Below are 112,482 nucleotides of genomic sequence, written 5' to 3' on the forward strand. Positions count from 1 at the left end.
CGGATCTTTCTGTCGCAAGATCGTTCCTACCAGGGGCCTTACGTCTGCCCGGAGTTGGGAGTACACCACGAGACTCCCGGAGGCGATCACCCTCAACGACCGTCGGTTACCGGGAAAGGCTCACTGACGAAGCTGGAGCACGGCCAGGCAGTCCTCGGCAAGGGTTCCGGCTGCTCGACCGCGGCGGCCCAGAAGAGTGTGTACGAATCCTGGGAGCGCCGCGTGAAGGACATCAGCGACCTGTGCGACGGACTCGCCGGCGTGCTGGAAAAAGTGGGGCATGACCAGTTCAAGACCGACGAGGCCATCAAGGCCGAGATCGCTGGGCTGAAGGGCCACTCCGAGGACACGTCCGCCGTCGGCGGCACTGGCAAGGGGCGGTGATTCGGACGCATGGACCTCAAGAAACTCCAGGCCATCAACCCCTCCGAGTACGCTGACGCAGCGGACGGATACCGTGCGATCAGTGACATGGCCGACGCGGCCAAGGACCGCATTGACCAGCAGATCGCCAAGGTCATGCAGAAGGCCAACGAGGGTGAGGCGGCGGACGCGGCGCAGAAGCAATTGGCCAAGCTCTCGCAGAACTTCCACTACGCCCAGGTCGAATGCGGCCTGATCAGCGGAGCACTCACGGGTTTCTCGTCCGAGATCGCTGCCCCACGCCGCCGCCTGCTCGAGGCACTCGATGATGCGAAGGCGCTGTCGTACACCGTCGACGCAAATGGCAGCGTCGTGTACCCCGCCGGTGGCGAGAATGAACTGACCGGCGAAGAGATCGCTGGCGGAACGGTCACCGGGTTCAACGGCATTTACAGTCCCGGGCCCGGACCGGACATGTCCGGTCTGCGCAGCCCCAACCCGAACCGCGCGAAAGCCCAGGACATCGCCGACCGCATCGCCCACGCTGTGCACGAAGCCACGGAGATCGACGACCGCTACAGCAAGGCATTGGAGAAGCTCAAGGCGTCTCCGGGGCTGACGGTCGACACCAAGACGTGGACAGACGTTGCCGCCGATGCCGACGCGGTGGGTTCGGCCGCGAGCGAGTACATCAAGGATCACATTCCGCTGGACAAGTCGCCTGCCGACTGCAAGAAGTGGTGGGACAGCCTCAGCGACGAACAGCGCGACGAGTACAAACAGGCATTTCCGGAGATCATCGGCAACCTGGACGGCATTCCGTCCGATGTCCGGGACGAGGTCAACCGCGAGAACCTAGACATTCTGATCGGCAAGCTCTCCGGTGAGAGCGGTGAAAGGGCCAAGACTCAGCTGGACGCTCTCAAGAGCATCCAGCAGCAGCTACAGGACAACGCCGCGAAGCAGCTGGTGGACCCCAAAGAGCCGCCCATGTACCTGTTGGGGATCGGGGACGAGAGACTTGGTCGTGCCATCGTCGCGTTCGGGAACCCCGACAAATCGAAGAACGTGTCGGCGTATGTTCCCGGACTCGGTACCGCCCTGGACACCGGCTTCGCGGAGGGCGATGTGAAGCGCGCCTATGACACTGCGGTCGACGTCCGGAACATCGATCCGTCCAGCGCATCCATCGTGTGGCTGGGCTACGACCCACCGCAGCTCGACGCTCCGCTGGACCCCGCCACCTTGGTGTCCGACACGGATGTCATGTCGGCACATGACGCGGTGAAGGGTGCACCGGCGTACAACTCGTTCATGGGTGCACTCGCCGCGACGAACGATCACAAGGACCCGCACCTGGTCGCGATCGGGCACTCCTACGGTTCTCGCCTCGTGGGCGCGGCAACGCAGGAGCCAGGGGGAATCCCCGGAGCCGATGACGTCATCCTTGTCGGGAGCCCGGGCACCGGCGTCAACCACGCGGCAAATCTTGGGGTCGGAAAGGGCCATGTGTTCGTGGGCGCGGCCGAGAACGACCCCGTCAGCCACCTGCCGTCGAAGAAGGAGGCCGTGGCCGGCACCGTCGGCTACTTCGGCGGCGGTCCGGTGGGTGCGTACGTCCTCGGGGACCTCGCGGACCAGGGCGATGACGACCTCTGGTTCGGCAAGGACCCGGCCAGCGAGGCGTTTGGTGCCAGACGCTTCAAGGTGTTGGACGGCCCGGTGCCGGTGGTCGACGGGCAGGGGCTGACTCCGGCGCATTCCAACTACTTCAACCCGGCCAGGGACAAGGACCCTGTGTCCGCTGCCAACATCGCGGCCATCGTCGCGGACCGTCCTGACCTCGTGACCTGGGACAAATACCGGTGAAAACTCGAGCTGTGGCCCTCGTGGCGTCAGCCCTCATCGTTTCCGGTTGTGGCTTCATCGGCGGCAACGGAAGTGCGGGAACTAAAGCGGACGCGCCGAAGGAGACGAACATGAACATGCAAGAGGCGGCCGATCACGCAGAGGGGATCATCGACGCGACCCTCAAGGCGATCAACCCTTCGGTCGAGGTCATGCAGGGGCCGGCGAGCGACTCCAGCTGCACCGACTTCAAGAACGACGGCACCGGTACCGGGTCGGTGAGCCGTCGACGTTATGTGATGACGATCATCTCGGACGAGCGACGTGGCAGCCTTCTCGGTGTCGTCGAGCGCTACTGAAAGAAGGAGGGTTACAAGATCACGTCGGTGTGAAGGAGTGTCGACATGCCGGCGGTCTTCGCGAGCGCGCCAAACGGCTTCCAGGTCAGCCTGGAATTCGGGTACAAGGGACAGGCCGGTTTCCACGTGACCTCCCCATGTGTCGACGAGTCGAAAGTCACCGAGGCGCCCAGGAAGCCGCTTGATCCGGACTCACCGGAATCCAAGGGACTCCCCTACGTTCACTCCGATTTCTGGTCGGCGCGTACTCCGATCTCTGCAGCCTTGCCGACAGCATCGGCCGACGGAGGGTGAGCAGGTCCCAGTCAGCCCACGCGGATGAGCCAGAGCCGACGGGCGCTTTCGGAGAGCGGTCTATCCTCTGCCTCGCCGCTACAGCAGGGTGACGGTCGTCGGGTGCCTGCGGCCCGGGGCGGTCTGCCGCGTCGTGTGAGAGTTCGCAACTGTCCGTTGACAGCGAATCCAGTCCGGTCGAAGTCACCAACTGGGCGGACTGGGCTGATTGGCAAGACCAGTCGTGCCGGAGCACGGTGGATCGAGCCTTACTGATCCGGTGTCGGGCTCGTCATGCTCCTCGCCCCTATGAGACGTACTGGTCGCCCAGAAGAGCATCCAGCTGGCTCATCAAACCTGCAGGCCACTTGTGCTTCGCCTGTGTTCTGTCCCTCGGCTGACACGCCCAACGACACAAGATGCGCCCCCCGACACGCTGACCCGCAGTCGACAGCTCCCTGTCGGCTGCATCTGTCCGAACCAAGGGGTTGGGGAACTCTCCATTACTCCATGGAGTCCCGGGAAACGAGTCAGGGGCCCGACCGCTCTCACGGATCAGGCCCCTGCCCTGGTACTTCTCTGTCGGGGTGGCGGGATTTGAACCCACGACCTCTTCGTCCCGAAGCAACTCGCTGGTGCGCTCTGCCATGGAGCGGTGTGCCTTTCACCTGCTGCAATAGTCCGCAGATGTCCATGCTCGTCCGCCGCTGTCTGTCGGCGTTGTCACGCAGTTAGACACTCACCCTGAAGCTGGCGTAGCTCCTGCGGAGCCTGTCCTCAGTCATCCTCGCTGAAGCCGTATCGGATGTTCTCCTGCTTGCAGGACGGGCAGACGATGTAGGCGTGTGGGTTGCTGCCATCTACGGAGTGTAGAAAGTTCTCACATGGCCGGAGCTTCGTCGCTGTCTGACTCCGCTTGATGCGTAGCACCTGGCTCTACTTGACGGGTGACTCGGTCGCTCGGCTTCTTCTTGGTGACGTCCCTGTCGCAGGGAGGGTCGGGCGCTGAACCGACCGACACATCGGCGTGGGCCGCGAAGGCCTATTGGGTGCGTGGCAGGAGCACGCTGACGGTCATGCGTGCGTCGTGCGTGCAGGCGAGCTGGTCGTGACTGGTGCCGAAGCTAGCGCGGTCCCCGTTGTAACAGAGTCGGAGTTCGCCGCCTGCGGCCGTGACGAGTTGGGCGATGAGCGCCAATCCGAGGCCGGCCCCAGGACGGGTGCGGGCGTGTTCACCGCGAGCGAAGCGATCGGTGGCTCGGGCAAGCAGGTCGGGAGTCATTCCGGGTCCGTCGTCGATGACTTGGAGGATGACGAGGTCAGGGGTTGCGTCGAGGTGGATCTCGATCGGTTGTGCGCCGTGGACGACTGCGTTGGTGACGAGGTTGGTCACGATCCGGTCGAGCACCGCAGCTGAGACGTCCGCCAGGACTGGCTCGGTCGGGCTTGTGATGCGTAGCGCGGCGTTGCCGGCAGCCAGGTGGGCATCCGCGGTCGCCGCCACCTGGGCAAGCACGTCGCTGCTGCCCTCGCGGTCATCGACGGGGCCACTGAGGGACAACAGGCTCTCGGTCAGTCGGACAAGTCGTTGGGCATCGATCGAAAGCTCATCGAGGAGGTGCTCGTAGTAGGCGGCCGTGCGCGCTTTGCGGCGTGCCTGGTCGATCCTGCCGGCGATGACGGTCACAGGCGTGCGCAGTTCGTGGCTGGCATCGCTGACGAAATGGCGCTCATGTTCCATCGCCGCATCCAGGCTGGTGAGCATCTCGTTGAGCGTGTGCCCCAACCGGGTGACTGCATCATCACGGTGGTCGGGGACTTCGAGCCGCAGCTTGGTTGCGCCGGCTGCGATGTCAGAAGCCCGAGCGCGGTAGCGCTCCACTGGGCGCAGCGCACCGCGGGCGAGAAGGTCGCCCACGATCGAGGCAACGAGCAGTGTCCCTCCGCCGGCGATGACCAGCTGTGCGAGCAGCTCTCGCAAGGCTTCATCGCGACGGGCGCGGTCGACCGCTACGACGAGGTACTTGCCACGTATTGGCGTCACGCGAAGGCGCACCCGGTCCGGCGAGATCGACAGCATGCTGCCAACCTCGACGGTGCGGGGTGCACCGGTCAGGTCGCGGGCTGGCACGGGGTCGTGACCCGCGAGACGTCCACCGGAGGCGACGAGAGAACCGTCGGCTGTTAGCAGTTGCCAGCCGACGCCCGTGGCGTCAGCTTGATCAGGTGAGGTGACGCTGCCCTCAGCGTTGACGAGCGGAACGATGGTGGCCGTTGCTTTGGCCAGCTCCGTGTCCAGAGCGCTGTCGAGGGCGTACTCGACCCGCCAGTAGACGAAGGCGCCCGCGACCGTGAGCAGCACGAAGATCGCGCAGACGAACCCCCCCACCAGCCGGGCACGGAGGGGCAACCGTTGCAGCCATTTCGGAGCCGTGCTGCGTCGCAGTGCGTTCACGTCTCGGGGAGCTCGACGCGGTAGCCAGCGCCGCGCAGGGTCGTGATTGTGTGGGTGCCGAAGGGGCGATCGAGCTTGGCCCGCAGGCCCGCTAGTGCGGCGTCGATCACGTTGCTTCGCAGATCGGTCTCACCCCAGACCTCGTCGTAGAGCTCGTAGCGTGACACAGCCTTTCCGGCGCGGGAGGCCAAGAAGGTGAGGATGTCGAACTCTCGCGTGGTCAAGGCGATCTCGATGCCGCTGCGGGTGACGCGTCGAGCGTCGCGGTCGATGACCAGGTCCCCGATCGTGATGGTGGGTGCCGCTTCGATCCCTGCCCGTCGATAGAGAGCGCGCAGCCGCGCAAGCAGCTCATCGACCACGAACGGTTTGGGCAAATAGTCATCGGCCCCCGCGTCCAGGCCGAGGACGCGGTCCTCGACCTGGCCGCGTGCTGTGAGCATGAGCACGGGCGTTCTGACCCCAACCTCGCGCAGCCTGCGGCACACCTCGACTCCGTCGAGGCCGGGCAGCATCCAGTCCACGAGCGCTACGTCGTAAGCCTCGTTGAGGCACCCCGTGTAGGCAGTGCGCCCGTCGCCGACCAACGTGACGTCCCAGGCTGCGTCCGTGAGCACGTCCTCGAGGAGCCCTGCGAGCCGGGGGTCGTCCTCAGCAACCAGGATGCGCATGCGGCTTCTCCCGTCCCCTCGTGGAACTCGGGTTTTGATGAACAACTCTCGCACGCGGCCATGGCCACCAACGTCCGGGCGGGCAGGTGTCCGAACCTGGCGCGAGGACCATGCCCCAGTCATCGCTCAGGGTGTGGCACGTGTGCGGGCTGGATCAGCCGATCTCGCCCGCCGTGACGGTCTCGGCCACGGGCGCCCCGGCCGTCCCTTGACCTGCCATCTGACGGTTGAGCCACCACTTGAGCACCGGCGGCACGATCAGCACCATCATGAGCAAGCGGAGCGCTTGCACGGTGAAGACCAGCGCAACGTTGGAGTGCACCGACGATGCGACAGCGAGCACGGCGTTGATGCCGCCCGGTGTCGTAGCCAGGTACGCGTCTTGAGGGGTGATGTCGGTCACCAGCGTGACCAGCCAGGCGAGCCCGGCGCAGATGGCGGTGATGCCCACCACGAACAGGAGCACCTTGGGCAGCATCCGGCCCATGGCACGCAGCGCGGCCGGGGTCAGCCGCAGCCCGACCTCGAGGCCGATGATGTTGAACGCGATCTCACGGAACTGCTCCGGCGGCTGGCCGCCGAACCCTCCGACAGTCGCAACGGCCGCCACGATCACGGGCCCCAGCAGCGCCGGTGCCGGCATATGCAGCGCCCGGCCCAGCAGGTAGCCGGCTGGACCAGCCCACAACACGAACAGCATGCCGGGGATCGAGAACGGCACCTCGATCTCGGCGGGACCCAGACCGTGGAAGGCCACGCTCGGGTCGAAGACGAACTGAATGATCAGCGGCATCGCCAGGATCACCAGCGTCAGGCGCAGGTACTGCATGAACGCCACCTGCCGTGAGTCGGCGCCCAGCTCGTCGGCGGCGCTGACGATCGCAGCCGATCCGCCGGCCACCATCCCCAGGGAGGCGGTCTTCTGGTCGATCCCCGCCCATCGTGCAAGCACCAGACCGGCCACGATCGAGAAGACGAGTGTGGCTACGGTGATGGCCAGGAGCGGCAGCATTGAGCCGCCGGCGCTGCCCAGGGCCTTGAGATCGAGGAACGTCCCGATGACGACACCGGTGACGGCCTGCGCGCCGGTGTGCAACGCCCGCGGTGTCGCCCGCTTCAGTAGCCCCGTGCTTGCCACAATCAGGCCGAGGATCACCGAAACGATCACGTGGGGGGCCGGCAGGTTGAACTGCTCGCCGTACTTCCCCCCGACCCAGGCCGCGGCGACCAGCAGCACCCAGGTCACGGCAACCTTCGCCCCGCTGCGCAAGGCGTCACGTGAAAGCGGGCTCATCGGCGTCGGCGCAGCCGTCTGACCAGCGATGTCCTGGCCAGTGTGCGAGATGTCTGGCATGCGATGCTCACTCATGCTGGAGACGGTAGGTGGGCTCACATGACCAAACGATGAGCGGCCGCGCACTTCCGCGGTGGCATCCGTCACGGTGTCCATTGGAGCGTGACCCGCGTTAACCAGAACTGAGCGCCGTCACATTCCGATCATGTCGCGGTCACTAGGTTCAGTGGCTGTGGGACTGACGTATCTGCAAGCTGTCGTCATCGGTGCCCTCATCATCACCCCGGTTGTGTGATCGGCAGTGAGGGTCGGCACTACAAGAGCGGACGTGAGCAGCAGGCAGTCGAATGAGTTGCTGGGACGTTCAGGGACGTTGTGAGACGTTTCGGAGGATGTCGGGACGTCCTGATAGGTCCCGACTACGTGGTTCTTACGTCCTCAACGTCGTTGTTGAGTGGCTGGCATGGTTCAACCCACTCCGTCGAACGTACTTGGTCTCATGGCCGACGCTTCGCGGAGCCGCGCCGAGCAACGCGTCGGTAGGTGCGTGCGGCCGGTGCGCCTGGTCGGCTCACGCGCCCTCGTCGACACTCGCACCGGCGAGCTCACGGGGCTGTACTCCTCTCGCGGAGAGCTCGACGGGATGACCTATGTCCGCTGTGGGAACCGGCGAGCGGCGGTGTGCCCGACGTGCAGCCACGAGTACAAGGGGGACGCCTGGCACCTACTGCTGTGCGGGTTGGCCGGGGGCAAGGGAATCCCCGCCGATGTCGCGGAGCGGCCGGCGACGTTCGTGACGCTCACGGCACGTGACTCGCCCGAGGCGGGCCGGTGCTCGTAGTCCCGTACCAACCTGCGGTGCAGCATCATGATCCCGTTCCCCTGCTCCACCACCCACCTCTTGGGCTGCGGGACGAACCCGCTGGTTGCCGGGTTGCGCTCGACGACTTCGACGTCGATGCCCACCTTCTGCCCGTGGTCGACGATGGCGGTCTTGAATCCCTGGTCCACCAGGGCCTTGTGAACCGTGTCGGTGTCGGCGGGTACCCCGGCGGCCGCGTGCAGGCTCTGGGTGTCGAGCACCACCAGGCTCGGGTCGGCCTTGCGCCCCCGCCTCTCGCGGACCTGCCAACGCAGCAGGTCGTGGATGGTCTGGTCGGTGCCATCGTCGCGCCACTTGTAGAAGAACTGGTTTCAGTCGATGCCCAAGTCGACCGATACTGTGGGACGTTGGTCTGACCTGCGCTGACGTGCGTGGTATCTGTCGTCGCCTGTCGACGTTGGTCCTGTCGGACGGCCCAGAGACGGCCCAGCGTGAGTGTCGTCTGGTCAGCTGGCGGACGGCGGAGGCTTCGGCGGCATGGCTTCAGTCGCCTGCGAACCACAAGTAGCTGCCAGGGGTGGCTGCGCACAGTTTGAGCATCGTTGCGAGGTCGTCCAACGCGGCGAGCTGACGGTCATCGCCGCATCTCTCCTTCAGATCGCGGATCTCTGGCAGGGCGGCCGCAGACTCCTGCTCGTTCATCAACGTGTCCCCGTAGGGATCGACGGCAGTGAGCCGCCCGGGCGCTCCGAGCAGTTGGAGCGAGCCGAGCGCATCGGCCAGTGCGTCGCCGTGCCCGTAGGAGCTCCGCAGGAGGGTCGCGCGGGACTTGCGCCCATGCCGCGCCGGCCGTGATGAGTGCAGCTCCAGATCGATTCCCATGCTTCATGATGCGCACGTTGCGCTGCTGCACAGCCACCTCAGAATCGGATCGATGGATCAAGGCTGAGTCAAGGCGGCGGGGGGCTGGCCAGCGGTGAGGACGGCACCCGCGCCAGGTGAAGGCTTTGAGGTCTGGCCTCATCTTTATCAGGTCGATCACCGGGGACCGTCGACGTTGACCAACCGTTTCTACGCCCCGGTCGATCGTCCGGAGAGGTCCGGCGTCGACCGCTGCTGTTCGCGCTTGTTGGTGTCAGCCGCTGGTGTCAGCCGCCGCACGTGGTCTTGACAAGGGCTGCCCCACCGCCGCGCGAAGGGCATACGCTCTGACTTGGCAACAGTCATACAGGCACAATGCCACCATGCCGGATACCCGAGATCCGTGGGACGACCCCACTCGTCCAGTGACCGTCACGCACCGAGACCTGCGTGCCCTGTTCGCGATCAGCGGCCGCATCCATGGTGAGCTCTTGCTGGGAGACCTGCCACAGAGCACCACGAAATACCTCCTCGCGCGCCTTGCACAGGACGGGTTCCTGGAACCCGGGGCAACCGCCGATGATCTTGTCCAGGCGCTGGAAGACCTCACGCAACGCCTACACACGGCATGGGGAGCGTACGACAACACAGATTGAGCTTGACTCTGTCGGGGATCTTGGAGTTTCCCGGTGCGGCTGCAAGATCCCCGACAGAGTCAAGCTCAGGCCACGTCGGCGCAGACAGGGTTTGAAGTGGAGAGGTTGTCTGCCAAATGCAGGAGAGTGATGCGGATCATTTGGCTCAGACGGGCCAGGGCCAGGGCCGATGCGTCGTCGTGGATGAGGACTCTCACGGCGTTGACGAGGAGTTGAGGGTCGTCGTCGAGGTCTGGCGGGCCGGCGAGTAGCTCGTGGGATGGCCGCTTGGTCGCAGCATGCTCGATATCGGCGAGACGTACCCGGTCGATCATGTCGGGCGTGTAGGGACGGCTATCTGAGATGGCGTCCAGCACGAGCGAATGGATGCTCAGCGCAAGCAGCATCTTCAGCAGTGCGTTGGCTGAATCCGGGTTCATGGACCAGCTCCTGTAACGCTCGTGGCGGTCGCTGCGCTCGCCAGGCAGGCGGTCGGCCGCGGTCAGGATCCGGCTGCTCCAAAGGGTGCACATCTGCCAGGCGCCCACAGTTTTCTGCCTCGCATTCAGTCTCGGTGCGGGGCATGCAGGCGGTCTATCTGCACGCCCCCGGTTGGAGAGGCTACAGACAGCGTGCCTGCAAGATGTCTGAGCGACCGACGTTAAGACAGGAGTCTGGGAGACAGTAGGTAGCTTCCAGCCGTGTTCCAGCTGGCTTTTATCGGATTTGAGCTTGACTCTGTCGGGGATCTTGGAGTTTCCCGGTGCGGCTGCAAGATCCCCGACAGAGTCAAGTTGAGTAGCTGTTGCTCATACGGGGTGCGGAGGCTCACGCGGTCGGCGGAACGACTTTGGCCGGGAGCTGCTTTGGCGCGAGTGATCATGGCCCCGTAAGCTTCCGGCGCGTCGGGCAGTCTGTGGACCTGCCCGGTAAAGCACGACGTTGGGGCCATGATCTTCGAGGCTCGCGCCAAAGTGGCTGGCTAAAGTCGTGGAGCCGACCGCCCCAGCCACAGCGGGGTTTCCCTTCTCTGCCCCCATGCACGCAGCGCGCCGCCGGGCGCGGCCGGCCGGGGCGAAGACAGGAGGCAGGCCGCGCCGCAGAGGCGGCGCGCCCGCGCCGTGCGCGGGCCTTGATCGGCTCCGGCGTCACCGACCACGCCCGGCAGCTGATCCTCACCTGCTGGCACCTCGGCGGGCTCCCCCAACTCGAAGACCTGCGCCTGCGCAAGTGGGCTCACATGCTCGGCTTCCGCGGCCACTTCTCCACCAAGTCTCGCGCCTACTCGGTGACCCTCGGCGCCCTCCGCCAGGAACGTGCCGACCACAACGAGGCCCTGGCCCGCGAACGCGCCGCCGAAGCGGGCCACCCCCTACCGGACCCGGACACCGTCCTCGTCCTCTCCCATTGGCGCTTCGCCGGCACTGGCCTCACAGGTGCCGAAGCCCTCTTCGCGTCCTCGCGCTCCGCTTCCCTCACTGAACAAGGAGAACCTGACCATGCGTGACGACGAACTGCTTACCGTTGCCGACGTTATGGCCCGTCTCAGGGTCGGTCGGTCCACGGTGTACGACCTGATCCGTACTCGGCGGCTGCCCTCGGTCACCATCGGCCGGTGCCGGCGCATCCCCGCCTCCGCCCTGGGCGACTTCATCGCCGGACAGATGGAGCGGGCGGCCTGATGACCAAGCGTCGGAGCCGCGGTGACGGCGGCCTGCATTGGGACGAGAAACGGCAGCGGTGGATCGCCACGGCGAACCTCGGCTTTGATCCGAGCGGCAAGCGGATCGTGAAGCGGGGGAGTGGCAGAACCAAGACGGAAGCGAAGAACAAGCTCAAGGAGGTGTTGCGGGACCACGAAAACGGCCTTGCGATCGCCCCCACCAACTACACGGTGAAAGACGCCGTGACGGACTGGCTGGCGTAGGGCTTGTCGGGCCTCGACCCCAGCACTGTTGAGACCGTGACGCTCCTGAGTCAGAAACACGTGATTCCGTCGCTCGGCGCACGAAAGCTTCGCGATCTGAGTGCGGAGGACGTAGATCGCTGGCTGGCCGCCAAGCGAAAACGCTCAGCACGCGCACGCTCCAGGGAATCCACTCCTGCCTCAACCGCGCGGTCAAGCGGGCCATGGCGCGGGACAAGGTGAAGCGCAACGTCGTCGAGCTGTGCTCAGTGCCCCAGGGGCAGGCCGGGCGCCCGTCCAAGGCGCTCACCCTCGCGCAGGCTGAGGCCGTGCTCAGGGGCGCTGAGGGGACTTCCATGTACGCCTACATCGTCGTCGCGCTTTTGACCGGTGCCCGCACTGAAGAACTGCGGGCCCTCACCTGGGACCACGTCTTCCTGAAAGGCCGCCCGGACCTCGACCCGCCGCAGCCTCCGCATATCGCCGTCTGGCGCTCTGTACGGCGGAGCGGGGACACCAAGACCAAGAAGTCCCGGCGTACGCTCGCTCTGCCAGCGCGCTGTGTCGAGGCCCTCTGGCAGCAGTTCGAAGATCAGGGATGGGATCGGCTCGCTGCCGGGGATGCCTGGGAGGAACACGGCCTCGTCTTCTCCTCGGCCGTGGGTAAGCCGCTCGACGCTGCCAACGTCCGCCGTGCCTTCCGCCAGGCGCTCAAGGGCATCGACGGGATCAACGTCGACGAGTGGACGCCGAGGGAGCTCCGGCACAGCTTCGTGTCTCTGCTCTCCGACCGGGGTGTCCCGCTGGAGGAGATCTCCCGGCTCGTCGGGCACTCAGGGACGGCCGTGACCGAGGAGGTCTACCGGAAGCAGATCCGGCCTGTGATTCAGACTGGAGCTGTGGTCATGGACGGGATCTTCGGCGCGCAGGAGCGGCGGTCGTAGACGCGCGAAAAGCGGTAGTCACGCAGATAGACACGCAGACAAAAACAAGTGGGGCACCTACCAACTTTGGTAGGTGCCCCACCTGCTGTTTCGGCTGTCGGGGTGGCGGGATTTGAACCCACGACCTCTTCGTCCCGAACGAAGCGCGCTGCCAAGCTGCGCTACACCCCGATGTCGCTGCTCTCGCGGCGACGACGTTTACTTTAGCCCACTGGTGGCTGTAGACGAAATCCGGTTTAGACGCGGCGGCGGACCGGGGTCGGGCGGGTGTGGTCCAGGGCCACGAGGAGGACGGCCAGGGCGTACATGGCGAGGCCCAGGAGGAGGGCGTTGGCCAGGGCGCTGCGGTAGCCGTGGGTGGCCGCGTCCAGGAAGGGATACAGGTAGCGGGCGGGGTTCGTGGGGGCGAAGCAGGCCGCTCGGATCAGGTAGAAGGCCAGGTAGGCCAGGGGGTAGAGGAGCCAGGCGGCCGCCTGGCGCAGGTGCAGACGGGCCGCGGGTGTCAGCAGCAGCCAGTCCAGCACGGCCGCCGCCGGCGTCAGCGTGTGCAGGGTCTGGAGCGTCGCCCACGAGCCGTGCCAGCGCTCCGGAACCGTCGTCGCGCCGGTCATGGAGAACGGGGGCGTCGTGTGGGCCAGCAGCAGGTGGTAGGCGAGCGCCGAGATCAGGATGTAGAGCAGTGTGGCGCCTGTCACGGAGGAGGGGAGGGGGCGGCGGGCGCGCCAGGCCCTCGACGCCGACATGAGCATGGTGATGCTCAGCAGGATGCCCGCCTGGATGCCGAAGTAGCTCAGGACGCGGTCCGGGGTGCCCAGCAGGATCTCCAGGGCCACGCCACCCGCCGCCGCCAGGGCGGTCAGGAGGCGGAACAGCGCGACCATGGGGCGGCGGACCGGCGCCACCACGGCCGTGGCGGGGACGGGGGACGGCAGCAGGACGGGCGGGCCCGGGACCGCGGGCAGGTCCGGAATGTCCCTGGGTATCGGGGGTATCGGGGGGTTCGAGGCGGTCATGGCCTCACGCTAGGAGCGGGGGACGGGAGCGGCTATTCGACCTAGTCCGGGTGGGTTACGGCACCGGTCCCCGGCCCCAGTGTCCCGGCCTCAGCCCGGCCCAGTCGGTTCCTGTCCCAGCCCCGGCCCAGTCGGTTCCGGTCCCAGTCCCCATAGCGGGCATCCCGGCCGGCCTCCCCCAGAACCCCCTACTCCCGCCCCACCAACGTCAGCAACGTCGCCTCCGGCGGACACGCGAACCGCACCGGTGTGTAGCGGTTCGTGCCGCAGCCCGCCGAGACGTGGAGGTAGGAGGTGTGGCCGTCCGCCGTGTGGGTGGACAGGCCCTTCACCCGGTCCGTGTCCAGGTCGCAGTTGGTGACCAGCGCGCCGTAGAACGGGATGCACAGCTGGCCGCCGTGCGTGTGGCCGGCCAGGATCAGGGGGTAGCCGTCCGCCGCGTACGCGTCCAGCACCCGCAGGTACGGCGCGTGCACCACGCCCATCGAGAAGTCGTACGTCTGTGTGGGGCCGCCGGCCACCCGGGCGTAGCGGTCGCGCTTGATGTGGGGGTCGTCGAGGCCCGTCAGCTCGATCGAAGCGCCCTCGACCTTCAGGACACCGCGGGTGTTCGTCAGGTTCAGCCAGCCGGCCTCGTCGAAACCGTCGCGCAGGTTCTCCCACGGGTTGTGGATGACGCCGACGGCCGGCGGGTTGCCGTTCAGGCCGTGCCTGCCGCTCGCCTTCTCCAGCAAGTAGCGGGCGGGGTTGCGGAGTCTGGGGCCGTAGTAGTCGTTGGAGCCGAAGACGTACGCGCCCGGGAACTCCATCAGCGGGCCCAGGGCGTCCAGGACCTCGGGGACGCCCTCGGGGTCCGACAGGTTGTCGCCCGTGTTGATCACGAAGTCCGGGCGCAGGCCCGCCAGCGACTGCAGCCACCGCTGCTTCTTGCGCTGGCCGCTGACCATGTGGATGTCGGAGACCTGGAGCACGCGCAGCGGACGCATGCCCGGCGGGAGGACCGGGACCGTCACCCGTCGGAGGCGGAAGGAGCGGGCCTCGAAGCCCGCCGCGTACGCCAGACCGGCGGCGCCGGCCGCCATGATTCCCAGGGGTACTCCGTATCGCGCGCGCATGCGTCCATCGTGTCAGACGCGGGGACACCGACGAGACCGGCGGTCTGTCGATCGACGGGCGTTCGCCTTGACTCAACGGGCGTTCCCCTTAAATCAACGGGCGTTCACGGCAGCACACCTGCGACAATCGACGCCATGACCACCACGCTCAAGTCGAAGCTGCATGACGACCTCAACGCCGCGATCAAGGAGCGCGACGAGCTGCGCTCCTCGACGCTCCGGCTGACGCTCGCCGCGATCACCAAGGAGGAGGTCGCGGGCAAGGAGAAGCGGGAGCTCTCCGACGACGAGGTCCTCAAGGTGATCACCCGTGAGGCGAAGAAGCGCCGGGAGGCGGCCGATGCCTTCGCGCAGGGCGGCCGTGCCGAGTCGGCCGAGCGGGAGAAGGCGGAGGGCGAGGTGCTCGCCGAGTACCTGCCCAAGCAGCTGTCCGACGACGAGCTGAACGCGATCGTCGCCCAGGCCGTGGAAGAGGCGAAGGCGGCCGGCGCCGAGGGGCCGCGGGCCATGGGCGCCGTCATGAAGATCGTGAACCCGAAGGTGGCCGGCCAGGCCGAGGGCGGCCGGGTGGCCGCCGCGGTGAAGAAGCTGCTCCAGGGCTGACCCCGGGCACTACGGGCGCCACGGGTACCTCTGGCACCAGAGTCGGAGATGTACGGCGGCGGGGCCGCACGCTCGGCCGAACCGAGCGGTGCGGCCCCGCCGCCGTACTCACGTCAGGGGGTCACCCCCGCCAGCCCCCGTTTCCGTTCCCGTTGCTTCCGCCGTTCGTCTGCCCCTGGATGAAGTTGCCCGGGAGTGAGAAGGACGGTGTCGGGAAGGCGCCGCCGGTCGCGTCACCCGTGGTGCCGCCGTTGACCGTGCCGCCGTCAACCGTTCCGCCGTCCGTCAGTCCGCCGATCCCGCCCGTGCTGTCCCCGTTCGTCCCCCCGTCGGTCCCCCCTTGTCCTTTTCCCTGACCATCCCCCTTCTTGTCGTCGGGGATGTCGATCAGGTTGAAGTCCTCCACGGGTTTGCCGCTGAGCGCGCCGGTCATCATGTCGCGCCAGATCGGGCCGGGGACCTGGCCGCCGTAGACCTTGTCGTTGTAGACGCCGCCGATGGTGATGTTCTTCATCTGACGCTTGTGGGCCGGGTCGCCGACCCAGACCGCGCCCGCCATGTTCGGGGTGTAGCCGACGAACCAGGCCGCGTAGCGCTCGTCCGTCGTACCCGTCTTGCCCGCGCTCGGGCGGTCGCCGAGGCCGGCCTGCTGGCCCGTGCCGTCCTCGACCACGCCCTTGAGGATCGTGCTGATGGTGTCGGCGGTCTTCTCCGACATCGCCCGCGAGCAGGTCGACTTCGGCACCTGGAGGGACTTCTCCTCGCTGCCGACCTTCCGGGTGATCGACTCTATGGCGACCGGGGTGCAGTACATACCGCGCGAGGCGAAGGTGGCGTACGCGTTCGCCATCGTCAGCGGCGACATCTCCTGGGTGCCGAGCGCGATGGAGGGGGCCTGGTCGATCGCCCGGCCGTCCGCGCGCTGCACGCCCATCTTCTTCGCCATCTCGGTGACGGGGCAGATGCCGATGTCGCTGATCAGCTGCACGTAGTAGGTGTTGACCGACTTGGCGGTCGCCTCCTTCATGCCGTACGGGCCGTGCTCCGACTCGTTCTCGTTCGTCAGCTTGGCCGGGTTGTTCGGGTCGTTGCGCCAGACCTTGCCGTCGCACGCCTGCACGGGGCTCGGGTACGTCATCTCGTACGGCGACGGGTAGTGCTGCGTCGGGGACTTGCCGCCCTCGATCGCGGCCGCCGCGACGATCGGCTTGAACGTCGAACCGGGCTGGTAGCCGGCGCCTCCGCCCATGTCGGAGTTGACCGAGAGGTTGATCTGCGTCTCGTTCTTGCCGAAGCCGTACGGACGGGACTGGCCCATGGCGAGGATCTTGCCGGTGCCCGGCTCGACGATGGTCGCGGCCGTCGCCACCGCGTCGGACTGGTAGACGTGGTTCTTTATGGACGCCTGCACCGAGTCCTGCGCCTGCGGGTCGAGCGTCGTACGGATCGTCAGACCGCCCTGGTTCCACAGCTTGGCCCGGGACTCCTTGGTCTTGCCGAAGACCGGGTCGTTCAGGACGACGTCGCGGACGTAGTCGCAGAAGAAGCCGGCGCCCTTGACCGCGGTGATGCAGCCGTTCTTGGGCTGGCTCGGGTCCAGTCCGAGCGGCTTCTCCTTGGCCTGGTCGGCCTCCTTCTGGGAGATGTCGCCGACGTCCGCCATCCGCTGGAGCACGGTGTTGCGCCGCTTGGTGGCCTCCGCCTCGTCATTGACCGGGTCGTAGCGGCTCGGGGACTGCACGATGCCGGCCAGCAGCGCCGCTTCCGGGAGGCTCAGGTCCTTGGCGTGCTTGGAGAAGTAGCGCTGGGAGGCGGCCTCGACGCCGTAGGCCTGCTCGCCGAAGAAGGTGATGTTCAGGTAGTTCTCGAGGATCTTCCTCTTGCCGAGCTTCTCCTCGATCTGGATCGCGTACTTCAGCTCCTTGATCTTGCGACCGAGGGTCTGCTGGGTGGCCTGGGCGACCTTGGTCGGGTCGTCGCCGGCCTCCTCGATGAAGTAGTTCTTCACCAGCTGCTGGGTGAGCGTGGAGGCACCCTGGGCGACGCCGCCTTCCTGCGCGTTCTTGTTCAGGGCGCGCAGGACGCCCTTGAGGTCGATCGCGCCGTGCTCGTAGAAGCGCGCGTCCTCGATCGCGACGATCGCCTTCTGCATGTACGGCGAGATGTCCTTGAGGTCCACCACCGTGCGGTCGCGGGAGTAGACGGCCGCGATCTGCTTGCCCTGGCTGTCCAGGATGGTCGTGCGCTGACTGAGCTGGGGACTCTTGAGGTTGGCCGGGATCTCGTCGAAGCTCTGGACCGAGCCCTTGGCCGCGAGGCCCAGCGCGCCGGCCGCGGGCAGCGCGATGCCCGCCATCACGGCTCCGGCGAGCACACTGACACCGAGGAACTTGGCGGCCTGCTGCGTTGGCGACAGACCACCACCCGAGCGCTTCTTTGGCATGGGGGCAGCCTAATCCGTACGGATGAGCGTTCTGAAAGGGCGACCGCATCACGGCACGGCAAACGGGGACGCCGACGTTCCCATTCGCCGGACACGCGCGCAGGCCTTGGCCTAAGCTGCTCTCAACTGTCACAGCAGTGCGGTCACGTATCAATACGTCCGGCGACCCCGAATCGTTCCGGTCGTACCGCGTTTTTTCGCGCGGGGGCGGGACCGGTTCCTGAGGGGGACGTGTCCGAATCCGCCTCGTGTGTCACCCGGCGTCCGTTGTGACGCATCACAGCTGTCCTGGTTTGCCGGGATGGTCGTGTATGTCGCCAGCTCACTCCCGCGGGTGATCTGCCGTTAACCCATAGTCCGTTCGGGCCATTCAAGATTGGGCCCGAAGGGGGTGTTGCGCTGTGTCCACCTTCCGTAACGTCCTCAACTGGCGGCGGTGAATATGCCGCTGCCGCCGTGGGGGAGCCTCGATTCGGGAGAGGACGGCGCCGGTATGGGCTGGGTTACCGACTGGAGTGCGCAGGCTGCCTGCCGCACTACCGATCCGGATGAACTGTTCGTTCAGGGAGCAGCGCAGAACAGAGCCAAGGCGGTGTGCACCGGATGCCCGGTACGCACGGAATGCCTGGCCGACGCGCTGGACAACCGCGTGGAGTTCGGCGTGTGGGGAGGCATGACGGAGCGGGAGCGCCGCGCGCTGCTGCGCCGCCGGCCCACCGTGACCTCCTGGCGCAGGCTGCTGGAGACCGCCCGCTCGGAGTACGAGCGCGGGGCGGGCATCGTGCCCCTCGACAACGACGAGGTGTACGAGAACTACGCGGCGGTGAGCTGAGGGAGCGGAGGGCATTTCCTCCGGCACATCCACGCGGCACAAGCTCCGGCCCGGCACACGCCGAGGGAAGCGTCAGGCGTGCGCCACGGGAGGCAGGGTCGCCACAGGCCCTGGGGCGCCGAGTGGGTACGAGCGGGCATGCCGGGGTGCGGGAAGCGATGAGGTGGGGAAGCGCCGGTCGGGCCTACGCCTGGGGAAGCCACGATCGGCCTTGCGGCCCCGCCTGCGGAGACGGTGGTCGGCCTCGCGCTCACGCGTGAGCCGCCGTCGCCGTCCGTCCGTACGCGCAGCCGACGCCGTTCGTATGCGCGTGTGTCCCCCACGCCGTCCGCCTATGTGACGCAGGCTGTCCGCGCATGCCTTGTTCAGGTCGGCCGCGCGTGTGCCACCCACGCGCGCACGACGGTTGTCTGTGCGCGTACGACCGCTCGCCACGCGCGGAGCCGCGCAGGCCACAGCCCCGCTGCCGACAGCCCGCAGCCGTCGGCCCCTGGCCGCGTTACGGCAGCACCGTCTGCCCTGTCGCGCCCGCTGCCAGCAGGGTGCCGATGTCGCGCAGGCCGGTGAGGTCGTGGACATCGCCGGGCAGCGCGGGTACTTCGACGACCGCCACCTCGGGGTGGCGGGCGGTGAAACGGTCACGCGTGCGCTGCTCGCGCGAGAGCAGCTGCATGCGATCGGCGTGCAGTCGCAGCAGTCCCGCGGTGAGCCGGTCGACGGAGTGCTCCTTGTCGGCGGGGGAGCCTTCCTCGGAAGCCGGGGCGTCGGTTGCGGCCTCGGATGCGGGAGATCGCGAACTGTCGTATGTGTCGGGAGAGTTACGAAGTCCAGCTTTCCCACCCCCCTGATCCACAATGCGGGGGTCCTCAAGATTTTCGGCGGCGGCGAGCGCCCGCTCGGCCGACAGCCGGCCGGCACCGCTGCCATGGACCCGGTTCAGCACCAGGCCCACCAGCGGCATCTTCTCCGCGGCCAGTCGCTCCACGAAGTACGCCGCCTCGCGCAACGCGTCCCGCTCCGGGGCCGCGACCACCAGAAAGGCCGTACCCGGCGCCTGGAGCAGCTTGTACGTGGCGTCCGCGCGCGTACGGAACCCGCCGAACGTGGTGTCCATCGCCGCCACGAACGTCTGGACGTCCTTCAGCAGCTGACCGCCCAGCAGCTTGCCGAGCGTGCCGGTCATCATCGACATGCCGACGTTGAGGAAGGCCATGCCCGCGCGTCCGCCGAGCTTGGCGGGGGCGGTCAGCAGGCGGATGAGCCGGCCGTCGAGGAAGGAGCCGAGCCGCTTCGGCGCGTCCAGGAAGTCCAGCGCCGAGCGGGACGGCGGGGTGTCGACGACGATCAGGTCCCACTCGTCCTTCGCCCGCAACTGGCCCAGCTTCTCCATCGCCATGTACTCCTGCGTGCCCGCGAAGCCCGCCGAGAGCGACTGGTAGAAGGGGTTCGCCAGGATCGTGGCCGCCCGCTCGGGGTCCGCGTGCGCCTCCACGACCTCGTCGAAGGTGCGCTTCATGTCGAGCATCATGGCGTGCAGTTCGCCCTCGCCCTCGGTGCCCTTCACCCAGCGCGGGACGTTGTCGAGGGAGTCGATGCCCATCGACTGGGCCAGCCGCCGGGCCGGGTCGATGGTCAGCACGACCACCTTGCGGCCCCGCTCGGCCGCCCTGAGCCCGAGGGCCGCCGCGGTCGTCGTCTTGCCGACCCCGCCCGAGCCGCAGCACACCACGATCCGGGTCTTCGGGTCGTCCAGCAGCGGGTCGATGTCCAGCACGCGTGCGGGGGAGAGACCGTGGGCCTTCTCCAGCCCGTCGGCCTTCTTCCGCCCCGCGGCCTTCTCCGCCCCGGCGGTCGTCTGTGCTGTTTCGGGTGCCTCGGGTGCCTCGGGTGCCTCGGGTGCCTCGGCCGGGTCCGGACTCATGTCAACCCCTGCTTCCGCAGCTCGGTGGCGAGTTCGTACAGGCCCGCCAGGTCCATGCCCTCGGCGAGCAGCGGCAGTTCGCTGAGCGGCAGTCCCAGCTCGCCGAGGACCGCGCGCTGCTCCTGCTCCAGCGCGTACCGCTCGGCGTACTCCGCAGCCTGCCGCAGCAGCGGGTCCACCAGCTTCTCCGCGTTCCCGCCGCGCCGGGCCCCGCCCAGACCCGCGGCCGAGAGCGCCTGTGCGACGGAGGAACGCTCCACGGTGCCTACGAGTTCCAGGTCGGCCGCGTCCAACACCTCCGGCCGGACCATGTTCACGATGACCCGGCCCACCGGCAGCCGTGCCGCGCGGAGTTCGGCGATGCCGTCGGCGGTCTCCTGGACCGGCATCTCCTCCAGCAGCGTCACCAGGTGCACGGCCGTCTCCGGCGACTTCAGCACCCGCATCACCGCCTGCGCCTGATTGTGTATCGGGCCGATCTTCGCCAGGCCCGCCACCTCGTCGTTCACGTTCAGGAAGCGGGTGATGCGGCCGGTCGGCGGGGCGTCCATGACGACGTAGTCGTACACGAACCGCCCGGAGCGGTCCTTGCGGCGCACGGCCTCGCACGCCTTGCCGGTGAGCAGGACGTCCCGGATGCCCGGTGCGATGGTGGTGGCGAAGTCGATCGCGCCGAGCTTCTTCAGGGCCCGGCCCGCGCCGCCGAGTTTGTAGAACATCTGGAGGTAGTCCAGAAGAGCCAGTTCGGCGTCTATGGCGAGGGCGTACACCTCGCCGCCGCCGGGGGCGACCGCGATCTTCCGCTCCTCGTACGGCAACGCCTCCGTCTCGAAGAGCTGGGCGATGCCCTGCCGGCCCTCGACCTCCACGAGAAGCGTCCGCTTCCCCTCGGTCGCGAGGGCCAGCGCCAGTGCGGCGGCGACCGTCGTCTTTCCGGTCCCGCCCTTGCCGCTGACGACCTGGAGCCTGCTCACGTCTTCGAGACTAACCAGTCCGCTCGACACTCACGCGCGAGGCTGTGGATAACGCAGGTCACAGTCCCGAGGCCACAGGTCACGGTCCCCGGGGTCACAGGTCACTGACCCGGGGGCCGCGGGTGGCCGTACCCGAGACCACAGCGGCTACAGTCGGCCCCATGACCAAGAAGTGGGAATACGCCACCGTGCCGCTGCTCGTCCATGCCACGAAGCAGATTCTGGACACCTGGGGCGAGGACGGCTGGGAGCTCGTCCAGGTCGTGCCCGGGCCCAACAACCCCGAGCAGCTCGTGGCCTACCTGAAGCGGGAGAAGCAGGCATGAGCGCGGTCGAGGCCAAGCTGGCCGAACTGGGCCTGACCCTGCCGGAGGTCGTACCGCCGCTGGCCGCGTACCAGCCGGCCGTGCAGTCCGGTGTGTACGTCTACACCGCCGGCCAGCTGCCGATGGTCGAGGGCAAGCTGCCGGTCACCGGCAAGGTCGGCGCCGAGGTCACCGCGGAGGAGGCCAAGGACCTGGCCCGTACCTGCGCGCTGAACGCGCTGGCCGCCGTGAAGTCCGTGGTCGGGGATCTGGACCGCATCGCGCGCGTGGTGAAGGTCGTCGGCTTCGTCGCCTCCGCCTCCGACTTCACCGGGCAGCCCGGTGTCGTCAACGGCGCCAGCGAACTGCTCGGCGAGGTCCTCGGCGACAAGGGTGTGCACGCCCGCAGCGCGGTCGGCGTCGCGGTGCTGCCGCTGGACGCGCCGGTGGAGGTCGAGATCCAGGTGGAGCTCGCCCAGTAGCCCACCGGAACCCACCGGAACGCGTCTGACCTCGGCACCTCTCGAACATTCGCCCTACACGGGATAGCCTCCGCCCATGGTGAACGGTCAGTGGTACCCCCCGGAGTGGCCGGACCGCATCCGCGCGCTCGCGGACGGCACCCTCACCCCGGTGTCCCCCAGGCGCGCGGCCACGGTCCTGCTCCTGAAGGACACGCCGGACGGCCCCGCGGTCCACATGCTGCGCAGACGCGCCTCCATGGCCTTCGCCGGAGGCGCGTACGCGTATCCCGGAGGCGGTGTCGACCCCCGCGACGACGACCGTCTGGTGCGCTGGGCGGGCCCCACGCGCGCGTGGTGGGCGGACCGGCTCGGCGTCGACGAGTCGGGCGCCCAGGCCATCGTCTGCGCGGCCGTACGGGAGACGTACGAGGAGGCCGGCGTCCTGCTCGCCGGGCCCGACGCGGAGGCGGTCGTCGGCGACACCACGGGGGAGGACTGGGAGGCGGACCGGGCCGCGCTGGTCGCGCGCGAGCTGTCCTTCGCCGAGTTCCTGGACCGGCGCGGGCTGGTGCTGCGCTCGGACCTGCTGGGCGCCTGGACCCGCTGGATCACCCCGGAGTTCGAAGCCCGCCGCTACGACACCTGGTTCTTCGTGGCCGCCCTGCCCGAGGGCCAGCGCACCCGGAACGCCTCCACGGAGGCCGACCGCACGGTGTGGATCCGCCCCGCCGAGGCCGCCGCCCGCTACGACAAGGGCGAGCTGCTGATGATGCCGCCCACCATCGCCACCCTGCGCCAGCTGACGCCGTACGCCACCGCCGCCGAGACGCTCGCGGCGGCCCCCGGGCGCGACATGACGCCGGTGCTCGCCCGCGCCCGCCTCCAGGACGGCGAGATTGTCCTGTCCTGGCCGGGGCACGAGGAGTTCACGAAGCACATTCCGACGGCTCCGACGACCCCCGGTGGAGGCCCCGCATGACCGACGCAGCCACTCTGCCGGGCCAGCCCCGCGGCCAGGTCCTCTCCGGCCCGGCCACCGAACGGGCCGTCAACGTCCTCGCGCCCAACGCCTCAGCGATGACCCTGGACGGCACCAACACCTGGATCGTCGCCGAACCCGACTCCGATCTCGCCGTGGTGATCGACCCGGGCCCGCTGGACGAGAGCCATCTGCGAAACGTCGTCGACACCGCCGAGAGCGCCGGCAAGCGCGTCGCCCTGACCCTGCTCACCCACGGCCACCCCGACCATGCCGAGGGCGCCGCCCGTTTCGCGGAACTGACCGGCACGCGCGTGCGTGCCCTCGATCCGGCGCTGCGCCTGGGCGACGAGGGCCTGGCCGCCGGCGACGTGATCACCGTCGGCGGCCTGGAGCTGAAGGTCGTCCCCACCCCCGGCCACACCGCGGACTCGCTCTGCTTCCATCTCCCGGCCGACCGGGCGGTGCTGACCGGCGACACCATCCTCGGGCGCGGCACGACGGTCGTGGCGCACCCCGACGGCCGCCTGGGGGACTATCTGGACTCCCTGCGCCGCCTGCGCTCCCTCACCGTCGACGACGGCGTGCACACCGTCCTGCCGGGCCACGGGCCGGTCCTGGAGGACGCCCAGGGCGCCGTCGAGTTCTACCTCGCCCATCGCGCCCACCGGCTCGCCCAGGTGGAGACAGCGGTCGAGGACGGCTACCGCACCCCGGCCCAGGTCGTCGCCCACGTGTACGCCGACGTGGACCGCTCCCTGTGGCCGGCGGCGGAACTGTCGGTACGGGCCCAGCTGGACTACCTGAGCGAGCACGGGCTGATCTGAGCCGCTAGTCCGGTCTGGGCGCCTTGACGCCGTGCACGCGCGCGTACTCGTCGGCGAGCCAGGGCCCGAGGTCGTCCACGTACGACCACAGCACCCCGGGTGCACCGACGGGCTCGTGGCCGTGGAGCGCGGCCGTACGCAGCTGTGCGCCTCGTTCCGGGTAGTACGCGCCGAACACCTCGGCCATCTCCCCCAGATCGCTGGTCCAGCCGTTCCAGTGGGGCATGACCAGCGTGAAGCCGGTGCGGACGAGGTGCCGGGACATGAAGCGCACCAGCGGCCGCCGGGCCTCCTCGGTGTCCTCGGCGTCCGCGATCCGCTTGCGCCAGCGGGGGAGCCACAGCGCCAGGTCGCCGTTGGTCTCGCGGGCGAGCAGGGAGTCGGGGCGATAGCGCGGCAGGTACTCGGCGAGGTCCTCGCCGAGCAGCGGGGTGCACAGACAGGCGACGAACCAGCCCAGGTCGTACCGCTCCAGGTCGCTCAGCAGCCGGTCCCTGCCGTACAGCAGCGTGCCGACGCCGTCGATCTGCGGGAACTCCTTGTCGACCGCCTCACCGAGCGCCCGTACGGCGTCCCGGTCGGTGTCGGCCGGCTCGTCCCTGAGGGCGACGAACAGGTCCAGGTCGCTGCGGCCCACGCGCGCGGTGCCGCGCGGGATCGATCCGTAGAGGTAGGCGCTGTGCAGCCGGGCCCCGAAGACCTCTAGCAGCCGGTCGCGCGCTGCGGCGACGACGGGACGGAAAACGCCGGGCACGCGCGCGAGGGAGCCTTCGCGTGCGAGGAAGCCCTGGTCGTCGAGCCCGGGCCGACGGATCGTTTCAGCCATGGGGCAACTGTGCCGCCATCCGTGGCGGCCGCGCGGCACGTTTTCGGCGCGGCCGGCATCGGCGGCCCGGGCGGCGGTCCCCGGGCGGCAACGACAGCGGGGCCCGGCTCGCGAGGAGCGGACCCCCAGGTCGTACGGCCGGGACCGGCGTCAGCGGGACCGCTTGGCCAGCCTCTCCACGTCCAGCAGGATCACGGCCCGTGCCTCCAGGCGGAGCCACCCGCGCTGGGCGAAGTCCGCCAGCGCCTTGTTCACGGTCTCGCGCGAGGCGCCGACCAGCTGGGCCAGCTCTTCCTGCGTGAGGTCGTGGACGACGTGGATGCCCTCCTCGGACTGCACGCCGAAGCGGCGCGACAGGTCCAGCAGGGCGCGCGCCACGCGGCCGGGGACGTCGGAGAAGACCAGGTCGGACATGGCGTCGTTGGTCTTGCGCAGGCGGCGGGCGACGGCGCGCAGCAGGGCGCCGGCCACCTCGGGGCGGGCGTTCAGCCAGGGCTGGAGGTCGCCGTGACCGAGACCGAGCAGCTTGACCTCGGTCAGCGCGGTCGCGGTCGCCGTACGGGGGCCCGGGTCGAAGAGCGCCAGCTCGCCGATCAGCTCGCCGGGGCCGACGACGGCGAGCATGTTCTCGCGGCCGTCGGGCGAGGTGCGGTGCAGCTTGACCTTGCCCTCGATGACGACGTACAGCCGGTCCCCGGGGTCGCCCTCGTGGAACAGGGAGTCGCCGCGTGCGAGGGTCACCTCACTCATGGAGGCGCGAAGCTCCGCGGCCTGCTCGTCGTCGAGAGCCGCGAAGAGCGGGTTGCGCCGCAGAACGTCGTCCACTGAGTTCTCTCCTTGTCGACCTGCTCAGGGGATCTTGCTCCCCCGAGTGCCAGGGGACCGTGTTCCCCATTTTGCCGGACGGTCCAAACAGTGTGATCTGTCACAAGGATGCCGCACCGATGTCCCGAGGTAAGCGTCAGGGGTCCAATCGGGGTCCGATCAACCGGGTCCGGGGCGGATGTCGGTGCCGGGCTCTAGGCTGGCCGGGTGTCCAAATCGCCGGTGAGAGCACAGGCCAAGGGGGCTTAGCGGGTGGTTGTACGTCGCGATTCCGCCGTGGGCGAACAGGGCTCCGGCGGTAGTAAGAAAACCGCAAAAACGACAAAAAAGGCCGCGCCGACCAAGAAGGCGGCCTCAGCCAAGAAGGCGGCTCCGGCCAAGAAGGCGGCTTCGACCAAGAAGGCGGCCTCCGCCAAGAAGGTCGCCTCTGCCAAGAAGGTCGCCCCGGCCAAGAAGGTCGTGGCCACAGGGAAGGCCGTGGCCGTGAAGAAGGCGGCGCCCGCCAAGAAGGTCGCCGTCAAGCCGCCGAGCGACGAGTCCCGCACGGCCCTGGTCCGCCGCGCCCGCCGCATCAACCGCGAACTCGCCGAGGTGTTCCCGTACGCCCACCCCGAGCTGGACTTCGAGAACCCCTTCCAGCTGCTGGTCGCCACCGTGCTGTCGGCCCAGACCACCGACCTGCGCGTCAACCAGACGACCCCGGCGCTCTTCGCGAAGTACCCCACCCCCGAGGAGCTGGCCGCCGCCAATCCGGAGGAGGTCGAGGAGATCCTGCGGCCCTGCGGGTTCTTCCGGATGAAGACCAAGTCGGTCATGGGACTCTCCAAGGCCCTCGCGGAGGACTTCGGCGGCGAGGTGCCCGGCCGGCTGGAGGACCTGGTCAAGCTGCCCGGCGTCGGCCGCAAGACCGCCTTCGTCGTGCTCGGCAACGCCTTCGGGCGGCCGGGGATCACCGTGGACACGCACTTCCAGCGGCTGGTGCGGCGCTGGCAGTGGACCGAGGAGACCGACCCGGACAGGATCGAGGCGGCCGTCGGCGCGCTGTTCCCGAAGAGCGAGTGGACCGACCTCTCCCACCACGTGATCTGGCACGGCCGCCGTATCTGCCACGCCCGCAAGCCCGCCTGCGGTGCCTGCCCGATCGCCCCGCTCTGCCCGGCGTACGGCGAGGGCGAGACCGACCCGGAGAAGGCGAAGAAGCTCCTGAAGTACGAGAAGGGCGGCTTCCCCGGCCAGCGCCTGAAGCCCCCGCAGGCCTACCTCGACGCGGGCGGCAGGCCGGCCCCGCCACTGGGGGCCGCGTGACGGAACGATCTCGGGGTCCTCGGGCGTTGGACAGGCAGAGCGAGGGGGGTGGCGATGGCGAGGGCCAGTGAGACGCGGGGCGGATCGGTGACGCTGAGCAAGGAGGGGCTCCCGGAGTGGCTGGCGCCGGTGGTGCGGGCCGCCGAGACGATCGAACCGCTCCAGCTGAGCCGCTTCCTGCCGCCGGAGAACGGCTCGGGCCGCAAGTCGGCCGTGCTGATCCTGTTCGGCGAGGGCGAGCGCGGCCCGGAGATGCTGCTGATGGAGCGGGCCGGCTCCTTGCGCTCGCACGCCGGGCAGCCGTCCTTCCCCGGCGGCGCGCTCGACCCCGAGGACGGCGATCCGCACACCGACGGGCCGCTCAGGGCCGCGCTGCGCGAGGCCGAGGAGGAGACCGGCCTGGACCCCGCGGGCGTCCAGCTCTTCGGTGTGCTGCCCGCGCTGTACATCCCGGTCAGCGGCTTCGTCGTCACGCCCGTGCTCGGCTGGTGGCGCGAGCCCAGCCCGGTGGGCGTCGTCGACCCGAACGAGACGGCGCGGGTCTTCACGGTCCCCGTGGCGGATCTCACGGACCCCGCCAACCGCGCCACCACCGTCCACCCCAGCGGCCACCGAGGTCCGGCATTCCTGGTCGAATCGGCCCTGGTGTGGGGCTTCACGGCCGGGGTGATCGACCGCCTGCTGCATTTCGCGGGCTGGGAGCGCCCCTGGGACAGAGGGAAGCAGGTCCCACTCGACTGGCGGTCATGACAGGGTGATCCCGTGCGGTGTTTTCCGGGGGACGCTGGGTCCCTGTGCCACCGCGTGGCGGGCCGGACCCCCGGCCGGGCCGCGGGGACCGGAGTGAGTAGGCGAGGCCTGAAGCGGTGAACGTGCTGGACATCCTGTTGCTGGTCGCGGCCGTGTGGTTCGCGGTCGTGGGTTACCGCCAGGGCTTCGTCGTCGGCATCCTGTCGGTGATCGGGTTCCTGGGCGGCGGCCTCGTCGCCGTGTACACGCTGCCCGTGATCTGGGACGCCGCGACTGGCAACGCCGACGTCGGCACCACCGCCGCCGTGGTCGCCGTGGTCGTCGTCATCGTCTGCGCCTCCGTCGGACAGGCCCTGACCACCCACCTCGGCAACAAGCTGCGCCGGTACATCACCTGGTCGCCGGCCCGCGCCCTGGACGCCACCGGCGGCGCCCTGGTCAACGTCGTGGCCATGCTGCTGGTCGCCTGGCTGATCGGTTCCGCCCTGGCCGGCACCACCCTGCCCACGCTCGGCAGGGAGGTCCGCGGCTCCAAGGTGCTGCTCGGCGTCTCCCGGGCGCTGCCCGCGCAGGCCGACACCTGGTTCGCCGACTTCTCCTCCGTCCTCGCGCAGAACGGCTTCCCGCAGGTCTTCAGCCCGTTCGCCAACGAGCCGATCAAGGACGTCCAGCCGCCCGACCCGGCCCTCGCGAACAGCCCGGTCGCCGTGCGCGCCCAGCGCTCCATCGTCAAGGTGACCGGCACCGCCGAGAGCTGCGGCAAGGTCCTGGAGGGCACCGGTTTCGTCTTCGCGAACCGCCGGGTCATGACCAACGCGCACGTCGTCGGCGGCGTCGACTCGCCCACCGTGCAGATAGGTGGCGAGGGCCGCAAGTACGACGCCAAGGTGGTCCTGTACGACTGGAAGCGCGACATCGCCGTGCTCGACGTACCCGACCTGAAGGCGAACGTCCTGCGGTTCTCCGCGAGGGACGCGGCCGGCGGTGACGGCGCGATCGTCGCGGGCTTCCCGGAGAACGGCTCCTACGACGTGCGGGCCGCGCGTGTGCGCGGGCGCATCACCGCCAACGGCCCGGACATCTATCACCACGGCACCGTCCGCCGCGACGTCTACTCGCTGTACGCGACCGTCCGCCAGGGCAACTCGGGCGGCCCGCTGCTCACCCCCGACGGCCGGGTGTACGGCGTGGTGTTCGCCAAGTCCCTCGACGACGCCGAGACCGGTTACGCCCTCACGGCGGACGAGATCCAGCCCGACATCCGGCAGGGACGTACGGCGAACGAGCAGGTGGGTACGGACAGCTGCGCCCTGTGAGCCTCTGGAGAGCTCCTGGCCCCTCGGAAGGCCTGCGGCAGGCTCAGCCGCGCGGGTGACGCAGACGCACCGAGACCCAGCGGGCCCGGCGGCGCAGGATGCGCGGAATCCCCACGCGGAGGTCCGTTTCCGCGAGTTGCGGATTGCCTCGCTGAGAGGTGCTCACACCGGCGCCGAAGCGGCGGTTGCGGGGTGCGTCACTGTAGTCGTGCGTCCAGCCCATACCCCGACGTGTGCCCCTGCCCGAAGGTCGATAACCGCCTGAGCGCCGCCCAATTGGCCTATGCGGCGGGCATGTGGCCGTTCGGCGGACAACTGTTCAGGCACCGGATACTCCACGCATCGAACCGTCACCGCACGGTCACCGGTGTCCATCACCGATCCGGGTGAATTCACCGCAGTACGTGACCGGTGGGACGTGTGTCACCGGTCCGGCTCGGGATCCTTCAGCCAGTTGACGAGCTCCGCGGAGAGGGCGGCCGGATCCTCCTCGTGCGGGAAGTGGCCGAGGCCGTCGAACAGGCGCCAGCGGTAGGGGGCTTCGACGTACTCGCCCGAACCGGCGGCGCTGCGCGTGCGCGTCACCGGGTCCAGCGAGCCGTGCAGATGCAGCGTGGGCACCCGCACCGGCCGCTTCATCCTGCGGTTGAACTGGATGCCGTCCGGGCGGGCCAGTGAGCGCACCAGCCAGCGGTAGGGCTCGATCGAGCAATGCGCCGTCGACGGGATGCACATGGCCCGCTGGTAGGTCTCCACCGCCTCGTCCTCCGGCGGCCGCGGACCGGACCAGTCCCGGATCAGCCGGCCCACCATCGCACCGCCGTCCGCGGTGAGTTGACGCTCCGGGATCCACGGCCGCTGGAAACCCCAGATGTAGGAGTTGGCGGCCGTCTGCCGGGCGTCCCGCAGCATCGCCGCGCGCCAGCGCCGCGGGTGCGGCATCGAGACGACCGCGAGCCGCCGGACGAGCTTGGGCCGCATCGCCGCCGCCGTCCACGCCAGATAGCCGCCCAGGTCGTGGCCGACCAGCGCCGCGTCCGGTTCGCCGAGCGAGCGGATCACGCCGGTGACGTCGAGGGCGAGGTTGGCGGGGTCGTACCCGCGGGGCGTGCGGTCGCTGCCGCCGACGCCCCGCAGGTCCATCGCCACCGCCCGGTAGCCCGCGTCCGCGAGCGCGACCAGCTGGTGCCGCCAGGTCCACCAGAACTGCGGGAAGCCGTGCAGCAACAGCACCAGGGGGCCGTCGCCGAGTTCGGCGATGTGGAAGCGCGCGCCGTTCGCGGCGACGTCCCTGTGCGTCCAGGGACCATCGATGCGTACGGCCGAGGGGGCGGGGTCCGTCATGACTGTGAGCGTGCCACAGCCTCGATGGCCGCGGGGGCCCGATCCTCGGACAGCTCCGCGCGCGGGTGCGGCTTGGCGTTCTGCAGCACCCCCGCCGTCTGCTTCATCGAGGCGGCCACCTTCTGCGGGCCCCGGCTCTTCTTGGCCTTCTTCGCGAACACCACGCCGATCAGCGCGAGGAGGCCGGCGATGAGCACGTTCGCCGCGAAGGACAGCACGAAGCAGATCGCGAGGTTCCAGCCGCTCCAGGTCCGGATGCCGTAGGCGAGGGCGAAGTTGAGCATCGGGAGCGAGAAGACGAGCAGCACCAGGGCCGCCGTGAACGCGCCGCCGCTGGTCGCGCCGCGCCTGACGTCCTGCTTCAGCTGGGCCTTGGCCAGGGCGATCTCGTCGTGCACCAGCGCCGACAATTCGGTCGTCGCCGAGGCGAACAGCTGGCCGATGCTGCGTTCGGCGCCGACCGGGCTGCCGTCGGGTGCGCTCATCGCGTTCTCCCTCAGAAGTCTCTTGTGCCGCGGGCGTGCCGTGCCGTCGTACGTCATACGCATGCCGTCGTACGTCATGCGCGTGCTGTACGCGGCGGGCGGGGCCCGCTCGTGTGGCCGTCTTGTTTTGTACCGTCTCGTCAGATCATGCCGGACGGTCGTCCTCATCGCCTGCCCCGCCCGGTACTTCCTGAAGCCCGTGGCGTGCGGCGGTCGCCTTCTCGGCGGCGATCCGGCGGTGTTCGGCGGCCTTGCGCTCGTGGATCCGGGCCATGCGCAGGTGGTAGGCCGGGTCGTCCTGTTCGTACACGTCCGGGATGCCGTCGAGGTCATCGTCGCGCTCCTCTTCCTCGCACAGCCTGCGGTACTTGGCGTTGCGGACCTTCAGCAGCACCGTCGCGCACAGCGCCGCGAGGAGCGATCCGGTGAGGACGGCCGTCTTGACCTCGTCGGTGAGGACGGCGTCGCCGGCGAAGGCGAGTTCGCCGATGAGCAGGGAGACGGTGAAGCCGATGCCGGCGAGGGAGGCCACCGCGAAGACGTCGGCCCAGGCGAGGTCCTCGCTGAGGGAGGCGCGGGTGAAGCGGACGGTCAGCCAGGTGCCGCCGAAGATGCCGATCGTCTTGCCGACGACCAGACCGAGGACGACGCCGAGCGTCTCCGGTTTGGTGAACACGTCCCCGAGCGCCCCGCCGGAGACCGCCACCCCTGCGCTGAACAGCGCGAACACCGGCACGGCCAGCCCGGCGGACAGGGGCCGCACCAGGTGCTCGATGTGCTCGCCCGGCGAGTGCTGCTCACCCTCCCGGGTGGTGCAGCGCAGCATCAGGCCCATCGCCACGCCCGCGATGGTGGCGTGCACGCCGCTGTTGTACATCAGCGCCCAGATCACCACGGCGAGCGGCACGTACACGTACCAGCCGCGTACGCCCTTGCGCAGCAGCAGCCAGAACACCGCCAGTCCGGCGGCGGCCCCACCGAGCGCGGCGAAGTTCAGCCGGTCGGTGAAGAAGACCGCGATGATCAGGATCGCGAAGAGGTCGTCGACCACCGCGAGGGTGAGCAGGAAGGCGCGCAGGGAGCTGGGCAGGGAGGTGCCGATGACCGCGAGGACGGCGAGCGCGAAGGCGATGTCGGTCGCGGTGGGCACCGCCCAGCCCTGTGCCGAGCCGTGCCCGGTGAGGGCGGTGAGGGCGTAGACGAGCGCCGGTACGGCCATGCCGCTCAGCGCGGCCACCACGGGCAGTACGGCCGCCCTGGGCTCGCGCAGGTCCCCGGCGACCAGTTCCCGCTTGAGCTCGATACCGGCGACGAAGAAGAACACCGCGAGCAGGCCGTCGGCGGCCCAGTGCGCAACGGACAGGTGCAGGCCGAGCGCGGCGGGGCCGAGGTGGAAGTGGCTGACGGACTCGTAGCTGTGGTGCAGGGCGGGGATGTTCGCCCAGATCAGCGCCGCCACGGCGGCGAGGAGCAGCAGGACACCGCCGACGGTCTCGGTCCGCAGCGCGTCCGCGACGAAGGCCCGCTCGGGCAGGGACAGACGTCCGAGGACCTTGCGAGGGGCTTTCGGGGTGCGGGGCGCGGCCACGGCGGGAACCTCCGGGGTCGGTACGGCGATGATCACGCCGTCGCCCGGGATCGCCGACGGCGTCGCCGACCAGACTTCCCGGCACACCCTGAGATCGCCATTTTACCCGATTTTGACGCCGGAGGTTAGTGAGCCGAACGAAAAGGGGCGCCCGGTGGTGACACCGGGCGCCCCTTGCCGTCGTTTCGCCTAGTCCTCGCTGGGCGCCGCGGGCAGCTTGGTCTGGATGAGGTCCATGACCGTGCTGTCGGTCAGCGTGGTCACGTCACCGAGCTGGCGGTTCTCGGCCACGTCCCGCAGCAGCCGGCGCATGATCTTGCCGGAGCGGGTCTTGGGCAGCTCGGCCACCGGCAGAATCCGCTTGGGCTTGGCGATCGGGCCGAGCGTGGCGCCCACGTGGTTGCGCAGCTCGCCGACGAGCGTCTCGGTCTCCGCGGCCGTACCACGCAGGATGACGAACGCGACGATCGCCTGGCCGGTGGTCTCGTCGGCGGCACCGACGACGGCCGCCTCGGCGACCGACGGGTGGGAGACGAGCGCCGACTCCACCTCGGTGGTGGAGATGTTGTGCCCGGACACGAGCATCACGTCGTCGACCCGGCCCAGCAGCCAGATGTCGCCGTCGTCGTCCTTCTTCGCGCCGTCACCGGCGAAGTACCTGCCCTCGAAGCGGGACCAGTAGGTGTCGATGAACCGCTGGTCGTCGCCCCAGATGGTGCGCAGCATCGACGGCCACGGCTCGGTCAGCACCAGGTAGCCGCCGCCGCCGTCGGGCACCTCGTTCGCCTCGTCGTCGACGACCGTCGCGCAGATGCCGGGCAGCGGGGTCTGCGCGGAGCCGGGCTTGGCCTCGGTGACGCCGGGCAGCGGCGAGATCATCATCGCGCCGGTCTCGGTCTGCCACCAGGTGTCCACCACGGGCGTCTTGTCCGCGCCGATGTTCTTGCGGTACCAGATCCACGCCTCGGGGTTGATGGGCTCGCCCACCGAGCCGAGGACGCGCAGGGAGGACAGGTCGAACTTGGCGGGGATGTCGTCGCCCCACTTCATGAACGTCCGGATCGCCGTCGGCGCGGTGTAGAGGATCGTGACCTTGTACTTCTGCACGATCTCCCAGAACCGGCCCTGGTGCGGGGTGTCCGGCGTGCCCTCGTACATGACCTGCGTCGCGCCGTTGGCCAGCGGGCCGTAGACGATGTACGAGTGCCCGGTGACCCAGCCGACGTCGGCCGTGCACCAGTACACGTCCGTCTCCGGCTTGAGGTCGAAGACCGCCCAGTGGGTGTACGCCGTCTGGGTGAGGTAGCCGCCGGAGGTGTGCAGGATGCCCTTCGGCTTCCCCGTCGTGCCGGAGGTGTAGAGGATGAACAGCGGGTGCTCGGCCTCGAACGCCTCCGGGGTGTGCTCGGCGGACTGCCGCTCGACGCTCTCGTGCCACCACACGTCCCGGCCCTCGGTCCAGGCGACCTCCTGGCCGGTACGGCGGACCACGAGCACGTGCTCGACGTTGTCGACCTTGTCGATCGCCTCGTCCACGGCCGGCTTGAGCGCGGACGGCTTGCCGCGCCGGTAGCCGCCGTCGGCGGTGATGACGACCTTGGCGTCCGCGTCCTGGATGCGCGTCGCGAGCGCGTCCGCCGAGAAGCCGCCGAAGACCACCGAGTGCGCCGCGCCGATGCGGGCCGAGGCCAGCATCGCGATGGCGGTCTCCGGGATCATCGGCATGTAGATGGCGACCCGGTCGCCCTTGCGGACACCCAGCTCCAACAGGGCGTTGGCCGCCTTGCAGACCTCGTCCTTCAGTTCGGCGTAGGTGATCGAGCGGCTGTCGCCGGGCTCGCCCTCGAAGTGGATGGCGACCCGGTCCCCGTGCCCGGCCTCCACATGCCGGTCCACGCAGTTGTAGGCGACGTTCAGCTCGCCGTCCTTGAACCACTTGGCGAACGGCGGGTTCGACCAGTCCAGCGTCTCGGTCGGTTCCTTGGCCCAGGTCAGCCGGCGGGCCTGCTCGGCCCAGAAGCCGAGCCTGTCAGCCTTGGCCTGTGCATACGCCTCCGCGGTGACGTTGGCATGCGCGGCCAGGTCGGCGGGGGGCGCGAACCTGCGTTCTTCCTTCAGCAGGTTGGCCAGGCTCTCGTTGCTCACGACATCTCCCTCTCGAAGGGTGTCCGTTGTGTCCCAGGCCACAGCTCATCAGACCCGGGGGTCCGATGACAAGAGTCCACGGCCAAATTGGTTTAGACCTCTCTGGGGCGATCGTTCACGCCGGACTGCGCAGCTCCTCCGCCGCGCTCCCGTCCTCTCTCACGTCCGCGAACACCGTCCCGGTTCGACCGAGCAGATACGCCTGCGCCTCGCCCACGTGGAAGTACATCCCGTGCAGCTCCAGCTCCCCGGCCGCCAGCGCCCGCGCTACAGGGGCGTGCGCCCGCAGGTGCTCCAGTTGCTGGACCACGTTGGTCAGGCACAACTGCTCCACCGCGTCGGCCGGGGCCCGCCCGGCCAGCCGGGGCCGGGCGTGCCGTTCGTCGGCCAGCCGCTCCAGGCTCGGCAGGCCGTGCCTGAGCCACCGCCCCAGCGGCGTGGCCGCACCCCCGGGTTCGGCGGTCAGCAGGGCCTGCATCGCCCCGCACCCGGAGTGCCCGCACACCGTGATGGACCGCACCTTCAGTACGTCCACGGCGTACTCGACGGCGGCCGCCACCGAGTCGTCGCCGCACTCCTCGCCCGGCGCCGGCACCAGGTTGCCGACGTTGCGGACGACGAACAGGTCACCCGGACCACTGGCGGTGATCATCGACGTGACGAGCCGGGAGTCGGCACAGGTGAGGAAGAGCTGCGCGGGGCGCTGCCCCTCCCGTGCGAGCCGCGCCAGCTCCGCCCGCACCAGCGGCGCGGTGTTGCGCTGGAACGAGCCGATCCCACGGGCGAGTTCCCGTCCCGCGTCCCGTCCGGCCTCCCGTCCCGCGTCTCCTCCGGCCTCCTGGCTCGCCGGGGTGGCGGCTTCCGGGAAGCAGGACCGGTGATTGCGCCAGGGAGTCCAGGGACGGCAGCGGCACCGGGCGGGCGGGGGCGCCCCGGTGGGCGGGGTGTGTCCGGCAGGCGGAGTCGGCCCGGTGGTCATGGTCGGTTCGGCGGTCAGGGTCGCTTCGGCGGTCCGGATTCCGCCGCGCCGGCCCCTCAGCTCGGCCGTACCGCCGTGCGCGGTGTGGGAGGTGCGCCAATCCTGCAGCGACTCGTACGCCGCGTGGTCCATGAACGAGCCGTCCAACTCCACGACGACGTGGGCGCCTTGGGGCACGAGATGCAGGGACCGGCTGAGCCGGGGCACCGCGAGGAACGTCAGCTGGCCTCGGATCCGTACGTGATGGACTCCTTCCTTGTCTTCATGGGTGATGCGGGTGCGGGTCAGGCGGCGCAGTGCGAGAGCGACCGCCACGGCGATCCCGAGGAGCACGCCCTCAAGGACGCCGAGGAGCACCACACCGAGTGTGGTCGCGGCGTAGACCAGCACTTCGCGGTGGCGCGTCACCGTGCGGATGTGGTGCAGGGACACCATCTGGATACCGACGGCCATCACCAGGGCGGCGAGGGAGGCGAGCGGGATCTCCTCCAGGGCCGGGACCATCAGCAGCGCGGCGACTACTACGAGAACGCCGTACAGCATCGTGGAGTTCCGGCTCACCGCACCCGATTTCACATTGGCGGTGCTGCGCACGGCCACGCCGGCCACCGGCAGTCCGCCGAGCGCCCCGGAGACCATGTTGGCGGCGCCCTGGCCCAGCAGCTCCCGGTCCAGGTCGCAGCGGCCGACGCGGGGGACCGGGCCGGGGCGGGCCGCGACGAGTTTGTCCACGGCCACCGCGCCGAGCAGCGATTGCACGCTGCACACCAGGGTGGTGGTGAGCACGGCGGCGGCCAGGCCCGGCGCCGGGCCCTCGGGCAGCCCGGCCAGGGCGTGGCTGCGCCAGGACGGCAGGTCGACCCGGGGCAGCGCCAGGCCGGTCAGGGCGGCCGTGCCGGTGGCCCCGGCGACGGCGACGAGGGCGGCCGGCACGCGTCGGAGCGCCTGGCCGGTGCGGCCGGGCAGGCGCGGCCAGGCAAGCAGCAGGGCGAGCGTCAGCACGCTCATCGAGACGGCAGCCGGCTGCAGGTGGGCCAACTGGGCGGGCAGAGCGCGCAGGTTGGCGAGGACGGAGCTGTCGGGGTTGCCGCCGAGGACGATGTGCAGCTGGGCGACGGCGATGGTGATGCCGATCCCGGCGAGCATGCCGTGTACGACGGCCGGGCTGACCGCGAGCGCGCCGCGTGCCACGCGCAGGCAGCCGAGGCCGAGTTGGGCGAGTCCGGCGAGGACGGTGATGCCGCAGGTCGCCCGCCAGCCGTAGCGGTGGATCAGGTCGGCGGTGACCACGCTGAGTCCGGCGGCGGGGCCGCTGACCTGGAGCGGGCAGCCGCCGAGCCGGCCGGCGACGAGTCCGCCCACGGCCGCGGCGACGAGGCCGGCCTGGAGCGGGGCACCGGTGGCCAGGGCGATGCCGAGGGACAGGGGCAGGGCGATCAGGAAGACCGCGACGGACGCCGACAGGTCGGCGCTTGCGACGGGGAAGCGGCGGCGTCCGCCGGATGGCGGGCCGTGCGGTGGGTGCGGGTGCTGGGTGTGCGGGGGTGCGCAGGCTGACATGGTCCCGTCTCCTCCGGGGCGGCGGGATGGAGCAATGCTTGGCAAAGGAAACGTAATGCCGCGTAAAGGCCGTGCATAACTTTTCGTGGCAAACGGCTCATCCGATCCCTCGCATGAGCGAACTCAGCTCTTGATCGGCTTGTCGTACTAGTTCCTTCTCGACCCCGTGCGACCTTGGCGGCGCTGTCGGTTCGAGCCCGGCGCATGACCAGAAAACGGCCCTCGTCGGCGTTTGCCTGAGAGAAGGAAGAAGGTGGGCGGAACATGGCCGCCACCCAGAGGATCGCCGTCGGTGCCATGGTCGCCGCGGCCTGTGCCTCGTCGCTCGCCGGTTGCGCGACCGGCGCCGACGGCTCCCACCGTTCTCACGGCGCCAAGCAAGCTGCGCCCGGCCCGCAGAGGGGGGCCCCGGCTCCGGGCAGCGTGTTCCGGCTGATCGGCGACGGATCCACCGCGTACACCGGCGGGCAGCCGCATCTGCCCAGACCCGAGCGGCTGAAGCCCGGTGAGAAGTCCCCGCAGTTCGTGGTGTTCTCCTGGGACGGCGCGGGTGAGGACAGCCAGAAGCTGTTCTCGCACTTCCGCCAGGTCGCCAAGGACAACCACGCGACCATGACGTACTTCCTCAGCGGCGTGTACATGCTGCCGGAGGAGAAGCGCGACCAGTACAAGCCGCCCCAGCACTCGCCGGGCAGCTCCGACATCGGTTTCAACGACGAGAAGGGCATCGCCGACACCGTCAAGCAGGCACGGCTGGCCTGGCTGGAGGGCAATGAGATCGGCACGCACTTCAACGGCCACTTCTGCGGGACCGACGGAGGGGTCGGCACCTGGTCGGTGGAGGAGTGGGAGAGCGAGATCGCCCAGGCCAAGCAGTTCGTGAAGACCTGGAAGACCAACACCGGCATGAGGAAGTCGGCCCCGCTGCCCTTCGACTACGACAAGGAGCTGATCGGCGCCCGCACCCCGTGCCTGGAGGGCCAGAAGAACTTCATGAAGGCGGCCCGTCGGTTGGGCTTCCGCTACGACTCCAGCGGGGTCGGCAACCAGGTCTGGCCCAAGAGGAAGGACGGGTTGTGGGACCTGTCGATGCAACTGGTGCCGTTCCCGGGGCACACCTATGAGCAGTTGACCATGGACTACAACTTCATGGTCAACCAGTCCGGCACGAAGACCCAGGGCGACCCGGACAAGTTCGGCTACTGGGGCGACCAGATGCGCGACGGCCTGGTCAAGGGCTTCTACCGCGCCTACGACGGCAACCGCGCCCCGCTGATCATCGGCAACCACTTCGAGTCCTGGAACGGCGGCACCTATATGCGCGCCGTCGAGGAGACGGTGAAGGAGGTCTGCAACAAGCCCGAGGTGCGCTGTGTGTCCTTCCACCAGCTGGTCGACTGGCTGGACGCCCAGGACCCGAAGACCCTTGAGAGGCTGCGCACCCTGGAGGTGGGCGAGGTCCCCAGGCAGGGCTGGGCCTCCTTCCTCTCCGGCCGCCCGGCCCCGGCGCCCAAGGGAGTGCCCGGGGCGCCGGCGTTCAGACCGTAGGCGTCACGCGCAGGTCAGAGGTGCCGCGCGCAAGTCGTGGGCGTCACACGGCGGTTGCGGCCTGCGCGCCGAGGCTTTCGCCGAGCATGAAGGCCGGGTCGACCTGCGCCGCCAGGTCGGCCCCGGTGCGCTCATTGCCCCACGCCTCGGCGTTCTTCAGGTGGAAGTGCACCATCTGGCGGGTGTAGCGCTCCCAGTCCCGCGCCGCGTACGTGGCGTCCACGGTGGTCCGCAGGGTGCGCAGGGCGCGGGCGGTGGCCTCCTCCAGCAGATCGAACCGGGGCGGCCGGCCTTTCTCCATGGCACGCACCCAGTCCGAGTGCCCGACGGTCACGAGCAGGTCGTCCCTGACCTCCGTCTGCAGGAAGTCGACGTCGTCCGGTTCCTGGATCTTGTTGCCGACGACCTTCAGGGCGACGCCGAAGTCGCGGGCGTACTCCTTGTACTGGCGATAGACGGAGACCCCCTTCCGGGTCGGCTCGGCGACGAGGAACGTCATGTCGAAGCGGGTGAACATGCCGGAGGCGAAGGAGTCCGAACCGGCCGTCATGTCGACCACGACGTACTCGTCGGGGCCGTCGACGAGGTGGTTCAGGAACAGCTCCACCGCTCCCGTCTTGGAGTGGTAGCAGGCGACCCCCAGGTCGGCGTCCGTGAAGGGGCCGGTGACCATCAAACGGACGGCGCCGCCGTCGAGTTCCACCGGACGCGCACAGGCGTCGTAGACCGGATTGGGCTCCCGCACCCGGACCAACCGCGAGCCCTCACCGGGCGGGGTCGTCTTGATCATCGTGGCGGCGGAGGCGATGCGCGGGTTGCTGCCGCGCAGGTAGTCCTTGATCAGTGGCAGCCGTTCGCCCATGGCGGGCAGCGCGGCCGCCTCCGCCTCATCGAGTCCGAGCGCGGGCCCGAGGTGCTGGTTGATGTCCGCGTCGATGGCGACCACCGGGGCGCCGGTGGCCACGAGGTGGCGGATGAAGAGGGAGGAGAGCGTGGTCTTGCCGCTGCCGCCCTTCCCGACGAAAGCAATTTTCATGTTCGCCAACGGTAGTCGGACGATAGCTGTAAGTGGCACTCGGGCGTGAAGAAGACCACTCCTTCGAGGGGTCGGCCGATGGGATGCGTAGTGTCGTACTCATGAGTACGACAGGCGCGAACGCCGACCCGCTCGCGGCCCTGGGCTCCCTGCCCGGTGTGGCCGACTCCGTGGAATCCGTGCGCAAGGCCGTGGACCGGGTCTACGGGCACCGGATCATGCGGCGCCGCAGCGCCGAGATCACCTCCGAGGCGGCCCTGCGCGGTGCCCGCGCCTCCGCGGCGCTGTCCGGCGCCGACTGGGCGCTGGAGGAGGTGCGGCGGCGTACCGACTTCGGCGGCGACGCCGAGGCGCGCGTCATGGGTGCGGCCCTCCGGCTGTCGGCGGAGGCGGGACAGCTGCTGTCCATCTGGCGGCAGTCGCCCCTCAGGGTGCTGGCCCGGCTGCACCTGGTGGCCGCGGCGACCAAGGGCGACGAGGTCGGCAGGCCGCGCCAGGCCGGCGAGCCGGTCGACGAACCGCTGATCGAGGTGCCGCTGCCGGACGCCCGGGAGGTCTCCGGGCGGCTGGAGGGGCTCGCGGACCTGATCATCGCGGGGACGTCCGCGCCCGCGCTGGTCACGGCCGCCGTGGTGCACGGCGAGCTGCTCGCGCTGCGGCCCTTCGTGTCGCACAACGGCCTGGTCGCACGCGCGGCCGAGCGGATCGTGCTGATCGGCAGCGGCCTGGACCCGAAGGCGATCTGCCCGCCCGAGGTCGGCCACGCCGAACTGGGCCGCGCCTCCTATCTGGCGGCGCTGGACGGATACGTCTCCGGCACCCCCGAGGGCATGGCGGCGTGGATCGCGCACTGCGGCCGGGCGATCGAACTGGGTGCGCGCGAGTCGACGGCCGTGTGCGAGGCGCTGCAGCGCGGCGCGGCCTGAGAGAACGTCCGGGAGTCGCGGACACAAATGCGGCGGTACGAGTCCTCGTACCGCCGCTGGCATGTTCACCGGGTTACCAAGCGTCCTCGATATCTGCCCATCAGGTCGGGGACTTTGCCCGTCACCTGGTGCGGCTGGCCCGTAATCGACGGGTCGACGTCGCGTGGGTGCTCGGTGTCCATGCGTGGTCCGTGGGGCCAAGTGCGTAGTGGTAGGTGATCCTCTCGGATGTCCTTTGGTCTCGCGGGCCTAACGTCTTTGTACCGCGTGCCGGGGGGAAGCGAAACCCCTGCCTCCGGTTCTTTACTTTTAGGTCTAAACGAGGCTGAAACGGGCCTCGGCCGGACCGTGCTCCAGCCTGAGGCGGTGCTCGGCGTCAGACGGTTCCTCGGCGCCGGCTGGCGTACCAGACGAGGCCGGCGGTCGCGGCCGCCGCTCCTATGGCCGCCGCCGCGACCAGTGTGGGGCGGGCGGGGACGGAGAGCGTGGGCAGCCGCTTCTTCAGCGGGACCGGCCGGCGGAACTCCAGAACCGGCCAGCCGCGCGCGAGTGCCTCGCGGCGCAGGACACGGTCCGGGTTCACCGCGTGCGCGTGCCCCACGGCCTGGAGCATCGGCAGATCGGTCGCCGAGTCGCTGTAGGCGTAGCACCGGTCGAGGTCGTAGCCCTCGGACGCGGCCAGCTCCCGGATCGCCTCGGCCTTGGTCGGGCCGTAGGCGTAGTACTCCACCTCCCCGGTGAAGCAGCCGTCCTCGCCGACGACCATGCGCGTGGCCACCACCCGGTCCGCGCCCAGCAGTTCGCCGATGGGCTCGACCACCTCGGCGCCCGAGGTCGACACGATCACCACGTCCCGGCCGGCCGTGTGGTGCTCCTCGATGAGGGAGGCGGCCTCGTCGTAGATGATCGGGTCGATCAGATCGTGCAGGGTCTCGGCGACGATCTCCCGCACCTGCTGCACGTTCCAGCCGCGGCACAAGGTGGACAGATACTCGCGCATGCGCTCCATCTGGTCGTGATCCAGGCCCCCGACCAAGAAGACGAACTGGGCATATGCGGTACGCAGCGCGGCCCTGCGGTTGATCAGCCCGCCTTGGTAGAAGGACTTGCTGAAGGTGAGCGCGCTCGACTTCGCAATGACCGTCTTGTCCAGATCAAAGAAGGCTGCTGCGCGGGGCAAGGAGTGGTTTTCCACGCCCCAGAGCATAGGCGCCCACCATTCGGCGTAAGGTGGGGCGCGTGGGTTTGCCTGAGAGGGCTCTCGGGTACACCATGGAAGTCACGGATCGTTCGCGACCGTGCTAACCCGGTCCGACTCCTCCCCCCCCGAGTCGGCCGTGGGGACGACCCCCGCTCTCCCCCCCGGCGGGGGTCGTCGCATGTCCGGACGGGTTTTCTCCTCCTTCCCCTTTCTTCACGCGACTGCGGGGCCGGTACGACGCCGCCGCGGCCGCCGCTTCCGTGCGCCCGCGATCCGTTACTCCGGGTAATCGTCGCGCTGCTCTGTGGAAGTCGGACAGGGATCGGCAGAGGGCTCACCGGTATGGGTGACGGCGATATTCACAGGCCCCGAGTTGTCCACAGTTTTCGTCCAAGATCCACATGATTTCGCGGATCGCTGCACCGTGATTCCAGCGCGCTCGGCCGCGGCGAGTTCATGGCCGGTTCCGATTGCCGGGGCGCCTATGGCCGGTTTCTGTCGGCCGTTCATATGGGGGGCCGCTTGCCGGTTCTTCACACCTTTGGGAATCGCGTGGCCGCAGGGGCTGTGCGGCCCACGCAGCGAAGGGGGAACACCCGTGACCGCAGCCGTCACCCACGACCCGCCGCCCGGCGCCCCGGACCGGCCGGGCAGGCCGCTCATCGTCACCGAGGACGCCGAACTCCTGGACGACCTGCTGCGCCTGTGCGCGGCGGCCGGCGCCACGCCCGAGGTCCACCACGGCGTCCCCGCACACGGCGACGGCTGGGAGGCGGCCCCGCTGGTGCTGGTGGGCGACGATGCCGTCCGCCGGGTCGGCGGGGCCACCCGCCGCCGTGGAGTGGTGCTGGTCGGCCGTGACCAGGACGACCCGGGGGTGTGGCAACGCGCCGTCGAGATCGGCGCCGACCACGTCCTGATGCTGCCCGACGGCGAGCAGTGGCTGGTCGACCGCATCGCCGACGTCGCCGAGGGAGTCGGCCGCCCGGCCCTCACCGTCGGGGTGATCGGCGGCCGGGGCGGGGCTGGCGCCTCCACGCTCGCGTGCGCGCTCGCCGTCACCTCCGCCCGCGAGGGACTGCGCACCCTCCTCGTGGACGCCGATTCGCTCGGCGGCGGACTCGACGTACTCCTCGGCGGCGAGAGCGCCGACGGACTGTGCTGGCCCGCCTTCGCCGCCTCCCGCGGCCGGGTCGGCGGCAGCGCCCTGGAGGAGTCGCTGCCCGAACTGCACTCCCTGCGCGTGCTGAGCTGGGACCGCGGCGACTGCGTCGCCGTCCCGCCCCAGGCCGTGCGCGCGGTGCTCGCCGCCGCCCGGCGGCGCGGTGGCACGGTCGTGGTGGACCTGCCCCGCCGTCTCGACGACGGCGTCGCCGAAGTCCTCGCCCAGCTCGATCTGGCGCTGCTCGTCGTCCCCGCCGAACTGCGCGCGATCGCGGCCGCCGGGCGGGTCGCCTCCGCCGTCGGCATGGTCGTGCGCGACCTGCGCGTGGCGGTACGCGGGCCGTACGCACCGGGCCTGGACGACCGGGAGGTGTCCCGGTTGCTCGGCCTGCCGCTGGCCGGCGAGGTACCGGTCGAACCGCCGCTGCTGCGCCCATGGGGCGGTGCGAAACCGCCCGCCGCGACCGGACGCGGCCCGCTCGCCCGCTTCTGCACGAACTTCTGGGAGCGCGCGCTGGTCGAGGCCGGAGGCACCCGATGACCCTCCCCGGACTCGACCGCGCGGACGGCGCCGCCCTGCTCGACGGAGTCCGGCGCCGGCTGGCCGAGAGCGGCGCCGAGCCCACCCCCGCGCGCGTGGCCCAGGCCCTGCGCGAACAGGGCCGGGTGCTCGGCGACGCCGAAGTCCTCGGCGCGGCCCGGCAGCTGAGGTCCGAACTCGTCGGCACCGGCCCCCTGGAGCCGCTGCTCGCCGACCCGGACGTCACCGACGTCCTGGTGTCCGCCCCCGACCGGGTGTGGGTGGACCGCGGCGGAGGCCTGGAACTGACCCCGGTGACCTTCCCCGACGCGGCGGCCGTACGGCGCCTCGCGCAGCGGCTGGCCGCCGTGGCCGGACGCCGGCTGGACGACGCCCGGCCGTGGGCGGACGCCCGGCTGCCCGACGGCACCCGCCTGCACGCGGTGCTGCCCCCGGTCGCCGTCGGCTGCACCTGCCTGGCCCTGCGGGTCGTACGGCCCCGGGCGTTCACGCTGGAGGAACTGGTCGAGGCCGGCACCGTGCCGCCCGGCGGCGACCGGATCCTCAGGGCGCTGCTCGCGGCCCGGCTGTCCTTCCTCGTCAGCGGCGGCACCGGAAGCGGCAAGACGACCCTGCTCAGCGCCCTGTTGGGGCTGGTCGGCGCGGGCGAGCGGATCGTGCTGGCCGAGGACTCGGCCGAGCTGCGCCCGGACCATCCGCACGTCGTCTGGCTGGAGACCCGGCCCGCCAACCAGGAGGGCGCCGGCCTGGTCACCCTGGAGGACCTGGTCCGGCAGGCGCTGCGGATGCGGCCCGACCGGCTGGTCGTCGGAGAGGTCCGCGGACCCGAGGTGGTCCATCTGCTCGCGGCCCTCAACACGGGTCATGAGGGCGGCTGTTGCACGGTCCACGCCAATGCCGCCGGAGACGTCCCGGCCCGCCTGGAGGCGCTGGCCACGGCCGCTGGACTCGACCGGGCCGCGCTGCACAGCCAGCTCGCGGCCGCCCTCTGCGTGGTCCTGCACCTCGTCCGGGACCGGTCCGGGCGGCGCCGGATCGCCGAGGTGCACGTGCTGGAGCGGGACGCCACGGGGCTGGTCCGGACGCTGCCGGCCCTGCGCTGGGGCGAGAAGGCCTTCGTACGGGAGCGGGGCTGGGAGCGGCTGGAGCGGCTCCTGGAGGTCGGAGCGGACTCGGAGAGGGGTGCGGGCGAGTGATCGGTGAGACGTCCATGGGCGCGGCGCTGATCTGCCTCGGCGCCCTGGTCTGGCTGCTGGGCGGCCGGCACTGCGGAATGCGGCGGGCGCGGCTGCTGCTCGCGGGTGGCGGAGTGGTCGCGACCGGCCCACCCTCCTGGGACCGGGCCCTCGTGGAACTACGGCGGCTGCGCGGCCGGCTGGGAGCCGAGTGGTGGGCCCTCGCCGCCGGTCTGCTGCTCGGGCTGGTGGGGGCCTCGGTGATTCCGGTCGTCGCGGGGGCGGCCGGGGTGCCGGTGCTGCGCCGGGTGCGGCTGGCCCGGCAGGCCCGGCGGGAGCGGCGGGCGGACGCGGTGATCGCCCTGTGCGGGGCTCTCGCCGGGGAGGTGCGCGCCGGACGACAGCCGGGCGAGGCGTTGCTGCGGGCGGCGCGGGACTCCGGCGGGCTCGGCGAGGCGCGGGCGGCCGTGGTCGCGGCGGCGCGGTTCGGCGGGGACGTGCCCGGCGCGCTCACCGCGGCGGCCCGGCAGCCGGGCGCCGAGGGCCTGCTCGGGCTGGCCGCGTGCTGGCGGGTGGCCGTGGACCAGGGGGCCGGGCTCGCGGCGGGCCTGGACCGCCTGGACGCGGCCCTGCGTGCCGAGCGGGACCAACATGCCGACCTGCGCGCCCAGTTGGCGGGCGCCCGGGCGACCACGGTATTGCTCGCCGTACTCCCCGCCCTCGGCCTCCTCCTTGGCTCGGCGATGGGCGCCGATCCGCTCCACGTCCTCCTCCACACGGGTGCCGGCCTCGGCTGCCTGGCGATCGGATCCGCCTTCGAGGCGGCGGGGATGTGGTGGGCCGTGCGGATCGTGCGGGGGGCGGGGGTGGTGTGAGCGCGGGCCGGCAGGGAGTCGGGAGGGGACTGCGGGGGAGCGGTGTGCGCGGGACGGGGCGCGTGATGGTTTGCGCCGGCTGGGACATGTGGGGAGAGCGGGTGGCATGAGCGGGGAAGTTGTCCACAGGTTGGGGATGGTCGGGGGTGTTGTGCTGGTCCTCGGCTGGGCGGTTCGGTGGTTGGAGCTGGTCCGCAGACGGCGTCGGGCGCGGCAGCGGGTGGCCGAGCTGCTCGGTCTGGACGTGCCGGCGCCAAGGAGGCGGTTCCCGTCGGCGGGCACGCTGCGGCGGTGGCTGCCGTTGGCGGGGGTGGTGTGCGGCGCCTGGGTCCTGGTCGGTGGGGTGACCGGGGCCGTGCTGGGGCTGGTGCCGGGGTCGTGCTGCGGTGGTGGCGGAGCCGGCAGGTGGCGGTCGGCCGGGCGGAGCCGGTCGGCACGGCCGCCGCCACACGGCAACTCCCGCTCGCCGCCGATCTGCTGGCCGCCTGCATCGCGGCCGGCGCCGGACCGGTGATCGCCGCACAGGCGGTGGGGGAGGCGCTCGACGGGCCGGTGGGTCAGGCGCTGGCGCGGGGCGCGGCCGAGGTGCGGCTCGGCGGTGAACCGGCGGCCGCCTGGCGGAGGTTGGCCGAATTGCCCGGCGCCGGGGCGCTGGCGCGGTTGCTGGAGCGGGCCGACGAGTCCGGGCTTCCGGCGGCCGGGCCGGCCGGCCGGCCGGCCGGCCCGGCCGCCCGCCTCGCCTCCGACGCACGTGCGCAGTGGGCCCGCACCGCGACGGCCCGGGCCCGGCGCGCGGCCGTACTGATCTCCGCGCCGGTGGGCCTGTGCTTCCTGCCCGCCTTCATCGCGGTCGGCGTGCTGCCCGTCGTGATCGGCCTCGCGGGCGGCGTGATGGGAGGCAGGTGAGGCGTACGAGAGCGAACGAGCCCAGGCGGACAACGAACCGAGCAATCGCAGAGAACCACAAAGACCTGAATCTCACGGGGGTTGGAATGCACAGGAAGATCAAGGAAGCGACGGCGGTCCGGCTGTGGGGGAAGCGCCGCGGGGATGCCGGAATGGTGACGTCCGAGTACGCGATGGGGATCATCGCGGCCGTCGGGTTCGCGCTGCTGCTCTACGAGGTCGTCACCAGCGGCCAGGTCAAGACGGAGCTGCAGGACATCGTGAAGAAGGCCCTCAGTGCGCGGATGTGAGCGAGGGACGGACCGGGGGTTCGTGACCGCGGAGGCGGCCGTGGTGCTGTGCGTGCTGGTGGCGTTCACGATGGCGCTGGTCTGGGGGCTGCTCGTGGTGGCCGCACAGATCCAGTGCGTGGACGCCGCCCGCATCGGCGCCCGGGCCGCCGCCCGTCAGGACCCGGCCGACGCCGTGGTGACGGTGACCCGGGAGGCCGCGCCGCGCGGCGCCCGGGTGACCGTCGGGCGCGAGGGCGACCAGGTACGGGTGACGGTGGTGGCCAGACCGCCGGTGCTCGGCGGGTTGCCGTTCGAGGTGCGGGAGCAGGCCGTCGCGCCGGCCGAGGAGACCACGCCGGCCGGGCAGGCCGCGGTGATCGGGGAGGCGGAGCCGTGAGGCGAGCTGTGGCGAGGGATCGGCGGCACGTCGGGCGGGGGTCCACCGTGCGGGGGTCCACCGTGCGGGGGTCCACCGTGCGGAGCTGGCGGGAGTCCGACCGGGGGTCCGCCACCGTGTGGAGTCTGGGGGCGATGGCCGTGCTGTGCGCGGTGTTCGGCGTCGTCCTCGCGCTGGGTCAGGCCGTCGTCGTCCGGCATCGGGCGGCCGGCGGCGCGGATCTGGCGGCGCTCACGGCGGCGGCCCACTGGGAGGAGGGCGGCGCGGCGGCCTGCGCGCGGGCCGGGCGGGTGGCGGCCGCCCAGGGGGTACGGCTGGTGCGGTGCGCGATCGTCGGCGAGACCTCGGACGTGACGGCGGCCTCGGGGAGAGGGCCGTTCGCGGCGGAGGCCAGGGCCAGAGCGGGGCCTGCGGGACCGGGGCCGGCGGGATCCGCGCCCGAGGCCCCCGGGCCCCAAGGACCGGTGCCGGAAGCCGCTCCCGTACCGCAAGCCCCCATGCAGAGCACGATCAAGCCCGCGGCGCCCGCCCCGTAGCCGGCTCCTCCGCCCGCCGTTCCCCCGCGGTCGGCTCCTCCGCCCCCCGATCCCCCTGCTTCTCCTCCGGCGCCCCCCGCAACAGCACCGTGAGGAGCCGTACCGCCCCCCTCTTGTGCAGCGGGTCGTTGCCGTTGCCGCACTTGGGGGACTGGATGCAGGACGGGCAGCCGGCCTCGCACTCGCAGGAGGCGATGGCCTCGCGGGTGGCGGCGAGCCAGGTGCGGGCGGTGTGGAAGGCACGCTCGGCGAAGCCCGCGCCGCCGGGGTGGCCGTCGTACACGAAGACCGTCGGCAGCAGGGTGTCCGGGTGCAGCGGGATCGAGACGCCGCCGATGTCCCAGCGGTCGCAGGTCGCGAAGAGGGGGAGCAGGCCGATGGAGGCGTGCTCGGCCGCGTGCAGGGAGCCGCCGAGGATCTCCGGGGTGATCCGGGCCTCGTCGAGCTGGTCGTCGGTGACCGTCCACCACACCGCGCGGGTGCGCAGCGTACGAGGAGGGAGGTCGAGCTTGGTCTCGCCGAGCACTTCGCCGGTGATGAGGCGTCTGCGGAGATAGGAGACCACCTGGTTGGTGACCTCGACCGAGCCGTAGCACAGGCGGCCGGCGCCCCAGGGGATCTCGGTGTCGGTTTCCAGGATGGAGATGGAGGTGGTGTCGCGGGCGACCGTGGAGTACGGCGGGTCGGCCTGCTCGACCAGGGCGACCGAGTCCTCCAGGTCCAGCTGGCGTACCAGGTAGGTGCGGCCCTGATGGAGGTGGACCGCCCCCTCGTGGACCGTGGAGTGCGCGGCACCCGCGTCGACCGTGCCGAGCAGGCGGCCCGTGCCGGACTCGACGATCTGCACCGGGCGCCCGCCCGCGCCGCGGATGTCGGTCAGGTCGGCGGCCCGCTCCCGGCGTGTCCAGTGCCAGGCCTTCGTCCGCCGGCGGAGCAGCTTCGCGGCCTCCAGCTGCGGCAGCACGTCCGCGCAGGCGGGGCCGAAGAGGTCCAGGTCCTCCTCGGTCAGCGGGAGTTCCGCGGCGGCGGCGCACAGGTGCGGGGCGAGGACGTAGGGGTTGTCGGGGTCGAGGACGGTGGACTCCACCGGCTGGTCGAACAGGGCCTCGGGGTGGTGGACCAGGAAGGTGTCCAGCGGGTCGTCGCGGGCCACCAGCACGGCGAGCGCGCCCTGTCCGGAGCGGCCCGCGCGGCCCGCCTGCTGCCACAGGGAGGCGCGTGTGCCCGGGTAGCCGGCGATGACCACCGCGTCCAGGCCGGAGACGTCCACGCCCAGCTCCAGGGCCGTCGTGGCGGCGAGGCCCAGGAGTTCGCCCGAGTGCAGGGCGCGTTCCAGGGCGCGGCGCTCCTCGGGGAGGTAGCCGCCGCGGTAGGCCGCGACACGCCGGACCAGGGAGCGGTCGACCTCGGCCAGCTTCTCCTGGGCGATCACCGAGATCAGCTCGGCGCCGCGCCGGGACCGTACGAAGGCCACCGAGCGCACGCCCTGCACGGTGAGGTCGGTCAGCAGATCGGCGGTCTCGGCGGTGGCGGTACGCCGTACGGGCGCACCCTTCTCGCCGTGCAGCTCGGTGAGCGGGGGCTCCCACAGGGCGAAGACGAGTTCCCCGCGTGGGGAGGCGTCGTCGGCGACCTCGGTCACCGGCAGGCCGGTCAGCCGTTGGGCGGCGACGGCGGGCTCGGCGGCGGTCGCCGAGGCCAGCAGGAAGACGGGCGAGGCGCCGTAGCGGGCGCACAGGCGGCGCAGCCGGCGCAGTACCTGGGCGACGTGCGAGCCGAAGACGCCCCGGTAGGTGTGGCACTCGTCGATGACGACGTACTTGAGCGACTTCAGGAAGGAGGACCAGCGCGGGTGGGAGGGGAGTATCCCGCGGTGCAGCATGTCGGGGTTGGTGAGGACGTAGTTGGCGTACTGGCGGATCCACTCCCGTTCCTCGAACGGGGTGTCGCCGTCGTACACGGCCGGGCGCACCGAGGTGCCGAGCGGCTGTGAAAGTTCCTTCACCGACCGGCACTGGTCCGCCGCAAGCGCCTTGGTGGGGGCCAGGTACAGCGCGGTGGCCCCTCGGCCGTTCGGAGCCTCGGCGCCGTCCATAAGGGTGGACAGGACGGGCACGAGGTACGCGAGGGACTTGCCGGAGGCGGTGCCGGTGGCGACGACCACCGAGTCGCCGTCCAGGGCGTGCTCGGCGGCCAGCACCTGGTGCGCCCAGGGGTGCTCGATGCCGCACGCCTGGACGGCCGCGATCACCTCGGACCGGATTCGGTCAGGCCAGACGGCATGGCGGCCCGCCCGCGGGGGCAAGTGCTCCGTATGAGTGATGCGCGCAGACCGGCTCGGCCCGGAGGCGAGCCGGTCGAGGACCGCGCCCGGAGACGGGCGGGACGCCGGGTCCGCCGGGGATCGATCGGATCGGTGATTCTTGGCCATCGGCACCGAGTGTGTCACTGGCGTGACGGACAATGGAGCCAAGGCGTCGTGCACGCCTGCCGGTAAGTGATTGAATGCCATCGCGGCTGGCGATGCGTCCCGGGGGCCGCCGAGGTGTCCCGAGGGGCGTCCGCTCGATAGCAAGGTGCTGGAGGATCCGTGGACCTGTCCCTGTCGACCCGTACCGTCGGCGATCGTACGGTCGTCGAGGTCGGTGGCGAAATCGATGTATACACCGCGCCCAAGCTGCGCGAGCAGCTGGTCGAGCTGGTGAACGACGGCAATTTCCACCTCGTCGTCGACATGGAGGGCGTGGACTTCCTCGACTCCACCGGGCTCGGCGTGCTGGTCGGTGGCCTGAAGCGAGTGCGTGCCCATGAGGGCTCGCTGCGCCTGGTCTGCAACCAGGAGCGCATTCTCAAGATCTTCCGTATCACCGGCCTCACCAAGGTGTTCCCGATCCACACCTCGGTCGAGGAAGCGGTGGCGGCCACCGACTGACCCTGGAGCGGTCACCGGCGCCGGGCTCCCGTCGGAGTCCGGACGCCGGCCGGTTCCGTCCGGCCCGCCGCGTGCGCGGCCGGTGCGTCGACCGGTTCCGTCCCGGGTCCTTGAGCGGCCCGGGGCACAGAAGCACATCAGGGGGTGCGGGCTCTCGGCGGCCCCGCCCCCGACCGCACGCCCGTAGTCGCGAGGGGGATGCATGGCCACCGTCGAACTCCGCTTCAGCGCGCTGCCCGAGCACGTCCGGACCGCCCGGCTGGTGGCGGCAGCGGTGGCACGCAGGGCCGGAGTGGACGAGGCCGTCCTGGACGAACTCCGGCTCGCCGTCGGCGAGGCCTGCTCCCGGGCCGTCGGACTGCACCAGAGCAGCGGCATCAGCGCGCCTGTGAAGGTGGCGCTGATCGAAGAGGAGAAACAGTTCTCCATCGAAGTCGGCGACGAGGCGCCGCACGCCGTCCCGGGCGACACGCCCGGCGCCGGACAGGACGGCGAGGCGGAGATCGAGGAGGACGAGATGGGCCTCGCGGTCATCAGCGGCCTTGTCGACGACGTCCAGGTCTCCACCGGACACGACGGCGGCCTGATCCGCATGACCTGGCCGACCACACCCCCGGCTACGGCGCTGCTCTGAGCGCCGTCGTACCACTTCACGAGGGCCCTGCCGAGCAGGGCCCTCGGTGTTTTTCCGACGTCAGACGGCGCCCCGCGAATTCGTGAAGGAATTCACGATCATTAACAATGCCCTGGGGGCATTACTCCATTCGGGTTGTCGGGCGGGATCTCGATCATTTACTGATGAGTCGGCGGAGGCGGATTCCGCTTACCGCGCTCTGTTTAGATCACACTGAGGTACTTAGAATCCCCACATCTTGAGCTCAGCCCAAGCGTCAAGGAGGACGAATGGCGGGGCTTTCTACCCCTCAATCTGGTCACCCCACATCCCTCGCGGCCGCGGTCCTGACCAACGACAACCGGATCATCGTGGCCGTCATCGCGGCGGTCGCTCTGGCCGCGCTGGTGGTCGCGGGGATCCTGGTGCGCCAGGTGCTGGCCGCCGGCGAGGGCACCGACAGCATGAAGCGGATCGCCGAGGCGGTCCAGGAAGGCGCGAAGGCGTATCTCGCCCGGCAGCTGCGCACGCTCGGCGTATTCGCCGTCGTCGTCTTCTTCCTGCTCCTGCTGCTGCCCGCGGACGACTGGAATCAGCGTGCCGGACGATCGGTGTTCTTCCTGATCGGAGCGGCGTTCTCGGCGGCCACCGGCTATATCGGCATGTGGCTCGCCGTGCGCAGCAATGTCAGGGTCGCCGCGGCGGCCCGGGAAGCCACCCCGGCACCGGGCGAACCGCAAAAGGATCTCACCACCGTCTCGCACACCGCGATGAAGATCGCATTTCGCACGGGCGGCGTCGTCGGCATGTTCACGGTGGGGCTCGGCCTGCTGGGCGCCTCCTGCGTGGTGCTGGTGTACGCGGCCGACGCTCCGAAGGTGCTGGAGGGCTTCGGCCTCGGCGCCGCCCTGATCGCCATGTTCATGCGTGTGGGTGGCGGCATCTTCACCAAGGCCGCCGACGTCGGCGCCGACCTGGTCGGCAAGGTCGAACAGGGCATTCCGGAGGACGACCCGCGCAATGCCGCGACCATCGCCGACAACGTGGGCGACAACGTCGGCGACTGCGCGGGCATGGCGGCCGACCTCTTCGAGTCGTACGCCGTGACCCTGGTGGCCGCACTGATCCTCGGCAAGGCCGCCTTCGGCAACTCCGGACTGGCCTTCCCGCTGCTGGTGCCCGCGATCGGCGTCCTCACGGCGATGATCGGCATCTTCGCGGTCGCCCCGCGGCGTGCCGACCGCAGCGGCATGAGCGCGATCAACCGCGGGTTCTTCATCTCCGCGGTGATCTCGCTCGCGCTGGTCGCGGTCGCGGTCTTCGTCTACCTGCCCTCGAAGTACTCCGCGCTCCACGGCGTGACGGACGCGGCGATCAGGGGCAAGGACGGCGACCCGCGGATCCTGGCCCTGGTCGCGGTGGCGATCGGCATCCTGCTCGCCGCCGTCATCCAGCAGCTGACCGGCTACTTCACCGAGACCAACCGCCGCCCGGTCCGGGACATCGGCAAGACCTCCCTCACCGGACCGGCCACCGTCGTCCTGTCCGGCATCTCGCTCGGTCTGGAGTCCGCCGTCTACACCGCGCTGCTCATCGGGCTCGGTGTGTACGGCGCGTTCCTGCTCGGCGGTACGTCGATCATGCTCGCGCTGTTCGCGGTCGCGCTGGCCGGCACCGGCCTGCTCACCACGGTCGGTGTGATCGTCGCGATGGACACCTTCGGTCCGGTCTCCGACAACGCGCAGGGCATCGCCGAGATGTCCGGCGACGTCGAGGGCGCGGGCGCACAGGTGCTGACCAACCTGGACGCGGTCGGCAACACCACCAAGGCCATCACCAAGGGCATCGCCATCGCCACCGCCGTCCTCGCCGCGTCGGCGCTGTTCGGGTCGTACCGCGACGCGATCACCACCAACGTGCAGGACGTCGGGGTGAAACTCACCGGGCCGGGCGCGCCGCTGAGTCTGTCCCTGGACATCTCCCAGCCCAACAACCTCGTCGGCCTCATCGCGGGCGCCGCGGTCGTCTTCCTCTTCTCCGGACTGGCCATCAACGCCGTGTCGCGGTCGGCCGGTTCGGTGGTCTTCGAGGTGCGGCGGCAGTTCCGTGAGAAGCCCGGGATCATGGACTTCACCGAGAAACCCGAGTACGGCAAGGTCGTCGACATCTGCACCAAGGACGCCCTGCGGGAGCTGGCCACGCCGGGTCTGCTCGCCGTCATGGCGCCGATCTTCATCGGGTTCACGCTCGGCGTCGGCTCGCTCGGCTCCTACCTCGCCGGCGCGATCGGCGCGGGAACGCTGATGGCGGTGTTCCTCGCCAACTCCGGCGGCGCCTGGGACAACGCCAAGAAGCTGGTGGAGGACGGCCATCACGGCGGCAAGGGCAGCGAGGCCCATGCGGCCACGGTGATCGGTGACACCGTCGGCGACCCCTTCAAGGACACCGCGGGACCGGCGATCAACCCGCTGCTGAAGGTCATGAACCTGGTCTCGCTGCTCATCGCGCCCGCGGTGATCAAGTTCTCCTACGGCAGCGACAAGAGCCTCGGGGTACGGATCGCGATCGCGGTCCTCGCGCTCTTGGTGATCGTCGTCGCCGTGTACGTCTCCAAGCGGCGCGGTATCGCCGTCGGTGACGACGAGAGCGCCGAGCGGGTCTCCAACTCACCGAACACGGCGGTGGTTTCCTAGATCTTCCGGGGAAGGCCCTGCTCAACGGGCGGGCGGACGGCGCGTGCTGACGTGCCGCCCGCCCGTTTCCGTGTGGGGGCGCGGCTGTGGGCTCGCCCACGTGGTGAGCCTTCTCTCTCGTGGTGCAAAGCACCACAAAGGGCACCTTAGGGGGCGTTCGGGGAGCGGAGGGTGTGCGTCCGCCGTGTAGGGTCCGTGGGCCGAGAGCCATGGAAGGGACCAATCCGGTGAACAAGAAGCTCGCGGCCGCACTGTCCGGCGGTGCGGTACTGGTGGTGGCGCTGTCGGGTTGCACCAGCAGCGGCGGTGACAAAGGACCCGACCCCAAGCTGGTCGCCTGGGCCAAGTCGGTGTGCGACGCGGTGCCCGCGCAGGACGCGAAGATCAAGGCGGCGAACGCGGCGATCAGCACGACGGCGGCCGACACCGCCAAGCCCGAGACCCTCCAGAAGACGGACTCGCAGGCCTTCCAGGACATGGCCGACGGCTACAAGGCGATAGCCACCGCCGTCAGCGACGCGGGCGCGCCTCCCGGTGTCCAGGACGGCGCCAAGCGGCTTCAGGACGTCGTGAAGAGCTTCAACGGTCTCTCCGCCTCCTACGCCGGCCTGAAGAAGCAGGTCGACGCGCTGGACACCAAGGACCAGGCCAAGTTCGCCTCGGGGCTGCACGATGTCGCGGTGCAGATGACGGACCTGGAGAAGCAGCACAAGAGCGGCACCGACGCGCTGGAGAAGCTCCAGCAGGGCGACGTCAAGAACGCCATCGCCCAGCAGGCCAGCTGCAAGAAGGTCGCGGCCACGGCTTCCTCGTCCTCGTCCTCGCCGACGGCGGGCTGACCAGCCCCTTGCGCCGGCGGGCTGCTCGCGGGTCGGTGGGCAGGCTCGGCGGCCCCGCTCGGACCGCCTGGGGGCGTGTCGCCGCTCCGCGCGCGCCGCGTGCGTCGGCGGCGGCGCCCTTCCCGGCAGTCCGCCCTCCCCGGCTGTCGGCCCTCCCCGCTGTCGGTCGGTACCGCCCGGTGGGCCGTGGCCGGGCGGGGTTCTGAGGCGTGCCCGAACCGTGTCGGTGAGGCGTGCTGAGGCCGCGTGCGGGAGGGGCCGCGGGCCACAATGGGGGGTGTGACTGACTCCGGACTCGCTTCCCTGCCCGCTTCCGACCGGCCCGACATCGCCGCACGCCTGCGTGACGCGCTGCTGGCCGCCTCCTTCACCGCCGACGGGCTGCTGGACCTGCTCGGCGCCCCCGCGTACGCGGCGCTGGCCCGCAGCGAGACCGTGCCCGCCCTGAGGGCGACCCGTGGCGACACGCCTCTGGAGACGCTCGTACGGCTGTTCCTGCTCCAGCAACCGGTGCCGTACGCGCGCGTGGCGGCCGTTCTGCCGGTCGAGGAGGCACTGGAGGCCGGGTGGCTCACACGCGTGGGCGGCGACGAGGTGGCCGCCACCGTGGACGTGCGCCCTTACGGCGGCCCCGATGGCGAGGACTGGTTCATCGTCTCCGACCTGGGCTGCGCGGTCGGCGGGGCCGGCGGCATCGGACAGCGCGACGAGGGCGTCGTCCTGGGCGTCGGCGGCGCGTCCACGACACTCGCCGGCATCACCGTGCGTACCCCCGTGGCCTCCGCCCTGGACCTCGGTACCGGTTCCGGCATCCAGGCGCTGCACGCCACGCGGCACGCCACGCGCGTGACGGCGACCGACCTCAACCCGCGCGCCCTGCACATCACCGCGCTCACGCTCGCGCTCTCCGGCGCGCCCGCCGCCGACCTGCGCGAGGGTTCGCTGTTCGAGCCGGTCCGGGACGACGAGACCTTCGACCTGATCGTCTCCAACCCGCCTTTCGTCATCTCGCCCGGTGCCCGGCTGACGTACCGGGACGGTGGCATGGGCGGGGACGATCTGTGCCGCTCGCTCGTTCAGCAGGCGGGGGAACGGCTGAACGAGGGCGGGTTCGCGCAGTTCCTCGCCAACTGGCAGCACGTAGCGGGGGAGGACTGGCAGGACAGACTCAGGTCGTGGGTGCCGCGCGGGTGCGATGCCTGGATCGTGCAGCGCGAGGTACAGGACGTCACGCAGTACGCCGAGCTGTGGCTGAGGGACGCCGGTGACCACCGCGGGGACCCGGCGGACTACCAGGCGCGGTACGACGCCTGGCTCGACGAGTTCGAGGCGCGCAAGGTCAAGGCGGTCGGCTTCGGCTGGATCACCCTGCGCCGGACGGGTTCCGCCGAGCCCGTCATCACGGTGGAGGAGTGGCCGCACCCGGTCGAGCAGCCCCTCGGGGCCACCATCCGCGCCCACTTCGAGCGTCTCGACTATCTCCGGCAGAACGACGACGCGGCGCTCCTCGACAGCCACTTCAAGCTCGCTGCCGAGGTGGTCCAGGAGCAGGTCGGGCTGCCCGGCGCCGAGGACCCGGAGCATGTGGTGCTGCGCCAGCACCGCGGGATGCGCCGGGCCACCAAGGTGGACACGGTCGGCGCCGGGTTCGCGGGCGTCTGCGACGGCACCCTCAGCGCGGGTCGCATCCTCGACGCCATCGCCCAGCTCATGGACGAGGACCCGGTGGTGCTCCGCGACCGCACGCCGGCCCAGATCCGCCTGCTGGTGGAGCAGGGCTTCCTCGAGCCGGCGCACTGACCGAGCCGGGCGCGGCGACAGAATGCTGCGGCCGGTCCGGCCTGCGGTGGGCTCGGCGGCGTGGGCCGCCTGAGGTACGCCGGGTACCGGTGCGGCCGTAGCGGTACCCCGATGGCCTCGTGGCCGCGCCCGGATCATCGTCGTATGCCGGTGGCACGGGCCGGGTGGCGGGCCGTCGGCGGTGTCGTGACGCGCCCATGCCGCAGCCGTGGACATGCCCGTCCCGCTGCCCTGGCGCGCCGGTGTCGCGAAAACGGCCGGAAAAATATGGATGTGACATCCGTCCGGGTCGCTGGTCGGTCACGTGTGCGATTCACGCCGACCTGTCGTTCACCTCGACGTCGTCCGTCCGTCCCCTGCTCGTCTCCCGTGCCTGCCAGTCTCCCGGCGCGGGCAGAGCCGGACGGCACGGAAGAGGTGGGCGGGGGATGGAGAGCGGGCCGGCGATCTTCGCGGGAATGGTGTTCGCCCTGTTCGGAGGCGCCCTGCTGACCTGGACCGGTACCCGTCTCAGGCGCCGCGAGCCGGTGGCCCACGGTGTGAACCAGGTCGCATCGGTGGCCCTCGCGAGCGTGGCCGGGACGGTCGCGCTGGCCCTCGGCGGGTACTGCCTGAGCCGCCTCTGACGTCGGCGGGCGCGCGGCGTCGAGAGGGCCGCGAAAGTAAGGGGAGCGTCACGCTCCGGACATGCCTCGGGTGGGTACCCGGTAGTCCGGGCGGCAGGAATGGCGGTAGTCGGGTTACCGTTCGAGTGGCCGTTGTGGGCTTTTCCCGTTTGACACGGGGGCGGGATGTACCGTCACACTCCGCAGCGTCACACGTCCCAGCACGCCGCGACCCCGGGAGAAGCCCTGGGGAGGCCCCAGCGTCGACCGGAGAGAAGAGCGAAGTTGTCCCCGACCAGCGAGACCGCACAGGGCGGCCGCCGACTCGTCATCGTCGAGTCGCCTGCCAAGGCGAAGACGATCAAGGGCTACCTCGGCCCCGGCTACGTCGTCGAAGCGAGCGTCGGGCACATCCGCGACCTCCCCAACGGCGCCGCGGAGGTGCCGGAGAAGTACACCGGCGAGGTACGCCGCCTCGGTGTGGACGTCGACCATGACTTCCAGCCGATCTATGTGGTCAACGCCGACAAGAAGGCACAGGTCAAGAAGCTCAAGGACCTGCTGAAGGACTCCGACGAGCTGTTCCTCGCCACCGATGAGGACCGGGAGGGCGAGGCGATCGCCTGGCACCTCCAGGAGGTCCTCAAGCCGAAGATCCCCGTCAAGCGGATGGTCTTCCACGAGATCACCAAGGACGCGATCCGCGAGGCCGTCGCCAACCCGCGCCAGCTCAACCAGAAGCTGGTCGATGCCCAGGAGACCCGCCGCATCCTCGACCGCCTCTACGGCTACGAGGTCTCGCCGGTCCTGTGGAAGAAGGTCATGCCGCGCCTGTCGGCCGGCCGTGTGCAGTCCGTCGCCACGCGTCTCGTCGTCGAGCGGGAACGCGAGCGGATCGCCTTTCGCTCCGCCGAGTACTGGGACCTGACGGGCACCTTCTCGACCGGCCGCGCGGGGGATCCGTCGGACCCGTCGTCGCTGGTCGCCCGCCTGCAGACCGTCGACGGCAGGCGGATCGCGCAGGGCCGCGACTTCGACTCCGTGGGACGGCTCAAGGGCGAGAACACCCTCCACCTCGACGAGGCGACCGCCCGCGCCCTCGCCGCCGCCCTGGAGAACACCCGCTTCTCCGTGCGGTCCGTCGAGTCCAAGCCGTACCGCCGCTCGCCGTACGCCCCGTTCCGTACGACGACGCTGCAGCAGGAGGCCAGCCGCAAGCTCGGCTTCGGCGCGAAGGCGACCATGCAGATCGCGCAGAAGCTGTACGAGAACGGCTACATCACGTACATGCGTACGGACTCCACGACGCTGAGCGACACCGCGATCGCCGCGGCCCGCGCCCAGGTCACGCAGCTGTACGGCGCCGACTACCTGCCCCCGCAGCCGCGCACCTACGCCGCCAAGGTCAAGAACGCGCAGGAGGCCCACGAGGCGATCCGCCCCTCGGGTGACCGTTTCCGCACTCCCGCCGAGACCGGCCTGACCGGCGACCAGTTCAAGCTCTACGAGCTGATCTGGAAGCGGACCGTCGCCTCCCAGATGAAGGACGCGACCGGCAACTCCGTGACCGTGAAGATCGGCGGCACCGCCGCTGACGGCCGGGACGTCGAGTTCAGCGCCTCCGGCAAGACGATCACCTTCCACGGCTTCCTGAAGGCCTACGTCGAGGGTGCCGACGACCCGAACGCCGAGCTGGACGACCGCGAGCGCCGGCTGCCGCAGGTCGCCGAGGGCGACGCGCTGTCCGCCGAGGAGATCACGGTCGACGGCCACGCCACCAAGCCCCCGGCCCGCTACACCGAGGCCTCGCTGGTCAAGGAGCTGGAAGAGCGCGAGATCGGCCGCCCGTCGACGTACGCGTCGATCATCGGCACGATCCTCGACCGCGGCTACGTCTTCAAGAAGGGCACGGCACTCGTGCCGTCCTTCCTGTCCTTCGCCGTCGTCAACCTCCTGGAGAAGCACTTCGGGCGGCTCGTCGACTACGACTTCACCGCCAAGATGGAGGACGACCTCGACCGCATCGCGGCCGGTGAGGCGCAGGCCGTGCCGTGGCTGAAGCGGTTCTACTTCGGTGAGGGCACGGCCACGGGCGGCGCGGCCGACGCCGGCAACGGCGACGGGGACCACCTCGGCGGCCTCAAGGAGCTGGTGACCGACCTGGGCGCGATCGACGCGCGCGAGGTGTCGTCGTTCCCGGTGGGCAACGACATCGTGCTCCGCGTCGGCCGCTACGGCCCCTACATCGAGCGCGGCGAGAAGGACACCGAGCAGCACCAGCGCGCCGACATCCCGGACGACCTGGCGCCGGACGAGCTGAACGTCGAGCTGGCCGAGGAGCTGCTGGCCAAGCCCAGCGGCGACTTCGAGCTGGGCACCGACCCGGCCACCGGCCACGCGATCGTCGCCAAGGCCGGCCGCTACGGCCCGTACGTCACGGAGGTCCTCCCCGAGGGCACCCCGAAGACCGGCAAGAACGCGGTCAAGCCGCGCACGGCCTCGCTGTTCAAGTCGATGTCGCTCGACACGGTGACGCTCGACGACGCCCTGAAGCTGATGTCGCTGCCGCGGATCGTCGGCACGGACGCCGACGGCCAGGAGATCACCGCGCAGAACGGCCGCTACGGCCCGTATCTGAAGAAGGGCACGGACTCGCGCTCGCTGCAGTCCGAGGACCAGATCTTCACCATCACGCTGGAGGAGGCCCAGGCGATCTACGCCCAGCCGAAGCAGCGTGGTCGGGCCGCCGCCAAGCCGCCGCTGAAGGAGCTGGGCGAGGACCCGGTCTCCGGCAAGCCGGTCGTGGTCAAGGACGGCCGCTTCGGCCCGTACGTCACCGACGGCGAGACCAACGCGACCCTGCGCTCCGGCGACAGCGTCGAGGCGATCACCCCGGAGCGCGGCTTCGAGCTGCTCGCCGAGAAGCGCGCGAAGGGGCCCGCCAAGAAGACCGCGAAGAAGGCCCCGGCCAAGAAGGCGGCCCCGGCGAAGAAGACCGCCGCCAAGAAGACGGCGGCGAAGAAGACGACCGCGGCCGCGAAGAAGACCACGGCGAAGAAGACGACGGCCAAGAAGGCGACCGCTTCCAAGGCCCCGGCGTCCGGCACGGAGGACTGACACCTCTTCCGGGACAGGGCTCGGCGGTTCTCCGCTCCGGCACCCACGGCTCCCGGGGCGGAGGATCGGCGGCTTCGCGCTCCGGGCGCCCACGGCTTCGCACTCCGGGTGCCCATGGCTTCCCGCCCGGAGCGCCGCCCGCCGTCGCCCGGACGGACGGTCGGCCCGCCCCAGGGCGGGGGAGAAGACTCGCCTCCGGCGCCTTCCGGCTTCGCGGAGCGAACGGCCCGGCATCACTTTGGTGTCGGGGCGTGCCCATGCCAGCGGCGGCGAGGTGTGGTGTCGGTGCCTCCGGATAGGCTGAACGCATGACGCGAGCCGAGCAGCCAACGGCCCCCACCACAGCCCCGGACGACGCCCTGGTCGCGGACTCCCGCGAGCGCGCCGTCCGTTCCCTGCTGCGCCGACCGGAGCTGCGGCGCCTGTGGAGCGCGCAGCTGGTCAGCGGTGTCGGCGACACCCTCGCCCTCCTGGTCCTGGTGGTCCTCGCCCTCCAGGCGGCGATCGCCCAGGGCGCGTTCGGCGGTGGATACCGGGGTGTGGCGTTCGCAGTGGCGACGGTCTTCGCCGCGCGCGTCCTCGCCGCGCTGCTGTTCGGCGCGGTCCTCCTCGGCCCGCTGAACTCGCTCACCGCCCAGGAGGGCCCCCTCGACCGCCGCTGGGCCATGGTCGGCGCCGACGGCGTGCGCGCCGCGCTGCTGATCGTCGCGCCCCTGTGGATCGACTGGACGCCGGACAACGCGCTGGCCCTCCTGCTGGTCGCGGCCTTCGTCACCGGCGTGGCCGAGCGCCTGTGGACGGTGTGCCGGGAGAGCGCGGCCCCGGCCCTGCTGCCCGGCCCGCCCCCGGAGGGCGCCACCGTACGGCCGCTGCCGGACCACATGGACGCCCTGCGCCGTCTCTCGCTGCGCACCAGCTTCCTGGCCGTCCCGCTGGCCGCCGCCGCGCTGGTCGTCGCGGCCCTGCTCAACAACCTGCTGGGCACCGGCGTGCCCTGGTTCGACCAGCACCAAGCGGCCCTCGGCGCGTATGTGGCGGCCGGCCTGTTCGCCGCCTCCCTGTCCGTGCTGACCTTCCTGGAGCTGCCCGACGCACGCACTCCGCGCGCGCGGTCCCCGCTGGAGGGCCTGCGCCGCCCGCGTACCGGCACCGGCGTCGACAAGGGCCGTACGGGTGCGATCCCGCTGCTCGTCCCGGCCTGCGCCGCGGTCGCCGGAGCCATCGCGGCGGCCGTCTCGGTGTGCGTGCTGCACGCCACCGACCTGGGCGGCGGCCCGGTCCTGTACGGCCTGCTGGTGCTGGGCCTGACCGGCGGTGTCGCTGTCGGCATCCGTACGGCCCCCGCGCTGCTGCCCTCGCTCTCGCGCCGTCGGCTGCTCGCCCTCGCGATCGCCTTCACCGGCATCGCCCTGCTGGCCGCCGGGCTGGTCCCGGACGTCACCACGGTCCTGCTGATCGTCACGCTGGCCGGCGTCACCGCGGGCGTGGCCGCGAACACCGGGCACGCCCTGCTCGACCAGGAGACCGAGGACTACCGCAGGACGCGCGTCACCGAGCACCTCCACGCGGTCGTCCGGGTCTTCATAGCGCTCGGCGCCCTGATCGCGCCCGTGGTCGCCGGGCTGATCGGCCGGCACCGGCTGGAGAACGGCAAGTTCGTCTTCGCGCACGGCGGCGCCTCCTTCACGCTGATGCTGGTCGGCGCGCTTCTGCTGCCGCTGGCCGTCCTGGTGCTGGCCAAGGCCGACGACCGCTCCGGCATCCCGCTGCGCCAGGACCTCAAGGACGCCCTGCTCGGCGGCGACGACCCCGTCGAGGCACCCGCGGCCGGCGGGTTCTTCGTCGTCCTCGAAGGCGGCGACGGCGCCGGCAAGTCCACCCAGGCCGAGGCCCTCGCCGAGTGGATCCGGGCCAAGGGCCACGAGGTCGTGCTCACCCGCGAGCCGGGGGCCACACCCGTCGGCAAGCGGCTGCGCTCGATCCTGCTGGACGTGTCCTCGGCGGGCCTGTCCCACCGCGCGGAGGCGCTGCTGTACGCCGCCGACCGGGCCGAGCACGTCGACACCGTCGTACGCCCCGCCCTGGAGCGCGGCGCCGTGGTCATCTCCGACCGCTACATCGACTCGTCCGTCGCCTACCAGGGCGCCGGCCGCGATCTGTCCCCGACCGAGATCGCCCGCATCAACCGCTGGGCGACCAACGGGCTCGTCCCGCACCTGACGGTCCTGCTGGACGTCTCCCCGGAGGCCGCCCGCGAGCGGTTCACCGAGGCGCCGGACCGGCTGGAGTCGGAGCCGGCGGAGTTCCACGCGCGCGTGCGTTCCGGTTTCCTCACGCTGGCCGCAGCCGACCCCGGCCGCTATCTGGTCGTGGACGCCGGTCAGGAACCCGAGGCCGTCACCACGGTGATCCGGCACCGGCTCGACACCGTGCTGCCCCTGTCCGAGGCCGAGATCAAGGCCCAGGAGGAGGCGCGGAAGAAGGCCGAGGAGGAGGCCCGCCGCAAGGCCGAGGAAGAGGCCGCGCGCAAGGCCGAGGAGGAGCGCCTGGAGCGCGAGCGCCAGGAGGAGCTGGCCCGGCTGCGCGCCGAGGAGGAGGAACGCAAGCGCCGCGAGCTGGAGGAGGCGCAGCGCCGCGAGGCCGAACGGCAGGCGGAGGAGGCCCGGCAGCGGGCGGCCGAAGCGGCCCGGCGCGCCGAGGAGGAGCGGCAGCGGCTGCTCGCCGAGGAGAAGGCCCGCGCCGAGGAGGAGGCCCGCCGCAGGGCCGAGGAGGAGCGGCACCGCAGGCAGGCCGAGGAGGAGGCCCGGCTGCGCGCCGAGGAAGAGGCCCGGCAGGCCCGGCTGCGCGCGGAAGAGGAAGCGCGCCGCCTGGAGAAGCAGCGCAAGGCCGAGGAGGCGCTGCTGCGCGCCGAGGAGGCCCGCCGGCAGGCGGCCGAGGCAGCGGCGGCGGCCGACACGGCGGCCCGCCGGTCCAGCACACCCCTGCAGGCCGCGCCGGGCCCGGCCCCGGACGCGGCGACGGTTCCCACCCCGGTGGTCAAGCCGGACGCACACGGCACCGACGCCGATGTGACGACCGAGCTGCCGCAGCCGCCGGTCGCGGGTGCGGCGGACGAGACGGCGGTGCTGCCGCCGGTTCCTGGTGCGGCGGACGAGACCGCGGTGCTGCCGCCGGTGGTTCCGGGTGCGGCCGACGAGACGGCCGTACTGCCGCCCGTACCGGGTGACGACCCGGCGGGCCGGGTGCCGCCCGGCTTCTTCCGGGACGAGCGGCCCGCCGCCGGCCCCGACGGTTCCGAGGACCGTACGCGCGAGATGCCGCAGCTCGACGCCGACGGCAACCCCCGCCGCCGGCCGCGTTCCGACTGGGCCGAGGAGACCCCGCTGGACGACCTGCCGTCGCTGGCGGACGAGCTGCTGGGCTCGTACGACGAGCGGGAGTACGGCGACCACGACGAGGAGCAGGGCCGCAGGGGCCGCGGCCGGCGCGGCTGAGGGACCGGTCTCTCGCGGCCACCGGAAGTACGGGCTCAGGGCGGCGCAGGTCGAAGCAGCGACCGGCGCCGCCCCCGCCTTTGCGCACCCGTGCCGAAAGGTCCGGCCGGGATCACCGGACCGTCGGCCGGACCGCGTTGTCAGTGGCCGCCCGCACAATGGAGGGCAGGAACGCGGAGTGTGACGGAAGGGCGGCGTGACCCATGACCGTATGGGACGACCTCGTCGGGCAGGAGAAGGTGAGCGCGGTGCTCGACGCGGCCGCGCGGGACGCCGACGCCCTCGTCACGGCCGCCGCGGCCGACCAGCCGCTGCCCGAGGCGTCGAAGATGACGCACGCCTGGCTGTTCACCGGCCCGCCGGGAGCCGGCCGTAACCAGGCGGCCAGGGCCTTCGCCGCCGCCCTGCAGTGCGTGAGCCCCGACCGCGCCCTCGGCGGAGCCCCCGGCTGCGGCTTCTGCGACGGCTGCCACACCGCGCTGCTCGGCACCCACGCGGACGTCACCTCGGTGGCCGCCGTGGGCTCCGAGATCCTGGTCAAGGACATGCGGGACACGGTCCGCAAGTCGTTCACCTCCCCGGCGAACGGCCGCTGGCAGATCATCCTGGTCGAGGACGCCGAGCGGCTGAACGAGAAGTCGGCCAACGCCGTCCTCAAGGCCGTGGAGGAGCCCGCCCCCCGCACGGTCTGGCTGCTGTGCGCCCCCTCCGTCGAGGACGTCCTGCCGACGATCCGCTCCCGCTGCCGCCACCTGAACCTGCGCACGCCGTCCGTGGACGCGATCGCCGACATGCTCGTACGGCGCGACGGCATCGAACCCGAGGTCGCGGCGACCGCCGCCCGCGCCACCCAGGGCCACGTCGACCGGGCCCGGCGCCTGGCCACCGATCCGTCGGCCCGTGAGCGCCGCGCGGCCGTCCTCAAGCTGCCCCTGCGCCTCGACGAGGTCGGGGCCTGCCTCAGGGCCGCCCAGGAACTGGTCGACGCGGCCGCCGAGGACGCCAAGCAGCTCGCCGAGGAGATGGACGGCAAGGAGGCCGAGGAGCTGAAGGCGGCGCTGGGCGCGACTCAGGGCGGCCGGCTGCCGCGCGGCACGGCCGGCGTGATGAAGGACCTGGAGGACATGCAGAAGCGCCGCAGAACCCGCACGCAGCGCGACAGCCTCGACATCGCCCTAGGCGACCTCACCGCCTTCTACCGCGACGTCCTCGCCCTCCAGCTCGGCTCCCGCGTGGCGATCGCCAACGAGGACGCCGAGGACGCCCTGGAGCGGCTGGCACGCGGCAGCAGCCCGGAATCCACGCTCCGCCGCATCGAGGCGATCGCCGCTTGCCGCGAGGCCCTGGACCGCAACGTGGCCCCGCTGCTGGCGGTGGAGGCGATGACGATGGCGCTGCGGGCGGGCTGAGACCCCGGTGGGGGATCCGAAGCTCTCGCGGCGGGCTGAAGCTCTCACGGGTGGGCTGAACACGAAGGCCGGGAGGCCGACCGATGATGTCCCTGCCAAGACACCGCCGCCGTTGTCCCCCGTACGAGGCCACAATCGCTACACAACGCGTCCGGGGCATCGCACAGCGTTACGCTCGCTTGATGCACACCAGGCCATCCCTCCGCCGGACCCGGGGCGCCCGTTCCCGGACGACGACTCGCCTCACGGCCGCCCTGTTCGCGGCCGCCGCCCTGCTCGTGTCCGCCTGCTCCTCCGGGAGCTCGACCTCGGGCGGCGGTGCGGCGGACGCGGTGCTGGCTGCGCTGCCGCCTGCGACGCCGTCGGCGCTGTCGTCGTACTACTCCCAGCGGCTGCAGTGGCACAGCTGCGGTACCTCTGGATTCGAGTGCGCGACGATGAAGGCCCCGCTGGACTACGCCCACCCCGGTGCGGGCGACGTCCGGCTGGCCGTCGCCCGCAAGCCGGCCACCGGCAAGGGCAGGCCGCTCGGTTCGCTGCTGGTCAACCCGGGCGGCCCCGGCGGCTCGGCGGTGGGCTACCTCCAGAGTTACGCGGGCATCGGCTACCCGGCCGACGTCCGTGCCCGCTACGACATGGTCGCGGTGGACCCGCGGGGCGTGGCCCGCAGCGAGCCCGTGGAGTGCCTCGACGGCCGCCAGATGGACGCGTACACGCAGACGGATCTGACCCCCGACGACCAGCGGGAGCAGAACGCGCTGGCCGCGGCGGACAAGAAGTTCGCGGAGAGCTGCGGGGCGCACTCGGCGCGGGTGCTGCGGCACGTCTCCACCGTCGAGGCGGCGCGCGACATGGACATCCTGCGGGCGGTGCTGGGTGATCCGAAACTGAACTACGTGGGGGCGTCGTACGGCACCTTCCTCGGGGCGACGTACGCGGGCCTGTTCCCGGACCGCGTCGGCCGGATGGTCCTGGACGGCGCACTGGACCCGTCCGTGGACGCCCGGCAGATGAACCTGGACCAGACGGCCGGCTTCGAGACGGCGTTCCAGGCGTTCGCGAAGGACTGCGTACGGCACTCCGACTGCCCGCTCGGCGGCAGGGGCACCACGCCGGCGCAGGTCGGCGACCACCTCAGGGCGTTCTTCCGGAAACTGGACGCGCGCCCTATCCCGGCGGGCGATGCGGACGGCCGCAAACTGGGCGAGTCGCTGGCCATGACCGGGGTGATCGCGGCGATGTACGACCAGGGCACCTGGGAGCAGTTGCGCGAGGCGCTGACCTCGGCGATGAAGAAGAACGACGGCGCGGGCCTGCTCGCGCTGTCCGACAGCTACTACGAACGTGACGCCGACGGCCACTACAGCAACCTGATGATGGCCAACGCGGCCGTGAACTGCCTGGACCTGCCGCCGGCCTTCACCGGTCCCGAGCAGGTCGACAAGTCCCTGCCCGCCTTCGAGAAGGCGTCCCCGGTCTTCGGCGACGGCCTGGCCTGGGCCTCGCTGAACTGCGCGTACTGGCCGGTGAAGGCCACGGGTGAGCCACACCGCATCGAGGCGAAGGGCGCGGCGCCGATCGTGGTGGTCGGCACCACCCGCGACCCCGCGACCCCCTACCACTGGGCCCAGTCCCTGGCCCACCAGCTCTCCTCGGGCCGCCTCCTGACGTACGTCGGCGACGGCCACACCGCCTACGGCCGCGGCAGCACCTGCATCGACACGGCGATCAACACCTACCTGCTCCACGGCACCCCGCCCGCCGAGGGAAAGCGCTGCTCATAGCCCCTGCCGCGGCCCTGCCGCCCGACCCGGAGCCCGCGCTTCCGGGGTGTGGTCGGAGCACCCCCAGAAACTGTGTAGACTTACCGATGTTGCCGATCGCACCATGGTGCGGACGGCGCGCCGCCTTAGCTCAGATGGCCAGAGCAACGCACTCGTAATGCGTAGGTCTCGGGTTCGAATCCCGAAGGCGGCTCCATTCAAAGCCCAGCTCAGACAGCATCTGAGCTGGGCTTTTGCGTTCAGCGGATGCGACGGCGGTGAGGAGCAGGGGCCCTGCGGGCACCCGTGTGTCCATTGCGCTTTGCTTTTGGGGTGGAGTGTCCAGATTTGGGTGTTGACGTTATGTCTGCGGCATATGACGATAAGCGGAATCACGAGCGCCGAACCGTCGCCCTGTGAACCGCGCGGCGCTCCCGTCTCGGCCCGAAGGAGGGCGGCAATGAAGACGTTCCGGAGGCGCATGCCGGGCAAGAAATCGGCGGTGGCGGCAATGATCCTTGGGGCGATCGTCCTCGTCGCTCCGACCGCGACCGCCGCCACCGAGAGCCCGAAGCCCCAGAGTCCCCACCTCGACCGCTGCATCCACAGCGCCGGTCCGGCCGGGCGCTTCTATTACCCGGGCTTCGCCGACGTCCCCTGCATTTGAGTGGCACATCGAACCGTGGGGGTCTGCTCCGGGGAGTTCCGCGTCGCCGATCGGCGGTGCGGCGCCGGTGTCATGGGCGGTATTCGAAGCCGAGGAAATGCCGGGACAAAAGCACCGTAAAGGGGCCGCAAAGTGAATCAGGGTCCGGTGAACCCGCGGATCTGAGGCAACATCTTGGTGAACGGTGGGCGCCGCGTGGTCAGGGTGCGGCGCCGCCGTCGGCCGGATGGGGTGAGGGACGTGGTGGAGCCGAGGATCGCCGTAGCCGTGGTGACCATGGGCAACCGGCCCGCCGAGGTCGACGCCCTGCTGGAGTCCGTGGCCAAGCAGGACCTCGCCCCCGCCCGCATCGTGATCGTCGGCAACGGCTGCCGGCTGCCCGAGTTCGCCCGCCGGCTCTCCCTGCCCGGCGAGGTCACCACCATCGACGTGGAGGAGAACCTCGGCTGCCCGGGCGGCCGGAACGTCGCCCTCGCCCGCTTGCGGGAGTACGGCGACATCGACGTCGTCGTGGAACTGGACGACGACGGGCTGCTCGTCGACGCCGATGTGCTGCGGCGCGTCCGGGACCTGTACGCCGCCGACCCGCGCCTCGGCATCGTCGGCTTCCGCATCGCCGACGAGCACGGCGAGTCCCAGCAGCGGCACGTGCCCCGCGTCGGCAAGTCCGATCCCCTGCGCGGTGGTTACGTCACCGGGTTCCTCGGCGGCGGGCACGCCCTGCGCATGGCGATGCTGGCCGAGACCGGGGACTGGCCCGCCGAGTTCTTCTTCGCGCACGAGGAGACCGACCTCGCCTGGCGCGCCGCCGACGCCGGCTGGAAGATCCTCTACGCCCCCGAGCTGTTGCTCCAGCACCCCAAGACCTCGCCGGCCCGGCACGCCATCTACTACCGCGTCAACGCCCGCAACCGCGTCTGGCTCGTCCGGCGCCGGCTGCCGTTGCCGCTGATCCCCGTGCACCTCGGGGTGTGGACGCTGCTCACCCTCGCCCGTACGCGCTCCACGGCGGGGCTGAAGGCGTGGTTCGGCGGGTTCGTCGAGGGGCTGCGGAAGCCGGCCGGCGGGCGTCGGCCCATGCGCTGGCGGACGGTGTGGCGACTCGCCCGGCTGGGACGTCCGCCGGTGATCTGAGGCGCGGGGCATCTGGCGGTGGGGTGAGGTGCCGGGCCCTTTCGATGGGACCTGCTCGGCGCCCTCGCCGGTGATGCCGACGTGGGCGCGGGGCGCGGGTGCCTCCGTCGATCGCCTGACCGGTGCGAACGGGGCGCGGAGGCGGGAACGGGACGGGGCCCCGGGCGTTCACCTCCGCCGACCGGGGCCCCTTGCGTCCCCGGATCCGGCCTACGGCGACACTCCCCCGAGTTACGCGACATGCGCGCGCGCCGTCGGGCCAGATCCGATGCAAATGATCACATCAGGATTCACCAACGGATCGCTAACATGTGGCCAACGGTTCGTCGGTAGCTGGCGAAGCCGTTGGCCGGAACTCGCCGACGGTATCCGAAACAGGCCCTCGGACGGGCCGATCCCGGGCTGGTCCGGACGGCAGAAGGTGGCGGGAAACCGTTGTGGACAGGGCGGAATTCCGCCAGGGGACCGCGGGCACAGGCTCGCAGGGAGCGGCGGGCACGGGCTCGTCGCGGAGCACGGTCGGCCCCGACCGCGCGGGAAGGCAGTGGAGCGGCGTGATGCGGCGGTGCGAGCTGCGGTTCGGACTGCTGGGGCCGCCGGCCCTGTATGACCGACAGCCGTTCGGGATCTCGTACGAGAGCCCCCGCGCCCCTTCCGACGCCTTCGCCGCCGACGGCGTCCTCCGCGCCACCAGGAACAACGCCGACGGCACGCGGGACGACACCCCTCCCCACGACCCCGCCTTCGAGGGCGCGCTCCACCGCGGCACCCCCGACAACGCCGTCCGTGCCATCGGCAGCCCCAAGGTGCGCGCACTGCTGGCCGCTCTGCTGCTGGAGCCGGGCCGGGTGGTGTCGGTGGAGTCGCTGAAGGACGCCCTGTGGGGCGGGGCGCCGCCCGTCTCCGCGCAGGCGTCCCTGCACAACCACGTCACCCGGCTGCGCCGGCTCCTGGACGACCCCGACCGGCTCAGGGCCGTACCACCGGGATACGTACTGCGCGTCGACCAGGGCGAGTTGGACGTGCACGTCTTCGACGCCCGGGTCGCCGAGGCGCGAGCCGCGCACGCGCGGCGGGACTGGCCGGGCGTCGTACGGGCCTGCACGGCCGCGCTCGCGCTCTGGCGCGGCACCCCGCTCAGCGGACTCCCCGCCGACCTCGGCGGTTATGCCCTGGTACAGCGCCTGGAGGAGGCCCGGCTGCTCCTGCTGGAGTGGCGTTACGACGCCGAACTCGCCCTCGGCGCCGCACGGTTGGGTGGGATCGTCCCCGAGCTCGCGGCGCTGGTCGCCGAGTATCCGCTGCGCGAGGCGTACCACCGTCAGCTGATGCTCGCCCTGCACCGCACCGGCCGTCAGGCCGAGGCCCTCGCCGTCCACCGTGATCTGCGCGCCCGCCTCATCGAGGAACTCGGCATCGAACCCGGCCCGGCGGTTCGCGAGGCCCATGTCGAGGTGCTGCGAGGGAGTGACGAGGAGCGGCAGGGGGCCGACGCGGAGCGCGACGGCCGTCGGCGGGGCCCGGAGGGCGACCACCGGCCCGTGCGCGCCGGTCACCTGGAGGGCGCCGCCGAGGAGGAAGCCGAAACGCCGGTTCCGCACGAGGGCTGTGCCGCGCCGGACGCCCGGCAGACCCTGCGGCCCGCGCAACTCCCGCCGCCGCCAGCCCATTTCACCGGCCGCGTCGATGTCCGCGGCGAGCTGCGGCGGGCGCTCACCGAGCCGCCCGTCCCGGCTCCGGCCATCGCCGTGATCAGCGGTATGGCGGGCGTCGGCAAGAGCGCGCTCGCCCTGGCCGTGGCCCATGAGCTGCGGGAACGTTTCCCCGATGGGCAGCTGTACGTCAACCTGCACGGCGCCACCCCCGGCATGACCCCGCTCAGCTCCGTCCAGGCGCTCGCCGCACTGCTCCGGGACCTGGGCGCCGAGCCCCGCAACATCCCCGAACACCCGGACGCGGCCGCCGCGTTGCTGCGCTCGCTGCTCGCCCCGGCCCGCGTCCTGCTGGTGCTGGACGACGCGGCGAACGCGGCCCAGGTACGCCCCCTGCTGCCGGCCGGGCCCGGCTGCGCGGTGATCGTCACCAGCCGCTCGCCGCTGACCGCCCTCGACGGCGCCAGGCGCTTCCCGCTCGCGCCGCTGACCGGCGAGGACAGCGCGGCACTGCTGCGCGCGGTGAGCGGACGCGAGGGGCTGGACGCCGGCCACCCGCTGGTCGAGCTGACTGGCCGGCTGCCGCTGGCGCTGCGCGTCGTGGCCGCCCGGCTCGCCGCCCGCCGCGCCCTCACCCCGGATGTGCTGGCCAGCCAACTCGCCGAGACCGGCGGCCGGTTGTGCCATCTCGAGTACGACGACCTGAGCGTCCGGCGGTCCCTGGCCGTCGCCCACGACGCGCTCGCCGCCGCCGAGCGCGAGGCGGACCGGGACGCGGCCCTCGCGCTGTGCCGCATCGGCGCGCTGGACCTGCCGACGTACGGCGCCCCGCTGATCGCCCGACTCACCGGCACCGACGCCCGGCGCGCCGAGGCGGCCCTGGACCGCCTGGTCGACGTCGCCCTCCTGGAGGAGACCACCTACGGCCGCTACGCCCCGCACGACCTGGTCCGCGACTTCGCCCGCGAACTGGCGGACGCGGGGAAGGGCACCGGCACGGGAGCGCCGGGCCACCTTCCGGACGCGGACACCGAGCCGGGCCCGGGTACGCAGGGGGAGGCCGGCCGGCGGACCGGCCTCGCCGCCGCGCCCACTCCCGACCTGATCGCCCTGCGCTGGTACGCCGCCGTGGCCGAACGGCTGCTGGAGGCGATCGTGGAGCCCGGGATCGACCAGGAGGACCGGCGCCGGCCCACCTCCGCGCAGCCGCCGGAGCACACGGACGACGTGGCCGCGCTGACGTCCTTCGAGTCCGCCGAGCAGGCCTTCGGCTGGGGCGAGGTGGAGCTGGAGAACGTCGTCGCCCTGGTGTCACGCAACGCGGGCACGTCCGACCCGCGCCGGGCCGCGCACCTCTCGACGCTCGCGCGGCTGCTCTTCCCCTATGTCCAGCGCGGCGGCCGGGTCGCCGAGATGGAGGTGCTGGGGCGGGCCGCGCTCGGGGCGGCGCGGCGGCTCGGGGACGCGGCGGCCGAGGCGTACGCCCTCGGCGACCTGGCGGGCCTGCACTTCCTGACCGGCCGTCAGAAGGACGCCCTCGCCCTCACTGACCAGGCCCTGGAGATCTGGCGGCGGCTCGGCGTCGTCTCCAGGATCCGGCGCACCCTGAACAACCGGGGGCTGCTGCTGGAGGGGCTCGGGCGGTTCACGGAGTCCGAGGAGGCGCTGCGGCAGAGCCTTGCCTACTCGCGGCGGCTGAACGACCCCTACGGCGAGGCCGTCACCCACAGCCACCTCGGCAACCTCTACGAGCACACCGACCCGCGTGCCGCGATCGAGCAGCACCGGCGCTCGCTGGCGATCGGGGACGCGATCGGCGCGGTCATCGTGCAGCACTCGGCGCACTGCAACATCGGCTACGCCCATCTCACCCTCGGCGAACCGGCGGCCGCGGCGGAGCACTTCGAGGAGAGCCTGCGGATCCTCGGCGGGCACGGTGACTGGCACGGCGAGTCCCAGACCCGGCTCGGCCTGGTCCGCGCGCTGCGGCAGCTGGGGGAGATTGAACGGGCGGGCCGCGAGTGCGCCGAGCTGCTGAGCCGGGCCGACGCCCGCGCCGACCGCTACATGGGCGGCCTGGCCCGGCACCAGCACGGGCTGCTGCTGAGCGCGCGGGGGCTGCGGACGGAGGCGCACGACGCCTGGTGCGCGGCACTCGCGGCGCTGGACGGCACCGACGAGCAGGCGGTCGTGGCGGAACTGCGGGAGCTCCTCGCGAAGTGACGGAAGCCCTTGGGCGCAGCGTGCGCCCCGAAGGCGCGCGGGCGACTGCGCGACCAGCCACGACGCGCCCGCACACACCGGCCGCGAGTTCCCCTTACCCCTTGCGCCGACGCCTCCGGCACGGCGCTCATTTGGCGTCGGCATAGCACTCCACCACCGCTGTCGTGAACGGGAACCGCACCGGGGTCTCGCCGAAGGTCAGCCGGCCGGCGAGGTCGGCGGAAGCGCGGATGGCCTGGACGACCGCGTCGGCCTCGTCGGCGGGGCAGTGCACGATCACCTCGTCGTGCTGGAAGAACACCAGCTCCGCCTTGAGGTCCGCGCAGGCCCGGCGGAGCCCGGCGAGCATCAGCAGGGCCCAGTCGGCGGCGCTGCCCTGGACGACGAAGTTCCGCGCGAAGCGGCCCCGCGCCCGGGAGTTGGTGGAGGCGTAGCCGGGGACCCAGGCGGCCTGGCCGTCGGGCTGTGCCTCCGTGTCGTCCTCGGCGATGGGGATGCCCGCCTCCCCTGCCGCGTCCTCGCCGGATCCGGCGGCCGGCGGGCAGGTCCGGCCCAGCCAGGTGCGCACCAGCCGGCCCTCCTCGCCCGCGTGGGCCGCCTCGTCGACGTAGGCGACGGCCTTCGGGAAGCGGCGGCGCAGCGCGGCCAGGTTCTTCAGGCCGTCGCCCGAGGTCTGGCCGTAGATCGCGCCCAGGACGGCGATCTTGGCCTGGTCGCGGTCGCCGGAGAAGGCGCGGTCGGACACGGACTGGTAGAGGTCGCTCGCACGGCCGGCGACCTCCATCAGGCCGGGGTCGCGGGAGATGGCGGCGAGCACGCGCGGCTCCATCTGGTCGGCGTCGGCCACGACCAGCCGCCAGCCCGGGTCGGCGACCACGGCCCGGCGGATCACCTTGGGGATCTGCAGTCCGCCCCCGCCGTTGGTCACCCAGCGGCCGGTGACCGTGCCGCCGGCGAGGAACTCTGGGCGGAAGCGGCCGTCGCGCACCCAGTCCTGCAGCCAGGACCAGCCGTGTGCCACCCAGATGCGGTACAGCTTCTTGTACTCCAGCAGGGGTTCGACGGCCGGGTGGTCGACGGACCGGAGCTCCCAGCGGCGGGTGGACTTCACCTTGATGCCGGCCTGGGCGAAGGCCTTGATCACGTCGGCGGGCAGGTCGGGGCGGACGCGGCGGCCGAAGGCGGCGGAGACCTCGTCGGCCAGCTCGGCGAGGCGGCGCGGCTCGCCGCCGCCCGCGTACCGCTCGCCCAGCAGCTCGTGCAGCAGGCGGCGGTGGACCTCGGCGCTCCACGGCAGGCCCGCGTGGTTCATCTCGGCGGCCACCAGCATGCCGGCCGACTCGGCGGCGGTGAGCAGCCGCATCCGGTCGGGGTGGGCCGTCCGGTCGTGCCGCCGGAGCTGCTCGGCGTAGACCGCGAGGAGGTCGGTCAGGGGCAGGCGGGTGCCGGTGGGCTCGAACAGCGGGGACTGGGCGCCCGGTTCGGCCGAGCGCTGGGGCGGGTCGGGCGGTACGGGGCCGCCGCGGAGGCGGGCCAGGGCGGCGGCGGCCGAGCGAGGCTCGCCGTACCGGCCCTCGTGGCCCAGCAGGAGTGTCTCGGCGTCCTCGATGTCGTAGCACCGCTCCACTCGCACCCCCGTGGCGAGCAGACGCGGGTAGACCTCGGGGGTGGACCGCCACACCCAGCGCGTCACCTCCGGGCGGCTGCGCACCGCCCCGGCGAGATCGCTCTCCCGCCGCACCGGCCCGGCGGGCAGGCCGTCCGGGCCGAGGGGGGCGACGTCCACGCCGCTGTCCTCGGCCAGTGCGAGCGCCCACCGGTCGGTCATGACTGCGAGTGTGGCAGCCGGGTCTGACAATCGGTCTGACCTGCGGTTTCAGTCCTTCGCGTCGGTCGAGTCGTCCGTCGCGGCCTCGGCCGCCGTGGCCGCCGCCTTCGTCTGTTCCAGCAGCAGCGACAGCACCTCGGCGACGTACGCCTCGGTCGCGGGCTTGGTGATGCCGAGACCGCTGAGGACGCCCCGGCCGTTCTCGTGCTCCAGGAGCGCGAGCAGGATGTGCTCGGTGCCGATGTAGTTGTGGCCGAGCCGGAGGGCCTCGCGGAAGGTGAGTTCCAGGACCTTCTTGGCGTCGGGGCCGTAGGGGATGAGGTCCGGAACCTCCTCCGCGGCCGGTGGCAGCACGGCGGACGCGGCCTGCCGCACGGCGTCCAGCGGGACGCCCTGCGCGGTGATCGCCTTCGCGGCGATGCCTTCGGGCTCGGCCAGCAGTCCGAGGACCAGGTGCTCGGGGCGGCCCTCGGGGTTGCGGGCGGCCACCGCCTCGCTGTGCGCGGCCATGACCACCTGCCGCGCGCGCGGGGTGTAGCGGCTGAAGCCCTGGCTGAGGTCGAGGTCGGTGGACTCCTTCGGCACGAACCGCTTCTGCGCCGCCTGTCGGGTCACGCCCATGCTCCGGCCGATCTCGGTCCAGGACGCGCCCGAGCGCCGTGCCTGGTCGACGAAGTGGCCGATCAGATGGTCGGCCACGTCACCGAGGTGGTCGGCGGCGATCACCGCGTCCTGGAGCTGTTCGAGGGGCTCGTTGTGGGCCTTCTTGATGGCCTCGATGAGGTCGTCGAGGCGTACGGATGCCGTGATGTTCGGGTTGGTCGCCATGTGTCAACCGTAAGTTGCGCCCCGTCGAGTGTCAACCGATGGTTGACAGTGCTTCGGTGTGTTCGCCGGTCACTTCGGCGCGACCGCCAGGCGCACCGCCAGGCCGGCGAACACCGTTCCGCTGAAGTAGTCCAGGGCCCGGGCGAGGCGCCGGCTGCGCCGAAGGAGCGAGGCGAGCTTCCCGGAGAGCAGTCCGACCGAGCCGTCCACCACCACGCCCATCGCCGTGATCGTGAAGCCCAGGACGAGGAACTGCTCGCGCACGTGCCCCAGGCCGGGGTTCACGAACTGCGGCAGGAAGGAGACGTTGAAGAGGATCACCTTGGGGTTGAGGAGATTGGTGACGGCGCCGCGCCAGAACGCCCGGCGGCGCCCGTTCCCCTGCGCCGCCTCGGTCTCGGCCGGGCCGCCGTCGCCCCGGAACGCCTTGACCGCGAGGAACAGCAGGTAGGCCGCGCCCGCCCAGTGCAGCACCTCGTAGAGCGTCGGCAGGGTCAGGAACAGCGCCGACAGGCCGAGTGCCGCGGCGACCGTGTGCACGAGCATGGCGCAGGCGACTCCGACGGCGGCCGACACCCCCGTCAGGGGGCCGCCCCGGCCGCCCACCGCCACGATGAACATCATGTCGGGTCCGGGGGTGACGCAGAGTGCGAAGGCGGCGATCAGGAACGCCGCGTAGAGAGACGTGTCCACCATGCCGCCATGCTTGGCGCGCCCCCACGCGCGCGTGGCGGAATTCCAGGGACTGAGATGATCCGCCGGCCAAGTGGTGCGCGGGCCGACGGCGTTGAGGCCCGGGATCCTCGGTCAATGCCCCGCCCGGCCGCCGCGCCCGTTCGGGGGACAGGCGCGCCGGGCGGCCCACCCGCGCCGGGAGCCCGCCGTGGCGCCGATCCGGGCCCGACCGCTCCGCCCGCCCGGCAGTCGTCCTCGCATCCCCCCTGTCCTCGGCAACTACCGTGGTCTCGACCACTGCATCCCGCGCCCCCATGCCCCATGCCCTCGCACACCGGGCGGCCTCCATCGGCCCGAGTCCGTCCTTTGTCCACAGCCTGTGGACAAAGGACGGCCCGCTGTCGGCGGGGCATGGCACGATCGACGGTGTGACCAGCGCTGCCAGCACGGTCGAGAGGGCCTTCCGGGCCGCCCTCTACGACGACACCGACACCGGCCTCGACACGGGTGCCTCCCTGCTCGCCGCCGACCCCGCTGCGGACGCCGAACTCGCCCGGCGGGGCGAGGAGTTCGTGGCGACTGCCTGGCAGCGCGGCTGGCAGCCCGCCGATGTCGTACGGCTGGTGCGGCGCGAGCTGGAGGACGCGCATATGCGCCAGGCCGCGGCCCTGATCCGCGCCCAGTCCGGGCGGGATCGCCCGCGCGGCCGCCGCTGGACCGCCCAGCTGGCGGAGCTGCCCGAGGGCCCCGTCCGCGAGGCCGACCGCTTCTCGCAGGCCACGACCACGCTGGAGCTGTACCGCCTGCTGCTGCGCCTGCCCGTCCTGGAGCCCCTGGAGGAGGAGCCCCGGCGCGCCGCCGGCCCGGCCGCCTCCCGGATGCTCGCCCGGATCCGCGCGCTGCTCGCCAAGGCCGAGGCGACCGGGTATCCGGAGGAGGCGGAGGCGCTCAGCGCCAAGGCGCAGGAGCTGATGGCGCGGCACAGCGTCGACGAGGCGCTGCTCGCCGCCGAGGCGCCCGCGCCGGACGCGCCCGGCGCCTGCCGGATCGGGGTGGAGCCGCCGTACGAACAGGCCAAGGCGGTTCTGCTCGACGCCGTGGCCGGCGCGAACAACTGCCGCGCGGTGTGGAACGAGCCGCTCGGCTTCTCGACGGTCGTCGGCTTCGAGGCGGACCTGGAGGCGGTCGAACTGCTCTACACCTCGCTGCTGGTGCAGGCCACGCACGCGATGACCAAGGCGGAGGCCGCGCAGAGAGCCGGCGGGCGGAAGCGGACCAAGACCTTCCGGCAGTCGTTCCTGGCCGCCTACGCCCACCGGGTCGGCGACCGGCTCGCGGCCGCCGCCGAGACCCAGGTCAGCCAGGACCTGCTGCCGGTCCTCGCCACCAGGGAGATAGCCGTCACCGACCGGCTGCAGCGCATGTTCCCCGAGACCACCACCACCCGGCTGCGCGGGGTGACCGACGCGGCCGGCTGGACGGAGGGCGCACGAGCGGCAGACCGCGCCCAGGTCAGGGCACGCCGCGGACTGGAGTGAGCCCGCGGGCTGGAGTGAGCTCGCCCGGGCTGGGGTGAGCCTGTTCGAAGCCGGGTGAGCCCGCCCGGGCTGGTGCGCACGCCCGAAGTGGATGTGCGCCCGCGGCAGTTCGGAGCCGACCTGCCCGAATCCGATGGCAGCGCCGCTGGTTTGGAGTGAGCCCATCCGACGCTGGTGCAGCGGAGAGCAGGGCGCGCGGCCGGCCGCCCCAGGCTGAAGGCAGCCAGCCCCAGGATGGACTCGGCCCGCCCCAGGTTGGACTCAGCCCGCCTGAATTCGACGTCCGCCCGCCACGGGCCGGGGGGAGCCCACCGAAGCCGGGGTGAGCCCGCCCCGCCTCTGGAGCCGGTCCGCCGGAAGTCGGCCGCAGCGCGCTCCCGCCTCAGGAGCCGGTCCGCCGGAAGCCGGCGTCATCCCGTTCCCGCCGCTTCTGGCTCACCCGAAGCCGACGTCACCCCGCCCGGCCCGCACGAACCCGCGCCCGCCAGCCCGCCCTGGCGATCAGTCGCCGACCTGTTGGAAGGCCGTCACGGAGGCGTTCGGGCCGGTGCCCGCGGTCTGGGTGGCGACGGGGCCGTAGGACCAGGGGAAGCTTCGGGAGGCGGTGGTGCCGGGCAGGGTGATCTTCACGGTCTTGGCGTCCAGCGCGGCCTTGTCGCCCGCCTTGCCGCGCACGTAGCTGATGGTGAACGACGCCGAGTCGCCCTTGGCGAGCTTCAGCTTCTGGGCCTTGGCGCCCTTCAGGGCCGGCACCTTGGCCTCGGTGTTGCCCGCGCTCAGGACGACGCCCGCGAACTGGTCCAGGGTGCAGGCCTTGCTCTGGTTGGTGATGCTGACCGGGAGCTCACCCGTGTCCCCGGCCTTCGGCGCCACGCTCGCGGACCCGATCTGCACGGAGACCCCGCCGATCTCGCAGGCCGAGCCGTTCTTGCCGGCGCTCTTGCTCCCGCCGCCGTCGCAGGCGGTGAGCAGCAGGGCGGCGGCGAGGGCTGTGACGGTGAGCGGAATGGCGCGCATGAGCAGGTCCCATCGAGGTCGTGACGGTGCCCCTGCATCATGGCGCTTGCGCTTCGGCTCCGTTCGCTCACCCCCGGCGGAATCACCGCTTCAGGTGGCGCTCCGCACCGGATTCACACCCGTCACCGCCTCAACCCGGCACCGGCAACGCACTGCTTCGAAGCGCTGCTTCAACGCGCTGCTTCACCGCACTGCTTCAACGTGAGGCGTCAACTCACTGCTTCGCCTTGGTCGGCAGCGCCGAAGGCAGCTTGCCGCCCTCCGCCTTGGTGTACGTCTCCTTGCCGGTCTTGCCCGACCAAGTCACCGTCATACCCTTGGCGTCCACGGCGTCGACCATGCCGGTGACGCGGTCCTTGTTGCCGTCGGGGCAGGTCAGATGGATCATCTGCATCCCGGACTCCTCGCCCGCGGCGCCCTGGCACCAGGCCTTCCGGCCGGTCACGAAGAGCCCGGCCTTCTTACCGGTGATCACCAAGGCCACGATCTTGCCGCCGCTCGTGGTGATCCAGCTGCCCTGGAGTTTGCCGGCGGCTCCGGTCACCGCCGCGGAGCCCGAGGGGGACGCCGACGCGGTGGTGGCGCTCGGCGTCGCGGAGGCGGCGGTCCCGTCGCCGTCACCGCCGCCCCCACTGCACCCGGTCAGCGCGGTGAGTGCGGCGAGCGCGCCCACCAGGCCCGCGGCCACGGTCGCGGTCCGCACCCGTGCCCGCGCGGCACCCGAAGCACCCGCGGCAGTCGAGACAGTCGCAGCAGTCGCACCAGTCGCAGACGTCACCGGAAAGCTCCCAAGCTGTAGCGGCCGGCCGCCCTCGGCCGGACGGCCCGCAGCAAGCTACCAGCCGTCACCACGAGGACCGCCGGACGCGGACAGGAATCAGTTGTGAACCAGCCCCGCGCGGCCCGTGGGTAGGCGATTTCCTACGCTTGACTGGTAGGAAATCGCCTACCTATTGTCGTACCCATGAACATCACTCACGCCTCCTTCGTCACCCTCCCCGTCACCGACCAGGACCGCGCCCTGCGCTTCTACCGGGACGTTCTCGGCTTCGAGGTCACCGCCGACCTTCAGATGCCGCCCGGGCGCTGGCTGCAGGTCGCGCCGAAGGGTGCGCAGACCGTCTTCACGCTCTCCGGGCCGGGCATGGGTGATTTCGAGCCCGGCTCGGCACGGGGGATCATGTTGGTGACGACCGATGTCGACGCCGACTGCGCGCGGCTCGCCGAGGCGGGCACCGAGGTGCAGGGCCCGGAGGAGTACCCGTGGGGGCGCATGGCCTCCTTCACGGACCCCGACGGCAACGGTCTGATGCTGCTGACGGAGAAGGAAGGCTTCTGACCGCACCATGAGCACCGGGACCGGGACGGGTACCGCCGCCGAGGACCGCGTCTTCGCCGCGCTCGCCAACGCCACCCGCCGCGAAGTGCTGCGGCTGCTGCGCGAGCGCGGACCGCAGCCCGTCCAGGCCCTGGCCGACCACTTCGACATGCGCCGCCCGAGCCTCTCGGAACACCTCAAGGTGCTCCGGGAGGCCGGCCTTGTCTCCGAGCAGCGCTCCGGGCGCCGGCGCATCTACCGCCTGGAGGCCGCCCCCCTCGCCGAGGTGCAGGACTGGCTCCACCCGTACGAGCGGTTCTGGCGCGACCGGCTGAAGGGTCTCGGCGACCTGCTCGACCGTCTGCCCGACGATGACCAGCCATGAGCGCCCAACCCGATGACGACCTGACCACCATCCGGGTCGACCAGTTCTTTCCGCACCCGCCCGCCAAGGTCTGGCGCGCCCTGACCGACCCCGCCCTGCTCGCCCGGTGGCAGATGCCCGGCGCCGAGGACTTCCGGCTGGAGGTCGGCCACCGGTACCGGATGACCTCCGTACCGCGTCCCAACGCCCGCTTCTCGGGCGTCGTGGAGGTACGGGTGCTGGCCTACGACATCGAGCGGATGCTGTCCGTCCGCTGGGCCGACGCCGATCCGGCCAACCCCGCGGACTGGACGATCACCTGGACCCTGGAACAGGAAGGGCGCGGTACGCGTCTCTTCTTGGTGCACGAAGGTTTCGATCCGGACGATCCGGCCCAGCTGATGGCACGGAAGATCATGGGCGGGGGCTGGCGGGGGCATGTCCTGCCTGCTCTGGGGCAGGCGCTGGAACAGCTTGGCTGACGCAGGCGTCTCCCCGGGTGGGTAAAGCGAACGTCAAAGCTGTAACCGTGAGAACACCCCCCGTGCACGTGCATTTGCGCATGCATCTGCACGTGAACGCAGTTATGATCCGGGTCAGTTGACCACAGCATCTATGGCCACACCAGCCAGTGCACCAGGGAGCGACCTGTGGACCGCGACGTTGACGGCGTGTACGGGGGGGACGACGTGTACAACGGCATTGCTGCCGCGCAGCTGGTCGGAGTGGCCTGGCAGAAGAGCAGGCACAGCAACTCGCAGGGTTCCTGCGTGGAGTTCGCGCGGCTGCCGGGCGGCGAGGTCGCCGTACGCAACTCGCGTTTTCCGGACGGGCCCGCGCTCGTCTACACGCGCGCGGAGATCGAGGCCATGCTCCTCGGCGTCAAGGACGGCGAGTTCGACCACCTGATAGTGAGCTGACGTCCGAGCGGTGGGCGCCGGCCCCGCGGGGACCCCTGGCAACGATGTCGGACGGACCGGAAAAGCTGGGGTGACGCGCGTAGAAACCGCGCGTCCGTCGGTGTCGTACCGTGTCAGCCGGCCGACTGGAGCCGGAACAGCGCCCAGACCACCTTGCCGTGGAGCGCGCCCGCGAGCGGGTGCCAGCCCCAGCTGTCGGCGAAGGAGTCGACCAGGAACAGCCCGCGCCCGGACTCGGCGGAGAAGTCGTCCGTCTCGCGCGGCACCGGCGTCTCGTGGCTCGGGTCGCGCACCGCGCACACCAGCCGCTCGGTCCAGCGCATCAGGTGCAGCCGCACGGACGGTATGTGTTCTGAACATGCCACATCGGACGGCAGGCCATGGCGCAGTGCGTTGGTGACGAGTTCGGAGACGACGAGGCATATGTCGTCGAAGCGGTCGTCGACGTCCCACTGGTCGAGGGTGCCGCGGGCGAAGCGCCGGGCCTCGCGCACCGCTTCGTAGCGGGCGGGCAGTGCGCAGGAGGCGGCATCGGACACGGCCGCGGGATCCAGCGGCGGAAGGCCCTGCCGTAACGGCTTGAGCATGGTCGATCCATTCGTCCCCATGCGAGGCACTCCCGGGAATTCGCGGTCGTTGCGATGCAGCGGTGGCGCGGCACCATGGTTTCGGATGCGCAGGGCAGATGCAAGGGCAGATGCACGTGCACGCGACCGAAATGGCACTGCCCGTACCGCTTCTTGGCCATTTTTTCCGCCATCTTCTCGACGGTTGTCATCAGAGGTCCGTACCTCTTCCCGACACACGCAGCCAGAAACGGCCCGCCTCTTTCCGTTTCCGTAACCGGACGAGTACTGCTCGAAGTGTTTTAGTGGCAGACTGCGGGCCCTGAAGACGGTTGGGGAGGCGGCGAACGTGAGCGCGGGAGAGCCCGGATCGGTGGTGCGGCGGATGCTGCTCGGCTCGCAACTCAGGCGGCTGCGTGAGGCGCGGGGGATCACGCGCGAGGCGGCGGGGTACTCCATCCGTGCCTCCGAGTCGAAGATCAGCCGTATGGAGCTGGGCCGGGTGAGCTTCAAGACCAGGGACGTGGAAGACCTGCTGACGCTGTACGGCATCACGGACGAGACGGAGCGCGAGTCGCTGCTCTCCCTCGCCCGGGAGGCCAACGTGGCCGGCTGGTGGCACAGTTACACCGACGTCCTGCCCAGCTGGTTCCCCACCTATGTGGGCCTGGAGGGCGCCGCGTCCCTCATCCGTGTCTACGAGGTGCAGTTCGTCCACGGCCTGCTCCAGACCGAGGACTACGCCCGTGCGGTGGTCCGGCGCGGCATGAAGGGCGCGAGCCCGGCCGACGTCGAGCGCCGGGTCGCCCTGCGCCTGGAGCGGCAGAAGCGCCTGCTCGCGGACCACGCCCCCGAGTTCCACATCGTCCTCGACGAGTCCGCCCTGCGCCGCCCCTACGGCGACCGCGCCGTGATGCGCGGCCAGCTCCAGCACCTGATCGACATCTCCGAGCGGCCCAACGTGCGGCTGCAGGTCATGCCGTTCAGCTTCGGCGGGCACTCCGGCGAGAGCGGCGCCTTCACCATCCTCAGCTTCCCCGACGCCGATCTGTCCGACGTCGTCTACGTGGAGCAGCTGACCAGCGCCCTGTACCTCGACAAGCGCGAGGACGTCGCCCAGTACGAGCAGGCCCTGAAGGAGCTCCAACAGGACAGCCCGGGCCCCGACGAGAGCCGGGACCTGCTCCGGGGCCTGCTTCAGCTGTCTTGAGGACCTCCTTCAACTCGCTTGAAACACAAGTACGATGACGTGTGATCAGACCGTGACCAGGATCTGGCTCCGCTAGTGATTGAGGGATCACATGTCGTCCTACTTCAGCGACCTGGCCCAGCAGTACATCGACGGAGAGTGGCGACCCGGCACCGGTTCCTGGGACGTCATCGACTTCAACCCCTACGACGACGAGAAGCTGGCCTCGATCACGGTGGCCACGGTGGACGAGGTGGACCAGGCCTACCGGGCCGCCGCGCGCGCCCAGAAGAAGTGGGCCGAGACCAACGCCTACGCCCGCCGCGCGGTCTTCGAGCGGGTGCTGCGGCTCATAGAGGAGCGTGAGCAGGAGATAGCCGACCTGATCATCGCGGAACTGGGCGGCACGCGCGTGAAGGCCGGTTTCGAGCTGCACCTCGCCAAGGAGTTCCTGCGCGAGTCGATCCACCTGGCGCTGCGCCCCGAGGGCAAGATCCTGCCCTCCCCGGCCGACGGCAAGGAGAACCGCGTCTACCGGGTGCCGGTCGGTGTCGTGGGCGTGATCAGCCCCTTCAACTTCCCCTTCCTGCTGTCGATCAAGTCGGTCGCACCGGCCCTCGCGCTCGGCAACGCGGTGGTCCTCAAGCCGCACCAGAACACTCCGATCGCCGGTGGCACCCTGATCGCGAAGCTCTTCGAGGAGGCCGGGCTGCCCGGCGGCCTGCTCAACGTGGTCGTCACCGACATCGCCGAGATAGGCGACGCGTTCATCGACCACCCGGTGCCGAAGGTCATCTCCTTCACCGGTTCCGACCAGGTCGGCCGGCACGTGGCCACCGTCTGCGCCGCGAACTTCAAGCGCTCGGTGCTCGAACTGGGCGGCAACAGCGCGCTGGTGGTCCTGGACGACGCCGACCTCGACTACGCGGTGGACGCGGCGGTCTTCAGCCGGTTCGTGCACCAGGGCCAGGTCTGCATGGCCGCCAACCGGGTCCTCGTGGACGCGTCCGTCGCCGAGGAGTTCACCGAGAAGTTCGTCGCCAAGGTCAGGACCCTGAAGGTCGGTGACCCGCGCGACCCGCAGACCGTCATCGGCCCGGTGATCAACTCCCAGCAGGCGAACGCGATCTCCGGCGCCGTCGAGCAGGCGATCGCCGAGGGCGCCACCGCCCTGGTCCGCGGCGGCACGTCCGGCAACCTGGTCGAGCCGAGCGTGCTCACCGACGTACCCGCCGACTCCGCGCTGCTCCGGCAGGAGGTGTTCGGCCCGGTCGTCTTCCTCATCCCGTTCGACGGCGAGGAGGAGGCGCTGCGCATCGTCAACGACACCCCGTACGGCCTCAGCGGCGCCGTCCACACGGGTGACATCGAGCGGGGTGTCGCCTTCGCCAAGCAGGTCGACACCGGCATGTTCCATGTGAACGACGGCACGGTCCACGACGAGCCGATCGTGCCGTTCGGCGGCGAGAAGCACTCCGGAATCGGCCGCCTGAACGGCGAGACGACGCTGGAGGCCTTCACGACCGTCAAGTGGATCTCGGTCCAGCACGGCCGCAGCGGTTTCCCCTTCTAGGGCACCTTTTCCGGGCGCCGGGCCATTGCGGACAGTGGCTGACCGCAATGGCCCGTAGCGTCGTCGGTGTCAGGGGGCGCAGGGCCCCGGCGACGGTGAGGAGAGGCGGCCGGCCATGGTCAAGCACGTACCGGCGGAGGCACAGGGCGACGAGCGCGGGGCGCTGCTCGCGTTCATCGAGGAGCAGCGCGGCGGGATCCGGCGGGCCCTGCTCGGACTGACCGAGGAGCAGGCCAGCTCCCGCCCCAGCGCCAGCGAGCTGTCGCTCGGCGGCCTGCTCAAGCATGTCGCCGAGGTCGAGCAGAGCTGGATCGCCCGTGCCAGGCAGGAACCACCGGCGATCAAGCGGGACGAGTCCAACTGGCACGAGAGCTTCCAGCTGGTCGGCGAGGAGACGGTCGCCTCGCAGCTGGCGTACTGGGAGCAGGTCGCCGCCGAGACGGAGAAGTTCATCCGCTCCGCGCCCAGTCTGGACGACACCTTCCCGCTGCCGCCGGACCCCTGGTTCCCGCCGGAGGGCCGGGTCTCGTTGCGCTGGGTGTGTCTGCACCTGATCCGCGAGACGGCCCGGCACGCCGGCCACGCCGACGTCATCCGCGAGTCCCTGGACGGCAGGACGGCCTTCGAGCTGGTGGCCCGGGAACAGGGCGGCTCCTGGGGGTGACCGCGGGGCGGGGGGCCGTACGGCAATAGCCTGGACCGCATGTCAGCGATCCGTCTTCTCGTGCTGGGCGCGGTCCGCCAACACGGGCGGGCCCATGGCTACCAGGTGCGGGGCGACCTGGAGTACTGGGGCGCGCACGAGTGGTCCAACGCCAAGCCGGGCTCGATCTACCACGCCCTGAAGCAGATGGCCAGGCAGGGGCTGCTGCACGCGCACGAGATCGCGCCGTCCACGGCCGGCGGCCCCCCGCGGATCGAGTACGAGCTGACCGAGCAGGGCACCGAGGAGTACTTCGCCCTGCTGCGCGAGGCGCTGGTCACCTACGACCAGCGCGGCGACGTGAAGACGGCGGCCATCGGCTTCATGGTCGACCTGCCGAGGGCCGAGGCGGTGGCGCTGCTGAAGGAGCGCACGCGCCGCATCGAGGCCTGGCGCTCCTCGGTCACCGAGCACTACGTCCCCGAGGAGGGGCCGGAACGGCTCGGCCACATCGGCGAGATCATGAACATGTGGGTCCACACGGCCGACTCCGAGGCCGAGTGGACCCACGGCCTCGTCGAGCGCCTGGAGAACGGCGCCTACACGTTCACGGGCGAGGGCGATCCGTTCGTCGGCGTGCTCGCCGAGGACGAGGAGAACCCGTACGCGACGGGGGAGCGGCACCCGGAGGACGACCGCTGACCAAGTTGTGACCGACACCCTGCCGGCGGTCTTCTTCCCGTCGGCGGTACGGAAGTTCGCGCGGCTCGGCGGTGGCCCTAGTGGTGGAAGCCGGTGGCCGCCGCCTTGTCGTGGGTCAGGGGATGCGGCTGCCGGCGCAGTCCGGGCAGCAGGCGGGTCAGGTCGGCCAGGAACAGGTCGGCCAGGTCGTGGGAGAAGCCGTTGCGGCACACGACCCGCAGCACCGAGAGGTCCTCCCGGTTCGCCGGGAAGGTGTACGCGGGCACCAGCCAGCCGCTCTCGCGCAGCCGCCGGGAGACGTCGAAGACGTCGTACGACGTCGCGTCCGGGGCGGTGGTGAAGGCGAAGACCGGCAGCTGGTCGCCCCGGGTCAGCAGCCGGAAGTCGCCCAGCTCCTCGATCCGCCCGGCGAGCGAGGTCGCCACGTCCCGCGTCGACTGCTGCACCGCGCGGTACCCGTCGCGGCCGAGCCTCAGGAAGGTGTAGTACTGGGCGACCACCTGGGCGCCGGGCCGGGAGAAGTTGAGCGCGAAGGTCGGCATGTCGCCGCCCAGGTAGTTGACCCGGAAGACCAGCTCCTCGGGCAGCGCCTCCTTGTCCCGCCACAGGGCCCAGCCGACGCCCGGATACACCAGTCCGTACTTGTGCCCCGAGGTGTTGATCGAGGCCACGCGCGGCAGCCGGAAGTCCCACACCAGGTCCGGGTCCAGGAAGGGCGCCACCATGCCGCCGGACGCGCCGTCCACGTGCACCGGGATGTCCAGCCCGGTGCGCTCCTGAAGGGCGTCCAGGGCGGCGCACAGCTCCGCGATCGGCTCGTAGGAGCCGTCGAAGGTCGAGCCGAGGATGCCGACGACCCCGATGGTGTTCTCGTCGCACAGCTCGGCCGCCGCCTGCGGGTCCAGGTGGAAGCGGTCGCCCTCCATGGGCACCAGCCGGGCCTCCACCTCCCAGAAGTTGCAGAACTTCTCCCAGCACACCTGGACGTTGATGCCCATGACCAGGTTGGGGCGGGCGCCCGGGTACCGGTCGGCGTTGCGCGTGGCCCACCGTCGCTTGAGCGCCATCCCGGCCAGCATGCACGCCTCGCTCGACCCGGTCGTCGAACAGCCCACCGCGCTCGACGGGTCCGGCGCGTTCCACAGGTCGGCGAGCATCGCCACGCAGCGCCGCTCCAGTTCGGCGGTGCGCGGGTACTCGTCCTTGTCGATCATGTTCTTGTCCCGGCACTCGGCCATCAGCACCCCGGCCTGCGGCTCCATCCAGGTGGTGACGAACGTGGCCAGGTTCAGCCGGGAGTTGCCGTCCAGCATCAGCTCGTCGTGCACCAGCTGGTACGCCGTGGACGGGGCCAGCGGGGCGTCCGGGAGCCGGTGCGTGGGCGGGGCCTCCGTCATGCCGCCGACCGGATTGGCCTCTCCGTAGAACGGGTTGACGGAAATCGTCCGCTCTTCGTGTTTCTCGGGACCTTTGTGCAGGGCCATGAACGTCTCTCCAGGGATCGCGGGGTAAGGGTTTTCAGCGGATCGGGGTGCCGTCCTCGCCCAACTGCATCTGCGGGCGCCCCGTCACCAGGAGCCAGGCCGGCAGCGACGCGATGCACAGCACGGCGATGATGGCGGGCGAGGCGACCAGGACGGCGGCGGTGAACAGGCTCACCCAGCCCTGCCGGGTGATCGCCAGGAGCATGCCCAGGGCGCCCGTGGCCACGCCAAGCGCCGGATGCACGGCCGGAAGCAGCGCGTGGGCGGACAATCCCAGGGCCGTGCCGACGAAGACGGCCGGGAAGATACGGCCGCCACGGAAACCGCACGACGCGGCGACGAGCAGCGCGGCGAGCTTCACCACCGCCATCCCGGCGAACTGCCCCGCCGACCAGCCGTCCGGATGCCGGGCCAGCTCCGCGACCTCCGCCAGCCCCTTGAAGAGCGTCAGATGGCCGCCCAGGGCCCCCAGAGCGCCGAGCACGACCCCGCCGGCCGGAAGCATCAGCATCGGGTGCCGCAGCCGCCGGAAGGCCGTGTGGACGAGCGGGAAGGCGTACACCGCGCACATGCCGAGCAGCGCGGACGCCGAGGCGATCACGAGCGCCGCCAGGACGTCCTTGGCGTCCGGGTGTCCCATGGGCGGCAGCCCCAGGTCGAAGGCGGGACGGAACAGCAGGGTGGTCGTCACGGCCCCGCACGCGCCGGCGGTCAGCGGCGCGAACAGGTTGTCCCACAGCCGGCCGCGCATCGGGCGCCCGGCCAGCGCCTCGGAGATGACCAGCGCCGCCGCCACCGGCGTGCCGAACAGCGCGCCGATCGTCGCCGACTCCGCCAGCACCGGCCACAGGCTGCCCGGCGCCCGGGGCACCAGGCGCGCGCCGAGCCAGACCGCGAGGCCGACGTTCACGGCGATGATCGGGTTCTCCGGGCCGAGGCTCGGGCCGCCGGCCAGCATCAGCCCGGTCGCCAGCACCAGTCCCGGCAGCACGACCGGCGGCAGCGCCGGGGCGTTCAGGCCGAGGGTGGCCGGATCGGGCCCGGCGTGCCCGGGCACCTTCCACACCACGAGACCGACCGCGAGGCCCGTGGCGGTCAGCACCACGAACATCCACAGCACCGAGTAGCGGCCCACCCCGAGCGCGTCCGGCAGCGGTCCCCACAGCACGTGCTGGAGCTGCTCCGCCGCCGCGCTCACCCCGATGTAGACCAGGCTCGCGACCACGCCGACGACCACGGCGGGCAGGATGAACGGCAGCAGGGCCCGCGCCGGCGCCGTAGGGGCGGTCGGGGGCGCCTGCGGCGCGTCGGGTTCCTGGGCCACGGGCTCACCATAAGCGGACAAAATCGGCACAACACCCTGAAAGGGTGCGAACGGAAAGCGGCTTGCACCTCACGCGGCGTGAGGCCTCAGCGTGGAGGGCGTACCGACCGAAGGAGCGGAAAAGTGAGCTACTCCGTGGGACAGGTCGCGGGGTTCGCCGGGGTCACGGTGCGCACCCTGCACCACTACGACGAGATCGGCCTGCTGGTGCCCGGCGAGCGCACCCACGCCGGCCACCGGCGCTACACCGACGCCGACCTCGACCGGCTCCAGCAGATCCTGTTCTACCGGGAGCTCGGCTTCCCGCTCGAGGAGGTCGCGGTCCTGCTCGACGACCCGGACGCGGACCCGCGCGCACACCTGCGCCGCCAGCACGAACTGCTGACCGCCCGGATCGAGAAGCTGCAGAAGATGGCCGCGGCCGTGGAGCACGCCATGGAGGCACGCAAGATGGGCATCAACCTCACCCCGGAGGAGCGCTTCGAGGTCTTCGGGGACAAGGACCCCTTCAACGAGGAGTACACCGAGGAGGCGGAGCAGCGCTGGGGCGACACCGAGGCCTGGGCCGAGTCCCAGCGCCGCGCCGCGCGCTACACCAAGGAGGACTGGAAGCGGATCAAGGCCGAGGCCGACGACTGGCAGGAGCGGTACGCCGCCCTGGTGGCCGCGGGCGCGCAGCCGTCCGGCGAGGCGGCCATGGACATGGCGGAGGAACACCGGCAGCACACGAGCAGGTGGTTCTTCCAGGTCCCGTACGAGATGCACCGGTGCTTCGGGGAGATGTACGTCTCCGACGCGCGGTTCAAGGCGTACTACGACGCCATGGGGCCCGGTGTCGCCGAGCACCTGCGCGAGGCGATCCTCGCCAACGCCGACCGGCACACTGCGTCCTGACGTCCCGGCCCGGAGCTCACTCCCGGGCCAGGACCACCGCCGTGCCGTACGCGCACACCTCCGTGCCCACGTCCGCGGCCTCCGTCACGTCGAACCGGAACGCCAGCACGCCGTTGGCCCCACGCGCGCGTGCCTGCTCCACCAGTCGCTCCATGGCCTGGTTGCGGGTCTGCACGAGCGTCTTGGTGAGCCCCTTCAGCTCGCCGCCGATCATCGACTTCAGCCCGGCGCCGATCTGGCTGCCGAGGTGCCGCGAGCGCACGGTCAGTCCGAAGACCTCGCCGATCACCTGCTCCACCCGGTACCCGGGCACGTCGTTCGTGGTCACGACCAGCACGTCCGGCTGGGGCCCCTGGCCGCCGCCGTAGTCATCGAGTCCCATGAGTCACAGCTTTCTCCCAGTCATCGCACAGTGCATCCTGGAGACACCGGTGGAACCTGGGGCGGTCACATCACGTTGATAGCTTTGTGCGGCCCTTCCCGGAAGACCAGTCGCCGTAGCCGCCTTCACCCCTCAGGAGCCCGGACCCGTGATGACACTCGCCCTCGGCCCGAGCTGGCTCGATCCCAACTACCTGCTCGACACCTACAGCATCTGGGGCCTGCTGCTCATCGTCTTCGCCGAGTCCGGCCTGCTCATCGGCTTCTTCCTGCCGGGTGACTCGCTGCTGTTCACCTGCGGCCTGCTGATCACCTCGCATCAGCTGGACTTCCCCCTGTGGGGCGCGATCGGCCTGATCTGCCTCGCCGCGATCCTCGGCGACCAGGCGGGCTACATGTTCGGCAAGAAGGTCGGCCCGTCCCTGTTCAACCGCCCGGACTCCCGCCTGTTCAAGCAGGAGAACGTCACCAAGGCGCAAGAGTTCTTCGAGAAGTACGGCCCGAAGTCCCTGGTCCTGGCCCGCTTCGTGCCGATCGTGCGCACGTTCACGCCGATCATCGCCGGCGTCAGCGGCATGAAGTACCGCTCGTTCCTGATCTTCAACGTCATCGGCGGCACCCTGTGGGGCGCGGGCGTCACCCTGCTCGGCTCCTGGCTCGGCAACATCGGCTTCGTCAAGAACAACATCGAGGCGATCCTCATCCTGATCGTCCTCGTCTCCGTGGTCCCGATCGCGATCGAGTTCCTGCGCGCCCGCGGCAAGCAGAAGACGGCCGCGCAGCCCGCCCCGGCACCTCGGCCCCAGCCCCAGCAGCCCCCGGCCATGGACACCGCGACCACCCAGCTGCGCCGCATCGAGCTGGACCAGCCGTACGGGCAGCACTACGGCGGCCAGTACGAGCAGCAGCCGTACCAGCAGCCCCAGCAGCAGGACTGGAACCAGCAGGAGCAGTACTGGAACCAGGACTACGACCAGCAGCAGTACCCGCAGCAGCAGCACGACCAGCACCAGCACCAGTACCCGTACGACTACCGCCGGCAGTAGCCGGCCGAGGGGCGCGCGGGACTAGAAACCCCGCGTCCGCTTGGCGGCCCGGCGCTTGCCGACGGAGCCGACCCGCAGGAACAGCCGGAAGATCTCCGAGCCCAGATTGACCCCGATGGCGATGGCCATGGCCAGCGACGCGGCGTTGGCCAGCGACACCAGCCCCTTGTTCACCTCGTTCTGGGCCATGTTCAGCAGCCCGAAATACGTGGCGGAGCCGGGCAGCAGCGGCCCGATCGCCGCCGTCGTATAGGGCAGCGCCGAGGCGAACCGGTACCGCGACAGCAGCTGCCCGAACAGACCGACCAGCCCCGCGGCCACAGCGGTCGACGCCACCGGCGAGATGTCCGCGACGTAGTGCATCGCGCCGTACACCGTCCAGGCCACGCCCCCGTTGAGGGTCACCCACAGCACGGTGGACCGCTCCTGCTGCAGCAGCACCGCGAAGGTCAGCGACAGCAGCATGGAGGCCGCGATCTGGATCAGCGGCCGTTCGTTGATGACGAGCGCCGCGTCCGGGTTGAGCTTGCCGCCGACCTTCACGCCGAAGTACAGGACGACCAGCACACCGGCGACGATGCCGACGAAGAAGTACAGGACCTCCAGCAGACGGGCCGAGGCGGTGATGTAGAAGCCGGTCAGACCGTCCTGGACGCCCGCCACCAGCGCCCGCCCGGGCAGCAGCGCGAACAGTCCACCGGTGACGACGGCGGACGCCTTCACGTCGACGTGCGCCAGCGCGAACGCCACCCCGACCGCGGCGGGCGGCATCGCGGCGACCGTGAACTGGTAGAACTCCGGCAGCCCGCGCCCCGCGCACAGCCAGGCCAGCCGGTCGCCGAGCATCGCGCCCAGCGCGGCCGCGACGAACACGATCAGGTCACCGCCGACCAGCACGGAGGCCGCCCCCGCCAGCAGACCGCTGGCCAGGGTCAGCGCCCAGCCGGGGTAGGGGTGCCGGTTGCGGCGGATCTCCGCCAGCCGGCGGTAGGCCTCCTCCAGGGAGACATGGGTCTCCGGGTCGGTCAGGTCGTCCACCAGCCGGAACACGGCCGCGAGCCGGGTGTAGTCGGTGCCCCGCCGCCGTACCGTCCGCGAGGCGGTCACCGGGTCCTCCACCAGCGACGGCTGGTGCGAGATCGACAGCAGCGTGAAGGTGACGTTCGGCTCGCAGCGGTCCAGGCCGTAGGAGCGGCACACCGCGAACATCGCGGCCTCCACGTCCTCCGCGCCCTCGCCGCCCGCCAGCAGCAGCTCGCCGATACGCAGGGTCAGGTCCAGCACGCGCGGGACGGCCGGGCCCTCCTCCTCCACCCGCTGCACCAGCTCGGGCGCCGGCCGCTCGGCCACCGGCATGCGCAGCATCGTGCGCATCCGGTCCTGCCAGGGGGCGTCCTTGACCAGGCTGACCAGGGGCACCCCGGTGGCGGGGGTGAACGCCGTCAGCGAGTCGTTGGAGCCGTAGGTGCTCGGCGGGCTGAACGCCGACCCCTCCGGCTCGGCAGCCGGCGCATGCGGTGTCTCCAGGCCCTTCGGCAGGGCGAACTCGGAGGTCGTCTCCGCCTCACCGACCGTCTTCGGCACGTCCAGTCCCGCCGGAATGGCGAACTCGGACGTGATCTCCGGGTCGTACCGCGCCTCGTCGGACCGGGGCTTGCGGTCCTCCGCCTCCGTCACCTCGTACCGCTCCCTGAACGACACCTTCCGTACGGCTCAGTATGCGCACACCTACCCGACGGGCCGTACGCGCGCGTGGATGCGGACGGGCCGCACGCGTGCGTACGGCCCGTCCGCGAGAACAGCGGGGGTTCAGTGACCGCCCTGCTCCTCGAAGCGCTTGTAGGAACGCTCGATCTCCGCCTCGGCGTCCGTGCGGCCCACCCAGTTGGCGCCCTCGACGGACTTGCCGGGCTCCAGGTCCTTGTACACCTCGAAGAAGTGCTGGATCTCCAGGCGGTCGAACTCCGACACGTGATGGATGTCGCGCAGGTGCTCCACGCGCGGGTCGGTGGCCGGAACGCACAGCAGCTTGTCGTCGCCGCCCGCCTCGTCCGTCATCCGGAACATGCCGATCGCGCGGCACTTGATCAGGCAGCCCGGGAAGGTCGGCTCGTCCAGGATGACCAGCGCGTCCAGCGGGTCGCCGTCCTCGCCGAGGGTGTTCTCGACGAAGCCGTAGTCGGTCGGGTAGGCGGTCGAGGTGAAGAGGCGACGGTCCAGGCGGATCCGACCGGTCTCGTGGTCCACCTCGTACTTGTTGCGCGAACCCTTCGGGATCTCGATCGTGACGTCGAACTCCACCGGTGGCTCCTCCATGATCAGCACATAGTTCTGGTGATTAAGTGTCCCTCACGCAGGTGTGTGATCGCGAAAGGGGCTGGTGGTCGTGCCAGAGCTGAGGCCTTGGCGGGCCGCGAGACCGCGGATGGAGCGGATCGCGAACGCCGTACGACCGCGCCTGGCGCGAGCCGGGGCGGCCGCCAAGCCGCGGGTCGCGCGGTTGGCGCGGGCCCTGCGGTCCAGGCCACCGGCCCTGAAGACCTGGCAGTACACCGCCGGCGCCGCCACCGCCGGCCTGGCGCTGGCCGCGGGTGTGGTGACCGCGGCCGGCCCCTGGGACGCCGACGGTCAGCGTACGGCCGAACGAGACCGGGCCGTCGCCCTGGAGCGGACAGGTGGCACAGATCACGGCCGGTCCGCCGCGGCCGTGCGGGCGCCCCGGCCCGCCCCGAGCGCCGGACCCGTCCTGCTGGGGCTGGACGGCGCGACGAGCGCCGTCGGCACCAAGAAGGCCGCGCCGGACGGAAAGCCACTCTCGGGCGTCCTGGAGCCCCTCCTGGACGTCTCCGCGCTGGGCGGCACCCGCGCGGCCGCCGTCGTCGACGTGGCCACCGGCAAGCGCCTGTACTCCTCCGGCGCCGGTACGGCCCTCACCCCCGCCTCCACCACCAAGATCGCCACCGCCGTAGCCGCCCTGTCCGCCCTGGGCCCCGACCACCGCTTCACCACCCGCGCCGCCCTCGAACCCGACACCGGCGAACTCGTCCTGGTCGGCGGCGGCGACCCCACCCTCACCGCCCGCGAGAAGGCCGGGGGCACCTCCCGCTCGAGCGAAGCCGAGAGTGGGGGAGGCTGGGCCGACCTGCGGGAGCTGGCGGCGAACACCGCGACGGCGCTCGGCAAGCGCGGCATCCACAAGGTCACGCTCTCCTACGACACGACCCTGTACTCCGGCCCCGCCGTTCATCCCATCGGCGTCAACGACAACCTCGCGCCGGTCAGCGCCCTGATCGCCGACGAGGGCCGCACCGACGGCTCCAGCAGCGGCCCGGCGCCCCGCGTGAGCGACCCGGCGAAGGACGCGGCGAGCAAGTTCGCGACCTTCCTGAAGGCCGCCGGCATCACCACCACGCCTCCCGGCCCCTCCAAGGCCACCACGCGCGCGCAGACCCTCGCCACCGTCTCCTCGCCCCCGCTGTCCGACGTGGTGGAGCGCATGCTGACCAACAGCGACAACGACATCGCCGAGGCCCTGGCCCGTCAGACCGCCCTCGCCAGCGGCCAGCCCGGCAGTTTCGACGGCGGCGCCAAGGCGATCTCCGCCCGGCTGACCAAGCTGGGCCTGCCGATGTCCGGCGCCTCCTTCCACGACGGCAGCGGCCTGAACCGCGACGACCGGCTCACCGCCGACCTCCTCACCGCCCTCCTGGTCACCGCGGGCGACCCCGGCCGCCCCGGACTGCGCCCCGTCCTCACCGGCCTGCCCGTGGCCGGCTTCACCGGCACCCTGGCCGACCGCTACACCGACAGCGCGGCGGGCGTCGTACGCGCCAAGACCGGCACCCTGACCGGCGTGAACACCCTCGCCGGCACGGTCGTCGACGCCGACGGCCGCCTCCTGGCCTTCGCCTTCATGGCCTCCGGCACGGCGGACCCCGTGGCGGCCGAGTCGGCCCTGGACAAGGCGGCCACGGCGCTGGCGGCCTGCGGCTGCCGGTGACCCCGCCGACCGTCGCGGGCCCGTCCGCACCGCCGTTCCCGCCCGCCGCACCACCTGCCGACCCGTCATGGCCTGCCCCAAGCGGGAGCGGTCCCGTACGGTTGACGACATGACTGGCTTCGGTGGCACCGCATCTCCCGGGATGGTCGACTGGAACCTCGCGGTGGCAACCGCGACACGGCTCGTACGGCCGGGCCCTGATGTCAGCCGTGACGAGGCACGCGCCGTCGTCGCGGAGCTGCGCCGGCACGCCAAGGTCTCGGAGGAACACGTCCGGGGCTTCACTCGTATGGGCACCGAAGAGATCCACGACACCCCCGTGCTGGTGGTCGACCGCCCCGGCTGGGTCCGCGCCAACGTGGCCGGCTTCCGCGAGATCCTCCGGCCGCTCCTGGAGAAGATGCAGGAACGGCGCGCCGGCAGCCCCGGCGGCGCGGTCCTCGGCACCGTCGGCGGCAAGGTCACCGGCGTCGAGCTCGGCATGCTGCTGTCGTTCCTGTCCTCCCGCGTCCTCGGCCAGTACGAGACGTTCGCCCCCGCCGGCCGCGAGCTCCCGGCCGGCGAGAACGGTGGCGGCCGCCTCCTGCTCGTCGCGCCCAACATCGTCCACGTCGAGCGCGAACTCGACGTCCAGCCGCACGACTTCCGCCTGTGGGTGTGCCTGCACGAGGAGACCCACCGCACCCAGTTCACGGCCGTGCCCTGGCTGCGCGACCATCTGGAGGGCGAAATCCAGTCGTTTCTGGCGGAGACCGACGTCGACCCGATGACCTTCCTGGAGCGCGTCAGGGAAGCCGCGCAGTCCCTCGCCGGGGGCCGCCCTGAAGGCGAGGAGGAGGACGGCGGCCGCTCCTTCGTGGATCTGGTGCAGACCCCCGCCCAGCGCGAGATCCTCGCCCGCCTCACCGCCGTGATGTCTCTGCTGGAGGGCCACGCCGACTACGTGATGGACGGCGTCGGCCCGAGCGTCGTACCGACCGTGGCGGAGATCCGCGAGAAGTTCCAGCAGCGCCGCGCCAAGGGCGCCTCCCGCCTCGACCTCGCCCTGCGCAAGCTGCTCGGTCTGGATGCCAAACTGAGGCAGTACCGCGACGGCGAACGGTTCGTGCGGGCCGTCGTGGAGCAGGTCGGCATCGACGGCTTCAACCGCGTGTGGACCTCGCCCAACACCCTGCCCACCAAGGCGGAGATCGCCAAACCGGCGGACTGGGTCGCGCGGGTGCACCGCAAGGCCGATTCGTGAACGGCATGGACACGTCGTGATTCGAATCCGGCCGACGGCAGGCGAACGCCCCTCCAATCACCCGTCCGAGGGACCGTGAGCCATGCGTAGGCGTGCAATGCTCGGGGAACCGCCCGCTTCTGTCACCATCTACACACTCTGAGTGACCGAACTCGGGCTCACCCCCCGAAAACTTCATGAAGGGAACCGGACATGGGTCCCCATCCTGCGGTCGCGGCGATACGCCTGGCGGTCCGCCGCGTCCTCCACGACATCCTCAATGACCAGCACGCCTTCGTCGGGCACCCGGACCGGACAGCCGAGCGGCTCCCCTCCCCGCTCGTGCTCGTCGCGTGCTCCGGCGGCGCCGACTCCATGGCCCTCGCCTCCGCCCTCGCCTTCGAGGCGCCCAAGCTCGGCGTCCGCGCCGGCGGCGTCACCATCGACCACGGCCTCCAGCCCGGCTCCGGCCTCCGCGCCGACGAGGTCGCCCTGCGGCTGCGCGAACTCGGCCTCGACCCGGTCGAGTCCGTCGCCGTGACCGTGGGCCGCGACGGCGGACCCGAAGCCGCCGCCCGGGACGCCCGCTACACCGCCCTCGACACCGTCGCCGAACGCCACGGCGCCACCGCGGTCCTGCTCGGCCACACCCGCGACGACCAGGCCGAAACCGTCCTGCTCGGCCTCGCCCGCGGCTCCGGCATCCGCTCCCTGTCCGGCATGGCCGCGGTCTCGGGGGCCGGCGGCCGCTACCGGCGCCCCTTCCTGGAACTCGACCGGCAGACCGCCCGCAAGGCCTGCATGGTCCAGTCCCTCCCCGTCTGGGACGATCCTCACAACGCCGACCCCGCCTACACCCGCTCCCGGCTGCGGCACGAAGGCCTGCCAGCCCTGGAAAAGGCCCTCGGCAAAGGGGTCGTGGAGGCGCTCGCCCGCACCGCCCAGCTCTCCCGCGACGACGCCGACGCCCTCGACGCCTGGGCCAGCCAGGCAGAGGCCTCCGTGCGCGACGCCGCAGGTCTGCTGGAGTGCGCCAAGCTCTACGCCCTCCCGCCCGCCGTACGCCGCCGCATCCTGCGCCGCGCCGCCATCGAGGCCGGTGCCCCGGCCGGTTCGCTGTTCGCCCGCCACATCGAGGAAGTCGACCGTCTGATCACCGGCTGGCGCGGCCAGGGAGCCATCAATCTCCCGGGCAAAGTCGTCGCCCAGCGCCAGGGTGGCAGACTGGTGATTCGGCAAGGCTGAATCCCGGCCCCGCGGAGCGACCCTCCGGCGAACGGTCAGGGCAGCCGGTGGCCGTGGCTACGGCCGTAAGTGCGGGACGACCGAAAGTGATGCGGGTGGACGCGAAAGACATGGGTGCCGACCTCCAGCAGGTGCTCATCACCAAGGAAGAGATCGACGCGAAGCTGGCCGAGCTGGCCGCGAAGATCGACGCGGAATACGCGGGCAAGGACCTGCTCATCGTCGGTGTCCTCAAGGGCGCCGTGATGGTCATGGCGGACCTCGCCCGGGCGCTGTCCACCCCCGTCACCATGGACTGGATGGCCGTGTCCTCCTACGGCGCGGGCACCCAGTCCTCCGGCGTCGTGCGGATCCTCAAGGACCTCGACACCGACATCAAGGGCAAGCACGTCCTGATCGTCGAGGACATCATCGACTCCGGCCTGACCCTGTCCTGGCTGATCAACAACCTCGGCTCCCGCGAGCCCGCCTCGCTGAAGGTGTGCACGCTGCTGCGCAAGCCGGACGCCGCCAAGGTCGCCATCGACGTCGAGTGGGTCGGCTTCGACATCCCGAACGAGTTCGTCGTCGGCTACGGCCTCGACTACGCCGAGAAGTACCGGAACCTGCCGTTCGTCGGTACGCTCGCGCCCCACGTCTACGGCGGCTGAGCCGCTCCGGGTGGTGTGAGCCACCTGGCTCAAGCCTTGTAGGACGATCGGGAACCCCGGCGGGTTCCAGGCCGTTGAAGCATGCAGAGACGGGCTCAGGCGGCCCCCGAAGCGGACTTCGTGCGGCTTCGGACCACCGCGCTGGGGTACCGTCAGAAGAACTGTCTTATCAAACTCACTATGGCAGGAGGGACGGGGCGGCACCGCTCCGTATGGATGGACGTGAAGCGATACTTCCGTGGGCCGGTCATGTGGATCGTGCTGGCCGTCCTTGCCGTGGTCGTGTTGATGCAGGTCGTCGGCTCGTCCGGCGGCTACAAGACGGTGGACACCGGCCAGGTCGTCGCGGCGATCAATGACAACAGGGTCCAGTCGGCCAAGCTCACCACCGGCGACGAGCAGACCATCAAGGTCACCCTCAAGGACGGCCAGAAGGTCGACGGCAGCTCGAAGATCCAGGCGAGCTACATCGGCGACCAGGGCGTGACCATCGCCGGTCAGCTCCAGACCAAGTACCAGGACAAGCAGATCCCGGACGGCTACACGGTCTCGCCGTCCAAGCAGAACCCGTTCGTCGGCGTACTGCTCTCCCTGCTGCCCTTCGTCCTGATCGTCGTCGTCTTCCTGTTCCTGATGAATCAGATGCAGGGCGGCGGCTCCCGGGTGATGAACTTCGGCAAGTCCAAGGCCAAGCTCATCACCAAGGACACCCCGAAGACGACCTTCTCCGACGTCGCCGGCTGCGACGAGGCCGTCGAGGAGCTCCACGAGATCAAGGAGTTCCTGCAGGAGCCGGCCAAGTTCCAGGCCGTGGGCGCCAAGATCCCCAAGGGTGTGCTGCTCTACGGCCGCCCCGGTACCGGTAAGACGCTCCTCGCCCGCGCCGTGGCCGGCGAGGCGGGCGTGCCCTTCTACTCGATCTCCGGTTCCGACTTCGTCGAGATGTTCGTCGGTGTCGGTGCCTCCCGGGTCCGTGACCTGTTCGAGCAGGCCAAGGCGAACGCCCCGGCGATCGTCTTCGTCGACGAGATCGACGCGGTCGGCCGCCACCGCGGCGCCGGTCTCGGCGGTGGTCACGACGAGCGCGAGCAGACCCTGAACCAGCTGCTCGTCGAGATGGACGGCTTCGACGTCAAGGGCGGCGTGATCCTCATCGCCGCCACGAACCGCCCGGACATCCTCGACCCGGCGCTGCTCCGCCCCGGCCGCTTCGACCGCCAGATCGCGGTCGACCCGCCGGACCTGCAGGGCCGTCTGGAGATCCTCAAGGTCCACCAGAAGGGCAAGCCGGTCGCGCCCGACGTCGACCTGGCCGCCGTCGCCCGCCGCACCCCCGGCATGACCGGTGCCGACCTGGCGAACGTCCTCAACGAGGCCGCGCTGCTGACGGCCCGAGGCGACCAGAAGCTGATCGACAACAGGGCGCTGGACGAGGCGATCGACCGTGTGGTCGCGGGCCCGCAGAAGCGGACCCGGATCATGTCGGACAAGGAGAAGAAGATCACCGCGTACCACGAGGGCGGTCACGCCCTGGTCGCGGCGGCCTCACCGAACTCCGACCCGGTCCACAAGATCACGATCCTGTCCCGCGGCCGTGCCCTCGGTTACACGATGGTCCTGCCCGACGAGGACAAGTACTCGACCACGCGCAACGAGATGCTCGACCAGCTCGCCTACATGCTGGGCGGTCGCGCCGCCGAGGAACTGGTCTTCCACGACCCGACCACCGGTGCCGCGAACGACATCGAGAAGGCCACCAACCTGGCCCGCGCGATGGTCACCCAGTACGGCATGACCGAGCGGCTCGGCGCCATCAAGTTCGGCGGCGACAACAGCGAGCCCTTCCTCGGACGTGAGATGGCTCACCAGCGCGACTACTCGGAAGAGGTCGCCGCGCTGGTCGACGAAGAGGTCAAGAAGCTCATCGAGACCGCGCACAACGAGGCCTGGGAGATCCTGGTCGAGAACCGCGACGTGCTCGACAACCTCGTTCTCCAGCTGCTGGAGAAGGAGACCCTGGGCAAGGAGGAGATCGCCGAGATCTTCGCCCCGGTCGTCAAGCGCCCGCCGCGGCCCGCCTGGACCGGCTCCTCCCGCCGCACCCCGTCCACCCGCCCGCCGGTGCTCTCCCCGAAGGAGCTGGCACTGACGAACGGCGCGAACGGCGCGACGGCCGCGATCAGCACGGCCAAGTCCACCGCCGCGGAGTCCGCCCCGGTGACGGACAAGACCCCGGACGACCGCCCGGAGAGCTGACGCGTTTCGGCCAACAGGGCCGGAATGAATGCCGCGCCCCCCAGGTTTTAGCCTGGGGGGCGCGGCATTTTCGTATGCCCGCGGGCAAGAGGTAAAGGAACGAGGCATCAGATGACCGACCCCGTGACGCTGGCCGGCGAAGGCTTGATCGGTGAGTTCGACGAGAAGCGTGCCGAGAACGCCATTCGCGAACTCCTGATCGCGGTTGGTGAGGACCCCGACCGAGAAGGCCTCCGGGAAACCCCGGCGCGAGTAGCGCGGGCGTATCGGGAACTCCTGGCGGGGCTGTGGCAGGCGCCCGAGGACGTTCTGACGACGACGTTCGACTTGGGGCACGATGAGATGGTCCTGGTAAAGGACATCGAGATCGTTTCCCTCTGTGAACACCATTTGCTGCCATTTCATGGCGTAGCTCACGTCGGTTACATTCCGGCCGAAACAGGCAAAATTACCGGCCTTTCGAAGCTGGCACGCCTGGTGGAGGTTTTCGCTCGCCGCCCGCAGGTGCAGGAACGACTCACCACGCAGATCGCGGACTCCCTCATGCGGATCCTGGAGGCGCGGGGTGCGATCGTGGTCATCGAGGCCGAGCACATGTGCATGTCCGTGCGCGGCATCCGCAAGCCCGGCGCCAAGACCACCACATCGGCGGTCCGCGGCCAGCTCCGCGACGCCACGACCCGCGCCGAGGCGATGAGCCTGATACTGGCCAGGTGAGCCGGCCGCCGGTGCTGCCCGATGCCGTCCCTTGATCAGTGGGTTGACCACTGGTCAACGGGGGGTCGGGGAGGGGCGACGGCCACCTGGCCCGTCAGTCCTGGTGGCCGGAACCGGCGGTCACGCCGCCGGTTCCGCTCCCGGGGGGTTCTGGTCCTCGTCCTCCGGGAGTCTGCACACGCGCTCCAGGAACATGGCCGCCGCTATGACACCGATGCCGGCAAGGACCGAGAAGCCGGCGTAGACGGCCTGGTCGCGGCGGGCGGGGATGTCGAGGAGTTCCAGCAGGAAGACGCCCGTGCCGCCGTACATGCCGGCGACGAGGGCGGCGACCAGGGCGCTGGCCTGGCCGAAGACGACCGCGCGGGCCGCCATCAGGGGGTCGACGCCCTTCGCGCCGGGGCGGCGCTCGCGCTGGGCCTTCAGACGGGCGCGCAGCGACAGCGCCGTCGACAGCAGGACCACCGCGATCAGGGCGAGCACGATGGGGGCGGCCAGGGGGACGCTGGGGAGGGTCCCGATCGAGTTCCAGAGGCGGGCACCCGCCCAGGACAGGATCCCGGCCACGACGAACACGCCCGCCAGCACCCTGATGCGCAGCTCTCTCACGGTGTCCCTTCAGCTCCCCCGGACCGGTCCGGACTGCGGTCGTGTCGACCTTGTCGTCTGAGTCGTCTTGACCTTAACGACTATTCAGGCAGTCGGAGTTCCAGGTCCTCGCGGGGCTCGACGCCCGCACGGGTGACGGCCGACAGCAGTTCGGCCACCGCGCCGCGGCCGGGCAGCTGGGCCTGCGGGTCCACGTCGTGCCAGGGGGCGAGGACGAAGGCGCGCTCGTGGGCGCGGGGGTGGGGCAGGGTGAGCTGCGGGTCGTCGGAGGTGACGTCGGCGTAGGCGACGATGTCGACGTCCAGGGTGCGCGGGCCCCAGTGCTCGTCGCGGACGCGTTTGTACGCCTCCTCGATGGCGTGGGCCCGCTCCAGGAGGGAGGAGGGCGGCAGGGTGGTCTTGAGGACCACGACCGCGTTGAAGTACGACGGCTGGCTGCCGGGCTCGACGCCCCAGGGCTCGGTCTCGTACACCGGGGAGACGGCCTTCACACGGACACCCGGGGTGTCCTCCAGCGCGTCGACGGCGCCCTGGAGGGTCTCCAGGCGGTTGCCGAGGTTGGAGCCGATCGAGATGACGGCCCACTTCGGGTTCTGCAGGGTCGTGTCGGCAGCGTCGACCTTCTCGACGACCGAGGCGGGCACCGGCTGGACGGTCGGGTCGCTGTGACCCTGGAGGAAAGGTCGGGTCATACTCGGCTCCGGGTGATGGTGACGGTCACGTCGTCGAAGAGAACGGTGATCGGGGCGTCCGGCTTGTGGACGCACACCTCGACCTCCTGGACCCCTTCGTGCTTCAGGCAGGTCTGGGCGATCCGCTCGGCGAGGGTCTCGATGAGGTTCACCGGCTCACCTTCGACCACGGCCACGACCTCCTCGGCCACGATGCCGTAGTGGACGGTCTTCGCCAGGTCGTCGTCAGCCGCAGCCGGCCGGGTGTCCAGCCCCAGGACGAGGTCCACGATGAAGGTCTGGCCCTCCTCGCGCTCCTTGGGGAACACACCGTGGTGCCCGCGGGCCTTGAGGCCGCGCAGCGCGACACGATCCACGCGAATCACTCCTGCAATCGTCGGGAAGGACCGGTCCGTACCACGTGCGGGCGGCACACCGTCCTCAGACGAATCTACCTGCGGGCACTGACAAAGCCGGGCCGCGGGGCGCGGGCCCAGGCCGGGACCTCGAGGGTTCATCTCACGTTTCCCCAGGGAAACACGGCCGTGTCATGGGCTGGTAGCGGCTCCTACCCCGGGGTAGGTGATTCCAACCACTTCTCGGTCCCTGTGGAGCGTCTACCCGCTCAGGCGAGGGGGTCGTCGTCCGGATTGACGCCGTCGGCGCCGGGCTCGTCGTCCTCGTCGGTCTCCGCCAGGACGGGGGAGGCGTGGTGCGACCAGAGCTTCCAGCCGGAGGTTGTGCGCCGGAACACGTTCGTGGCGACGACGAGCTGGCCGACGAGCGGTCCGAGCTCCGCGCCGTCCTCGGGGGCGGGGCCGCCGCTGAGGATGTTCTCGGTGCAGGTGACGAGCGCGGTGTCGCCGGTGACGGAGACGTGCACGTCGGTGAGGAAGAACTGGATGTAGTCGGTGTTCGCCATGATCAGGGCGTACGACCTCAGGACCTCGCCGCGGCCGGTGAGCACCGGCCAGCCGGGGTGCACGCAGGAGACCACGCCCGTGTCCGCCGGGTCGTGGTACTCCTCGTCCACGCCCAGGTCGGCGGGGGTGAGCCAGAGGGAGGACAGCTCCTCGAAGTCACCGCGTTCCATCGCCTCGTAGAAGGCGGTGTTCGCGGCCTCCACCTGTTCGACGTCGGTATGAGGGGCGCTCACCGGGTTCCTTCCGCCCCGCGATCGCCTCCAGTGCCCGGCGCGTCCCCCACTTCACACGCCCCCTGCTCGCTTCGCGCGTCCGGCGCCGGGCCTGCCGTACGCGCCCCTTCCACGGCGCGGGCGACCCGCACGGCGTCCGCGGTGGCGCGTACCTCGTGTACGCGCACGGCCCACGCGCCGGAGTGCGCCGCGAGCGCGGAGACGGCGGCCGTGGCGGCGTCGCGCTCCCGGGCTGGCGGAGGCGCGCCCTCCGGACCGGCGAGGACACGGCCGAGGAACCGCTTGCGGGAGGCGGCCACGAGCAGGGGGTGGCCGAGGGCGCGCAGGCGGTCGAGGTGGGCGAGCAGGACGAGGTCGTGCTCGGCCTCCTTGGAGAAGCCGAGGCCGGGGTCGACGACGATGCGGTCGGGAGCGATGCCGCCGGCCAGAACGACCTCCACGCGTGTGCGCAGTTCGTCCACGACTTCGGTGACGACGTCCTCGTAGACGCCCTGGACGTTGCCGCCCTGCAGGAAGCCGCGCCAGTGCATGACGACGAAGGGGGCGCCCGCGTCGGCGACCACCGGGATCATCGCGGGGTCGGCGAGGCCGCCGCTGACGTCGTTGACGAGGGCGGCGCCGGCCGCGAGGGACTGTTCGGCGACGGAGGCGCGCATGGTGTCGACGGAGACGACGGCGCCTTCGGAGGCGAGGCCGCGGACGACCGGGATGACCCGCCTGAGTTCCTCGGCCTCGTCCACCCGGGTGGCGCCGGGGCGGGTGGACTCGCCGCCGACGTCGACGAGGTCCGCGCCCTCGGCGACGAGTTCCAGGCCGTGCTTGACGGCGGCGGTCGTGTCGAACCAGCGGCCGCCGTCGGAGAAGGAATCGGGGGTCACGTTGACGACACCCATGACCGCGCACCGGTCCCATACCGGAAGGCCGACGACCCGGCCGCGCCCGCTGAGGTTGTTCATACGTTCAGCGTAGGCCCAGCAGGGCGCCGGGAACGCGCGGCGGCCCGGGCGGGAGCCCCCGTGCTGGAGGGGGTGGGGCGCCCGCCCGGGCCCGTCCTCGGCCGCACCGCTCGTTCCCGCGGCCCTCATCCGGCCCTGCGCTCAGGCCGCGCGGACGTCCCGTTCCGCCATGGCGTGCGCGCAGGGGCGCGCGGCGGCCGCCGCGCGCCGGCGCAGGAAGCGCGGGAGCGGCAGGGCGAGGTTGACGAAGCCCTCCGCCTGCATGGCGGCGAAGCCGATGCGGGGCAGGTCGGCGGTGTTCCGGTAGACGACGAAGCGGGGCTCCCAGCGCGGCTGGAACTTGGCGTTGAACTTGTACAGCGACTCGATCTGGAACCAGCGCGAGAGGAAGACCAGCAGCCCGCGCCAGGCGCGCAGCACCGGCCCGGCGCCGATCTTCTCGCCGCGCGCGAGGGCGGAGCGGAACATCGCGAAGTTCAGCGAGATCCGGGTGATGCCGAACTTCGGCGCGGCCTGGAGGGCGGCCACGATCAGCAGCTCGTTCATGCCGGGGTCGGCGCTGCGGTCGCGGCGCATCAGGTCCAGCGAGACGCCGTCCTCGCCCCAGGGCACGAAGTGCAGGACCGCCTTCAGGTCGCCGTACTCGCCCGGCTCGTCGTCCTGCTTGTGGGCGGTGGCGATCAGGCAGTCTCCGTCGGCGGCGTCGCCCACGCGGCCGAGCGCCATGGAGAAGCCGCGTTCGGTGTCGGTGCCGCGCCAGTCCTCCGCCGCCCGGCGGATGCGCTCCAGTTCGGCGTCGCCGAGGTCACGGATGCGCCGTACCCGGGTTTCGTAGCCGGCTCGCTCGATGCGCTTGACCATTTGCCGCACGTTGCGCATCGCGCGTCCGGCGAGCGAGAAATCCGCGACGTCCACCACCGCCTCGTCGCCCAGTTCCAGGGCGTCCAGGCCGGTCTCACGGGTCCACACCTCGCCGCCCGTCTCCGAGCAGCCCATGACGGCGGGCGTCCAGGAGTGTGCCTTGGCCTCGTCCATGAAGCGCTCGATGGCGCCGGGCCATGCCTCGACGTCGCCGATGGGGTCGCCGCTGGCGAGCATCACACCGGAGACGACGCGATAGGTGACCGCGGCCTTGCCGCTGGGGGAGAAGACCACCGCCTTGTCGCGGCGCAGCGCGAAGTGGCCGAGCGAGTCGCGCCGGCCGTGCTTCTCCAGCAGGGCCCGCAGCCGGGACTCGTCCTCCTCGGTGAGGCGGGCGGCCGGGTGCTCGGGGCGGAAGGCGAGGTAGATGGTGGTGACGGCGGTGATCCAGCCGAGGGCGCCGAGGGAGAAGGCGACGGTCCAGGACGTGTTGCCCTGGTAGTCGACCGGGCCCTCGAAGCCGAACAGGCCGTAGACGACGTGCGTCAGCCGGTCGGCCAGGCTCGGGTCGCCGATCGTCCGGTGCGGGTGGACGCTGACGATGACGAGTCCGAGGACGAGGGAACTGGCGCTCATGAGGATGAAGTTCGCGAGCGCCCGCCACCTGCTGCGCGGGTCGGGCAGCGCCGCGAACTCGTCGCGGTGGATCAGCAGCGGCACCAGCAGTGCCACCGCGATGAGCACGCCGATGACCGAGTGCCGGTACGCGAACTGCGCCGCCGCGCCCGCCGGCAGCAGCGCGACGGCGGCCCGCCACGCCCGGCGCTTGCGCCGTTTGAGCCCGTGCGCGAGCAGCAGCAACAGCACGCCGGCGCTCAGCGAGAGCGCGGCCGCGAAGGGCCCGAACGAGCCCGGCAGCACCTCGGCGATGGCGTGCATACGGCTGTGACGGAAGCGCGGGAACACGCCCCCGGCAATGTCCAGGACGCCCACGAGGGCCGCCGCCCTGCCGACGAGAACGGGGGCGGCCTCGGGACGCGGGCCGCGCAGTATGCGCCGCGCCCGGCTTGATCGGCTCGGAACCCCGCCCGACATTTCCCCATCTATCCTGACAGACATCGCATCCCGTAGTTCTGCGAGAGACCTTGAACCCGGGCCCGATCGGGCATCCGGCGACATTGCGCCCTCTAGGACGGTGTCTTGGGGAGAGAGGTTCACTCCCCACCGGAAAGTCGGGTCAAAGGCCAAGAAAAGTCCCGGGCAAGCCCTCGCGACGAAGCGTGGGAGGGCGCCGGGTGGAGAGCGCAGGCAGGAAGCAGCCCATGGGTCTCACGAGCAACAAAGTGCTGATGCTGGCGATCGTCCTCGCCGTGCTGCTGTTCGCCGGCACGGTGTGGCTGTGGCCGCGGCTGGCCCGGCGCAGCTGGCGGGCCGTCAGCGGGCGGGTCGGCCTGCTGCTCACCACCCAGTTGGCGCTCTTCGCCTCGGTGGGCCTCGCCGCCAACCAGGCCTTCGGGTTCTACGCCAGCTGGGCGGACCTGTTCGGCCGGGAGACGGGTCAGGGCGTCGTCGTCGACCACATAGCGGGCGGCAACAGCGGCCCGATCCAGGTGGTCTCCACGTCCCGGGTCGTGGGGACGAACAGCGCGCTGCCGCAGGCGGCGGGGCAGATTCAGAAGGTGGACATCCTCGGCCGTACGACCCACATCGCGGCACCGGCGTTCGTCTACCTGCCCCCGGAGTACTTCCAGCCGCAGAACCGCACGCACAAGTTCCCGGTGTCCGTCGTCCTCACGGGTTACCCCGGTACGGCGCAGGCGCTGGTGACCAAGCTGCACTACCCGAGTACGGCACAGCAGTTGGCCAAGGCGGGGAAGATGCAGCCGATGATTCTGGTGATGATGCGGCCGGCCGTGGCGCCGCCCCGGGACACGGAATGCGTGGACGTTCCCGGCGGCCCGCAGACGGAAACGTTTTTCGCCAAGGATCTGCGGGACTCCGTGATGGCCCACTACCGGGTGGACGGGACGCCCGCCAGCTGGGGCATCATCGGTGACTCGACCGGCGGCTACTGCGCGCTGAAGATCGCCATGCACTACCCGAGGGCGTACGCGGCCGCTGCCGGTCTGTCGCCGTACTACAGGGCGCCGATCGACCCCACCACCGGGGATCTCTTCCGCGGCGACAGGAACCTGCAGAATCGAGCCGACCTCTTCTGGGTGCTCAGGCATCTGCCCGCGCCCGAGACCTCGCTGCTCGTCACCACGAGCAGGATCGGTGAGCACAATTACAAGGACACGCTCAGGTTCATCAAGAACGTGCAGGACACGAACGTGACCAGGATTTCGTCGATCATCCTTCCGAGCGGCGGGCACAACTTCAACACCTGGCGGCGGGAGATCCCGGGGACGCTCCAGTGGATCAGCACGCGGCTGGTCGCGCACTGATCCACTGCGCCTGACATCCGGTGAGGCCCGTGATGTGGCCGTGTTTTTACGGGGCGGGGGTCCGCGATTCGCCTACGCGCGGTAAGTTTCTGGCCATGCCACGTGGACGCCACCGCCATTCACCGCCTCTGCACCGGCTGTTGCCCCCGTCGGCGATCGCCGGCGTCTCCGTCGTCTGCGCGCTGGGCCCTTGGGTGTTCTCCGAGGCCACCGTGTTGCGCGCGCTGGCCGGGGCCGCCGCGGCCACCGCGGTCGTGGGCGCCTTCGTGATGCGCCGCTGGGACATCCACGCGGGCAAGCAGGTCGCCGACCTCACACGCGCGCGTGCCGGCGACGAGTGGCGGTTCGAGGAACGGCTCGCCGAACTGGAGACCGACCTGGAGGAGTCGCGCGAGCTGCGCACGAAGCTGGAACAGCGGCTGCGCGCCAAGCGCGCGGAGCTGGCCGGCCTGCGCAACGAGCACGCGGCCCTGCTGCGCCGGTACGCCACGGCCGAGACCGAGCGCGCGAGCGCCCTGGAGGGACGCCGGCTGCTGGAGATCGAGGCGGCCGTGCCCTCGCCCGCGCTGCCGCCCGCACGCCGCGCCGAGGACGAGCCGGAGCGGGAGCCGGATTCGGCCGACGTGAAGGCGGCCGAGGAGCCCGCCGAGCCCGCCGCCGAGGCCGGGACGGACTCCGGGGACGAGCCGACGGCGTACGCCGTGTTCTCGCCCGAGGGCGCAAAGCTGTACGGGCAGGCCCTGACAGCCCTGGCCCGGTTCGACAGCGAGGCTTCGGACGACTCCGAGGCGGACGACGCGGCTTCCGTGGACACCGCCACGCCCGTGGCTTCCGAGGCGGCGGCTTCCGATGACACGGCTCCGAAGGCGGCGGCCCCCGAGGCGGGTGCGCCCGACGCCGGCGAGGCCAGGTCCGACGCGGGCACTGTGCCGCCGGGCAAGGCCGATGTCCGCAAGGCCGACGCCGGCGGGGCCGACTCCGCCGCGCAGACGGAAGGCGCTGTGGAAGGTGCCGGGGAAGACTCGGCGCAAGGCGTGACGCACCGCGCCGGTGCCTTTGCGAGCGAGGCCGGCGCGCCGGCCGGCCAGGAGGACGAGGCGCAGGGGAAGCCCGTGGCGGCCGACGGGCACGCGCGCGCGGCCGCCGCCCCGATGGCACCGGCAGAGCCCGCCCAGCTCATGGGCCGGCCGCCCGCCGGTCACTTCACGGTGCCGACCGCCGTGGCCGTCGTACCGGCCGCGCCCGCGCGGCGCCCGGTGGTCGAGGGTGGTTTCGACTTCTTCGGCACCCAGAAGGGCACACCGACGGCCGCGCTGGACTCCGTGCAGAACGAGGATCTCGCCGACGTCGTCGGCCAGGAGGCCCTCGCCGTGCACAAGGCCGAGGCCGAGGCCGAGTTCAAGGACGCCCACGCACAGTCGGACGGCGTCGGCCAGGTCATCGACCTGACCGCGCACGACGAGACCGAGCAGATCGACATCCAGGGGCTGCGCACCGCGGCTTCCTGAGACCGCACCAGGCACCCGCACCGGGCCCGGCTTCCCCCGAGGGGAGCCGGGCCCGGTGTCATCCGGTCATCCAGCGGTCGGGGCGGGCGTCCCGGCGGCCCGTACGGGACCGTTCCGCCTGGGCGTGCAGCAGCCGGGCGGCCTCCCCGGCGTCGCGCAGACGGGCCGTCACGGTCTTGTCGGCCCCCGTGTCCACATGGACCTCGGCGAGCCGCCACACGCGCTGCCAGGGCCCCTGGCTCAGCCGCACGCTCTGCACCTTGGCGTGCGGGACCAGCGAGAGCCGGCGCCGCAGCAGACCGTGCCGGGTGGCGAACACCGCGCCGGTGACCGCGAGACGGTGGCCGCGCCACCACACTGGCACGCACCAGCGGGCCCGCCGCGGCGGCCGGGACAGTTCCTGAGGCACCGTCACACCGGGGAGCACGCGCGCGACGACCGACTCGGCGACCGGGCGCGGGGCGACCGGTACCAGCACGGAGTTGGCGGACCCGGCCACGTCCAGTTCCACCCGCACCCAGCCGAGCCGCCGCCACAGCAGCGGCTCCACGATCCGCACGGTCTGCACCCGGCCGGGCGGGACCGTCTCGTGCGTACGGTCGAGCAGCCCGTGGTCGATGCGCAGCCCGTCCGGCGACTCGCCGACCTTCCAGTCGAACTCGCCGGCGAACCGTCCCGCGCTGCTCGCGCCGGCCGCGCCGAACAGCGGCAGGGCGGTCGCGAGCACCGTCCACAGGTTGTGGGTGGCCAGCCACAGCACGGTCGGCACGACGAGCGCGGCGCACAGCGAGCCCCAGGTGGCGCCCGTCAGCACCAGGGAGAGCGCCAGCGCGCGCGGGGGCACGCGCAGCAGCTCGTGCGCCGGCGCCTCGCCGACCTCACGCGCCGTCTCGGGCGCGAAACCCGCCGCGCGCGCCAGCAGCTCCGCGCGCAGGTCGCGCGCCTCCTGCTCGCCGAGGAAGGCCAGCTCGTCCTTGTCGTCGGCGCCTACGACGTCGATCCGCAGCTTGGCGACGCCCGCCACGCGCGCGAGGAGGGGACGGGAGACGTCCACGGCCTGGATGCGCTCCAGCCGGATGTGCGCGGTACGCCGGAACAACAGGCCGGTGCGGATGCGCAGTTCGGTGTCGGTCACCGCGAAGTGCGTGAACCACCAGGACAGGAAGCCGTAGAGCCCGGCCACCGGCACCAGCACCGCGAGCCCCAGCAGCAGCGCCGTGCCGGTCAGCCGCGCCAGCTGCTCCTGCGTCCCGTTCGGGTCGTGCACCGCCCAACCGGCGAGTACGGCGATCGGCGCCCACGCCCGGCGGAACGGCGTGACCGGGTGCAGCCGCCGCTCGGTCACCGGCGCGGGCGCCGGTATCTCCCCGTCGTGGTCCGAGGTCGTCACAGGCCCGCCGATCGGGCCTCGCCCAGCTCGGTGAGCCGGTCGCGCAGCCGTTCCGCCTCGGCCGGGTCCAGGCCGGGGATGGTGGCGTCCGTCGCGGCGGCCGCCGTGTGCAGCTGCACGGTCGCCAGTCCGAAGCGCCGCTCGATGGGCCCGGAGGTGACCTCCACCAGCTGCATCCGCCCGTACGGCACCACCGTCTCCTCACGCCACAGGACACCGCGGCTGATCAGCAGGTCGTCCGCGCGCTCGGCGTACCGCCACGAGCGCCAGTTGCGCCCCACCAGCCGCCAGCACCACGCGGCGCCGGCCACGGGCACCAGCGCGACGGCGGCCCACGCGGGTCCCACGAGCAGGCCCGGAAGCAGCCCGGTGGCGACCCCGAGCACCGCCGTCCACACCACCACGAGCAGCCGGCGCACCCGCATCAGAGCGGGCTGCAGCCCCCGCCACTCCAGCTCGGCCCCCGGTATCCCGGTCTCCTCCGGGCTCCCCGTTTCCATGGGCCCAGCGTACGTAGGGGAAACTGGGACTATGACTCCTACGACGGAGACCACGGTCGGGATCGGCGGCGCCGCGGAAAGCACCGACATGGTGCTCAACATCGGGCCCCAGCACCCGTCCACGCATGGCGTGCTGCGGCTCAGGCTCGTGCTGGACGGGGAGCGCATCGTGCGCGCGGAGCCGGTGATCGGCTATATGCACCGCGGCGCCGAGAAGCTCTTCGAGGCGCGCGACTACCGCCAGATCATTGTGCTCGCCAACCGTCACGACTGGCTGTCGGCGTTCTCGAACGAGCTGGGCGTGGTCCTCGCCGTGGAGCGGATGCTCGGCATGGAGGTGCCCGAGCGGGCGGTGTGGACGCGCACGCTGCTCGCCGAGCTGAACCGGGTGCTGAACCACCTGATGTTCCTCGGTTCCTACCCGCTGGAGCTGGGCGGCATCACCCCGGTGTTCTATGCGTTCCGGGAGCGCGAGGTGCTCCAGAACGTCATGGAGGAGGTCTCCGGCGGACGCATGCACTACATGTTCAACCGCGTCGGCGGCCTCAAGGAGGACCTGCCGGCCGGGTGGAGCGCACGCGCGCGTGCCGCCGTCGCCGACGTGCGCTCGCGCATGGACGTCTTCGACGACCTGGTGCTCGGCAACGAGATCTTCCGGGGGCGCACGCGCGGAGTGGGCGCGCTGACGCCGCAGACCGTGCACGCCTACGGGGTGAGCGGACCCATCGCGCGCGCCTCGGGCGTCGACTTCGACCTGCGCCGTGACGAGCCGTACCTGGCGTACGGCGACCTCCAGGACCCCCTGAAGGTCGTCACCCGGAGCGAGGGCGACTGCCTCGCCCGCTTCGAGGTCCTGCTGGAGCAGACCCACATCGCGCTCGACCTCGCCGACGCCTGTTTGGACCGGCTTGCCGAGCTGCCGCCCGGGCCGATCAACCAGCGGCTGCCCAAGGTGCTGAAGGCGCCCGAGGGGCACACGTACGCGTGGACCGAGAACCCGCTCGGCATCAACGGCTACTACCTGGTGAGCAAGGGCGAGAAGACGCCGTACCGGCTGAAGCTGCGCTCTGCCTCGTACAACAACATCCAGGCGCTGACCGAGCTGCTGCCGGGGACGCTGGTGGCGGACATGGTGGCGATCCTGGGCTCGATGTTCTTCGTGGTCGGCGACATCGACAAGTAGGCCGGCCGCGGGGAGCGGGCGGCCGACTCAGGCGAGCGGGTCCGGAATCCCAACCGGCTGGACCAGCCAGCCGAAGTCGCCGAGGCCGCCCGGCGCGGTGAGTTCGGCGGCCTCCCCGGCGCTCGCGAGGGCGCGGACATAGGCCGTGGGGTCCGTGGAGGCCAGTGCGAGCGGGGGGCGTGCGCCGGTGATGTCCAGGGAGCGGAGAGCGGCGCGCTGCGTGAGGAGCCGCGCGGGGGGCAGGGTGCGCGCTGTTCCGGGGGGCGCCTGCG

General features: G+C 71.1%; 101 protein-coding genes, 2 tRNA genes and 2 pseudogenes (1 of these 105 only partly in view). 63 read left to right on the forward strand and 42 right to left on the reverse strand.

Annotated features, from left to right (window positions below):
• From ACIBJF_RS15760 to ACIBJF_RS15775, 4 genes are all read left to right on the forward strand, one after another.
• Positions 1-384: hypothetical protein (locus ACIBJF_RS15760; RefSeq protein WP_399174267.1), on the forward strand; the 384-nt coding region annotated here is incomplete at its 5' end.
• Between the two features lie 9 nt (positions 385-393).
• Positions 394-2,232: an alpha/beta hydrolase gene (locus ACIBJF_RS15765; protein WP_399174268.1), complete on the forward strand. Its 1,839-nt coding sequence runs from the start codon at positions 394-396 to the stop codon at positions 2,230-2,232.
• An 11-nt stretch (positions 2,233-2,243) separates the two neighbouring features.
• Complete coding sequence (locus ACIBJF_RS15770; RefSeq protein ID WP_399174270.1) at positions 2,244-2,570, forward strand: hypothetical protein; 327 nt, start codon at positions 2,244-2,246, stop codon at positions 2,568-2,570.
• A gap of 45 nt (positions 2,571-2,615) precedes the next feature.
• Complete coding sequence (locus ACIBJF_RS15775; protein WP_399174271.1) at positions 2,616-2,864, forward strand: hypothetical protein; 249 nt, start codon at positions 2,616-2,618, stop codon at positions 2,862-2,864.
• Positions 2,865-3,885: 1,021 nt separating this feature from the next.
• On the opposite strand, the gene ACIBJF_RS15780 is transcribed toward ACIBJF_RS15775, so the two are convergent.
• From ACIBJF_RS15780 to ACIBJF_RS15790, 3 genes are all read right to left on the reverse strand, one after another.
• Entirely contained in the window at positions 3,886-5,298 is a 1,413-nt protein-coding gene (locus ACIBJF_RS15780) for a sensor histidine kinase (protein WP_399174272.1), read from the reverse strand.
• Positions 5,295-5,969, reverse strand: coding sequence for a response regulator transcription factor (locus ACIBJF_RS15785; RefSeq protein ID WP_399174273.1), 675 nt, complete (start codon positions 5,967-5,969; stop codon positions 5,295-5,297). Before ACIBJF_RS15785 ends, ACIBJF_RS15780 begins: the two co-directional genes overlap by 4 nt.
• Before the next feature lie 154 nt (positions 5,970-6,123).
• Entirely contained in the window at positions 6,124-7,338 is a 1,215-nt protein-coding gene (locus ACIBJF_RS15790) for an AbrB family transcriptional regulator (protein WP_399174274.1), read from the reverse strand.
• Between the two features lie 424 nt (positions 7,339-7,762).
• Between ACIBJF_RS15790 and ACIBJF_RS15795 the strand changes: the two genes are divergently transcribed.
• Together ACIBJF_RS15795 and ACIBJF_RS15800 are read left to right on the forward strand one after the other, a co-directional pair.
• Positions 7,763-8,104: a replication initiator gene (locus tag ACIBJF_RS15795; protein WP_399174275.1), complete on the forward strand. Its 342-nt coding sequence runs from the start codon at positions 7,763-7,765 to the stop codon at positions 8,102-8,104.
• A gap of 17 nt (positions 8,105-8,121) precedes the next feature.
• Positions 8,122-8,502 (forward strand): hypothetical protein, encoded by a 381-nt coding sequence (locus tag ACIBJF_RS15800; RefSeq protein ID WP_399174276.1) that lies wholly within the window; start codon positions 8,122-8,124, stop codon positions 8,500-8,502.
• A 127-nt stretch (positions 8,503-8,629) separates the two neighbouring features.
• Here ACIBJF_RS15800 and ACIBJF_RS15805 read toward each other — a convergent pair whose 3' ends face one another.
• Complete coding sequence (locus ACIBJF_RS15805; RefSeq protein ID WP_399174277.1) at positions 8,630-8,968, reverse strand: hypothetical protein; 339 nt, start codon at positions 8,966-8,968, stop codon at positions 8,630-8,632.
• Between the two features lie 362 nt (positions 8,969-9,330).
• Between ACIBJF_RS15805 and ACIBJF_RS15810 the strand changes: the two genes are divergently transcribed.
• Positions 9,331-9,603 (forward strand): hypothetical protein, encoded by a 273-nt coding sequence (locus ACIBJF_RS15810; protein ID WP_399174278.1) that lies wholly within the window; start codon positions 9,331-9,333, stop codon positions 9,601-9,603.
• Between the two features lie 65 nt (positions 9,604-9,668).
• Here the strand turns inward: ACIBJF_RS15810 and ACIBJF_RS15815 are convergent, their stop codons facing one another.
• A complete protein-coding gene (locus ACIBJF_RS15815; protein WP_399174279.1) occupies positions 9,669-10,130 on the reverse strand; it encodes a hypothetical protein in 462 nt (153 codons plus the stop codon).
• Positions 10,131-10,498: 368 nt separating this feature from the next.
• Here ACIBJF_RS15815 and ACIBJF_RS15820 point away from each other — a divergent pair, with 368 nt between their 5' ends.
• From ACIBJF_RS15820 to xerC, 4 genes and pseudogenes are all read left to right on the forward strand, one after another.
• Positions 10,499-11,089, forward strand: coding sequence for a replication initiator (locus tag ACIBJF_RS15820; protein WP_399174280.1), 591 nt, complete (start codon positions 10,499-10,501; stop codon positions 11,087-11,089).
• On the forward strand, positions 11,082-11,264 hold the full coding sequence (locus ACIBJF_RS15825; RefSeq protein WP_399174281.1) for a helix-turn-helix domain-containing protein: 183 nt from the start codon (positions 11,082-11,084) through the stop codon (positions 11,262-11,264). Before ACIBJF_RS15820 ends, ACIBJF_RS15825 begins: the two co-directional genes overlap by 8 nt.
• Positions 11,264-11,509 carry a hypothetical protein gene (locus ACIBJF_RS15830; protein ID WP_399174282.1) on the forward strand — a complete coding sequence of 82 codons (246 nt, stop codon included), beginning with the start codon at positions 11,264-11,266 and terminating at the stop codon, positions 11,507-11,509. Before ACIBJF_RS15825 ends, ACIBJF_RS15830 begins: the two co-directional genes overlap by 1 nt.
• A 3-nt stretch (positions 11,510-11,512) precedes the next feature.
• Positions 11,513-12,432 (forward strand): annotated as a pseudogene (gene xerC, locus ACIBJF_RS15835) (tyrosine recombinase XerC).
• 97 nt (positions 12,433-12,529) lie between these two features.
• Here the strand turns inward: xerC and ACIBJF_RS15840 are convergent.
• The 3 genes from ACIBJF_RS15840 to ACIBJF_RS15850 form a co-directional block, all read right to left on the reverse strand.
• Positions 12,530-12,603, reverse strand: a tRNA-Pro gene (locus ACIBJF_RS15840).
• 65 nt (positions 12,604-12,668) lie between these two features.
• Positions 12,669-13,445: a Pr6Pr family membrane protein gene (locus tag ACIBJF_RS15845; protein ID WP_399174283.1), complete on the reverse strand. Its 777-nt coding sequence runs from the start codon at positions 13,443-13,445 to the stop codon at positions 12,669-12,671.
• A gap of 188 nt (positions 13,446-13,633) precedes the next feature.
• Positions 13,634-14,560, reverse strand: coding sequence for a metallophosphoesterase (locus ACIBJF_RS15850; RefSeq protein ID WP_399174284.1), 927 nt, complete (start codon positions 14,558-14,560; stop codon positions 13,634-13,636).
• 135 nt (positions 14,561-14,695) lie between these two features.
• On the opposite strand from ACIBJF_RS15850, the gene ACIBJF_RS15855 reads away from it, so the two are divergent.
• Entirely contained in the window at positions 14,696-15,163 is a 468-nt protein-coding gene (locus ACIBJF_RS15855; protein WP_365327767.1) for a GatB/YqeY domain-containing protein, read from the forward strand.
• Between the two features lie 121 nt (positions 15,164-15,284).
• On the opposite strand, the gene ACIBJF_RS15860 is transcribed toward ACIBJF_RS15855, so the two are convergent.
• Positions 15,285-17,606 (reverse strand): transglycosylase domain-containing protein, encoded by a 2,322-nt coding sequence (locus tag ACIBJF_RS15860; protein WP_399174285.1) that lies wholly within the window; start codon positions 17,604-17,606, stop codon positions 15,285-15,287.
• Between the two features lie 493 nt (positions 17,607-18,099).
• Between ACIBJF_RS15860 and wblA the strand changes: the two genes are divergently transcribed.
• A complete protein-coding gene (wblA, locus tag ACIBJF_RS15865) occupies positions 18,100-18,438 on the forward strand; it encodes a transcriptional regulator WblA (protein ID WP_018547931.1) in 339 nt (112 codons plus the stop codon).
• Between the two features lie 499 nt (positions 18,439-18,937).
• On the opposite strand, the gene ACIBJF_RS15870 is transcribed toward wblA, so the two are convergent.
• On the reverse strand, positions 18,938-20,359 hold the full coding sequence (locus ACIBJF_RS15870) for an ArsA family ATPase (RefSeq protein WP_399174286.1): 1,422 nt from the start codon (positions 20,357-20,359) through the stop codon (positions 18,938-18,940).
• Entirely contained in the window at positions 20,356-21,333 is a 978-nt protein-coding gene (locus tag ACIBJF_RS15875) for an ArsA family ATPase (RefSeq protein ID WP_399174287.1), read from the reverse strand. Before ACIBJF_RS15875 ends, ACIBJF_RS15870 begins: the two co-directional genes overlap by 4 nt.
• A gap of 161 nt (positions 21,334-21,494) precedes the next feature.
• Between ACIBJF_RS15875 and ACIBJF_RS15880 the strand changes: the two genes are divergently transcribed.
• From ACIBJF_RS15880 to ACIBJF_RS15895, 4 genes are all read left to right on the forward strand, one after another.
• The gene (locus ACIBJF_RS15880) at positions 21,495-21,659 is read left to right on the forward strand and encodes a DUF4177 domain-containing protein (RefSeq protein WP_136744038.1); all 165 of its coding nucleotides are present in this window, start codon (positions 21,495-21,497) and stop codon (positions 21,657-21,659) included.
• The gene (locus ACIBJF_RS15885) at positions 21,656-22,120 is read left to right on the forward strand and encodes a RidA family protein (protein ID WP_228624160.1); all 465 of its coding nucleotides are present in this window, start codon (positions 21,656-21,658) and stop codon (positions 22,118-22,120) included. The genes ACIBJF_RS15880 and ACIBJF_RS15885 overlap by 4 nt, the downstream gene beginning before the upstream one ends.
• 76 nt (positions 22,121-22,196) lie before the next feature.
• Positions 22,197-23,081 (forward strand): NUDIX hydrolase, encoded by an 885-nt coding sequence (locus ACIBJF_RS15890; protein ID WP_399174288.1) that lies wholly within the window; start codon positions 22,197-22,199, stop codon positions 23,079-23,081.
• Positions 23,078-23,908 (forward strand): MBL fold metallo-hydrolase, encoded by an 831-nt coding sequence (locus ACIBJF_RS15895; protein WP_399174289.1) that lies wholly within the window; start codon positions 23,078-23,080, stop codon positions 23,906-23,908. Before ACIBJF_RS15890 ends, ACIBJF_RS15895 begins: the two co-directional genes overlap by 4 nt.
• A 4-nt stretch (positions 23,909-23,912) precedes the next feature.
• On the opposite strand, the gene ACIBJF_RS15900 is transcribed toward ACIBJF_RS15895, so the two are convergent.
• Both ACIBJF_RS15900 and ACIBJF_RS15905 read right to left on the reverse strand, forming a co-directional pair.
• Positions 23,913-24,734 carry a nucleotidyltransferase domain-containing protein gene (locus ACIBJF_RS15900; protein ID WP_399174290.1) on the reverse strand — a complete coding sequence of 274 codons (822 nt, stop codon included), beginning with the start codon at positions 24,732-24,734 and terminating at the stop codon, positions 23,913-23,915.
• A 150-nt stretch (positions 24,735-24,884) separates the two neighbouring features.
• Positions 24,885-25,559 (reverse strand): Crp/Fnr family transcriptional regulator, encoded by a 675-nt coding sequence (locus ACIBJF_RS15905; protein ID WP_351618669.1) that lies wholly within the window; start codon positions 25,557-25,559, stop codon positions 24,885-24,887.
• A 276-nt stretch (positions 25,560-25,835) separates the two neighbouring features.
• On the opposite strand from ACIBJF_RS15905, the gene nth reads away from it, so the two are divergent.
• From nth to ACIBJF_RS15920, 3 genes are all read left to right on the forward strand, one after another.
• Positions 25,836-26,864 carry an endonuclease III gene (gene nth, locus ACIBJF_RS15910; RefSeq protein WP_399174291.1) on the forward strand — a complete coding sequence of 343 codons (1,029 nt, stop codon included), beginning with the start codon at positions 25,836-25,838 and terminating at the stop codon, positions 26,862-26,864.
• Positions 26,865-26,918: 54 nt separating this feature from the next.
• Entirely contained in the window at positions 26,919-27,614 is a 696-nt protein-coding gene (locus ACIBJF_RS15915) for an NUDIX hydrolase (RefSeq protein WP_399174292.1), read from the forward strand.
• Positions 27,615-27,730: 116 nt separating this feature from the next.
• Positions 27,731-28,930: a MarP family serine protease gene (locus ACIBJF_RS15920; RefSeq protein ID WP_399174293.1), complete on the forward strand. Its 1,200-nt coding sequence runs from the start codon at positions 27,731-27,733 to the stop codon at positions 28,928-28,930.
• Positions 28,931-28,973: 43 nt separating this feature from the next.
• Here ACIBJF_RS15920 and ACIBJF_RS15925 read toward each other — a convergent pair whose 3' ends face one another.
• The 6 genes from ACIBJF_RS15925 to ACIBJF_RS15950 all read right to left on the reverse strand — a co-directional run bounded on the left by ACIBJF_RS15925 (position 28,974) and on the right by ACIBJF_RS15950 (position 37,031).
• Positions 28,974-29,153 carry a hypothetical protein gene (locus ACIBJF_RS15925; protein ID WP_399174294.1) on the reverse strand — a complete coding sequence of 60 codons (180 nt, stop codon included), beginning with the start codon at positions 29,151-29,153 and terminating at the stop codon, positions 28,974-28,976.
• A gap of 200 nt (positions 29,154-29,353) precedes the next feature.
• A complete protein-coding gene (locus ACIBJF_RS15930) occupies positions 29,354-30,274 on the reverse strand; it encodes an alpha/beta fold hydrolase (RefSeq protein ID WP_399174295.1) in 921 nt (306 codons plus the stop codon).
• Positions 30,271-30,759, reverse strand: a complete 489-nt coding sequence (locus tag ACIBJF_RS15935; RefSeq protein ID WP_399174390.1) for a phage holin family protein — start codon at positions 30,757-30,759, stop codon at positions 30,271-30,273. The genes ACIBJF_RS15930 and ACIBJF_RS15935 overlap by 4 nt, the downstream gene beginning before the upstream one ends.
• Before the next feature lie 145 nt (positions 30,760-30,904).
• Positions 30,905-32,347 (reverse strand): Na+/H+ antiporter NhaA, encoded by a 1,443-nt coding sequence (nhaA, locus tag ACIBJF_RS15940; RefSeq protein WP_399174391.1) that lies wholly within the window; start codon positions 32,345-32,347, stop codon positions 30,905-30,907.
• A gap of 189 nt (positions 32,348-32,536) precedes the next feature.
• A complete protein-coding gene (acs, locus tag ACIBJF_RS15945; RefSeq protein WP_399174296.1) occupies positions 32,537-34,492 on the reverse strand; it encodes an acetate--CoA ligase in 1,956 nt (651 codons plus the stop codon).
• A gap of 115 nt (positions 34,493-34,607) precedes the next feature.
• Positions 34,608-37,031, reverse strand: a complete 2,424-nt coding sequence (locus ACIBJF_RS15950; protein ID WP_399174297.1) for a SulP family inorganic anion transporter — start codon at positions 37,029-37,031, stop codon at positions 34,608-34,610.
• A gap of 264 nt (positions 37,032-37,295) precedes the next feature.
• Here ACIBJF_RS15950 and ACIBJF_RS15955 point away from each other — a divergent pair, with 264 nt between their 5' ends.
• Positions 37,296-38,579, forward strand: a complete 1,284-nt coding sequence (locus tag ACIBJF_RS15955; protein ID WP_399174298.1) for a hypothetical protein — start codon at positions 37,296-37,298, stop codon at positions 38,577-38,579.
• A gap of 43 nt (positions 38,580-38,622) precedes the next feature.
• On the opposite strand, the gene ACIBJF_RS15960 is transcribed toward ACIBJF_RS15955, so the two are convergent.
• Positions 38,623-39,615: an ATP-binding protein gene (locus ACIBJF_RS15960; RefSeq protein WP_399174299.1), complete on the reverse strand. Its 993-nt coding sequence runs from the start codon at positions 39,613-39,615 to the stop codon at positions 38,623-38,625.
• Positions 39,616-39,716: 101 nt separating this feature from the next.
• On the opposite strand from ACIBJF_RS15960, the gene ACIBJF_RS15965 reads away from it, so the two are divergent.
• A complete protein-coding gene (locus ACIBJF_RS15965) occupies positions 39,717-40,541 on the forward strand; it encodes an oxidoreductase (protein ID WP_399174300.1) in 825 nt (274 codons plus the stop codon).
• 376 nt (positions 40,542-40,917) lie between these two features.
• Here ACIBJF_RS15965 and ACIBJF_RS15970 read toward each other — a convergent pair whose 3' ends face one another.
• The gene (locus ACIBJF_RS15970) at positions 40,918-41,748 is read right to left on the reverse strand and encodes an HAD family hydrolase (RefSeq protein ID WP_399174301.1); all 831 of its coding nucleotides are present in this window, start codon (positions 41,746-41,748) and stop codon (positions 40,918-40,920) included.
• Positions 41,749-42,340: 592 nt separating this feature from the next.
• Here ACIBJF_RS15970 and ssd point away from each other — a divergent pair.
• From ssd to ACIBJF_RS16005, 7 genes and pseudogenes are all read left to right on the forward strand, one after another.
• Positions 42,341-43,447 carry a septum site-determining protein Ssd gene (gene ssd / locus ACIBJF_RS15975; protein WP_399174302.1) on the forward strand — a complete coding sequence of 369 codons (1,107 nt, stop codon included), beginning with the start codon at positions 42,341-42,343 and terminating at the stop codon, positions 43,445-43,447.
• Positions 43,444-44,643, forward strand: a complete 1,200-nt coding sequence (locus ACIBJF_RS15980) for a TadA family conjugal transfer-associated ATPase (protein ID WP_399174303.1) — start codon at positions 43,444-43,446, stop codon at positions 44,641-44,643. Before ssd ends, ACIBJF_RS15980 begins: the two co-directional genes overlap by 4 nt.
• A gap of 14 nt (positions 44,644-44,657) precedes the next feature.
• The gene (locus ACIBJF_RS15985) at positions 44,658-45,497 is read left to right on the forward strand and encodes a type II secretion system F family protein (RefSeq protein ID WP_399174393.1); all 840 of its coding nucleotides are present in this window, start codon (positions 44,658-44,660) and stop codon (positions 45,495-45,497) included.
• A gap of 106 nt (positions 45,498-45,603) precedes the next feature.
• A pseudogene (locus ACIBJF_RS15990) lies at positions 45,604-46,403 on the forward strand (type II secretion system F family protein).
• Positions 46,404-46,489: 86 nt separating this feature from the next.
• Positions 46,490-46,693, forward strand: coding sequence for a DUF4244 domain-containing protein (locus ACIBJF_RS15995; RefSeq protein ID WP_399174304.1), 204 nt, complete (start codon positions 46,490-46,492; stop codon positions 46,691-46,693).
• Positions 46,694-46,715: 22 nt separating this feature from the next.
• On the forward strand, positions 46,716-47,072 hold the full coding sequence (locus tag ACIBJF_RS16000; protein WP_399174305.1) for a TadE family type IV pilus minor pilin: 357 nt from the start codon (positions 46,716-46,718) through the stop codon (positions 47,070-47,072).
• A 77-nt stretch (positions 47,073-47,149) separates the two neighbouring features.
• Positions 47,150-47,608 carry an Rv3654c family TadE-like protein gene (locus tag ACIBJF_RS16005; RefSeq protein ID WP_399174394.1) on the forward strand — a complete coding sequence of 153 codons (459 nt, stop codon included), beginning with the start codon at positions 47,150-47,152 and terminating at the stop codon, positions 47,606-47,608.
• Here the strand turns inward: ACIBJF_RS16005 and ACIBJF_RS16010 are convergent.
• Positions 47,583-50,120, reverse strand: a complete 2,538-nt coding sequence (locus tag ACIBJF_RS16010; protein ID WP_399174306.1) for a DEAD/DEAH box helicase — start codon at positions 50,118-50,120, stop codon at positions 47,583-47,585. The genes ACIBJF_RS16005 and ACIBJF_RS16010 overlap by 26 nt on opposite strands.
• 78 nt (positions 50,121-50,198) lie before the next feature.
• On the opposite strand from ACIBJF_RS16010, the gene bldG reads away from it, so the two are divergent.
• The 14 genes from bldG to ACIBJF_RS16080 all read left to right on the forward strand — a co-directional run bounded on the left by bldG (position 50,199) and on the right by ACIBJF_RS16080 (position 72,549).
• On the forward strand, positions 50,199-50,540 hold the full coding sequence (bldG, locus tag ACIBJF_RS16015) for an anti-sigma factor antagonist BldG (RefSeq protein WP_010986038.1): 342 nt from the start codon (positions 50,199-50,201) through the stop codon (positions 50,538-50,540).
• 202 nt (positions 50,541-50,742) lie between these two features.
• A complete protein-coding gene (locus tag ACIBJF_RS16020; protein WP_399174307.1) occupies positions 50,743-51,174 on the forward strand; it encodes an ATP-binding protein in 432 nt (143 codons plus the stop codon).
• Between the two features lie 269 nt (positions 51,175-51,443).
• A complete protein-coding gene (locus tag ACIBJF_RS16025) occupies positions 51,444-53,846 on the forward strand; it encodes a sodium-translocating pyrophosphatase (RefSeq protein ID WP_399174308.1) in 2,403 nt (800 codons plus the stop codon).
• A 209-nt stretch (positions 53,847-54,055) separates the two neighbouring features.
• The gene (locus ACIBJF_RS16030) at positions 54,056-54,685 is read left to right on the forward strand and encodes a small secreted protein (RefSeq protein ID WP_399174309.1); all 630 of its coding nucleotides are present in this window, start codon (positions 54,056-54,058) and stop codon (positions 54,683-54,685) included.
• 270 nt (positions 54,686-54,955) lie between these two features.
• Entirely contained in the window at positions 54,956-56,485 is a 1,530-nt protein-coding gene (locus ACIBJF_RS16035) for a methyltransferase (protein ID WP_399174310.1), read from the forward strand.
• A gap of 428 nt (positions 56,486-56,913) precedes the next feature.
• Positions 56,914-57,111: a hypothetical protein gene (locus ACIBJF_RS16040; RefSeq protein ID WP_356300005.1), complete on the forward strand. Its 198-nt coding sequence runs from the start codon at positions 56,914-56,916 to the stop codon at positions 57,109-57,111.
• Positions 57,112-57,375: 264 nt separating this feature from the next.
• The gene (gene topA / locus ACIBJF_RS16045) at positions 57,376-60,207 is read left to right on the forward strand and encodes a type I DNA topoisomerase (protein ID WP_399174311.1); all 2,832 of its coding nucleotides are present in this window, start codon (positions 57,376-57,378) and stop codon (positions 60,205-60,207) included.
• Between the two features lie 308 nt (positions 60,208-60,515).
• Positions 60,516-63,701, forward strand: coding sequence for a dTMP kinase (gene tmk / locus ACIBJF_RS16050; RefSeq protein ID WP_399174312.1), 3,186 nt, complete (start codon positions 60,516-60,518; stop codon positions 63,699-63,701).
• Between the two features lie 203 nt (positions 63,702-63,904).
• The gene (locus ACIBJF_RS16055) at positions 63,905-65,110 is read left to right on the forward strand and encodes a DNA polymerase III subunit delta' (protein WP_399174313.1); all 1,206 of its coding nucleotides are present in this window, start codon (positions 63,905-63,907) and stop codon (positions 65,108-65,110) included.
• 182 nt (positions 65,111-65,292) lie between these two features.
• On the forward strand, positions 65,293-66,894 hold the full coding sequence (locus tag ACIBJF_RS16060) for an alpha/beta hydrolase (RefSeq protein WP_399174314.1): 1,602 nt from the start codon (positions 65,293-65,295) through the stop codon (positions 66,892-66,894).
• Between the two features lie 119 nt (positions 66,895-67,013).
• Positions 67,014-67,090: transfer RNA gene (locus tag ACIBJF_RS16065), tRNA-Thr, on the forward strand.
• A 243-nt stretch (positions 67,091-67,333) separates the two neighbouring features.
• On the forward strand, positions 67,334-67,540 hold the full coding sequence (locus ACIBJF_RS16070) for a hypothetical protein (protein WP_399174315.1): 207 nt from the start codon (positions 67,334-67,336) through the stop codon (positions 67,538-67,540).
• 240 nt (positions 67,541-67,780) lie between these two features.
• Positions 67,781-68,674: a glycosyltransferase family 2 protein gene (locus tag ACIBJF_RS16075; protein WP_399174316.1), complete on the forward strand. Its 894-nt coding sequence runs from the start codon at positions 67,781-67,783 to the stop codon at positions 68,672-68,674.
• 557 nt (positions 68,675-69,231) lie between these two features.
• Positions 69,232-72,549, forward strand: coding sequence for a BTAD domain-containing putative transcriptional regulator (locus ACIBJF_RS16080; protein WP_399174317.1), 3,318 nt, complete (start codon positions 69,232-69,234; stop codon positions 72,547-72,549).
• Between the two features lie 127 nt (positions 72,550-72,676).
• Here ACIBJF_RS16080 and ACIBJF_RS16085 read toward each other — a convergent pair whose 3' ends face one another.
• From ACIBJF_RS16085 to ACIBJF_RS16095, 3 genes are all read right to left on the reverse strand, one after another.
• Positions 72,677-74,377 carry a bifunctional 3'-5' exonuclease/DNA polymerase gene (locus tag ACIBJF_RS16085; protein ID WP_399174318.1) on the reverse strand — a complete coding sequence of 567 codons (1,701 nt, stop codon included), beginning with the start codon at positions 74,375-74,377 and terminating at the stop codon, positions 72,677-72,679.
• Positions 74,378-74,425: 48 nt separating this feature from the next.
• On the reverse strand, positions 74,426-75,205 hold the full coding sequence (locus ACIBJF_RS16090; protein WP_399174319.1) for a Clp protease N-terminal domain-containing protein: 780 nt from the start codon (positions 75,203-75,205) through the stop codon (positions 74,426-74,428).
• A 69-nt stretch (positions 75,206-75,274) separates the two neighbouring features.
• Positions 75,275-75,901 (reverse strand): LysE family translocator, encoded by a 627-nt coding sequence (locus tag ACIBJF_RS16095; protein WP_399174320.1) that lies wholly within the window; start codon positions 75,899-75,901, stop codon positions 75,275-75,277.
• A gap of 407 nt (positions 75,902-76,308) precedes the next feature.
• Here ACIBJF_RS16095 and ACIBJF_RS16100 point away from each other — a divergent pair, with 407 nt between their 5' ends.
• Positions 76,309-77,418, forward strand: coding sequence for a DUF2786 domain-containing protein (locus ACIBJF_RS16100; protein ID WP_399174321.1), 1,110 nt, complete (start codon positions 76,309-76,311; stop codon positions 77,416-77,418).
• Positions 77,419-77,919: 501 nt separating this feature from the next.
• Here the strand turns inward: ACIBJF_RS16100 and ACIBJF_RS16105 are convergent.
• The gene (locus ACIBJF_RS16105; RefSeq protein WP_351810902.1) at positions 77,920-78,435 is read right to left on the reverse strand and encodes a DUF4232 domain-containing protein; all 516 of its coding nucleotides are present in this window, start codon (positions 78,433-78,435) and stop codon (positions 77,920-77,922) included.
• Between the two features lie 214 nt (positions 78,436-78,649).
• Positions 78,650-79,138, reverse strand: a complete 489-nt coding sequence (locus ACIBJF_RS16110) for a hypothetical protein (protein ID WP_399174322.1) — start codon at positions 79,136-79,138, stop codon at positions 78,650-78,652.
• A gap of 261 nt (positions 79,139-79,399) precedes the next feature.
• On the opposite strand from ACIBJF_RS16110, the gene ACIBJF_RS16115 reads away from it, so the two are divergent.
• The 4 genes from ACIBJF_RS16115 to ACIBJF_RS16130 all read left to right on the forward strand — a co-directional run bounded on the left by ACIBJF_RS16115 (position 79,400) and on the right by ACIBJF_RS16130 (position 81,037).
• Entirely contained in the window at positions 79,400-79,774 is a 375-nt protein-coding gene (locus tag ACIBJF_RS16115; RefSeq protein ID WP_390683515.1) for a VOC family protein, read from the forward strand.
• A 7-nt stretch (positions 79,775-79,781) separates the two neighbouring features.
• Positions 79,782-80,138 (forward strand): metalloregulator ArsR/SmtB family transcription factor, encoded by a 357-nt coding sequence (locus tag ACIBJF_RS16120; RefSeq protein ID WP_356299964.1) that lies wholly within the window; start codon positions 79,782-79,784, stop codon positions 80,136-80,138.
• Positions 80,135-80,599 carry an SRPBCC domain-containing protein gene (locus tag ACIBJF_RS16125; RefSeq protein ID WP_399174323.1) on the forward strand — a complete coding sequence of 155 codons (465 nt, stop codon included), beginning with the start codon at positions 80,135-80,137 and terminating at the stop codon, positions 80,597-80,599. The genes ACIBJF_RS16120 and ACIBJF_RS16125 overlap by 4 nt, the downstream gene beginning before the upstream one ends.
• Before the next feature lie 168 nt (positions 80,600-80,767).
• Positions 80,768-81,037 (forward strand): DUF397 domain-containing protein, encoded by a 270-nt coding sequence (locus ACIBJF_RS16130; protein WP_399174324.1) that lies wholly within the window; start codon positions 80,768-80,770, stop codon positions 81,035-81,037.
• A 113-nt stretch (positions 81,038-81,150) separates the two neighbouring features.
• On the opposite strand, the gene ACIBJF_RS16135 is transcribed toward ACIBJF_RS16130, so the two are convergent.
• Entirely contained in the window at positions 81,151-81,624 is a 474-nt protein-coding gene (locus ACIBJF_RS16135) for an ATP-binding protein (RefSeq protein ID WP_399174325.1), read from the reverse strand.
• A gap of 364 nt (positions 81,625-81,988) precedes the next feature.
• Between ACIBJF_RS16135 and ACIBJF_RS16140 the strand changes: the two genes are divergently transcribed.
• The 4 genes from ACIBJF_RS16140 to ACIBJF_RS16155 all read left to right on the forward strand — a co-directional run bounded on the left by ACIBJF_RS16140 (position 81,989) and on the right by ACIBJF_RS16155 (position 85,710).
• The gene (locus ACIBJF_RS16140) at positions 81,989-82,813 is read left to right on the forward strand and encodes a helix-turn-helix domain-containing protein (RefSeq protein ID WP_399174395.1); all 825 of its coding nucleotides are present in this window, start codon (positions 81,989-81,991) and stop codon (positions 82,811-82,813) included.
• A 91-nt stretch (positions 82,814-82,904) separates the two neighbouring features.
• On the forward strand, positions 82,905-84,365 hold the full coding sequence (locus ACIBJF_RS16145) for an aldehyde dehydrogenase family protein (RefSeq protein ID WP_399174326.1): 1,461 nt from the start codon (positions 82,905-82,907) through the stop codon (positions 84,363-84,365).
• 115 nt (positions 84,366-84,480) lie between these two features.
• On the forward strand, positions 84,481-85,029 hold the full coding sequence (locus tag ACIBJF_RS16150) for a DinB family protein (RefSeq protein WP_399174327.1): 549 nt from the start codon (positions 84,481-84,483) through the stop codon (positions 85,027-85,029).
• A 39-nt stretch (positions 85,030-85,068) separates the two neighbouring features.
• Positions 85,069-85,710 carry a PadR family transcriptional regulator gene (locus ACIBJF_RS16155; RefSeq protein WP_399174328.1) on the forward strand — a complete coding sequence of 214 codons (642 nt, stop codon included), beginning with the start codon at positions 85,069-85,071 and terminating at the stop codon, positions 85,708-85,710.
• A gap of 77 nt (positions 85,711-85,787) precedes the next feature.
• Here ACIBJF_RS16155 and ACIBJF_RS16160 read toward each other — a convergent pair whose 3' ends face one another.
• The gene (locus tag ACIBJF_RS16160; protein WP_399174329.1) at positions 85,788-87,194 is read right to left on the reverse strand and encodes a glutamate decarboxylase; all 1,407 of its coding nucleotides are present in this window, start codon (positions 87,192-87,194) and stop codon (positions 85,788-85,790) included.
• A gap of 34 nt (positions 87,195-87,228) precedes the next feature.
• On the reverse strand, positions 87,229-88,518 hold the full coding sequence (locus ACIBJF_RS16165; RefSeq protein WP_399174330.1) for an ion channel protein: 1,290 nt from the start codon (positions 88,516-88,518) through the stop codon (positions 87,229-87,231).
• A gap of 123 nt (positions 88,519-88,641) precedes the next feature.
• Here ACIBJF_RS16165 and ACIBJF_RS16170 point away from each other — a divergent pair, with 123 nt between their 5' ends.
• Positions 88,642-89,412, forward strand: a complete 771-nt coding sequence (locus ACIBJF_RS16170) for a MerR family transcriptional regulator (protein WP_399174331.1) — start codon at positions 88,642-88,644, stop codon at positions 89,410-89,412.
• 16 nt (positions 89,413-89,428) lie between these two features.
• Here the strand turns inward: ACIBJF_RS16170 and ACIBJF_RS16175 are convergent, their stop codons facing one another.
• Complete coding sequence (locus tag ACIBJF_RS16175) at positions 89,429-89,794, reverse strand: YbjQ family protein (protein WP_351810941.1); 366 nt, start codon at positions 89,792-89,794, stop codon at positions 89,429-89,431.
• Between the two features lie 148 nt (positions 89,795-89,942).
• Between ACIBJF_RS16175 and ACIBJF_RS16180 the strand changes: the two genes are divergently transcribed.
• On the forward strand, positions 89,943-90,839 hold the full coding sequence (locus ACIBJF_RS16180) for a DedA family protein (RefSeq protein WP_399174332.1): 897 nt from the start codon (positions 89,943-89,945) through the stop codon (positions 90,837-90,839).
• 21 nt (positions 90,840-90,860) lie between these two features.
• On the opposite strand, the gene ACIBJF_RS16185 is transcribed toward ACIBJF_RS16180, so the two are convergent.
• Both ACIBJF_RS16185 and ACIBJF_RS16190 read right to left on the reverse strand, forming a co-directional pair.
• On the reverse strand, positions 90,861-92,516 hold the full coding sequence (locus tag ACIBJF_RS16185; RefSeq protein WP_399174333.1) for a threonine/serine exporter ThrE family protein: 1,656 nt from the start codon (positions 92,514-92,516) through the stop codon (positions 90,861-90,863).
• A 132-nt stretch (positions 92,517-92,648) separates the two neighbouring features.
• Complete coding sequence (locus ACIBJF_RS16190; protein WP_055708033.1) at positions 92,649-93,140, reverse strand: inorganic diphosphatase; 492 nt, start codon at positions 93,138-93,140, stop codon at positions 92,649-92,651.
• Between the two features lie 124 nt (positions 93,141-93,264).
• Here ACIBJF_RS16190 and dacB point away from each other — a divergent pair, with 124 nt between their 5' ends.
• From dacB to folE, 6 genes are all read left to right on the forward strand, one after another.
• Positions 93,265-94,839, forward strand: a complete 1,575-nt coding sequence (dacB, locus tag ACIBJF_RS16195; RefSeq protein WP_399174334.1) for a D-alanyl-D-alanine carboxypeptidase/D-alanyl-D-alanine-endopeptidase — start codon at positions 93,265-93,267, stop codon at positions 94,837-94,839.
• Between the two features lie 109 nt (positions 94,840-94,948).
• Positions 94,949-96,082, forward strand: a complete 1,134-nt coding sequence (locus ACIBJF_RS16200; RefSeq protein WP_399174335.1) for a zinc-dependent metalloprotease — start codon at positions 94,949-94,951, stop codon at positions 96,080-96,082.
• Between the two features lie 192 nt (positions 96,083-96,274).
• The gene (gene tilS / locus ACIBJF_RS16205) at positions 96,275-97,306 is read left to right on the forward strand and encodes a tRNA lysidine(34) synthetase TilS (protein ID WP_399174336.1); all 1,032 of its coding nucleotides are present in this window, start codon (positions 96,275-96,277) and stop codon (positions 97,304-97,306) included.
• 89 nt (positions 97,307-97,395) lie between these two features.
• On the forward strand, positions 97,396-97,956 hold the full coding sequence (gene hpt, locus ACIBJF_RS16210; protein ID WP_031165039.1) for a hypoxanthine phosphoribosyltransferase: 561 nt from the start codon (positions 97,396-97,398) through the stop codon (positions 97,954-97,956).
• 216 nt (positions 97,957-98,172) lie between these two features.
• Entirely contained in the window at positions 98,173-100,212 is a 2,040-nt protein-coding gene (gene ftsH, locus ACIBJF_RS16215) for an ATP-dependent zinc metalloprotease FtsH (protein WP_399174337.1), read from the forward strand.
• Positions 100,213-100,323: 111 nt separating this feature from the next.
• A complete protein-coding gene (gene folE / locus ACIBJF_RS16220) occupies positions 100,324-100,929 on the forward strand; it encodes a GTP cyclohydrolase I FolE (RefSeq protein ID WP_351810962.1) in 606 nt (201 codons plus the stop codon).
• 120 nt (positions 100,930-101,049) lie between these two features.
• Here the strand turns inward: folE and ACIBJF_RS16225 are convergent, their stop codons facing one another.
• The 6 genes from ACIBJF_RS16225 to ACIBJF_RS16250 form a co-directional block, all read right to left on the reverse strand.
• Positions 101,050-101,538, reverse strand: coding sequence for a DUF3180 domain-containing protein (locus ACIBJF_RS16225; protein ID WP_399174338.1), 489 nt, complete (start codon positions 101,536-101,538; stop codon positions 101,050-101,052).
• An 80-nt stretch (positions 101,539-101,618) separates the two neighbouring features.
• Positions 101,619-102,230 (reverse strand): 2-amino-4-hydroxy-6-hydroxymethyldihydropteridine diphosphokinase, encoded by a 612-nt coding sequence (gene folK, locus ACIBJF_RS16230; protein WP_351810968.1) that lies wholly within the window; start codon positions 102,228-102,230, stop codon positions 101,619-101,621.
• The gene (gene folB, locus ACIBJF_RS16235) at positions 102,227-102,586 is read right to left on the reverse strand and encodes a dihydroneopterin aldolase (RefSeq protein WP_399174339.1); all 360 of its coding nucleotides are present in this window, start codon (positions 102,584-102,586) and stop codon (positions 102,227-102,229) included. Before folB ends, folK begins: the two co-directional genes overlap by 4 nt.
• 248 nt (positions 102,587-102,834) lie before the next feature.
• Positions 102,835-103,365, reverse strand: coding sequence for a nuclear transport factor 2 family protein (locus ACIBJF_RS16240; protein WP_399174340.1), 531 nt, complete (start codon positions 103,363-103,365; stop codon positions 102,835-102,837).
• Positions 103,362-104,321: a dihydropteroate synthase gene (folP, locus tag ACIBJF_RS16245; protein ID WP_399174341.1), complete on the reverse strand. Its 960-nt coding sequence runs from the start codon at positions 104,319-104,321 to the stop codon at positions 103,362-103,364. Before folP ends, ACIBJF_RS16240 begins: the two co-directional genes overlap by 4 nt.
• Positions 104,322-104,462: 141 nt before the next feature.
• Positions 104,463-106,277: a phosphatidylglycerol lysyltransferase domain-containing protein gene (locus tag ACIBJF_RS16250; protein WP_399174342.1), complete on the reverse strand. Its 1,815-nt coding sequence runs from the start codon at positions 106,275-106,277 to the stop codon at positions 104,463-104,465.
• A 227-nt stretch (positions 106,278-106,504) separates the two neighbouring features.
• Between ACIBJF_RS16250 and ACIBJF_RS16255 the strand changes: the two genes are divergently transcribed.
• Both ACIBJF_RS16255 and ACIBJF_RS16260 read left to right on the forward strand, forming a co-directional pair.
• On the forward strand, positions 106,505-107,629 hold the full coding sequence (locus tag ACIBJF_RS16255) for an alpha/beta hydrolase (RefSeq protein ID WP_399174343.1): 1,125 nt from the start codon (positions 106,505-106,507) through the stop codon (positions 107,627-107,629).
• 95 nt (positions 107,630-107,724) lie between these two features.
• Positions 107,725-109,137 carry a hypothetical protein gene (locus ACIBJF_RS16260; protein ID WP_399174344.1) on the forward strand — a complete coding sequence of 471 codons (1,413 nt, stop codon included), beginning with the start codon at positions 107,725-107,727 and terminating at the stop codon, positions 109,135-109,137.
• A gap of 58 nt (positions 109,138-109,195) precedes the next feature.
• Here ACIBJF_RS16260 and ACIBJF_RS16265 read toward each other — a convergent pair whose 3' ends face one another.
• Positions 109,196-110,527 (reverse strand): PH domain-containing protein, encoded by a 1,332-nt coding sequence (locus ACIBJF_RS16265; RefSeq protein ID WP_399174345.1) that lies wholly within the window; start codon positions 110,525-110,527, stop codon positions 109,196-109,198.
• Positions 110,524-111,027: a PH domain-containing protein gene (locus ACIBJF_RS16270; RefSeq protein ID WP_399174346.1), complete on the reverse strand. Its 504-nt coding sequence runs from the start codon at positions 111,025-111,027 to the stop codon at positions 110,524-110,526. The genes ACIBJF_RS16265 and ACIBJF_RS16270 overlap by 4 nt, the downstream gene beginning before the upstream one ends.
• Before the next feature lie 31 nt (positions 111,028-111,058).
• Between ACIBJF_RS16270 and ACIBJF_RS16275 the strand changes: the two genes are divergently transcribed.
• The gene (locus tag ACIBJF_RS16275) at positions 111,059-112,210 is read left to right on the forward strand and encodes an NADH-quinone oxidoreductase subunit D (RefSeq protein WP_399174347.1); all 1,152 of its coding nucleotides are present in this window, start codon (positions 111,059-111,061) and stop codon (positions 112,208-112,210) included.
• A 27-nt stretch (positions 112,211-112,237) separates the two neighbouring features.
• On the opposite strand, the gene ACIBJF_RS16280 is transcribed toward ACIBJF_RS16275, so the two are convergent.
• Positions 112,238-112,482: the final stretch of an SAM-dependent methyltransferase gene (locus tag ACIBJF_RS16280; protein ID WP_399174348.1), read on the reverse strand. It continues 904 nt past the right edge of the window; only the last 245 of its 1,149 coding nucleotides appear in the window; its start codon lies off the right edge, out of view — the gene reads right to left on this strand; its stop codon occupies positions 112,238-112,240.

Origin of the sequence: Streptomyces sp. NPDC050743 (assembly GCF_044456925.1) — a bacterium.
Taxonomy (GTDB): domain Bacteria; phylum Actinomycetota; class Actinomycetes; order Streptomycetales; family Streptomycetaceae; genus Streptomyces.

Bases quoted from the DNA above. Each gene is read 5' to 3' on its own strand.
- ACIBJF_RS15765 (WP_399174268.1), top strand. From the start codon at position 394: ATGGACCTCAAGAAACTCCAGGCCATCAACCCCTCCGAGTACGCTGAC.
- ACIBJF_RS15775 (WP_399174271.1), top strand. From the start codon at position 2,616: ATGCCGGCGGTCTTCGCGAGCGCGCCAAACGGCTTCCAGGTCAGCCTG.
- ACIBJF_RS15785 (WP_399174273.1), bottom strand. From the start codon at position 5,969: ATGCGCATCCTGGTTGCTGAGGACGACCCCCGGCTCGCAGGGCTCCTC.
- ACIBJF_RS15790 (WP_399174274.1), bottom strand. From the start codon at position 7,338: ATGAGTGAGCATCGCATGCCAGACATCTCGCACACTGGCCAGGACATC.
- ACIBJF_RS15795 (WP_399174275.1), top strand. From the start codon at position 7,763: ATGGCCGACGCTTCGCGGAGCCGCGCCGAGCAACGCGTCGGTAGGTGC.
- ACIBJF_RS15805 (WP_399174277.1), bottom strand. From the start codon at position 8,968: ATGGGAATCGATCTGGAGCTGCACTCATCACGGCCGGCGCGGCATGGG.
- ACIBJF_RS15810 (WP_399174278.1), top strand. From the start codon at position 9,331: ATGCCGGATACCCGAGATCCGTGGGACGACCCCACTCGTCCAGTGACC.
- ACIBJF_RS15825 (WP_399174281.1), top strand. From the start codon at position 11,082: ATGCGTGACGACGAACTGCTTACCGTTGCCGACGTTATGGCCCGTCTC.
- ACIBJF_RS15830 (WP_399174282.1), top strand. From the start codon at position 11,264: ATGACCAAGCGTCGGAGCCGCGGTGACGGCGGCCTGCATTGGGACGAG.
- ACIBJF_RS15845 (WP_399174283.1), bottom strand. From the start codon at position 13,445: ATGACCGCCTCGAACCCCCCGATACCCCCGATACCCAGGGACATTCCG.
- ACIBJF_RS15850 (WP_399174284.1), bottom strand. From the start codon at position 14,560: ATGCGCGCGCGATACGGAGTACCCCTGGGAATCATGGCGGCCGGCGCC.
- ACIBJF_RS15855 (WP_365327767.1), top strand. From the start codon at position 14,696: ATGACCACCACGCTCAAGTCGAAGCTGCATGACGACCTCAACGCCGCG.
- ACIBJF_RS15860 (WP_399174285.1), bottom strand. From the start codon at position 17,606: ATGCCAAAGAAGCGCTCGGGTGGTGGTCTGTCGCCAACGCAGCAGGCC.
- wblA (WP_018547931.1), top strand. From the start codon at position 18,100: ATGGGCTGGGTTACCGACTGGAGTGCGCAGGCTGCCTGCCGCACTACC.
- ACIBJF_RS15870 (WP_399174286.1), bottom strand. From the start codon at position 20,359: ATGAGTCCGGACCCGGCCGAGGCACCCGAGGCACCCGAGGCACCCGAG.
- ACIBJF_RS15880 (WP_136744038.1), top strand. From the start codon at position 21,495: ATGACCAAGAAGTGGGAATACGCCACCGTGCCGCTGCTCGTCCATGCC.
- ACIBJF_RS15885 (WP_228624160.1), top strand. From the start codon at position 21,656: ATGAGCGCGGTCGAGGCCAAGCTGGCCGAACTGGGCCTGACCCTGCCG.
- ACIBJF_RS15890 (WP_399174288.1), top strand. From the start codon at position 22,197: ATGGTGAACGGTCAGTGGTACCCCCCGGAGTGGCCGGACCGCATCCGC.
- ACIBJF_RS15895 (WP_399174289.1), top strand. From the start codon at position 23,078: ATGACCGACGCAGCCACTCTGCCGGGCCAGCCCCGCGGCCAGGTCCTC.
- ACIBJF_RS15900 (WP_399174290.1), bottom strand. From the start codon at position 24,734: ATGGCTGAAACGATCCGTCGGCCCGGGCTCGACGACCAGGGCTTCCTC.
- ACIBJF_RS15915 (WP_399174292.1), top strand. From the start codon at position 26,919: ATGGCGAGGGCCAGTGAGACGCGGGGCGGATCGGTGACGCTGAGCAAG.
- ACIBJF_RS15925 (WP_399174294.1), bottom strand. From the start codon at position 29,153: ATGGGCTGGACGCACGACTACAGTGACGCACCCCGCAACCGCCGCTTC.
- ACIBJF_RS15930 (WP_399174295.1), bottom strand. From the start codon at position 30,274: ATGACGGACCCCGCCCCCTCGGCCGTACGCATCGATGGTCCCTGGACG.
- ACIBJF_RS15935 (WP_399174390.1), bottom strand. From the start codon at position 30,759: ATGAGCGCACCCGACGGCAGCCCGGTCGGCGCCGAACGCAGCATCGGC.
- ACIBJF_RS15950 (WP_399174297.1), bottom strand. From the start codon at position 37,031: ATGTCAGCCTGCGCACCCCCGCACACCCAGCACCCGCACCCACCGCAC.
- ACIBJF_RS15955 (WP_399174298.1), top strand. From the start codon at position 37,296: ATGGCCGCCACCCAGAGGATCGCCGTCGGTGCCATGGTCGCCGCGGCC.
- ACIBJF_RS15960 (WP_399174299.1), bottom strand. From the start codon at position 39,615: ATGAAAATTGCTTTCGTCGGGAAGGGCGGCAGCGGCAAGACCACGCTC.
- ACIBJF_RS15965 (WP_399174300.1), top strand. From the start codon at position 39,717: ATGAGTACGACAGGCGCGAACGCCGACCCGCTCGCGGCCCTGGGCTCC.
- ACIBJF_RS15970 (WP_399174301.1), bottom strand. From the start codon at position 41,748: ATGCTCTGGGGCGTGGAAAACCACTCCTTGCCCCGCGCAGCAGCCTTC.
- ACIBJF_RS15980 (WP_399174303.1), top strand. From the start codon at position 43,444: ATGACCCTCCCCGGACTCGACCGCGCGGACGGCGCCGCCCTGCTCGAC.
- ACIBJF_RS15985 (WP_399174393.1), top strand. From the start codon at position 44,658: ATGGGCGCGGCGCTGATCTGCCTCGGCGCCCTGGTCTGGCTGCTGGGC.
- ACIBJF_RS15995 (WP_399174304.1), top strand. From the start codon at position 46,490: ATGCACAGGAAGATCAAGGAAGCGACGGCGGTCCGGCTGTGGGGGAAG.
- ACIBJF_RS16010 (WP_399174306.1), bottom strand. From the start codon at position 50,120: ATGGCATTCAATCACTTACCGGCAGGCGTGCACGACGCCTTGGCTCCA.
- ACIBJF_RS16020 (WP_399174307.1), top strand. From the start codon at position 50,743: ATGGCCACCGTCGAACTCCGCTTCAGCGCGCTGCCCGAGCACGTCCGG.
- ACIBJF_RS16025 (WP_399174308.1), top strand. From the start codon at position 51,444: ATGGCGGGGCTTTCTACCCCTCAATCTGGTCACCCCACATCCCTCGCG.
- ACIBJF_RS16030 (WP_399174309.1), top strand. From the start codon at position 54,056: ATGGAAGGGACCAATCCGGTGAACAAGAAGCTCGCGGCCGCACTGTCC.
- ACIBJF_RS16035 (WP_399174310.1), top strand. From the start codon at position 54,956: ATGGGGGGTGTGACTGACTCCGGACTCGCTTCCCTGCCCGCTTCCGAC.
- ACIBJF_RS16040 (WP_356300005.1), top strand. From the start codon at position 56,914: ATGGAGAGCGGGCCGGCGATCTTCGCGGGAATGGTGTTCGCCCTGTTC.
- tmk (WP_399174312.1), top strand. From the start codon at position 60,516: ATGACGCGAGCCGAGCAGCCAACGGCCCCCACCACAGCCCCGGACGAC.
- ACIBJF_RS16055 (WP_399174313.1), top strand. From the start codon at position 63,905: ATGACCGTATGGGACGACCTCGTCGGGCAGGAGAAGGTGAGCGCGGTG.
- ACIBJF_RS16060 (WP_399174314.1), top strand. From the start codon at position 65,293: ATGCACACCAGGCCATCCCTCCGCCGGACCCGGGGCGCCCGTTCCCGG.
- ACIBJF_RS16070 (WP_399174315.1), top strand. From the start codon at position 67,334: ATGAAGACGTTCCGGAGGCGCATGCCGGGCAAGAAATCGGCGGTGGCG.
- ACIBJF_RS16080 (WP_399174317.1), top strand. From the start codon at position 69,232: ATGCGGCGGTGCGAGCTGCGGTTCGGACTGCTGGGGCCGCCGGCCCTG.
- ACIBJF_RS16085 (WP_399174318.1), bottom strand. From the start codon at position 74,377: ATGACCGACCGGTGGGCGCTCGCACTGGCCGAGGACAGCGGCGTGGAC.
- ACIBJF_RS16090 (WP_399174319.1), bottom strand. From the start codon at position 75,205: ATGGCGACCAACCCGAACATCACGGCATCCGTACGCCTCGACGACCTC.
- ACIBJF_RS16095 (WP_399174320.1), bottom strand. From the start codon at position 75,901: ATGGTGGACACGTCTCTCTACGCGGCGTTCCTGATCGCCGCCTTCGCA.
- ACIBJF_RS16105 (WP_351810902.1), bottom strand. From the start codon at position 78,435: ATGCGCGCCATTCCGCTCACCGTCACAGCCCTCGCCGCCGCCCTGCTG.
- ACIBJF_RS16115 (WP_390683515.1), top strand. From the start codon at position 79,400: ATGAACATCACTCACGCCTCCTTCGTCACCCTCCCCGTCACCGACCAG.
- ACIBJF_RS16120 (WP_356299964.1), top strand. From the start codon at position 79,782: ATGAGCACCGGGACCGGGACGGGTACCGCCGCCGAGGACCGCGTCTTC.
- ACIBJF_RS16125 (WP_399174323.1), top strand. From the start codon at position 80,135: ATGAGCGCCCAACCCGATGACGACCTGACCACCATCCGGGTCGACCAG.
- ACIBJF_RS16135 (WP_399174325.1), bottom strand. From the start codon at position 81,624: ATGCTCAAGCCGTTACGGCAGGGCCTTCCGCCGCTGGATCCCGCGGCC.
- ACIBJF_RS16140 (WP_399174395.1), top strand. From the start codon at position 81,989: ATGCTGCTCGGCTCGCAACTCAGGCGGCTGCGTGAGGCGCGGGGGATC.
- ACIBJF_RS16145 (WP_399174326.1), top strand. From the start codon at position 82,905: ATGTCGTCCTACTTCAGCGACCTGGCCCAGCAGTACATCGACGGAGAG.
- ACIBJF_RS16150 (WP_399174327.1), top strand. From the start codon at position 84,481: ATGGTCAAGCACGTACCGGCGGAGGCACAGGGCGACGAGCGCGGGGCG.
- ACIBJF_RS16155 (WP_399174328.1), top strand. From the start codon at position 85,069: ATGTCAGCGATCCGTCTTCTCGTGCTGGGCGCGGTCCGCCAACACGGG.
- ACIBJF_RS16160 (WP_399174329.1), bottom strand. From the start codon at position 87,194: ATGGCCCTGCACAAAGGTCCCGAGAAACACGAAGAGCGGACGATTTCC.
- ACIBJF_RS16175 (WP_351810941.1), bottom strand. From the start codon at position 89,794: ATGGGACTCGATGACTACGGCGGCGGCCAGGGGCCCCAGCCGGACGTG.
- dacB (WP_399174334.1), top strand. From the start codon at position 93,265: ATGGAGCGGATCGCGAACGCCGTACGACCGCGCCTGGCGCGAGCCGGG.
- ACIBJF_RS16200 (WP_399174335.1), top strand. From the start codon at position 94,949: ATGACTGGCTTCGGTGGCACCGCATCTCCCGGGATGGTCGACTGGAAC.
- tilS (WP_399174336.1), top strand. From the start codon at position 96,275: ATGGGTCCCCATCCTGCGGTCGCGGCGATACGCCTGGCGGTCCGCCGC.
- hpt (WP_031165039.1), top strand. From the start codon at position 97,396: ATGCGGGTGGACGCGAAAGACATGGGTGCCGACCTCCAGCAGGTGCTC.
- ftsH (WP_399174337.1), top strand. From the start codon at position 98,173: ATGGACGTGAAGCGATACTTCCGTGGGCCGGTCATGTGGATCGTGCTG.
- folE (WP_351810962.1), top strand. From the start codon at position 100,324: ATGACCGACCCCGTGACGCTGGCCGGCGAAGGCTTGATCGGTGAGTTC.
- folK (WP_351810968.1), bottom strand. From the start codon at position 102,230: ATGACCCGACCTTTCCTCCAGGGTCACAGCGACCCGACCGTCCAGCCG.
- folP (WP_399174341.1), bottom strand. From the start codon at position 104,321: ATGAACAACCTCAGCGGGCGCGGCCGGGTCGTCGGCCTTCCGGTATGG.
- ACIBJF_RS16250 (WP_399174342.1), bottom strand. From the start codon at position 106,277: ATGTCGGGCGGGGTTCCGAGCCGATCAAGCCGGGCGCGGCGCATACTG.
- ACIBJF_RS16255 (WP_399174343.1), top strand. From the start codon at position 106,505: ATGGGTCTCACGAGCAACAAAGTGCTGATGCTGGCGATCGTCCTCGCC.
- ACIBJF_RS16260 (WP_399174344.1), top strand. From the start codon at position 107,725: ATGCCACGTGGACGCCACCGCCATTCACCGCCTCTGCACCGGCTGTTG.
- ACIBJF_RS16270 (WP_399174346.1), bottom strand. From the start codon at position 111,027: ATGGAAACGGGGAGCCCGGAGGAGACCGGGATACCGGGGGCCGAGCTG.
- ACIBJF_RS16275 (WP_399174347.1), top strand. From the start codon at position 111,059: ATGACTCCTACGACGGAGACCACGGTCGGGATCGGCGGCGCCGCGGAA.